A 110,016-nucleotide genomic window follows, 5' to 3' on the forward strand; every position below is an offset into this window, starting at 1 on the left:
ATGAGGCTTTGATTCAGCAGGCTCAAGCAAAGATCAAAACCTTGCTGGCGGAAATCCACCAGGGGCGCGATGCCTTGCTTGAATTAAATAGCTGCCGCCAACCTCAGGCCGACAAACTCGTTGAACAAATCCGCGAATTTGAAGCACAGAGCCCGCTTTCACTCGTTGAAGAGGCCTCCGATTTGCTGAACTTTCATTTTGAAGAATTAGGTGGTGGCCGCTACTCGTTGATTCCATCTGACTCAATGTTAATTCCGCTTTTGCCAGGCATTCCCGCTGAGGGGGTGGAAATTAGTTTTGATCGGGCCCTGGCCAATACACGTGAAGACGTGATTTTTATGAGTTGGGATCACAGCTTTATTCAAGGCCTGTGGGAGCTATTAAAACAGGGCGAACTCGGCTCTGCATGTGTGGCGATGTTGCCGAGTCGACAATTGCCTCCCGGCAAACTGCTGATGGAATGCAGTTTTGACGTGGCGATACAGAGCGAATACGCGCAGGACTTACTGCCGTTTTTTACGCGCTACAGCGTGCGAGTTGTCAGCAGTGAACTTGCGCAAAAAGATCTTGCGCCGATGCTAAGTGAAGCGCAGCTGCAAGAGTCTTTACTTAAGGTAGATAAAAAACTGGCTCGCAAAATTATTAAGAGCCAAAAAGATCGTCTGCCGGAGTTTTATCAGCAAGCCGAACAGTATGCGCTTGCGCCAACTAAGCAGTTAGTTGACGAAGCGCTGCTTGCCCTGGAAAAACACTTTGATATTGAGCTTCAGCGCCTGCGTTCTCTGGCAGAGAAAAACGATGCTGTGGGTGAGCAGGATATTCAGCAATTGCAGCAACGAAAAAACAATATGGCTGAGGCTTTAACTCATCACGCTGTGCCCCAGCTAAGTGCAATTCGTTTAATTGTGACAAATAAGCCTTAATGCGGGCACTGCTGCGTAAAAAGTAGCGACAGCTTGTCGCTACTTCCTACAGGCTAGTTCTGCGTTTTTTGTGCTTGCTGTGATTTGTATTAGCTCTGTCTAAAAGCTTTAGGCATCAAAGGGTGAGCAGATATCAATTAAGCAGCCGCTGGGTTCGCGAGCGAGAAAGCGGCGCTGGCCGTAGAATTCGTTGCGCGGCTCCTGAATGATATCGACACCGAGCTCAAGCGCGCGCTTGTAACTCTGATCGACATCTTCAACAACAAAGGTCATATACATGCCGCTGGGGCTGCTTCTGTAGTTTTCAGGTATTAGTTCGTGGTCGTACTGAATAATGCCAAATTCAAGTTCCGGATCGGCGCTTGAGAAAAACTGCACATACCAGTCGCTGTCGTATTTGGTTTCAAGACCCAACAGTTGCGAGAAAAAAGCTTTGCTCGCTTGCAAGTTGTGTGAACAAATATTGGTTAGCAATTTTAGCTGTGGCTTTTTTTCCTCTAACGCCGCTTTGTCGACGTCAATGAGTAGCGGATCCTTGTTTTGTTCAACTAGTTCTTCAAAGCTCGGTGCTTCAATAGCCGCTTCAATACTAGGCGGCGCCGGAACTTGGCTGTCGCTGTTGTCGGTATTGTTTTTTTCTGGTTGTTTATTGCGCGCCTCAAACAGGGTGATTGCAACAATGGGCAGGGCATCGAACATAAACGCCAGCCAGAGGCAAAGCATGCGAATGGCGGTGTTTTGACCGCCCAGAACTTGGGCTAGGCCATCGATCGGGGAGGCTTGTTTGTTTTCGTCGGGCAAGCTTATTTCTTGTTGGGCGAGCTGTTCTACTTTTTCTATCTGTTCAGCCATTTGGCTACGGGTGGCTTCATTGTCTTCTAAAAAGCGTTTGGCCTGGGTTCTATAGCGCTCCGACAAACCCTGGTTGGCGGCGCTGGCTGCAATTTCAACATCGCGACTCATCGATTCCATTAATTGCACACGCTGCTCAAGCGCAGCGTTCATTGCTCTTTCTTTTTGCTCGGCAATGAGTCTTGCTGCCTCATTGCGATCTTGCAGAGCGGAAAAATAACCGTTGAGTGTGGCGTAACTTGAGAGAATAGAAAGCGCAAGTGCTGAGGCGATCAAAAACAATAGCACCAGCCTTAGCGGGCCGTTTTCCTGGTGCACAATCACGCCGGAAAAACCGTAGGCCATTAGCTGGACAGCACAGCCGACACCGGCACCGATCATGCCGGGGAGCCCGCCTAGCCAGCTGTAAAAAAACCAGCCAGTGCAGGCGATACTTGAAAACATCAACGTCAGGCAGCCGAGACCGACACTGCTTTTGTACAAAAAACCAACGTTTTTCATCGCTGCTCCGCGAAAACTGGTGGTGGCCAATGAGAGGGAGTAGCAGTTTAGCGCGAGCGAAGACTTCAAGCTAAGCGCTGGTTGGCAAAGTTTAGTCTTGACAGCAGCCTTTGTTCTCTCGTTCATATTGAACGCTCTGGATGCAGCCGAACTTGCGCCATGACAGCTTATAGCGGTTTCCAGCTAAGCTAATCTAACGTAAGCTAATTTCTGTTTTGTTGCAGTTGAGCGCGAAACTAACAAGTGTTGTTAAGGGAAAGAAATGAACTCAAATCTAACGCGTTACGCTTTTTATATGGGCATGCTTTATTTCTTTTTTATGGCTGTGGCTCATTTTTTCTCAATTAAAGTGCCGCTGCTGTTTGTTTATTACGACACTCCATTTTTTGCTTACCAAGATAAAATTATTTCGTTTGCTGTGTGCGCTTATATCGGGCTGTTTTATTCGGCTTCTAAGCACAGGGATGTCGCGCTGACCGCTATTGTTGTAATGGCACTCACGGTGGCAGGGTTGGTATCGGTCAATATGTCTGCGGGGCTGTTACAACTGCTTGCGCCGGGGCAAACAAGTTGGGCTTACTGGCTACAAACGGCATTTATTGGCAGTTATTTATTGCTGTTGTTGGGCCTGTATATGCGCGACGGTAAACAGCCAGGCTGAGCCTTGTCGCTTTACTCTGCTGCTTGTCTCCCTTGCGGGCAGAGTTGCCCTGCTCTGTTGTTCACTGCAGGCCCGGTGCAACGAATGCATTTTATTAGCTAGACCTGGCCTATCTCGGATAGGCCCAAATCCCCATCTTTTATATTTCAAACCAAAGTACTAAAAAACTTGCTTGTGCTTCCGTTGGTAACAGGCGGTTACGTTGTTGTTTTGTCGTTTTAATACTCTTTTGCTATTTAAGAATTACCGCAGAAGCGAGAGCCTAGCTGACAAAACACTATGCCTTGCGCGAGATTCCTGTATTGGGCGCGAATTACCTTATCAATATTTAGAAAAATTATACCGGGTGTTTTTTGCTCAATTTGTGTGCTGCTTTATTTCTTTACAGTAAAAAACTACAAAGCATAGAGTCGTCGCTTGTGTGAGCTGCCAAAGCCAGCTCACCCGAGTCTCGATGCTGTTAGAACCCGAATCTACGAGCTTCGAATGGATTGGGCTAAAAGCCCTTCGCACTATTGCTGTTTGTTTCCCGCGGATATTTTTTGTCTTTTAAGGTGGGGAGAAGTCGGCGCGCGATTAATGGATTAACACGCCTCTTTGTGCCGTTTACAAAGAACTAAGATGCTTCCGGTGTGGAGCTGCCGTTCTTATTGGCTGCTGAGCTTTGGTACAGCTAGCTGTAAAAGGTATTGCTTTTAAAAAAGCAAGACTCTCAAAATAAACACAATAATCCGAGGGATTTATGTTTAAGAAAAATGCAAAGACGCTGTTGGCTGGTGTTGTTGCAGTCGCAGCCAATGGCCTTGTTGTCGGTGCTGCGCATGCCGCTGTCCAGGTAGATATTAATGCCGATATTAAACACAGCGTAAACGGTGTTAACCAATTTGATAGAAAACGCCGCATTACCATGCACGCATCGCCAATTGAAAACGAGTGGATTGGCGAAAAAGAAAAATACGATTATTTAATGGAGCTCGGCGTGCATTTTGGTCGCGACGCCGGTACATCGATGTGGTATTTCCAGCAAACCGAAGGTGATGCAAGTCAGCCTCCCGCTGCCGATGACTATTTCCCGTGGGGTCATTTAGACGAGTTCAGCCGCGAAAGCCTAACTAGCGCGATGGATGGTTATCACTGGAATTTACAGACCAAGTACGAAGATGCGCACGAGTATTTTGATCGCAGCGAGTACATGATCGGAGCCTCGCAGCCGCGTCCGGCGATGCCAAACTGGTCGACCTATAGCTGGTTTGGCGGCGCGCTCAATTCTGAGAACCCGTGGCGTCCGCGCACGATGGAGCAGGCCGCCGAATGGTACGCGGCTTTTTTGCAAGAGGCTTATTTGCGCGATACCGGTGACGATGCCGTGCTGCCAATGCCGCGCTACTGGGAAGTCGTCAACGAGCCGGATATGCAGATGAATACGACTGGTCACGAAGGCCACCTGAGTACCTGGGAAGAGCTTTTTCGCTACCACAATGTGGTTGCCGATGTTGTGCGTGCACGCCTCGGCAATGACGCGCCGCTTATCGGTGGCATGACCTGGGGGCTGCACGATTTTCATCTCGGCGATGCCACTGCCTTCGGAGCACCGCGTTTGCAGGGTGAGGCTCTATTAACGGCATTTTACGGCGCCGACAGCGATGAAAATCGCGCACTGAAAGACCGCATTCGCAACGAGATTTTTGCGCCGTCGGCAACGATGAACGACAGCGCCACCAGCCGCGGCTGGTATCAGTGGGATGTTATCTGGAAGGGCTTTTTGGATACCGCCGGCGCCAATATGGATTTTTATTCCATTCACCTTTACGACTGGCCTTCGTGGCAGACTTCGGGCGGGCGAGTGCGCGCAGGTTCACACAGCGAGGCGGTGATGGACCTGCTCGAATGGTACGACGATAAGATGGTACCCGGCCCCAAAAAAGAGGTAATTGTCAGTGAGTTTGGTGCGGTACACGGTATGTACCAGGAGCAGGGCACAACACTCGATCGCATTCGCATGCGCTGGGAAAAACTCAAGCCTTTCTCTCAGATGCAGATGCAATTTTTAGAGCGCCCCGACTACATCACCATGTCTTTGCCGTTTATTGTTGTTAAAGGTCAGTGGGGCGATGGTGGGGCGACAACACCTTATGCTCAGAGTGTAATGGATAGGGACTACGACAGCTGTACCTTAAATAATGACAACGGTTACCAGTATTACAGCGACTGTGTGTGGAATTTTAACCCGGCTATTCACTGGTTTGAACTGTGGCGCGATATTGATGGCACCCGTCTAGATACCTGGTCTTCCGATCGCGATATTCAAGTGGATGCCTATGTAAATAACAATGACAGCCGCGGTGAGAATCACCTTTACGTCATTATTAACAGCATGGAAAAAGAAGATACCGAGCTTGATCTGAGCTGGGCCGGTATTCAAGGCAACAGCATTCAAAGTATCAGCTTGCGCCACCTTTATCTCGACGAAGCGATAGATGCTCACCCGGGTACTGGCCAGGGTAAACCGATTATGGCCGAAGCCGAACTCGCGGCGCTGCCAGATTCTGTGGTGATCGCTGCAGACTCCACCATGGTGCTCGACATTCAATACGCCAGTGCCATCAACCCGGCCTTTAACAACAATGAAAGCAAGTTCAGTGGCGAGCCTTTGAGTGCGGCGGCCCCCCACCGTGTCGGCGCCAACGGCTCGACTATTACGGCGCAAATTAACGGGGTTAGCAAGCCGGCAAGAGGTGAAGCGCAACTGCGTATTACCGCAGCATTTTATATGAGTCACTTTGGTCAGAGCGGCGTCGATCGCTCGAGTTTAAAGATTAATGGCCACGATGTTGCGATAGATAACGACTTGCGCGGCGAGGGCCAGGACGCAAATATTCTGGCGACTCTGGAATTCCCGTTCCCGGTTGAATATTTAGCTGATAACGGCAACAACAGTGTCGAGTTTAGTTTCCTGCCGGCCGGTGATTTAGCTGCGATGGCGATTCAAGTCTGGGATTTTGATAAAGATATCAGTCGCTCAACACCGGCCTGTAAAGACTGTGTTGCATTGAGCTCATTTAATGTCAGTGAAAATAGCGCAAGTTTGAAGGTAAGCCAGTCGCAAGCTTTGACAGCAAATTTTTCGCCGGCTAATGCCTCTAACAAACGCATCAATTGGAGCTCGACGAACCCCAGTGTTGTCTCTGTGGACCAAAACGGTGTAATTACTGGTACCGGTGTCGGCTCGGCAACCATCAGCGCAAGCTCGGTCGACGGCGGCATGAGCGATAACATCAATGTCAGTGTCAGCCAGTTGCTCGCTGAAAGTGTTGCTATTGTCGGTGTGCCGAGCAATTTATATGTCGGTTCGTCGAAGCAATTAAGTGCAGCCGTGCGCCCAATTCACGCCCCGGATCGCAGTGTCGTTTGGTCGGTAAGCCCGGCTTCGGTGGCAGAGATAGACCAGAACGGTGTTTTAACTGCGCGCTCTGCAGGCACGGCGACGGTCACTGTCGAAACCAGCAATGGCATTCGCAGCAGTGTCGATGTGCAAACATCGATACAAATGCCGACCGAGCTTATTTTATTGCCCGAGTCGACGCTGATGCCCAGCGGTGATTCCCTGCCCGTACAAGTTCAGATTTTACCTGCCGACTCAAGTTTAACGGAGCTGAATTGGGTGAGCAGCAATGCTGCCGTGGCCGATGTTGTCGCTGGAGATATTGTTGCACTCAGTGAAGGTACTGCGCGACTGACGGCAAGCATCAACGGCACAACTATCAGTGATTACATCGATGTTGAAGTGGTCAACCCCATCGGTGCTATGCAGTGGCGCGAAGCGGAAAGTTTTGATGCGACCGGTGGCACCACCGGGGGCATGGAAATTAATGTTGCCGCCGGCAATATAAACTACAACCAAACCGGAGACTGGGCCGACTACGTGTGGAACTTTGAGCAGGCCGGTATTTATCAGTTTGCCCTGAGTTACGGCACGATTATGGAGAGCTCCGGTATTGAAGTGCTGGTTGACGGTGTGGTGAATGCACAAAGTTCACTGAGCCCGACTGCAGGCTGGGATGCGCACCGGGAAGTCGTTGTCAGCAACGCCATTAATGTGCCGAGCGCCGGTACGCACACCGTGCGTATTAAATCCATCGGTGCGCCGGATGCTTTTCAGTGGAACGCAGATAAAGTTGGCCTGCGTTTGCTGAAAGTACTGAACTGTGCGCCGAATTGTACTAGTCCAAGCCCAAGCCCAAGCCCAATGCCGAGTGCCAGCCCAAGCTTGTCACCTTCACCTTCGCCCTCTCCGTTGTTAAGTCCATCGCCCTCGCCAAGCCCCAGTATTTTAGCTTCTCCGAGTCCGCTGCCATCTAGCAGCCCGAGTTTGCCGCCCGGTGGTGGCAGCGTTTTGGTTGAATTGGAAGACTTTGATTTAACCGGGCGTGACGGAGCCGCTATCGGCGGTGACAGTATTCTCGGCTTTAATAAAAACGGCTCGACTATTAACTGGAATACCTCCGGTGATTACGCCGATTACCCGGTGAGTTTTGACGTTTCCGGCAACTATCGAATTGTGCTTGATGCCGCTTCGCCGATGACCGGTGAGCTCGGTGTGATTGTTAGCCTGGATGGCAATCAGATAGCAAGTTCAGGGCTCAGTGCGACCGGTGATTGGGAAGTTTACGAGTCTCAAATTGTTGCAGACAGTGTGGCCATTACTTCCGGCAATTACACCTTGCGAGTACAGAGCAGTGGCGCCAGCGCCTGGCAGTGGAATGCGGACAAAATCCGTTTTGTTTTGTTAAACAGCACAGAGCCAAGTCCGTCGCCGAGCCCTTCTCTGAGTCCGTCGCCGAGCCCAGTGCCCAGCCCCTCCCCAAGCCAAACGCCGGCCGGTGACTTGCCATTTAGCAGCGCTGGAACCAGCATCACACAGCAAACACTGAGCTGGAGCACAGGCGTGATTGATACCTCGGCTGCAGCGAGCTTTGCCGTGAGCATGAAGGCTTCAGGTACAGGCCCTATGGAGAATTCAGATTATCTGAATATCTATTACAAAATTGACGGCGGCGCGCAGCTCGCCCTGTCTGAGTTCGTCAATGCGTTTGCGCAGCAGAGTGTCGCACTTGCGGGTCTTAGCGGCTCGAGTTTTGAGTTAATTGTTGAAGGCAAAACCAGCTGGGGTGACGAGACATACACGGTCAGTGATATCAGCGTTGTTGCGGAAAATAGCCCGCTGCCCTCACCGAGTCCATCGCCGTCGACTCAGCCATCACCGCAGCCGAGCACAAATCCCGCGGAGCCTATTTTGACCGAAGGCGAAGACTTTGTTGCCACCGGTGGTACTCAGGACGGTTTTACCACTCGTACCTTTTGGGGCACGACGACTTTTGCCGATCACATACTGACAGGTGCTTGGGCGGATTACGAAGTTGTTTTCCCGGTAAGTGGTAACTATGACCTGAGCTTTATTGCGTCGACGATGGAAAGCAGCGACTCCAACGCCAAAATTTATATCGACGGTGTTGCCGTTGCCGAAACACCAGTCTATGGCAACAACCTCAATGTTTTTGTTGAACATGAGATTGCCACCGGCCTAGCTATTAGTGCCGGCACCCACACTGTTCGTATTGAAGCGACGGGGGCTGTTTTGAAGTGGCACTTCTTTTTAGATAGCTTTACCTTTAGCACGCCTTAAAAAACGAGAAAGCTAGTTTTTTCTTGCTCAGTAAAAACTCCACTCTATTTGGCCCATCTTCGTAAGGAGATGGGCCTTTTTTATATTTTATTTTGAGTAAATGAAATCTATTGGTCTCGGATAGAAAATCGAATGCCACTTTTTTTCTGATTACTAAGTATGGTTTTCTTGTTGGATGGTTCAAAAAGTAACACTCGAATTTATCTTCGTTTTTGTGGTTTTTTAGATGTATTAGTTATATTTGATCTGGATTTGTTGTCGGTTTTTTTAGATTTTTCTTGCTAGATGTTGTCCGGATTTTGTGTCCATGCCTGTTTGTGTGAGTGCCCGGACAGTTATGGTTCAGTTTGCATATAAATTATTGTTCTAGTTGCTGAGGCTTGTTGTTTGCGCGAGTTTGATATCGGCTAGACATTAAAAAGCCTGTTAAGTTAGTTTTTCATCGCAAAATTAATTTTTTGTTGCTGAAGAGTCTTCTCAAGGATGAGATTAAAAAGCAGAGAGCGCTTGTTGTCTTCATTGTAAATGGCCATAAATTTGGGCTGCTCGTTGTCGTATTTTGCTCTGCTTATTTGATCAAAAATAATTGCTCAGTCCTCAAGTTCTTATAAGTCAAATAAATAAAATAACTGAGGGAACTATGTTCAAGAAATTTCCAAAATCGCTGCTAAACGTTGTTGTCAGCTCTGCCGTTGCAGGTGGTCTGGCCGCACACGCTAGTGCCGCGGTTCAAGTTGATATTAACGCTGATGTCATTCACTCGGTGAATGGCGCTAATCAATTTGAACGTGAACGTCGTATCACCATGCACTCTTCTCCAATTGAAAATGAGTGGCTCGGTGAAAAAGAAAAACTAGACTACGTGATGGAACTCGGTGTGCACTTCGGTCGCGACGCCGGTCTTTCTATGTGGAATTTCCGCCAGACCGAGGGTGACCCAACTCGTCCTCCGGAAGCGGACGACTATTTCCCCTGGGGCCATCTCGATGAATTTGACCGCGAAAGTCTGAACACCTCAGTCGACGGGTATCACTGGGCGATGCAAAACACCTACGCTGATGCTCAGGAATACTTTGTTGATCACACCAAGTATATGATCGGTGCAACTCAGCCGCGTCCAGCCTTCCCTAACTGGTCAACCTATAGCTGGTTTGGCGGCGGTTTAGAGTCTGAAAATCCGTGGCGTCCGCGCACTATGGAGCAGACGGCCGAATGGCTTGCGGCCTTCCTCGAAGAAGCGTATCTGCGTGAAGTGCCAGAGGGTGATGCCAAGGTTCCTATGCCTCACTACTGGGAAGTCGTAAATGAGCCGGACATGCAAATGAACACCGGCGGTCACGAAGGTCATGTTAATACCTGGGAAGAATTATTCCGTTACCACAATGTGGTAGCAGAGGTTGTTCGTGAAAAACTCGGTGACCAAGCGCCAAAAATTGGTGGTATGACTTGGGGCCTGCACGATTTCCATCGCGGCGACTCAACGGCTTTTGGTTCACCTCGCGCTCAGGGCGAAGCCCTACTGAAAATGTTCTACGGTGATGAAACGCCTGAGAACAAACCGCTGTTAGACCGTATTCGCAATGAAATTTTTGCGCCGTCTGAAACCATGAATGATCCGAATACCGGTCGCGACTGGTATCAGTGGGATGTGGTTTGGAAGATGTTCCTCGATCAGGCCGGTGAGAACATGGATTTCTACTCTATTCACACCTATGACTGGGTTGATTGGCCAACTGATCCTGCTCCGACCATTCGTACCGGTGCTCACACAGAAGCGGTAATGGATCTGCTTGAGTGGTATGACGAAAAATTTGTACCTGGCCCGCGTAAAGAAGTGGTTGTATCGGAATTCGGTGGTATTAACAGCGCCCATATGGACACCGGTGAAAACGTCGATTTATTCCGTGCTAAGTGGGAAAAAATTAAGTCCTTCCAGCAAATGCAGATGCAGTTCCTCGAGCGCCCTGATTACATCGCAATGTCTTTACCATTTATTGTGGTTAAAGGTAGCTGGGGTGATCACGGTAAATACGACCCTTACGCTCAATCTTTGTTGCAGCGTGATTACAGTACTTGTGAAGAAACCGAAAGCGCATTTATTAATTGTAAGTGGGACTTTAACTCGGCAATTCACTGGTATGAACAGTGGCGTGATATCGAGGGTACTCGTGTAGATACCTGGTCAAGCGATCGCGATATTCAGGTTGATGCTTATGTTAATAACTACGATAAGAATGGTGAGCACCACCTCTACGTAATCGTTAACAGCATTCACGGCGATAACACTGAAGTGGATCTGAGTTGGGCCGGTATTAACGGCAATAGTATTAAGAATATTGAAATGCGTCACCTCTACCTCGACGCTGAAGTTGATGGTGATGGCAACGCGGCTAACGGTGTCGGTAAGCCTATTCTCGCCGAAGCCGAGCTTGCTGCTCTGCCGGAGAGCTTAGTGGTTGCAGAAAACTCAACCATTATTCTCGATATTCAATACGCTAGCCCAATTAATTCTGCGTTTAATAATAACGAAACTAAGTATGCTGGTGAGCCTCTGTCTGCTACGGACCCATATCGTGTTGCCGCAGGTGGTTCAACTGTAACTACTCAAGTAAATGGCGTAGCCAAGCCTGCTAAAGGTGAAGCTCAGCTGCGTGTTGTAACAGCGTTCTACATCAGTCACTTTAATGACAATAACCTCGACCGCTCTTGGTTGAAGATCAATGGTCACAATGTTGAGCTTGATACGGATTTGCGCGGCGAAATTCACAGCGGAAAAATTCTGGCAACTCTGGAATTCCCTTTCCCTGTTGAATACTTAGCTGACAACGGCAATAACACCGTTGAATTTAGCTTCTTGCCTGCCGGTGAAATTGCGGCGATGTCCATTCAGACCTGGGACTTTGATAAAGACATTACTCGTTCAACGCCTGCGACTGATAACGTAGCTGTAAGCGGTTTCAGCGTTGCTGAAAATAGTGTGAACTTGAAAGTGACGAAGTCTCAAGCGCTGAGCTCTACGTTTGCTCCGGCTAATGCCTCTAACAAAACCGTAACCTGGACTTCGAGCAATCCAAACGTTGCCTCTGTTGATCCTAACGGTGTTGTTACCGGTACTAGCGTAGGTACTGCGACCATTCGTGCAGTTAGTGTCGACGGATCATTCACTGATTCAGTAAACGTTAGCGTGAGCCAACTGGTTGCCGACAGTATTGGTATTGTTGGTGTGCCGAGCGAACTTTATGTTGGTTCTAGTAAGCAATTAAGTGCTGCTGTGCGTCCTATTCATACTCCGGATCGTTCAGTGACCTGGTCTGCTTCGCCAACTTCAATTGCAACTGTTGACGAAAATGGTGTTGTAACTGCTAAAGCCGCAGGTACTGCGACTATCACTGCAACGACCAGCAATGGCCTGTCTGCGAGCACGACGATTCAAACCACAATGCTGATGCCCGAATCTCTGAGCCTTGAGCCCGAGACGACGCTGATGCCCAACGGTGATTCTCTGCCTCTGCAGGTGAGCATCGAGCCTTACAACGCTTCACTGCAAGATGTTAGTTATCGCTCAAGTAACCCGAATGTTGCTGACGTAGTTGGTGGCGATATCGTTGCATTGAGCCAGGGTACGGCAACTATTACCGGCACCATCGACGGTACTACTGTCAGTGATATCGTTGAAGTCGAAGTGGTTGTTCCTCAGGGCAACATGGTTTGGCGTGACGCGGTGAGCTTTAATGGAACCGGTGGTCCGCACGGTGGTTTTGAAATCAATACTTCCGCGAACAATATCAACATGAACCAAACCGGTGATTGGGCTGATTTTGTTTGGGATTTTGATACGGCCGGTATTTATCAATTTGCAATTGCCTACGGTACTAACCAAGATGGCGCTGGCATTGAAGTGCTGGTTGATGGTGTGAGTAACGCGACTGCATCGTTGCCAAATACAGGTGACTGGGATTCAGCAACTGAGACTGTTGTTAGCAATGCGATCAATATTCCAAGTGCTGGTAGCTACACGATTCGTATCCAATCGATCGGTGTAGCGAGTGCATGGCAGTGGAACGCCGACAAAATTGGCCTGAAACTGTTAAAAGCATCTAACTGTGCGCCAAATTGCCCGAGCCCAAGTCCGTCTCCGAGCGCGAGCCCAAGTGCTTCTCCGTCTCCGAGTGCAAGCCCAAGCCCAAGTGTCTCTCCGTCTCCGAGCGTAAGTCCGAGCCCGTCGCCTTCACCTAGCACGAGCCCATCGCCGAGCCCGTCTTTACCTCCTGTGGGCGCTGCAACAGTGGTGGTTGAGCTTGAAGACTTTGACGGTACCGGGCGCGATGGTGCAGCAGTTGGCGGCGATAGTATCAACGGTTTTAATGCCAGCGGTTCAACGATTAACTGGAACACCACGGGTGACTACGCTGACTACAGCGTGAGTTTTGAGACTTCTGGCCTATACAATATTGTGCTTGATGTTGCGTCGCCTATGACAGGTGAGCTCGGTGTTTTACTTAGCCTCGACGGTGCTCAAATTGCGACTTCATCTCTCAGCGCTACCGGTGATTGGGAAGTTTATGAGTCGCAAGTTGTTGGCACTAACGTCGCTATAAACGCAGGCACTTACACCTTGCGTGTTCAGAGTCAGGGTGCATCTACTTGGCAGTGGAATGCGGATAAGCTCAGCTTTAATTTTATTCAAAGCAGCGAGCCTAGCCCGTCTCCATCACCAAGTGTGAGCCCAAGCCCAGAGCCCAGCCCGTCGCCAAGCTCTAACCCAGGTGAGGCTATCCTTACCGAAGGTGAAAGCTTTTTCGCAACCGGTGGTACTCAGGATGGTTTCACTACCCGTACCTTCTGGGGCACGACGACCTTTGCCGATCACGTGCTGACCGGTGGTTGGGCGGACTATGAAGTTAGCTTCCCTGCAAGTGGCACATACGATTTAAGCTTTATTGCGGCAAGCAAAGAAGCGAGTGACTCGGGTGTGAAGATTTATATCGACGGCGTTGAAGTTGCCGAAACACCAGTCTATGGCAACAACCTCAATGTTTTTGTTGAGCATGAGATTGCCTCCGGCCTAGCTATTAGTGGCGGCACCCACACTGTTCGCATTGAAGCGACGGGGTCTGTTTTGAAGTGGCACTTCTTTTTAGATAGCTTCAGTTTTACTGCGCAGTAAGTCGTTAATTTGAGCCCAGTGCTTCGGGGCTCAAACTAATGTCCCTCTTGGCCGGCTTCAGTTATGGGGCCGGCTTTTTTCTTGCGGGTTTTTAGGTTTATTTACGCGGCCCCTGATCTCGGATCAAAAAATACTTGTTACTGTTTCGCTACCACCAAAGTATGGTTTTGTTTTGCTTGTGATCCCCGCAGTAACATCAATATTTCTATGTTTTATTTATTTTTATATTTCGTTTGACTATATGTCTTCTGCTTTAAGTTGTTGGTCAGGGTTTTTGGCTGATATTTATTGCTGTTATTTTGCTAAAAACACGTTATGTATTTATTGTTTTATTTGGAAAAATTCTAAGACTTGCCTCTAAGAGAGCAAGTATCAGCTTTTTGCTCTTTACATAAAAAAATCTTTCGTCATAAGGTCTTGTGTTCACAAAGTGGGAAAGCTTTGTAAAGGACCCAGCTGATTAAAGCTCATCGTCGTTGCCTTAGTTTTTGTTGTACTGATTTTCTCGTTTTTTTAAGAGTGCTTAGATAAAACATTGATGGCCTCGCGATACATGGATTAAGTAGTTGCCAAGGGCAAAAGCCGCCAGGGAAAGACCTTTGTTGTTTAGGTTTTTTGTTTTTTTCTCGTATGTGTTTTTGTTCTGGGCTAGAGAATCAAGTCTTGCATTTTGTAGTGGCAAACTCTCAATAATAAACACAATAATCCGAGGGATTTATGTTTTTAAAACCAAGGTTTAAGAAAAAACCAAAAGCGCTTTTAGCCGGCTTTATTACCGCTGTTGTTGCTGGTGGTGTGGGTGTTGCCACATCGGCAAGCGCCGCAGTTCAAGTTGATATTAACGCTGACGTTAAGCACTCCGTAAATGGCGTAAACCAGTTTGATCGCGAACGCCGCATCACCATGCACGCCGGCCCGGCCGAAAATGAATTTATTGGTGAAAAAGAAAAATACGACTACCTGATGGAGCTGGGCGTAAGCTTTGGCCGCGACGCCGGTACCTCCATGTGGTTGTTCAGCCAAACTCAGGGCGATCCCGAGCAGCCACCTGAAGCCAATGATTATTTCCCCTGGGGCCATCTCGATGAGTTTGATCGCGAAGGCTTTAAAACGGTAATGGACGGTTACCACTGGGCTTTGGCAAATCAGTATCAAGATGCTCACGAGTATTTTGATCGCACTAAATACATGATTGGTTCAACCCAGCCCAGGCCTGCTATGCCTAACTGGTCGACCTACAGTTGGTTCGGCGGCGCCTTGGACTCAGAAAACCCATGGCGCCCGCGCACCATGGAACAAGCTGCCGAATGGCACGCGGCTTTCCTTCAAGAAGCTTACCTGCGCGACACCGGCGATGCGCCAACCATCCCAATGCCCGCGTACTGGGAAGTGGTGAACGAGCCGGATATGCAGATGAATACCACCGGCCATGAAGGTCATTTAAGCACTTGGGAAGAGCTGTTTGATTACCACAACGAAGTGGCCAAGGTTGTGAAAAATCGCCTCGGTGCCGATGCGCCAAAGGTTGGTGGTATGACCTGGGGGCTGCACGATTTCCACTTGGGTGATGCGACCGCCTTCGGTGCACCGCGCCTGCAGGGTGAAAATCTGTTAACGGCGTTTTACGGCGCCGATAGCGACGATAACCGCGTATTAAAAGATCGTATTCGCAATGAGATCTTTGCTCCGTCCGAAACGATGAACGACACAGCGACCACGCGCGCCTGGTACCAGTGGGATGTGATCTGGAAAGGTTTTCTCGACACCGCCGGTGAAAACATGGATTTCTACTCCATTCACCTTTACGACTGGCCTCAGTGGCAAACTGCCGGTGGTCGCGTACGCACCGGTTCGCACAGTGAAGCGGTGATGGATCTTCTCGAGTGGTACGACGACAAGATGGTGCCCGGCCCTAAGAAAGAAGTCATCGTTTCCGAATACGGTGCCGTTCACGGTACGTATCAGGAGCAGGGTACGACGCTTGACCGTCAGCGCATGCGCTGGGAAAAGCTGAAGCCTTTTTCACAAATGATGATGCAGTTCCTCGAGCGTCCTGATTACATCACCATGTCTCTGCCATTTATTGTTGTAAAAGGGCAGTGGGGTGACGGCAATGCTCAGCAGCCTTATGCGCAGAGTGTGATGGACCGCGACTACGACACTTGTACGCTGAACAACGATAACGGTTGGACCTATTACTCGGATTGTCAGTGGAACTTCAACCCGGCGATTCACTGGTTTGAACTGTGGCGCGACGTAGACGGTACTCGTCTCGATACCTGGTCGAGCGATCGCGATATTCAGGTTGATGCTTACGTTAACAACAACGACAAAAATGGTGAGAATCACTTGTACGTTATCGTTAACAGCATGCACACTGAGAACACCGAAGTTGATCTGAGCTGGGCCGGTATCGACGGCAACGCGATTCAGAGCGTAGACATTCGTCACCTCTATCTCGACGAGAATATCGATGCGCATCCGGGCACTGGTATTGGCAAGCCAATTATGGCCGAAGCCGAGCTTGCTGAATTGCCTGAGTCTTTGGTGGTCGGTGCAGACTCAACCATCATTCTCGATATCCAGTACGCCAATGCCATTAACCCGGCGTTTAACAACAACGAAACTAAGTTCAGCGCTGAGCCTCTGGCCGCTGCCGCACCTCACCGTGTCGGCGCCAACGGTTCAACTGTTACGGCTCAAGTGAACGGCGTATCTAAACCAGCTAAAGGTGAAGCCCAGCTGCGTGTTACTGCCGCGTTTTTTATGAGTCACTTCGGCGATAGTGGTGTTGAGCGTTCCTGGTTAAAAATCAACGGCAATGACGTAGCAATCGACAACGATCTGCGCGGTGAAGGTCAGGATGCAAATATTCTTGCGACCCTGGAATTCCCGTTCCCTGTTGAATACCTTGCCGACAACGGCAATAACACGGTTGAGTTCAGCTTCCTGCCTGCCGGCGATCTGGCAGCCATGGCGATTCAGGTGTGGGATTTCGATAAAGACATCACCCGTTCAACGCCTGCGACGGCGGTTGTTCCTGTTAGCGGCTTCAGTGTTGCTGAAAACAGCCTGAACCTGAAAGTGAGCACCTCACAAGCGTTGACTTCAAGCTTTGCGCCTGCGAATGCTTCAAACAAAGTGGTCAGCTGGACTTCCAGCAACCCAAGTGTTGCTTCGGTTGATCCGAATGGTGTTGTCACCGGTACCGGTGTGGGTTCTGCAACGATTACTGCGGTATCTGTAGATGGTTCTATCTCCGACACAGTCAGTGTCAGTGTTGCCCAGCTAGTTGCCGACAGTGTTGGCATTGTTGGTGTTCCCAGCAGTCTCTACGTAGGTTCTTCCAAGCAGTTGAGCGCTGCGGTTCGCCCCATCCACGCACCGGATCGCGCAGTAACCTGGCGCTCGTCGAATACCGATGTTCTAACGGTTGATGCCAACGGCGTTGTTGAAGCGGTTGGTCAAGGTACTGCGGCCATTACCGCAACGACCAGCAATAATCTCAGCGCTTCGGTCAGCATCACGACTGAAATCCTGATGCCTGAAACGCTGATACTTGCTCCTGCTTCTACCCTGATGCCTAACGGTGATTCGCTGCCTATTCAGGTAACTATCGAGCCGAGCAACGCCTCGTTGCAAGATGTTGTTTATACATCTAGCAAGCCTGGCGTTGCAGATGTTGTTGGCGGTGATATTGTTGCTCTGAGCCAGGGCACTGCGACTATTACTGGTACGATAGCTGGCACTAACCTAAGTCAAAGCATCGCGGTTGAAGTTGTTGTTCCTCAAGGTTCAATGGTGTGGCGCGAAGCGGAAACCTTTGATGCTACTGGTGGTGCCACCGGTGGTGTTGAAATCAACGTGGCCGCGGGCAATACCAACTACAACCAAACCGGTGACTGGGCCGATTATGTTTGGAATTTTGAGCATGCCGGTACTTACCAATTTGCTCTGAGCTACGGCACGGTCATGGAAAGCTCAGGCATCGAAGTGTTGATTGACGGCGTAAGCAATGCTGCGTCTTCGCTGCAGCCGTCAGGCGGCTGGGATACTCACCAAGAGGTGGTTGTTAGCAACGCAATCAATGTGCCTAGCGCCGGTGTGCACACCGTTCGCATACTCTCGGTCGGAGCGCCGGATGCGTTCCAGTGGAATGCAGATAAAATTGGCCTGCGTCTGTTGAAAGCGTCTGCTTGTGCGCCAAACTGCCCAAGCCCTTCGCCTTCTCCAGATCTGCCGAGCCCAAGCCCAAGTGCGTCTCCGAGCGTAAGCCCAAGCCCGTCGCCTTCAGCTTCTCCTATTGCAAGCCCGAGCCCAAGCCCCAGTGCGAGCCCTAGTGTCTCTCCATCACCAAGCCCTAGCCCTTCGGCTTCACCGGGCACAGGGCCCGGCGTGAGTGTTGTGGTTGAGTTGGAAGACTTTGCTGGTACTGGTAAAGACGGCGCCGCAGTTGCCTATGACACCGTCGTTGGCTTTAACAAGGCCGGCTCGACCATCAACTACAACACCACTGGCGACTACGCTGACTACAGCGTGACTTTTGAGCAGTCTGGTACTTACAACATCGTTCTCGACGTAGCTTCGCCAATGGCGGGTGAGCTCGGTGTGGCAGTAAGCCTCGACGGCACGCAAATCGCAGCTTCTGCTTTGGCTCAGACTGGCGATTGGGAAGTGTATAACTCTCAGGTGGTTGCTACTAACGTAGCGATTGCTGCGGGCACTTACACCCTGCGTGTACAGAGCCAGGGCGCATCTGCGTGGCAGTGGAATGCTGACAAGCTGAGCTTTAATTCAGTGAGCATCAGCGAGCCTAGCCCGTCGCCAAGCGCTAGTCCATCGCCAAGTACCAGCCCGGAGCCCAGCCCGTCGCCAAGCTCTAACCCAGGTGAGCCTGTGCTCACCGAAGGTGAAAACTTTGTAGCGACCGGCGGTACTCAGGACGGTTTCACTACCCGTACCTTCTGGGGAACCACGACCTTCGCTGACCACGTACTGACCGGCGGTTGGGCTGACTATGAAGTCAGCTTCCCGGCTGACGGCAAGTACGACCTGAGCTTTATCGCTTCGACCATGGAAAGCAGCGACTCCAATGCCAAGATCTACATCGACGGTGTTGCGGTTGCTGAAGCCCCGGTTCACGGTAATACGCTCAATGTGTTTGTTGAGCACGACATTGCCAGTGGTCTGGACATTAGTGCCGGTACGCACACCATTCGTATCGAAGCGACTGGTTCCGTGCTGAAGTGGCACTTCTTCTTAGATAGCTTCACGTTTACTGCTCAGTAATCGCTGATGTGAAAAGTTTGCGGGTTTGAGCCAAGTTGTTCCGCCCGCGTCCCTCGATACCCGGTTGCCTGTGGCGCCGGGTTTTTTTGTGTCTTTCCCCGCCAAAAGCCGTTTTTATTAAGCCGATATTTTTTACAGCATCTCGGATCTGAAAACGAGTGTTACCGTTTGATTACAACCAAAGTATGAAAAGCTGAAGGGTGTGATCCCTCCGGTAACAGGGGTAAAGAAGTAATGTGAAAGTTTTTTTATTCTTTTTTGTTATATGCGTAGTTGCAATTTGATTCTTTAGAGCATGGCTTGTGTCGTATTTTTCATCTAAAAGTTCCAGGTTTTTTACCTTTGTCTAATTTCTGAGGTTTCTTTTAGAGCTTTTAGGTCTAAATGGCTTTGTATACATTAAAAAAGCGGACAGAAGCTATGGACAGTTAAAAAGCCGCGCGCGTAGAGTCGGGACCGCTCAGTGGTTCCCACAAAGAACGTCTGATGCCAAGAAAAGCACTTACATATGGCTTTTCAAAAAAAACCTGTTTGTTCAAAGGTCTTGCGCCAAGCGTGTAAAGATTGTCTGACGATTAGGTGGGCGCTTTAAGGATGAAGGCTCTTTCAATGACGGAAGAGTTCTAACTATTAACTTAAAGCGATAAGAACCCCTAATTAGTTTCACCCGGCTACCCGGTCGTTCTTATCAGCCTGAAAGCTACGGCTGAAGGCACATTGATAATAAGAATAATTGCATTTTAAAAGGCAAATTTCTCAATATAAAAATAATCCGAGGGATTTATGTTTAAGAAGCATCCAAAAGCGCTATTAAGTAGCGTAATTGGCGCTGTTGTTGCCGGTGGTGTAGGCCTAGCTACATCGGCAAGTGCCGCAGTTCAAGTTGACATTAACGCTAATGTTAAACACTCCGTAAATGGCGCCAACCAGTTTGAGCGCGAGCGTCGCATTACCATGCACGCCTCTCCAATTGAAAACGAATTTATTGGCGAGAAAGAAAAGCTTGATTACCTGATGGAGCTCGGTGTTCACTTTGGTCGCGACGCCGGTACTTCCATGTGGTACTTCAAACAAACCGAAGGTGACCCAACTCGTCCGCCAGCTGCAGACGACGTATTCCCTTACGGTTTCCTTGACGAGCACAGCAGCGAAAGCTTGAAAACCCAGGTCGATGGTTATTATTACAACCTGGAGAACAAATACGTAGATTCGCAGGAATACTTCGATCGCACCAAGTACATGATCGGCGCGACTCAGCCTCACCCTGCTTTCCCTAACTGGTCTACCTACAGTTGGTTCGGCGGCGGTCTCGACACCGAGAACCCATGGCGCCCGCGCACCAATGAGCAAACCGGTAAATGGGTTGCTGAATTCCTTGAAGAAGCCTACCTGCGCGAAGACGAAACCGGCCCTAAATTGCCTATGCCGCACTACTGGGAAGTCGTCAACGAGCCGGATATGCAGATGAACACCACTGGCCCCGAAGGCCATGTGAACACCTGGGAAGCGCTGTTTGAATACCACAATGTAATGGCCGACGAGATCCGTGCGCGCCTTGGCAACAAAGCGCCAAAAGTTGGTGGTATGACCTGGGGTCTGCACGACTTCCACCTCGGCGATGCAACCGCCTTCGGTGCGCCTCGTTTGCAAAATGAAGCTCTGTTGACGGCCTTCTACGGCGCTGACACTGCTGATAACCAAGTTCTGAAAGACCGTATTCGCGGCGAATTTGCTGCATCACCTACGATGAGCGATTCCGATACCGGCCGCAGCTGGTACCAGTGGGATGTGATCTGGAAGCAATTCCTCGACACCGCTGGTGAGAACATGGACTTCTACTCTATCCACTTGTACGACTGGCCTCTGTGGCAAACCCAGGGCGGTAAAGTCCGTACCGGTGCGCACAGTGAAGCGGTTATGGACCTCCTCGAGTGGTACGACGACAAGATGGTTCCTGGTCCCAAGAAAGAAGTGATCGTTTCCGAGTTCGGTTCTGTAACCGGTTCTTACCAGGAAAACGGCACGACTATTGACCGTTCACGTATGCGCTGGGAAAAGCTGAAGCCTTTCTCACAAATGCAGATGCAGTTCCTCGAGCGTCCTGACTACATCACCATGTCTTTGCCTTTCGTAGTTGTTAAAGGCGCCTGGGGTGATCTCGGTAAAGAACAGCCGTATAGCCAGTCTATTCTCGATCGTGACTACAGCACCTGTGAATCTACTGCAGATGCGTACACCAACTGTACCTGGGAGTTCAACGAGAGCATCCACTGGTACGAGCTGTGGCGTGACGTAGACGGTACCCGTCTCGACACCTACTCAAGCGACCGCGATATTCAGGTTGATGCCTACGTTAACAATAACGACAAGAACGGTGAGAACCACTTGTACGTCATCGTTAACAGCATGGAAACTTCTGACACTGAAGTTGATCTGAGCTGGGCCGGCATCGACGGCAACGCAATTCAGAGCATCCAGATGCGTCACCTCTACCTCGACGAGGCGATCGACTCGGATAACAACCCTGGTAACGGTGTAGGTCAGCCAATTATGGCTGAAGCATCTCTGGCTTCTCTGCCTGAGTCTCTGGTAGTGGGTGCTGATGCAACCATCATCCTCGACATCGAGTACGCCAGCGCTATTAACCCAGCGTTTAACAACAACGAAACCAAGTTCAGCGCCGAGCCTCTGTCTTCTGCTGATCCGTATCGTGTTGATGCCAACGGTTCTACCATCACTGCTCAAGTAAATGGTGTTAGCAAGCCTGCTAAAGGTGAAGCTCAGATCCGTATTACTGGTGCTTTCTTCCTGAGCCACTACAGCGACAGCGGTGTAGAGCGTTCTAGCCTGACCATTAACGGCAACGAAGTAGCTCTGGATAACGACCTGCGCGGTGAAGGCCAAGACGGTTTGATTCTCGCGACTTTGGAATACCCATTCCCGGTTGAGTACTTAGCTGCAGACGGCAACAACGTTGTTGAGTTCAGCTTCCTGCCTGCCGGTCAATTGGCCTCTATGGCGATTCAAGTTTGGGATCACGACACCGACATCGTTCGTTCAACTGAAGCGACTGAAACTGTTGCAGTTGAAGGCTTCAGCGTTGCTGAGAACAGCGTTAGCGTTAAAGTGACTCAGTCACAAGCTCTGACCTCTTCGTTCTCTCCTGCAAATGCGAGCAATAAAGTTGCGAGCTGGACTTCAAGCAACCCAAGCGTTGCCTCGGTAGATCCTAACGGTATGGTAACTGGTACCGGTGTTGGTACTGCGACCATTACTGCTGTTTCTGTTGACGGTTCTATCTCTGACACTGTAAGCGTAAACGTAACAGCTCTGACTCCGGACAGCGTTGGTATCGTCGGTGTGCCTAGCACTTTGTTTGTTGGTTCAAGCAAGCAGCTGAGTGCCGCGGTTCGTCCTATCCACGCCCCCAACCGCTCTGTTGAGTGGAAGTCTTCTAATCCCGCTGTTATCAGTGTTAGCGCTTCTGGTGAAGTAACTGCTGAAGCTGCCGGCACGGCGACTATTACAGCCACTACCAGCAACGGTATTGCTGCAACGGCTTCTATCAGCGCTGAAATCCTGATGCCTGAAACTCTGAGCCTCGAGCCAGAAACGACTCTGATGCCTAACGGTGATTCGCTGCCTGTACAGGTTAGCATTAGCCCGTCTAACGCTTCTTTGCAGAATGTTAAGTACAGCTCTAGTAACCCAGGCGTTGCCGATGTAGTTGGCGGTGACATTGTTGCTCTGAGTGAAGGTACTGCGACGATTACCGGCACCATCGACGGCACAAACCTGAGCGATACCATTACTGTTGAAGTTGTCGACCCTCAGGGTGCAATGGTTTGGCGTGAGGCTGAAACCTTCGATGCAACCGGCGGTAGTGCAGGTGGTTTTGAGCTGAACGAAGCTGCTGGCAACATTAACTACAACCAAACTGGTGACTGGGCTGATTTTGTCTGGAACTTCGAGCACGCTGGTATCTACCAATTTGCCATCAGCTACGGTACTGAAATGACCAACGCTGGTATTGAAGTAAGCATCAATGAAGTTGCCAATGCTAGAGCTGGCCTGCCTGCGACTGGCGGTTGGGACATGCACGTAGAGACTGTTGTGAGCAACGCGATCAACGTTCCTAGTGCCGGTACCCACACTGTTCGCATCAAGTCTGTTGGTGTTGCTGAAGCGTGGCAGTGGAATGCCGATAAGATTGGCCTGCAGCTGCTCAAGGCCTCTGCATGTGCGCCTAACTGCCCAACGCCTGCGCCTAGCCCAAGTGTTGCGCCGTCGACCGCGCCTAGCCCGAGCCCGTCTCCGGTAGTTAGCCCAAGCCCGAGCCCATCTCCGGTAGTTAGCCCGAGCCCAGCGCCTTCTGTTGCGCCTAGCCCGAGCCCGTCTCCGGTTGTGAGCCCGAGCCCAGTGCCTAGCCCAAGCCTGCCTCCTGTTGGCGGTGACGACGACGTAGTTGTTGAAATTGAAGACTTCGACAGCACCGGTCGCGACAGCGCTGCGATTGGCGGCGACAGCATCAACGGCTTTAACGTCAACGGTTCTACCATCAACTGGAACACCACCGGTGACTACGCTGAGTACACTGTTAGCTTCGCTAAGTCTGGCACCTACAACATTGTTCTCGATGTTGCGTCGCCGATGACTGGTGAGCTCGGTGTGGCTGTTAGCCTCAACGGTACTCAAATTGCTGCCTCTGGCCTCAGCGCTACCGGCGACTGGGAAGCCTACGAGTCACAAGTTGTCGCTACGAATGTTGTGATCAGTGCCGGCACTTACACCTTGCGTGTACAGAGCCAGGGTGCCTCTGACTGGCAGTGGAATGCCGACAAGCTGACTTTCAGCTTAGTTAGCAGTACTGAGCCTAGCCCAGAGCCCAGCCTTGAGCCGTCTCCAGTGCCTTCAGTTGAGCCTTCACCAGAAACTAGCCCCGCGCCAGACGCCGGTGAGCCAATTCTGACCGAAGCTGAAAACTGGGTTGCCACCGGTGGTACTCAAGACGGTTTCACCACGCGCACCTTCTGGGGCACCACCACCTTTGCCGATCACGTGCTGACCGGTGGTTGGGCTGACTATGAAGTGACCTTCCCTGCGAGCGGTAATTACGACCTGAGCTTTATTGCCTCATCTATGGAGAGCTCTGACTCCAATGCCAAGATTTATATCGACGGCGTTGAAGTTGCTGAAGCGCCTGTACACGGTGATAACCTCAACGTATTTAAAGAGCACGCCATTGCCAGTGGTTTGAACATTAGCGCCGGTACGCACACCATCCGTATCGAAGCAACTGGTTCAACTCTGAAGTGGCACTTCTTCCTCGACAGCTTCACTTTCACTGCAAAGTAAGCTTTTCGAGATAACTTAGCCCGCTAGCGCGAGGCTAAGTCCGCCAAAAAAAACCGGCCCCTTAAACAGGGTCGGTTTTTTTTTGCCTGCTTATTTGAATAGCTTATTGTTTTTAATAAAAAGCATTATTTTAAAGTTCAGCGGTTCAGTTTTTTAAAGGTGGCTTACCGGCGTGTAGACTAAGCTCGTATGCTTATTTTTATATGTTGGGAACATCTATGATGTTGTTGCGGGTTTTATCTTTTTTTTGCTCCCGGTCTTTTTCTATTTCTGCTAAAAAGCTGCTGGCGTTTTTGGTTATATGGTTTGCAGGGGGCCTTGCCTGGGCTTACGCTGCAGCTGCCGCAGCGGAGTACCAGCCCAAGTTTTCGAGCGCGGGTTTTTACGAGCTCGCCGACAGCGGGCGCGAAGTGTACAGCTTAAACCCGCAGTGGCGTTTTTATAAAGGTGAACTCAGTGGCGCCGAGGCGCCGGGGCTTGATGACAGCCGCTGGCCGCTGGTTAATTTACCTCACGGCATTGAATATCTACCCGTCAACGCCAGTGGCGGCGTCAATTATCGCGGCGTCAGCTGGTATCGCAAGCGCTTGCCCCTGGCTTCGGCATTTAAAAACAAAAAGCTGTTTTTGAATTTTGAAGGCATTATGGGCAAGGCTGAAATCTATGTGAATGGTCACTTGCTCAAACAGCACTTTGGCGGTTATTTACCGGCGGTGGTGGATATCAGTGCATATGTAAACCTGGGTGAAGACAACATCATTGCGGTGAAAGCCGACAATAGCGACGATGCGAATTTTCCTCCCGGTAAACCCCAGGCTGGGCTGGACTTTACGTATTTTGGCGGTATTTATCGCGACGTGTGGTTGGTGAGCCACAACAAGCTCTATATCAGCGATGCCAATTATCAAGACAAGGTTGCCGGGGGAGGTTTGTTTGTTCGTTACAAGCATGTCAGCGATAGCAGCGCCGAGATTGATGTACAGGCGCATATTGTTAATGAAAAAGCTGAAGATTTTTCTGGCCTCCTCAACTATGTCGTTAAAGACAAGGGCGGCCATATCGTTGCCCAAAGCCGCAGTGCAATAAATGTCGCCGCTAAAAGCGATGCCAGTGTTAGCGCAACAATCAAGCTTAATAAGCCCAATCTTTGGTCGCCGCAGTCGCCGTACTTATATGAGCTTGAAGTCAGAATTAAAGGCGGCAATAAGCGTGTGATTGACGGCTATAAACGGCGCATCGGCGTACGCTCAGTTGAGTTTAAAGGTTGGGCCAACGGCGGTTTCTGGTTAAATGGCAAAGCCTATAAGCGCCCCTTAATCGGTGCCAATCGCCACCAAGACTTCGCCGTACTTGGCCACGCGCTGCCAAACTCGCTGCACTGGCGCGATGCTAAAAAACTTAAAGATGCGGGGTTTGATTTAATTCGCAATGCGCACTTCCCGCAAGACCCTGCTTTTATGGATGCCGCAGACGAGCTCGGTTTGCTGGTGATTGTGACAACGCCGGGATGGCAGTTCTGGAACGATGAAGGCCCCTTTGAAGAGCGTGTCTATGCCGATATTAAAAATATGATTCGCAGGGATAGAAACCACGCGTCTGCATTTTTGTGGGAGCCTATTTTAAATGAAACCTGGTACCCAGAATATTTTGCCGAAAAAGTAAAAACCCTGGTCGAGCGCGAACAGCCCGGCGCTTACGCTGCCTCTGACGCGCATGCCAAGGGCGGTGAGATTTTTCCAGTGCAATACGGCGCGGCGCCAAGCCCCGAGCTTGCCGATGCCAAGGTAAGTTATTTTACCCGCGAGTGGGGCGATTGGGTGGATGACTGGAATGCGCAGAACTCGTTTAGCCGTATTAATCGCGCCTGGGGTGAAGAGCCGATGTTGCATCAGGCGCGCTGGTACAGTTACATACTCGACAGTATATGGGGCGCAGTTAAAAGCTCGAATGGCGGTTATTTTGGCGGCGCTTTGTGGCACCCCTTTGATCACCAGCGCGGTTATCACCCCGATCCCTTTCAAGGCGGTGCGATGGATAGTTTTCGACAGCCCAAGCTCTCTTATCATATGTTTCAGTCTCAGAGGCCTCGCCAGTTTAATGCTGACAGCCTGACTGATACTGGCCCCTATATTTACGTTGCGCACGAACTTACCCCGTTTTCGTCGAGCGATGTTGAGGTTTATTCAAACTGCGATGAAGTCAGCTTGCAGGTGCACAAAGATGGAAAAGTATATCGCCAGTCGACAGCTCAGGCCGATCACCCTCACAGAAAAGCTATTGTAAAATTTGAAAATGTCTACGACTTTAACGATATGCACACGCTTGGTCACGCGCTAACACCGCGCGATGCCTTTTTGTGGGCGCGCTGTTTTATTGCTGGCAAAGAGGTGGCCGACCATAAAAAATATGCATCGCTGCGACCGAGCCAGCTATTGTTGAGTGTTGATAACGAGGGCCTCGATCTTCAAGCCGATGGCAGTGATAAAGTTGTTGTGGTCGCGGCGATGGCGGATAAAGACGCCGTTGTTAAGCGTTTTGACAGGCACTTTATTGAATTTAGTGTGCAGGGGCCGGCGAAGATCGTCAGTGCCGACGGCCTTAATCTAAACCCTAAACAAATTGAATGGGGCACGGCGGCGATTATCCTTGAGTCCACGGATGTGGCCGGAGTTATTACTGTTACGGCAAAAGTTCAGTTTGCCGGTGAACATCAACCGCAATCGGCGAGCTTAAGTTTTAGTTCCGTTGAGCCATCATTAAAGTATTTAAAGCAATACGATACTTCGCCTATGGTTCAGCCAAAAGCAGAGCGGGACCAATCAAAATACATCGCCCAACTGTTACAACAGAACCTAAAACTTAAAAAACAACTGGCAGAGCAAGAGCGCTTAAAGACTGAAAAGTTACAGCAGGAGTTTGAAAGCTCGCATTAATTTTAGTTTTCTGTTTTTTAGTTTTGCTTTTTTGTGCGGGCGCGCCTTGTATAAGCTGCGCCCCATTTAAGTTATCCGGAATAATGTTGGTGCTTTGGTGTGAGCTTAATGCGTGCGCAATATTTTAGCTGGTGCCTTAGTATTAGTTTTGTCTGGCCTTGGGTTTTTATTTCGAAAGATTATAAGTATTAAAATCCCTTTTTTGTGTTGTTTTACGCGTCATTGGTTTTTTTGTACTTACGTCTTTGTAACATCTGCCGTAACGATAATTCCCAGTGTGGCGCAAAAATAATCTCACCTGCTGTTTGTATGTAACACCTTCTATTTGAGTATCTCAGTGCTTTGAGTATGAGCCAGAATTTCATTCTGGTAACTTTTGCCCCTGCCTTTACTATCTCCAGGCTCGGAAAATTTTGTAAAAAATACAGGTTTTGTCGGGTTTGGGTGTTTTCGCATCTAGCGAATGTTTTTACCTGTCGCTTGTCTGGTCTGCTTGTTTATTTGGCAGCTGGCTGGTTGTTACATGTAATTTCAAGCTTCTAGTTTGAAAAATAAAAATAATTTTTAATTAGAGGGACTTATGTCTAAAAAGCATCCATTGGCTGTGGCCGTCGGATCGCTGCTTGTCGGGCTTGCAGGGCAAGCGGCGGCAAATAGTGTCAAAGTCGACATCAATGCCAATATCAAACACTCCGTCAACGATGTATCTAATTTTGGTCGCGAGCGTCGAATTTTGATGCACGCCAGCCCAATCGAAAATGAATTTATTGGCGAGAAAGAAACGCTCGATTATTTAATGGAACTCGGCGTACATTTTGGTCGCGATACCGGTACACCAAAATGGTACTTTGAGCAGACCCAAGGCGATCCGAATGCTGCAATTGATGCAGAGGCCTTCCCCTACGGTTACGCCCACATTTTTGACCGCGAGGCTTTTAGCTTAAGAGCCAACGATTATCACTGGGCTTTGGAAAACACCTATGCCGACGCGATGGAGTATTACGATCGCACCGACAATATGATTATGGGCGGGCAGCCGCGGCCCGGCATGCCGAACTGGTCTTCATACAGTTGGTTTGCCGGTGGCATCGGTACGGATAATCCATGGCGCCCGCGTACTAATGAGGAAGCGGCCGAGTGGTATGCAAATTATTTGCAGGAATTTTATCTTCGCGATGAAGGCAACCCAAACAAATTGCCGATGCCGAAGTACTGGGAAGTACTGAACGAACCGGATATGTTGCTAAATACCACTTCCCACGAGGGTCATGTTCACACTTGGGAATCGCTGTTTGAAATGCACAACGCAGTCGCCGACGTGCTGCGTCAGCGCCTCGGTGATAAAGCGCCGCTGATTGGCGGTATGACCTGGGGGCTACACGACTTTCATTTGGGTGATCAAACGGCCAGTGGCCAGCCGCGCCTTCGCAACCAGGCCTTGATCGATGCTTTTTATCAGGACAACGAAGCCAACCGCCCAATTCGCGAAAAACTCAAAACTATCTTTGACGATTCGCCAATTATGCAAGATGGCAATACCTCGCGCGCTTGGTATCAGTGGGATGTCTTGTGGAAAAGTTTTATTGACACTGCCGGTGCCAATATGGACTTTTACGCCATTCACCTTTACGACTGGCCAAAATGGAAAACCAATAGCAGCCGTATTCGCACTGGTGCTCACAGTGAAGCGGTGATGGATTTACTCGAGTGGTACGACGAAACCATGGTGCCGCCGCTGGCGAACGGCAAAAAACGCGAATTTGTTGTCAGTGAATTTGGTACGGTAAATGGTTTGTATCAAGAGCAGGGCACCGTGCTCGATCGCACGCGTATGCGCTGGGAAGCATTAAAACCGTTTTCGCAAATGCAAATGCAATTTCTTGAACGCCCAGACTTAGTGACCACCTCGCTGCCGTTTATTGTTGTTAAAGGCGCATGGGGGGATCTGAACTGGAAGCAGCCGTATTCGCAAAGTGTGCTCGACCGCGATTACAGTACTTGTGGTGAAGAAGACTTAGAAGGCGAGATTATCGACGGTGTTGATTATCGAACCTATATTCCCGATTCGTGTACCTGGAACTTTAACCCGTCTATTCACTGGTATGAATTGTGGCGCGATGTCGAAGGTACACGTGTTGATACCTACTCCAGTGATCGCGATATTCAGGTTGATGCCTATGTAAATAACAACGACGCCAAAGGTGAAAACCACCTCTACGTTATTGTTAACAGCATGCACACCGAAGCCACCGATGTCGATTTAAGTTGGGCCGGCATTAGCGGCAATAGCATCCGCAGCATTAACATGCGCCACCTTTACCTCGATGAAAGCATTGATGTCGATGGCAACAGTGCCAACGGTTTTGGCAAGCCTATTTTTGCCGATGCCAGCTTGGCGACTTTGCCGGAAGAATTAACGGTTGGGGCCGATGCGACGATTATTCTCGATATCGAATACAGCAATGCGATTTCACTTGGTTTCGAAAATAAAGAAACGCGCTATTTTGGCGAGCCGCTAAGCAGCGCTGAGCCCTATCGGGTTGGCACTTCAAACGGCGCGCCGATCAATGCCAAAATTAATGGGGTGAATAAACCTGCACTCGGTGAAGCCCAGCTGCGAATTACCGGTAGTTTCTTTTACAGCCATTTGCTCAGCGACAGCTGGAGTCGTTCATACGTGAAAGTCAATGGCAACGAAGTGGCTCTGGATAACGACCTGCGCGGTGAAGACTTTGGCCAGGACAATATTTTGGCAACCATCGAAGTACCGGTGCCGGTTGAATACCTCGCCAACGACGGCAATAACGATATTGAAATGAGCCTGGTGGCCGCCGGTGACGTCGCCTCGGTCAGTATGCAAGTCTGGGATATGGATACCGATGTTGTGCGTTCCGCCGAAGGCTGCTCGCCGTGTACTGCCGTCAGCAGCTTCAGCCTGGATCAGGGCAATGTCGCTTTGCAGGTTACCGAGTCTGTCGCTATCGGCGCCAGCTTCCTGCCCGCTAACGCCAGCGCCAAAGAACTTAGCTGGTCGTCAAATAACAGCTATGTTGCGTCGGTTGATCAAAACGGTTTGATTACTGGTACTGGGGTCGGTTCGACAACGATCAGTGCATTTAATGCTGAGACCGGCACCAGTCAGGATGTCACCGTTAGCGTCAGCAAACTCTCGCCCGAGAGTGTTGGCATTGTCGGTGTGCCCTCAGTGCTCTATGTCGGCAGTGAAAAGCAGCTAAGTGCAGCCGTGCGCCCGATTCACGCAGAAAATCGCAAGGTTCACTGGAACAGTGAAACACCGGCGATTGCCAGCGTAGATGACAGCGGTGTGGTGCAGGCCCTCAGTGCCGGTACTGCGGTGATTACTGTGCGCACTGACGACGGCGATATTGAGAGCAGTGCAAGCTTCAAAGTTGAAATGCTGCGACCAACGGCGATGAACTTGAATCCAGAAGCGACCATCGTACCGCTCGGTGAAAGCTTTGAAATCAGTGCCGAGTTTAGCCCGGCCAATGCCAGCGATCAGCGAGTGACGTGGAGCAGCCTCAACAGCGGCGTGGCAACGGTTGTCGACGGTGTGGTTATGCCGGTTGCAGTCGGTGAAACCTATATCACTGGTAAATCTGTTGACGGCGGTTTTGAAGACCGTGTTTATGTGGTTGTTGTGCAGGTTCCCCCCGGTGGTTCGGTGGTTGAAGCTGAAAACTTCAGTGCGACCGGTGGCCCGAATCAAGGTTTTATCAAAGATCTTGAAAAAGGCCATATCAATAACAACCAAAAAGGCGACTGGGTTGAGTACCAGGTGAACTTTACTCAAAAGGGCACTTATCAGCTGAATCTGGATTACGGTTCACCAACAGAAAGTGGTGCCGGTGTCGATGTTTCGATAAATGGTCAAAAGGTTGTGACTAAAGCGCTGGCGGCCACCGGGCCGGATCCGCAGGGCTGGGATACGATGCAAACAGTTAATGTTTGTAACTGCCTGCCTATTGCTAGCCCGGGTACTTATACCGTTCGTTTAACCAGCTCCGGCTCGGCCGACTGGCAGTGGAATGCAGACAAATTTACCCTGCGTTTCTTAACCCCGATCTTGCTGGTCGACCCTCCTGCCAGCCCGAGCCCGAGCCCGTCGCCAAGTACGTCGCCGAGCGCCAGCCCATCGGCCAGCCCCAGTGCTTCGCCGAGCCCTTCAATGAGCCCGAGCCCTTCGCCAAGCCCAAGTGTGAGCCCGAGCCCGTCACCGAGCCCAAGTTTGCCGCCGGGTGATGTACTACTGCAGCTTGAGGATTTTGTCGATACAGGTAAAAACGGTGCGCCAGTTGAGTGGGATTCGGTTGTTGGCTTTAACAGCAACGGTTCTACCATTAACTTCAATACAAGCGGCGACTGGGCCAAATACAATGTCGACTTTGGCGCCGGCGGTACTTACAAGCTGGTATTGAGCGCGGCGTCGCCGGTAAGTGGTCAGCTGGGTGTAAGTGTGAGCATTGACGGTGTCGAAGTTGCGCGCTCCGAGCTCGCGGCAACCGGTGACTGGGATATTTATTGGGACTTCGATATATCGGATGCTGTCACTATCGGCGCCGGTGTGCACGAGCTGGTCGTTGCAAGCTGGGGTTCCGCTGCATGGCAGTGGAACGCCGATAGCCTCAGCTTTGAGGCCAGTGCAGGCCAGGCCTCGCCCAGCCCTTCACCGAGCCCGAGTTTGAGCCCTAGCCCAAGTCCGTCTCCGAGTGCTAATCCAGGAGAGCCGATTCTGGTCGAAGGCGAGGCATTCTTTGAAACCGGCGGTACTCAGGACGGCTTTACGACCCGCACCTTCTGGGGCACTACCACCTTTGCCGATCATATCCTGACCGGCGGCTGGGCCGATTACAAAGTCAGCTTCCCGACGTCGGGCCGTTACGATTTAAGCTTTATGGCGGCGACGATGGAGAGCGCCGATTCTAATGCCAGGGTTTATATCGACGGTGTGGAAGTTGCCGAAGCTCCTGTTCACGGCAGCAGCCTCAATGAGTTTACCGAGCACGCCATTGCCAGCGGCATCGATGTTAGTGCCGGTGAACACACGGTGCGTATCGAGGCGACAAGCTCGGTATTGAAGTGGCATTTCTTCCTCGACAGTTTCACTTTTAGCGCGCAGTAAGGCGCAAAGTTCGCAGGCCCTGCCTGCGACACATGGTTTACCCCGTGTACGGGCCTAGCTTATTGGGCCCGCTTCCCAGCCCGCTCTCTGAGCGGGTTTTTTATATCGTCAGTTTTCTCATGCTTTGGGCTTAATTGGGTTCGCTGTGCATCTGTTTATAAGTGATGCACTTCCACGGCTTCTTTGAACCGGTTCTCGTTATTTTCACTCGCCTTACGCTGCGGGCTTTGTGCCTGTGTATGTGTTGTAGCGAAAAATTGCGCCTTTTGACTGAGCGCAGCCTGTCGCTGTCAGTACCTTTTCGTATTTAGTGCCCTGCGGCATCTCTCTAAGGTGGCCTTGCAGACACAGGGTGTATGTCTCAAGCCCCAGTAATTACGGGGGCCTGTCCCTGAGCTGCGAACCCAGCTACCGCGCTGCGGACACGGCAGCCGGACTTTGGCTCAAATGCCTTTTTGAACTGCGTCATAGTTTGCGAAATCGTGTTTTAACTAATAAGCCCGCCATAAGAGAGGGCTCGTCATAACAAAGTATTAGTCATTCTTTGAGTTATGAACTCGGGAAGTTGTACCGATTGAATTGAGGCCTCAGATCTTATGGGAAACCGTATGTTTAAGAAAAAACCGTTGAAGTCTGCTATCGGGCTTATTACAGCGCTTAGTGCCGGTGGTCTTGCATCACTGAGTGGCGCTGAACCAGTCAAGGTAGATATCAATGCCAACGTCAAACACAGCGTTAACGGCGCCAACCAGTTTGAGCGCGAGCGTCGAATTACTATTCACGCCAGCCCTATTGAAAACGAATTCTTAGGTGAGAAAGAAAAGCTCGACTACCTGATGGAGCTCGGCGCGCACTTTGGTCGCGATGCGGGCACATCGATGTATTATTTTAAGCAGACCGAAGGTGACCCGACCCAGCCACCACCGCAGGATGAGCTATTCCCCTGGGGTTTCCTCGATGAATTCAGCCGCGATAGCTTAAAAGACCAGATCGACGGTTATCACCTGAACCTGCAAACTAAATATATTGATTCGCAGGAATACTTTGATCGCACCAAGTACATGATTGGTGCAACCCAGCCTCACCCGGCATTCCCCAACTGGTCGACTTACAGCTGGTTTGGTGGCGGCCTCGAGTCTGACAACCCGTGGCGCCCGCGCACCAATGAACAAACCGGTGACTGGGTTGCAGCCTTCCTCGAAGAAGCGTATCTGCGCGATACCGGCGACGATGCAAAAATGCCGATGCCGCACTACTGGGAAGTGGTCAACGAGCCGGATATGCAGATGAATACCACAGGCCCGGAAGGCCATGTGAACACCTGGGAAGCGCTGTTTGACTACCACAATGCCATGGCCGACGCCGTGCGTGCCAAGCTCGGTGACAAAGCACCGAAAGTCGGCGGTATGACCTGGGGTCTGCACGATTTCCACCTCGGTGATGCGACCGCCTTTGGCGCGCCTCGCCTCAAAGGTGAAGCCTTACTGACGGCGTTTTACGGCGCCGATACGCCGGAGAACAAAGCGCTGAAAGATCGCATTCGCGACGAAATTTTTGCGGCCTCGCCGACCATGAACGACACCGACACTGGCCGCGAGTGGTATCAGTGGGACGTAATTTGGAAGCAGTTCCTCGACGTCGCCGGTGAGAATATGGACTTTTACTCCATTCACTTGTACGACTGGCCGCTGTGGAGTACTGCCGGTGGTCGTGTGCGTACCGGTTCGCACAGTGAAGCGGTCATGGACCTGCTCGAGTGGTACGACGATAAAATGGTACCGGGCCCCAAAAAAGAAGTGATCGTTTCCGAGTTTGGCTCGGTTACCGGTGACTATCAGAAGATGGGTACGGTTATTGACCGCTCGCGCATGCGCTGGGAAAAGCTCAAGCCGTTCTCGCAAATGCAAATGCAGTTCCTCGAGCGTCCAGACTACATCACCATGAGCCTGCCGTTTATTGTGGTGAAAGGCGCCTGGGGTGATTTGGGTAAAGAGCAGCCGTACAGCCAGTCTCTGCTCGATCGCGACTACAGCACTTGTGATTCAACGGCTGACGCCTACACCAACTGTACCTGGAACTTTAACGCGTCTATTCACTGGTATGAGCTGTGGCGCGACATCGATGGTACGCGCCTCGATACCTTCTCCAGCGACCGCGACATCCAGGTTGACGCCTATGTTAATAACAATGACAAAAACGGTGAAAACCACCTCTACGTCATTATTAACAGCATGGAAACGGTTGATACCGAGGTTGATTTGAGCTGGGCCGGTATTAGCGGCAACAGCATTGAGAGCATCTCGATGCGCCATCTCTATCTCGACGAAGCTATCGATACCGATAACAACACCAGCAACGGCACGGGCAAGCCCATTATGGCTGAAGCCGAACTCGCTTCTCTGCCCGAGTTTTTGGTGGTTGGCGCCGATTCGACCATCGTGCTCGACATCGAGTACGCCAGCGCCATCAACCCCGCGTTTAACAACAACGAAGCCAAGTTCAGCGCCGAGCCGCTGGCTGCCGCTGCGCCTCACCGTGTGGCTGCAGGTGGTTCCAATGTTTCTGCGCAAGTAAACGGTGTGTCTAAGCCCGCCAAAGGTGAAGCTCAGCTGCGTGTAACCGGTGCGTTTTTCCTCAGTCACTTTGGTGCTGACGGCGTCAATCGCTCCAGCCTGACCATCAACGGCAATGAAGTAACGCTCGACAATGATCTGCGAGGTGAAGGTCAGGAAGGTTTGATTCTGGCGACACTCGAGTTTCCATTCCCGGTTGAGTACTTAGCTGCCGATGGCAACAACAGTGTTGAGTTCAGCTTCCTGCCAGCGGGCCAACTGGCTTCTATGGCTATTCAGGTCTGGGATTTTGACACCGACATCACCCGTTCAACACCGGGCAGCTGTGACGGTTGTTCCGCGCTGACTGGTTTTGCTATTGCCGAGACCAGTTTGGCTCTGAAGGTTACCGAAACCAAGGCGCTCGGGGTTCAGCTGACTCCGGCGAATGCCACCGACAAGCGCGTTACCTGGACTTCCAGCGACCCGAGTGTGGCGTCGGTTGATGCCAACGGCCTGGTAACGGGTACCGGCATGGGTAGTGCTACCATTACCGGTCGCGCCGGCGGCATGAGCGAGACTGTTTCGGTAACGGTCAGCCAGTTGGTACCGACCAGCGTTGGTATTGCCGGTGTGCCGAGCAAGCTCTATGTCGGCAGTACTAAGCAGTTGAGCGCAGCTGTGCGTCCTATTTATGCGCCTAACCGCGCCGTGACCTGGACCAGTTCTAACCCGGCAATTGCCAGTGTCGATGCCGACGGGCTTGTAACCGCCAATGCTGCCGGCAGTGTCAATATCAGTGCGCGCAGTGTTGCCGACACCAGCCTTGAAGCCAGTGTAAGCATTCGCACCGAAGTGCTTGCGGTTGAATCACTTGAGCTCAACCCTGAATTCACCCTCGTGCCAACAGGTGGAAGCTTCACTATTGACGCGACCATTGAGCCTGTTGATGCGAGTAACCAGGGCATCACTTGGCAAAGCAGCGACGAGTCAGTTGCCACTGTTGCGGACGGCGTAGTCACTCCGGTAAGCCTTGGCCGCGCGACAATCAGCGCCCGCACTCACGACGGTGGTTTCACCGGGCAAACAGTTGTTGAAGTTGTCGATGGCTCAGCGCCGCAAACCGTGATTGAAGCGGAAGATTTTGATAGCACTGGCGGCGCCGCTGGCGGTTTCGAAATCAGCGTTGAAAAAGGCAATATCAACAACAACCAGACCGGTGACTGGGCTGAGTACAATATCGACTTTGCCTCGCGCGGTACTTACCAGTTGCAGGCAGAGCTAGGGTCTCCAAGCGGCGGTGGTATTGAAGTGTTTGTTGAAGGCAGCAGTGCTGGCCGCGCTTCGGTCCCCAACACCGGCGACTGGGACGCCATGCAGACAATCACTGTTAGCAATGGCCTCAGCATTGCCGCTCCCGGCACTTACCGCGTGCGCATTCAGTCCATCGGCGCCGCCGGTGCCTGGCAGTGGAATATGGATAAGATCGCCATCCGCAAGTTAACCGACGAGATCTTTGGTGATAACGCACCGACGCCTGAGCCTGTACCAAGCTTTGATCCAGCGCCGAGCCCAACGCCAGTTCCAAGCCCAAGTGCCCTGCCGAGCATGCAGCCAAGCCCAGTGCCGAGCGCAATGCCCAGCCAGGCGCCTGAGCCCAGCCCAGAGCCTAGTGTTGTGCCGAGCGCCCAGCCCAGCATCGCCCCGAGCATGCAGCCTCAGCCGAGCCCGTCACCACAAGTATCCGGTGACCCGGTTCCGGCCCAAGGCTTGAAAGTTGAGCTTGAAAACTTTGTTGAAACCGGTACCAACGGCGGCTCAGACAATGTTCCCGGCTTTAACAAGAGCCCTGTAGGCATCAACACCAATACTTCCGGAGATTGGGCCGACTATCGTGTTCGCTTTGAGCAGACCGGTCACTACGACCTGGTATTGTCAGCCGCTACCCCGATGGCCAATGGTGCCAATGTGCGTATCTTGCTCGACGGTCAGCAGATTGCCTCTGCACCGGTAGTAAGTACCGGTGACTGGGAAGCTTATATGGAGATGGATATCGCCAATGACGTGCTGATCAGCGCCGGTACCTACACGGTTCGTGTAGAGAGTCACGGTGCGAGTCAGTGGCAGTGGAATGCCGACTTCCTCGAGTTTGTGCAGATGTCTATTTCGCCAACACCAAGCCCCGAACCGAGTGTTGTGCCGAGCCCGAGCCCAAGTTTAAACCCGGTACCTTCACCGCAGCCGAGCTTTGATCCACAGCCGAGCCCACAGCCGAGCGTGAATCCTCAGCCGAGTTTTGTGCCGCAGCCGAGCCCGCAGCCGAGCGTCAATCCTCAGCCGAGTTTTGTGCCGCAGCCGAGCCCGCAGCCGAGTGTAAATCCTCAGCCGAGCTTTGTGCCGCAGCCGAGCCCGCAGCCGAGTGTGAATCCTCAGCCAAGCTCGCAGCCTCAGCCGAGCACAGCGCCAAGTGCCAACCCGCAGCCGAGCTTTGCGCCCAGCGCAGCGCCCAGCCCGCAGGTGAGCCCGAGCCCAAGTGCGCCGATTGGCAGTGGTGCTAAAGGTGGTGGTGCGTTTGCCGTGACGGAGCTGGCTTTTGTTGCCGCACTGCTGAGCTTCGCAGGCTGGCGTCGCCGCAAATCTAACTGAGCCCCCCTTCAGAGTTATCTGAAGTAACTTTGAGCCCTCTGTCTCTGGCAGAGGGCTTTTTTTATGCCTGCACGCAAGGCCCTAGTCTTGAGAGAAGCTCTGCAGCTGGCTGGTAACGGCGTTCACGGCCTTGCCGATCTGACCGCTGGAGTCTTTGAGCGCCTGCACACTCTCATTGGTTTTTGCAGCAAGATCGCTGATATTGCTGATATTGGCATTAATTTCTTCGCTGACAGAAGTCTGCTCTTCAGCGGCTGTTGCAATCTGGGTATTGAGATTGGCCACTTCACTGCTCGACTCCACCATCGTGGTAATCGCGCCGCTGATACTGGCGCTGAGTTCGAGGCTGCGCTGCAAGCTCTCGTTGCTTTGCTCAATAGCCGAGACCGCCTCGCCAGTGCCGTTTTGCAGCTGTGCAATCATGCTGTTGATTTCTTCGGTCGAAGCTTGAGTTTTGCTGGCCAGGGTGCGCACCTCGTCGGCAACAACTGCAAAACCCCGGCCCTGTTCGCCCGCGCGGGCGGCCTCGATGGCGGCATTTAAGGCCAGTAAGTTGGTCTGTTCGGCAATGCCGCGGATGACGTCGAGCACGCTGCCTATGTTTTGGCTATGCTCTTCGAGCTCGCTGACGGTCTGCGCCGCTGTTTGCATCTTCTGTGACAAACCGAGCACCGCCTGTTGGCTGTCTTCGACGATTTTCTGCCCGGACTGGGCTTGTTTCTGTGCGGTGGCCGTGTGCTCTGCTGTGTGCCCTGCCAGGCGTGCGACTTCCTGTGCGGTGGCGTTGAGCTCGTGCATGGCGGTGGCGACCTGATCGGTTTCGGCAAGTTGTGCGGAGCTACACTGTTCGGAATCGTCGGCAACTTGCTGCAAGGTGGTCGAGGTCTGCTGCAGGTGGCGCATTTCGCTGTCCACTTCGTTCATTGAAAGCTCGAGGCGGCTGACAAAGCGGTTAAAGGCGTGTGCAATTTCGGCGAGTTCATCGTTGCTCTGAAAAACAATGCGCTGGTTTAAACCGCCGTTGCCGTCGGCAATAGTGTTGAGCGAGCTGCTGACTCGCTCGAGCCGCCGGCTGACAAATGTGCGAAACAAAAAGTAGGTACTGACCAACAAGATAAGAAGCATAAGTACCAGCAGCGCGATCAGCTCTCGGTTCATGCTTTGGCCTGCGGCTAATTGGGCACCGATGGGTACCTGAACTTCGAGCACTCCGCGCACATCGCCGAGCTTCCAGCCCCTCTGCGGGGTATCCGGGTGGCTGTTGTGGCAGTCGACGCAGCCCTGTGCACTCATGGTATCGGCAACCGCGACACGCAGCACCTGCTGGCCGTCAACGCTATCGATGCGGCTAAAACTGCTGTCGCTGTCCCGGTTGAGTGCGCGCCAGGCGTCGCGAGCAAAGTCGTCGAGCCGGCGCGCGGCGCGATTGGGGAAGGGGTGTTCGCTGTAGAGCTTGATATGCATGCCCTGCCTGGCAAATTCTTCACTTAAGTCGTGAATAAAGGTCGCCGGCAGTGGAATGTGTTCGGCACTGTTTTTGTGTTCAAAGTGGGGTCGCAGGTTTGAATTGGCGAGGGCTTTTTGCACAACATTCTTGGTGTAATAGGCGCGGATGGTTTTGTATTGCTGCACCGTGCTCAGCGCTCCGGGCAGGGCAGACTCAATGGCATTACTGCGAATTTGCTGCGAAATAAAAATTGAAACCACTACCAGCGCAAGTAAGAAGACTAGAATAATTGGGCTGAAAAGTTTGGCGAGTAACGAGTTGCTAAAAATATGCACTGAGCTGGTCCCTATGCTGAGCGTTGCTTATTTAGCCTAGTTGTGCCCAAACAAAGTGCCAGTTTTACCAGCTCGTCGCGCGCTTTTGTGAATTCAAAGCGACAGTGGCATTATTGCTTGTAGCCGGCGCCCAGCGCTGCGCCCGGCTTATGGCGTTAATAACTACACAGATAAAGAAAGCTCACTATGAAAATGACCAGCCTTGTTCGTTTCGGCTCTGTGGCGATAGCCTCAGCCGGGCTCCTGCTCGCCGCGTGTGGCAAACACGACAGCGAAACCAGTAAAAAAAACCTTGTACCTCAGGTTAAAAGCCCGGCAAGTGAAATTCCGCTCGCAGACTTTGACGCGAAAGAGTCGATGCGCCTGTTCAAACTGGAGCACAGTAAAGTCTTTCATCGCGATGGCGAGGTCAGTGTTGAATTTCTCTCGCGCGACAACCACAAAAGCACGGTCAGTTTACAACCTGAGCAGGCCTGGGACTGGAGCCAGCAGGGCGAGTTTGCGCTGGTTCTGGATATCGAAAACCCGATGCCGACTTCGATACATATGTTTGCCGCTGTCACCGATAGCAGCGGCAGCAAGCACATACGCAGTTTTGTGCTGCCGGCTGCATCAGAGCACACTTACTACATTGATCTGAATGTGCCTGAGCTAGCGCTGGAGACCGGGATACGTTCAAATCCGCCGAGCTGGCTCAATGACTACCGGCAAATTATCTGGCGCGGCGGCTCCAAGCTTATTGACTTGAGCCAAGTGGAAAGCTTGAGTTTTTATGTCTGGGGCGTACTCGATAACAAAAAAATCAATATCGATAACCTGCGCCTGATTAAACCTACAAGTTTTGACGAGCAATTTTTGGTGGGCCTTGTCGATCAATTTGGTCAGAGCACAAAATACGGTTCGGTAAGTAAAGTTGAGAGTACCGAGCAGCTGCAGCAGCTCAGTGATAAAGAACTCGCTTCATTAACGGATAAACCCCTGGCCGGGCGCAGTATATATAACGGTTGGGCCGACGGGCCAAAGCTTGATGCAACGGGCTATTTCCGCACCGAAAAATACAAGGGGCGCTGGGCCTTGGTTGACCCGGAAGGCTACCTGTTTTTCTCAACCGGTATTGCCAATATTCGCATGGCTAATACATCAACGATCACCGGTTATGACTTTGATGAGAATTTAATTAAGCAGCGCGCGGCTGATGACTTAACTCCGGAAGACAGCTTGGGTTTAAACCGCGCCCCGGAAAAAGCCTGGCCGAGCAGGTACGTCAGTTCCGAACTGCGGGCAAATATGTTTACCTGGTTGCCCAAGTACGATGAGCCAATGGGCGCCCACTACGGTTATCGCCGCGAAGTACACAGCGGTGCGGTTGACAAAGGTGAAACCTACAGTTTTTATCGCGCAAATCTCGCCCGCAAATACCGCACAAACGATGAAAGCCAATTGATGCAGAAGTGGAAAGACACCACGATCAAGCGCATGTTGAGCTGGGGTTTTACCAGCTTTGGCAACTGGGTCGACCCGATGTTTTATCACGAAGACAAGTTACCGTATTTTGCTAACGGCTGGATTATCGGTGACTTTAAAACCGTCAGCAGCGGCAATGATTACTGGTCGCCACTGCCCGACCCGTTTGATCCCCTCTTTAAAGAGCGCGCGCAAGCCACGGCTAAGCAAATTGCCGATGAGGTGAAAAATAGCCCTTGGTGTGTTGGGGTTTTTATCGACAATGAAAAAAGCTGGGGCATGATGGGTTCGCCGGCGACCCAATACGGTGTGGTCATTAATACACTCGGCCGCCCGCTCGGTGACAGCCCAACTAAACAGCGTTTTATGCAGGCTTTAAAAGCCAGTTACGCAAATATTGACGAGTTGAACCACGCTTGGGGCCTTGAACTGGCTTCGTGGCAAGCGTTGGGTGACGGCGTTGAACTGGTTGATTTTAACGAGGCCATGCTCGCTGATTTTGCGGTGTTACTTGAAATATACGCGAGCGAATATTTTCGTATTGTGCGCGAAGCGGTTAAACAATATATGCCGAACCACCTCTATCTAGGTGCGCGCTTTGCGGATTGGGGCATGACACCGGAGATTCGCGCCGCGGCAGCTAAATACAGCGATGTAATGAGTTATAACTTTTATCGCGAAGGCATTAACGGTGAAGTATTTTGGAGTTTCTTAGAAGACATCGACAAACCTAGCATAATTGGCGAGTTCCACAACGGCTCACTCGATTCAGGCTTGCTGAACCCGGGCCTTGTTCACGCTGAAAACCAGGCCGATCGCGGCCGCAAATATCAGGAGTATGTCGGCAGTGTTATCGACAACCCGTATTTTGTTGGTGTGCATTGGTTTCAATATATTGATTCACCACTAACAGGGCGTGCTTACGATGGCGAGAACTACAACGTGGGTTTTGTCAGCGTTACCGACCTTCCGTACGAACCGCTGGTTGATGCGGTAAAAGAAATTAATTCAACGCTGTATCGGCGTCGCTTTGAAAAATAAGTGGTCTTAATTTAGATGTTTATTCAAGCCCGCTAAATGGCATTGTCTTTAGCGGGCTTTATTCTTTTTAGCGCTCTTTTTAGTTGTTAGCCACTAAGCCACTAAGCCACTAAGCCATTAAGCGACCGAGGCGTTTGAGTTTGTCGTTTATTGTCAGCTGAATATCTTTGCGTTGCAGTTCACTAAGCTGCTCGAGTTTTTTTAGGCTGATGCGGTGTAAGTGCATCAGCGGCTGCTCTTTGCGTGAGCATTTGCGCAAGTCGGTGTTCATAAGTACAGGTAAAAATGGGTCGTCTGCACCGTATTTATTGTGAAATTTGGCCAGTCCTTGGGCCAATTCCATGCCTTTCCAGCGCCTGCTCGGCCCGTCTCGATAACACAGCAGCCAGTCTTGCTCGCCGCGAATTTCGCCGGGGCTGACAATCATGCCCGTTGGCAAAATAGCCTCTTCGGGGATGTCGTTGTAGTTGTCGTGGTGGGCAAAGGGGTTGGGCAAGACCACAACACTTTTATTGCCCGGTGCTCGCTGCATCTCGTAGTTGCTGTAAAGCTGGCTGACGGTGCGCGAAAAAACACAGAACGAGCTTTCAAAACGCTTGAGGAAGCTGACCGCTTGTTCGGGATAATTAAAGCCTGCAAGCTTCCAAATCAGGTCTGAGTTTGTGCTGCTAACGTTCATACTGCTTTCTGTTTCTGTATGCCTGGCGGCCTATTTGTTTAAGTTATGTGCAATATAGCGCTCCTTTCACGCAGGCTTACAAGTGATTTGTTTACGTAGGCTTTGCGGCTTAGTCGATACCTTAGTGGCTGCTCATTTGGCCTAGCCCGAATGGTCTAAAGAACGCGGCGCATTACAGCAGCACTTGCCGGGGCTTTTTTGAGTTAGATGGAGCTTTGAGTTAGAAGGAGCTTTGAGTTAGACAGAGCTTTGAGTGAGATGCAAGCTGTTGTGAGCCGTTCACAGCGCGCTGCCCGGGCTGTAATTACAAAAAGGGTGCAGAAAAAGAAAAGGTGGCACGGGGCCACCAAAGTTGGGGGTGCTTTATTTGTGCTGGCTTAGCGGCGCGGATGAACTTGCCAAGCGCTGAAATCAGTGTTTTTTGTGCTGCGCTGGCGCATGCTCGGTTGGTGTTTGGCCATTAGGACCTGACGTTTGTATCGGGCTTGTTTTAATTTTTTGTGTGCGTCGACGGCGCGCTGTTGTGCGCGTTTTTCCGCCCTCAGGCTCAGTTGTTGTTTGTAATCTTGTTTAATTGTTTTGCTGAGCCGAGCCAGTTTGTCTGTTAACTGGCAGCCTAGTTTCAGGCTAAATTTAACTACGTGTTTAAGCTGCGCTAGCAGCTGTTTTTTGAGCTGTGCTTTTTTCTGCTGTTTTTGTCGCTGGCGCTGCTGCTGGGCGGCGGCCAAGTCTTGCTCTAGTTGTTCACATTTTTGCACCAGGCGCAAAGCCTCCGAACGGAAAATATCTCTGTCGCCCTGAATGCGTTTGGCGTAGCGCCGCAGTTTTTCAACCTCATCCCTAAGCCTGGCGCTGGGTGCCGCAGCCGCGGTTTGCTGCGCTGCTTGCGGGTGTATATGGCGATTGGGCAGTGCGACAACCTTGTCACTGACGCCGGCGGAGGCTTGTTGTAGCTGGGCGTTTTTAAACATGCTGGGCTCGTTTGCTAACTGTGTTGTCAATGACGCTACTTTAACGATGGCGCCGCAGCTTAACTATCGGCCGGAAGGCCAGGCGCCGGCTTAGACAACCGCTCGTGGCCTAGCCCTTTTGGTCTATGTCTGAATTTGCCGCCGCCGCTTACCATAGCTAGGCGGTCTAAGGCGCCGTATCTCAACTACATTTAATAGATGCCGGAAATAAGCAAAGCGGGGAATCAATGCCGGGGCTAAAAGCATTTGTGCTGCTAAGTTATCTGAGCCTGGCTTCTGTTTTAGTGTCAGCTCAAAGTCAGATCGGCGATGAAAACGATATACAGCACTTTAAGGTTGAGCGCATAGTGCTGGCAGGGCAGGCCGATGCGCAAGACGCTGCTGTTGATTTTGAGCTGTTAAATAAGCTTGCCTACAGGGAACTGCAAAAAGCCGAGCACTGGGTCAGTGCCGATGACTTACACCAGATTGCCGATAAGTTGACGTTGTATGTCAGAGCCAGGGGCTGGCTCTTTCACAGCATTTATGTGGCTCCGCAAACAGTTAAAGATGGCCTTGTTCGTTTTAGTTATAAAGAAGCGAAGTTAAGTGATGTCCACATAATTAATCGCAGCCGGGCGAGTGAACGGCGAATAAAAAACTCATTGAGCTCGCTTGTCGGCAGCAGTCTTTACGCTCCGCGCGTCGAAGCGCGAGTCAGTTTGTTGCAGAGCCTTGCCGGTATCGAAATTTTCCCATTTTATTCGCGCGCTGGTGCCGACGGTGAAATTCGCCTGAACCTTCGAGTCAGCGACAAAAAACGCCACCATTTTAGTTTATTGCTTGACGACTACGGCAACAAAGCCAGCGGCGAAACACGCTTGATTCCAAGTTATCGCGGCGAGGCACTGTTTCGAAGTTTTGATTCTCTTGATGTTGCGCTGCTGGCAAGCAGTGGCGCAAGTGATGATGAAGCCGCGACCTTGCACGGCTATTTAAGTTATCAGGCGCGCTTTGGTGATCTTCGCAACTATGTGCGGCTGAGCGGTGGCGACAGCAGTTACGAATTGGGCAGTAATTTTTCTGCGCTCGATATGAGCGGCAGCTCGCGCAGTTACAGCGCCGGCTTTGGCCGCTATTTAGCATTTTCCCGAGCTTATCGAGCCGACTTGAGTTTGAGCTACTTTCAAAAACAAAGTCGCCTGGATTCAGATTTTGACCAGAGCCTGGCAAACCGCGAAGCCAGCAATTATATCGAGCTAAGTTTGCGCAACACTTGGCAGGCTTCGTTGGCTTATGCTCGTTTAAGTCTCGCTGTCGCCAATGGAACCTTTAGCTCCGAGCAGTTGGATGTGCGCTACGGCAATGAGCAGCAGCGCGACCTGTTAAAAGGTAGTTACGGTTTGCAGGCGCAGATACAGACATCCCCGGCTCGCGATGTCGGCCTCAGTCTCTACGCTTACTTGCGCGGTCAGTATGCCGATGTGCGCCTGCCGGGTATCGAGCAGATCAGTCTCGGCGGCATCTACGGCGTGCGTGCGATTGCTGCCGGTCGCTACAGTGCCGATGCGGCCCAGCTTGTCACGCTGGAGCTGGCAATGCCTATGCGTATCGATGCCTGGCAGTTGCGGCCGTATCTTTTTTGGGACGCTGCCAGCGGAACGGTGCACGAGCCCGGTTTCAATCAGCAGCAAACAACAATCAGCCTGGCCGGTTCCGGTGCGGGTTTGCGCTTAGGGTGGCGCGCCTTCTCATTAAATTTTGCCTATGCCAAGAGTTCCAAAGAGCAAGTTGAACTCGGTGATCTGCAAGAGGTGTATGACAGTGAAAGCCAAGTTTTATTTGAATTGCGCTGGAATTAGTGCGCTGTTGTTAAGTTTGGCGTCGAGCCTTGAGGCCGGCCCAAGTGGCGCAACAACGGTACGTGGCCAAGCTGAATTTACCGGTTCCGATGGCAATTACCAGATTCAGCAACACAGCCACAAGGCGGTGATCGAATACCAGGATTTTTCTCTGGCAGCCGATGAGGTCTTACATATTAATCAGCCAGCTGCAGATGCGGCGCTGTTAAATCGTGTTGTTGGGCATCGCTTCTCACAAATTGACGGGCAGATTCATGCCAATGGCGAGGTTTTTATCGTTAATCAAAACGGCGTTATTTTTGGCGAGGGTGCACTGCTTAATGTTGCGGGTTTAACTGTTTCAACACTTGATTTAACGGCCGATCAATTTATGGCCGCTGAGCTTGATTTTAGTTTAAAGGGGCAAGCGGCAGCTGTAGAAAATTACGGTGAAATTAATACCGGGCCGGGAGGTCTGCGCGTTATCGCCCCGGTTATTATCAACGACGGCGATATCCGCCTGGCAGAGGGGGGAGCACAGTTTGCAGCGGGTTCTGCAGTGCTGTTGCAAACGCACAATTCGGCCATCCCCTTATTGGTTGAGAGTGATGAATACGCCGGTGTTATCGAACAGCGAGGCTCTTTAAGTGTTAGCAAAAATTCTGAGCAGGGCGTGGAGCTTGTCATGCTCGCGCCGGATGGAAAGATAGAGCTCGGCGGCGAATTAAATTTAGATAGCCAAGGCGATGGCGTCAGGCTTGAACTTGAGTCGCGCTTGCTCGCGCTCGATGGATATATCTCCATGCGTGCGGCCCGGCAATCTGGGCAAGCGCGCATTTATGCAACAGAGCAGCTCGAAATTCGCAGTGCCAGCCAAATTAATGCCGATGGTATCGGGCTGGCGAACGGCGGCAGCGTTGTCCTCTACAGTGAGGGGCGTACCTGGTTTGCCGATGGCGCCGAGCTTTATGCCCGCGGAGGTGAACTCGGCGGCGACGGCGGCTTTATTGAAGTCAGTGGTTTAAGACAGGTGATTGTCGATGGCTGGGCCGATGCTTCGGCACTTGCCGGCGAGGCGGGGCTTTTCTATATCGATCCGATTGATATCAGTATTCAAGCACCAAATGGCAGCAGCGTTTTTAACGGCAGCATCGGCGGGCCATTTAATTGGGATGCCAGTGGTGAGACAGGTACGAGTTTAATTGAGGCGGCAACCATTGAGGCCATTCTCGGCATCGGTACCAGCGTCACAATTAATACTGCTAGTGGAAGCGGTGGTGTTGGCGATATTAATATTCGAGAAGTTATTGATATCGACGGCGCAAGCGTGGGGGCCAGCTTAAATTTTATTGCCGATGGCAGCATCGCTTTTGATTCTGGAGCGGGTATTAGTGACAGTAACACTGCTACGGATGAAGGTGTTGCACTCAATTTTACCGCTGGCGGAAACTTTACGATGGCAAACAATAGTTTTATTCGAAATGGCTCGGGTGATATTAACATCACTGCTGGAGCCAATGTTCGTGTTACTGAAGTAGCGACTAGCTCTGCTTCTAGTAATGCAATGGTAGTGTCGGCGGGTAATATTATTGTTGATGATTTTGTTGATGCCAGTGAAATCAGTGCTGTTAACGGGCGTATGGTGCTCAGTGCGGCCAATGGTATCGGTGCTACCGACTCGATAGAGATTCAAGCGTCTGAACTGGTTCTAACAACAACAGCGGGTAATGTTGATTTATTGGCAAGGTCTTCACTTGATATTGCCGGTTTAAGTGTGGTTGGCCAACTAGATATCCACAGTGAGAATACGCTGGGTTTTAACTCGTCGGTGGATATTGACGGAGCCGGCACACAGAGTTGGAATTTTTCAGCCGCAACGGATATTAACTTCAATTCAGGTGTTGGTTTTACAGATAGTGCACCTGCCAGTAGTGAACGCCTGGACTATCTATTTGATGCCGGCGGCGATATCAATATGCCCTTCGATAGCTACCTTCGCAGCGGCGACGGAACTATAACGATGAACGCTGGCGGCAGTGTAAGGCTCAGTGAACTGGCGACTGACTCCAGCCGCGACGATGCAATAAACATTAATGCATTAAATCAGATACTCGATGATTTAAGCGATGGCACTGAAGTCAATGCGCGCTTTGGCCGCATTAATCTGCAAGCGGGTACAGGCATAGGTAGTGGTTTTGATCTCGAGCTTCACTCAGATAGTTTAAGTTTAAGTTCCGGTGCGGATATCAATGTTGTATCAGATAGCCAGATTGTTCTGGTTGGTTTAAATACAGGCGCTGATACCAGTGTTATTGCTGCGGGTGCACTATTTATTGCCGACGCCCTGGATATTAATGGCCTAGGGGCGTCGCGATTACACTTTGAATCTGGTGGGAATTTACAGCTGCAGAACTCGGCGAATGTATTTGACAGTGACACCGCAAGTATTGAGTTGGTTGATCTTAGCTATTTATCGAACAATACCAGTTTTGTAATGGCTGCAGGCACCAGCATCGATGTCAGTCAAGGAACAGTTTCAATTAGTGCTGCCGATGCTATGAACCTCGGCGAGACCCGCTCGCAATCAAACAGCGTTGTCGCTATTCAAGCGCTGACTGCGAGCGGCATAGATACTAAAACTGGCGAACGGTTAAATGCTGTGAACGGCGGCATATTTTTAAGTGCCCTTGGAGCTATTGGTGGCAATGGTGCCGTACAGACGAATACGGCCCAGTTAAATATCGCCGCGGGCAATGCTTTGGTGAACATTGATGAGCTCGATGCACTTGAATTGACGGCACTCGGAGGTACCGGTACGGCTAATATTTCTACCGGTGCTGCGTTAACGGTGAGTCAAAATATCGATCTAAATGGCCGCGATGGACAAAGCTTAAATTTTAGCTCGGCCAATAGTATCTTTTTTGCAGATGCTGTATCACTAATAGATAGTGATACAGCGTCGCCTGATAATGTGGCACTTAGTTTTACTGCGACAGAAGATTTTCGTTTTAACAGCGGTGCCGCAATGCGAAGTTACGATGCGCCGATAACAATTAATGTTGGCGACAGAGTTGATATCACCAATGCTGTCAGTGATTCTAGCAGCGCAACAGCGTTTGTCGTTTCTGCGCGGGAACTAAGAGGTGGGCAAAATCAGATTGCCGATATTGCTGCGCCCAATGGAACAGTATCGGTGACGGGGCAAAATAATATCCTTGGGCAAATTGGTGCTGAGTTTGAGATTGATGCAGATGAGTTGCAGTTGAATATGAGCGGCTCGGGGCGTATTGATCTACAGCTGCTCAGTGACACCTATCTAAGTGTGGCGTCTGGGCTAAATGAAACACGTTTGACGGTCGAAGGAGAGCTTCGCATACCTGATACAGGTTTAGATGTCGGCAATAGCGATTTATTTATTACTGCAACCGATTTATATGACAGCGACCGAACTATTAGTACACCCTCACTGAGCTTGGTTGTTAAGCTGAGCGCGGCAAAAGATGACATAAATTTTGTTGACGGTATGAATTTCATCGACTTTTCTGCCGCAGGACAGAGCTTTTCTTTTGTTAGTAATAACACCGCAATGCGCTTTGAAGATCTTGATAATGATGGTTTTGCGGTAAATATTGATAACGGCAATTTCTCAGCGCAAACCATTAACAATTATTTGTCCGTTCGCGATAACGTATTGGTGAGCGATAGTGTAATAGATGGAGAACGCCGTGGTTTAATTCGCCTTGAAGCGGCTGGCGGCGATCTGGGAATTGGTACAAATCGAGATATGTATTTGCGCTCGCAGAACCTGGTGGAGCCCACTTTAAATGCTGGCCTTGGCGATTCAAGCGTGGCGCTAACTGACTCCGCAGCTATCTTTCTGAGCTTGGCCGATAATTCAGATCAAAGTCGCAGTATCAATATTGGTCGCGACGATGTTAGTAGCTTTGTTATTGAAGCTATTGGTGGGGATATTGTTATTGATGCTTATGGGCAGGCTAATACAGAAACTGCGAATTTTAACGCGATAAACTTAAGTGCCGGTGCGAGTGTAAGTGCCTATAACAATATTAGTGATGCTCGCGACGGTCAGCTATTTTCCAATAGCCTTGAATTAATACAACAAGACCCGTGGTTTGTCAGGAGTGATCGTATTATCAGTGTGCGACCAGATGAGCTCGGCTTTAGTCCAGTCGAGGTTCCGGTCGATAACCCTGTTAACCCTATTGATCCTGGCCAAGTGCCTGTGCTGCCGCCCGCCATCGACTCAGAGCCTGTAAGCGATCAAGACGATAGGCAAAATATTGATGCGATAGTCAGCGATAGTACAGTGGATAATGAAACTGTAAAAGAGCGCATTGCTATTGTTGAGCATGACCCTCGTATTGACAGCGCGGATGAAAATTTTGATCTGACTTTTGGCACTTGTGTAGCTTCAGATACAAAGCGGGATGCTTGCACGGTTAAACAGGCACTGCGCCGTTTTATGTCTCAGTGGACGGTCGGCGGGCGCCTGCCTCCAAAGGTAAACTAATATGATAAGTCGCTTGCTTCAATACAAGGCCTTAGCTTTAGCTCGGTTTCTGGCGTTGATTTTTTACTCAATACTATCTGTATCAGTAAAGGCGTCGGCTACAGAAAGCGGTGAGCGTGTTAAAGCTCAGTTTGTTTATAACTTTGTTAATTATGTTACTTGGCCGGATGATGCTTTTGTCTCTGAAAAATCAAGCATAGAGCTTTGTCTTTTTGGCCAGGTAGGCTTTGAGCCGTACTTGCGGGCGTTTGAAGGTGTTTTAGTTGGGGAGCGTGCGTTAACTATTATAAGTACCGATAGGTTGGAACAAATTGCGGATGGCTGCCACCTGTTGTTTGTATCGGAACAGCAAAGGGTATTGTTGCCTCGTTTTTGGCAGCAGATAAATTACAGTTATGTACTGAGTGTTGGAGAGAAAAGTGAGTTTGCTGAGAAGGGCGGCATTATTTCCATTTTTCGAACTAAGGATCGTTTGCGTTTTGATATCAATATTAGTAACGCCATTAACAATGGCCTGTTTTTAGATTCCGACTTGTTATCGCTGGCGCGAACAATACGCCGCAATACCGAAGAGCAATAATAAGTGCGACAACGCTCCCGATTCAGTCAGTTAAGTATACGCCGAAAGGTCGCCCTGATTGTTTCTCTCGGGGTGCTAACCTCTATGTTTATCGCGCTGGCGAACTTTGTTAGTTACGACCGCTTTGCCATCAAAGAGAGCATACGCGAAGAGTTGCAAGTATTGGCGGCGATAACTTCAGCCAGAAGCAGCGCGGCATTGGCTTTTGGTGACAGGCGCGCAGCGGAAGAGAATTTAAGCCACCTTAAAATTCGAAAAAACATTCAAGCCGCTTGTATTTATCTGAGCTCGGGTAAGCTGTTTGCTAAGTTTGAACGCAGCCCCGCTAGCCTTTGGTCTTGCCCTGAAAAAATTCAGCAAACACTCGATCTTGACGAGCAAGAAAGTTTAGCTGTATATCACGATGTTAAAAATATCAGCCAGATACTCGGTCATATCGTTGTTATTTCTGATCTTAGCCCGGTACATAGCAAAATAAATACCTGGCTGGTGCTTAGCGCCTTAGTGATGGTGTTGGCGCTGATTGTTGTTGTGGTGATGATGGGGCGCTTACAGAAGTATGTTATCGAACCTCTGCAGCATTTGACCGGCGTAATGACCAAGGTAAAAGAAGGGAACAATCTCAGTTTGCGGGCTAAAACGACAACAGATGATGAGATTGGCCACCTTATTCACACCTTTAATGCGATGCTGGCGCTAATTGAAAATGGCAACACCGATCTTGAAATTGTGTATAACGAGCTGGTGAATCGCAGCACTGAAGCAGAGGCCTCTGCGGTAGAGCTAGAGGCGAGAAATCAAGAGATTAAGGAGTTTTTTAGCGGAGCGGCTCACGACCTGCGTCAACCCCTACAGGCCATGGCTATTTTTGCAGACATGCTTGAGCTGCAACTTCAGGGCCAGCACAGTGAGCTCATGTCAAAACTAAAAGCCTCGCTTCAGAATTTGCAAAGTATGTTTACCGAAATACTCGATGCTCAGAAGCTCGAGCACAAAAAAGGCGTTACGGATTATCAAGATGTTGATGTCGCGGAGCTAATAAAAGCGCTTTCGATGGAGTTTGGTGTGCTGGCGCAAAGTGAGGGTTTGTTGCTGAAGTCGAGAACATTTGCGATTACGATCAGAACCGTTCCCGGCATGTTGGAGCGTTTAATTCGAAACCTGGTCAGCAATGCTATTCGCTACACCGATAAGGGCGGTGTGCTGGTGGCGATGCGCAGGCGCAAGCAGGCTTTGTGGATAGATATTTGGGATACTGGTCGGGGTATTCCTGAAGATCAGATTAATAAAATATTTCACAAGTTTGAACAACTTGAAAAATCTGGGCCGGAGCGTGGTAGTTACGGATTGGGCTTGGCGCTTGTCAAGAATTTTGTGGCGATGCTCGGTTATGGCCTTGATGTGTTGAGCCGCCCTGACAGGGGTTCGTGCTTCCGTATCAAAATTCCCGTTGTCGATACCGAGCTGCTTCATGCAAGCAAGTCTTTGAGCCTTAGACCGGAGTTTGAAAATACAGATTTTAATGGTGACTTTGGCGATGTGCGCGATTTAATGTTGCGCACGAATATTATTTTGATTGATGACGACGACGAACTTCGCTCGGCCATGGCTATGGCGATAAAAAGCTGGGATATGAATGTTACCGAATTTCGTGGTCTAGACGACGTCGAGGCGTATTTCTCCGGTGGTGACTTTATTGATCCGGATCTAATTGTTTCAGACTATCAGTTAGCAGCGGGAGTACTCGGAGATCAAGTGATTAAAGAGGTGCGCTTGATGTCCGGGGTTGATGTACCCGCATTTATTATTACTGGTTGTCGCGATGAGCAGTTGTTACGGCGGCTCGATGAATTTGGCCTGGAGTATTTAACTAAACCTGTCGATTTAAAAGTGCTGCAGGCTAAAATAAACGAGTACCTGGAATAAACTATCTTGGGTGATTTACCCGGCATTGTTAACCGAGAATGTGCTCGCTTTTAGCGATGTTTACCGCTTGGGTACGGTTTTTGACGTCGAGCTCCCTGAGGATGGCGGCGACGTGAACTTTAACTGTGCTCGGGCTCATATTTAATTCACGGGCGATCTCTTTATTACTTTGGCCGTCGAGCATGTGCCTGAGTACGTCCAGTTGGCGACTGGTAAGGTGGTATTGCTTGTTACTGGTGCTGACCCCAAGTGGGTTTTGCTTGCGCGCAGTGGCACTGTCGTTGTTTTGCGGCTGGAGCATTTCAGGTGGCACATAGAGGCCGCCGTTAAGTACTAACTGTATGGCACTGAGCATAACCTGTGACGACGATGTTTTGGTGATAAAACCGCGTGCACCGGCGTTTAAGGCGGCTTGAATCAGGCTCTGATCTTGCTCTGCGCTGAGCATAATCATCGGTGTCTCGGGGCACAGCGGCTGCATTTTATGCAGGCACTCTAAACCGTTGGAGCCACAGAGGTGGTAGTCGAGCAGAATTAAATCGGGCTTGCTGCCTCGCTGCGCTAACGCCAGGGCGTCGTCTGCTGATTCGCCGCATTCAACTTCAATGCCCTCACCTAATTGCTTGAGAATCAGAGTGACACCTTCTCTGAATAGGGCGTGATCTTCGATCAGCAGTACGCGCATATTTAATTCCCGAGTCGCTGGCTCTATTTGTTGTGGCACTGGAAGCTAGCTGCAAACAACGCGTAGATAAACCGTATATAAAACAAGAGCCGCAAACTTGCAGCTCTTGTATAAGTATAGTCGGATTTCGCCAGCTGAAGATCGGGCTTAGGCCATCGGGCCTAAGCTGTTGTGGCGCAAAAAGGCTTAGGATCGGGCTTTAAATTTTTTAGATTTACCCGCTTTGTCGAACTTCTTGCCTTTGTTGTGTTTTCCTCGGTCCGAGCCGGAGCCCGGGCCTTCGTCAAGGCTGATGCGCATGATGCGATTGCAAACACGCGCTTTTTGCAGAAGTTGGAAGGTTTCGTCGGGCATGCCCTTGGGCAAATCTACCAGCGAGAAATTATCAAACAACTTGATATGGCCAATATAGGATGAGTCGATATCGGCTTCGTTGGCAATGGCGCCAACAATATTGCCGGGGCTGACACCATCGCGGCGGCCAACTTCGATGCGGTAGGTTTGCATATCCGCATCGTTGCCGCGGCTGCTGCGCTCTTTTCTGTCGCGACGCTCACCGCGTTCGCCTCGCTCAGAGCGCTCTTTACGCTCGCGGCGCTTCGGCTCAGGTGGTTCTTCGAGCAAGAAGGGCTGCTCGCCCTGGCTGAGTTTTGCCAGAGCTGCGGCGATATCCAAAGCGCTGATTTCGGTTTCCTGCTGGAAGTCGGCAACCAACTGCTTAAAGAACTCTATATCGTCGTTGCTGAGCGTGTCGCTAATGCTTTGTTTGAAGCGCTGTACACGCTGCTCGTTGATCAGATCGGTGCTCGGCAGCTGCATCTCTTCGATCTGTGTGTTGGTGGCTCGCTCGATCTGGCGCAGCATGCGGTGCTCGCGACGTGCGACAAACAAAATAGCTTCACCGCTGCGGCCGGCGCGACCGGTGCGGCCGATACGGTGCACGTAGGCCTCTGTATCGTAGGGAATATCGTAGTTGATTACGTGGCTGATGCGCTCGACGTCAAGGCCGCGAGCGGCAACATCGGTAGCAATCAGAATATCAATCTGGCCTTTTTTGAGTTTGTCGACGGTGCGCTCGCGCAGTTGCTGGCTGATATCACCGTTGAGCGCTGCAGAGCTGTACCCGCGCGCCTCGAGCTTCTCTGCGAGCTCGACGGTGGCGGTTTTGGTGCGCACAAACATAATGATGGCATCGAAGTTTTCCGCTTCGAGTATGCGGGTCAAGGCGTCGAGCTTGTTGAGGCCGCCCACTTGCCAGTAGCGCTGGCGGATGGTCTCCGCCGTTGTTGTCTGGACTTTAATCTGCACATGCACGGGCTCTTGCAGGTAGGTTTTAGCTACTTTTTCAATCTCGCGCGGCATGGTCGCTGAAAAAAGAGCGATCTGCCTGTCGTCGGGGGTGTGGCTCATCACCCACTCAACATCGTCGATAAAACCCATGCGCAGCATTTCGTCAGCTTCATCGAGTACCAAGTGTTTGAGCTGATCGAGCTTTAATGTGCCTTTGCGCATGTGATCCATCACTCGGCCGGGGGTGCCGACGACCACGTGCACACCGCGCTTGAGTGCGCGAATCTGGCCGTCATAACCCTGGCCGCCGTAGACCGGCAGGATGTGGAAGCCTTTGATATAACGGGCGTAGCTTTGGAAAGCCTCGGCAACTTGAATTGCCAGCTCGCGTGTTGGCGCCAGCACTAGTACCTGAGGAGATTTTTGGCTCAGGTCAATCTGTTGCAAGATTGGCAGGGCAAACGCTGCGGTCTTTCCGGTGCCGGTTTGCGCTTGGCCAAGTATGTCGCGTCCTTCGAGCAGAGGTGGCAGGCTTTGAGCCTGGATCGGGCTTGGAGTTTCGTAGCCGATGTCGCCTAAGGCTTTAAGTAAGGAGGGCTTGAGGCCAAGCTCTTCGAAGGTCGGGGTGGCGTCGCTCATATATTTGTCCGCTGGGGGCCGGGATACTTAGGTGCCGCTGCGCACCGCTCGGAAAGGCCGTGAAAAAAGGGTCGCGATTATACAGAGAGTCTAGGTGTTTGTCCGATTTTTGTTCAATTTGTTCCGCAACTTGGTTTTTTGGCGTTTATTGTAGTGATTTCTTCCGTTTGGCTTGATGATCTGTGGCAATTCTGTTGGTGCAAAACTTTGAAGTATTTTCATAAGCGGTTTAGTGTGAGCGAGCCCTAGTTATGATTGAGATTGATTTATGCACATTTGGGTCGATGCCGATGCCTGCCCTCGCCCGGTTAAAGAGACACTTTTTCGTTTAAGCCAGCGTACCGCGTTATCGGTGACTTTAGTTGCCAATCATGCGCTGCCCAAGCCCGCGTTAAAAACTATTCGCACGATACAGGTGTCTGCGGGGTTTGATGTCGCCGATAACTACATCGTGCAGCATATCTGCGAAGGGGATTTGCTTATCAGCTCAGATATTCCCCTTGCTGCTGAGGTCTTACCTCTCGGGGCCATGGTTTTGACTCCCAGGGGGGAGCGATATAACCAAGATAATATTCAGCAACGTTTAGATATGCGTAATTTCATGGAGACGATGCGAGCCAGTGGCGAGCAGAGCGGAGGGCCGCCGCCATTTAACAACGCCGACAAAGCTCGTTTTGCCAACGCTTTAGACAGGCTTGTTGCCAAGTATGGCATGCAGCCAAAATAAGCTCGGCGCCACCTGGTTTAGTATTTACAGAAGCTGGGGCTCAGCTTTCTTGTTCGATCGCGTAGGCCAAAACCAAACCTGAGGCCGCGCCGAGAGCAATACCTATGGTTGCATGGGCAAATACCGCGCCGAGTGCAGCGCCGATGGCTGCGCAGCTTACGATGCTGCCAGTGTGAATTAGGGACATGTATTTTTTAAATTTTTTTTGTTTTAGCATTCCGTGCTCCTTTTTGTTCTTACCTATTTGGGTTTATTTTTGTTATCTGCTTTTGGGCCGCTATTGATTGCTGTAAATAACTTTTCTTTTAAGCTTTAGCCTTAAACTTCGGTGTTATTTATAGCCGGCATTGCACTGATTTTTAATCCTCGTTTTTAATTTAGGCCAGCAATAGCAAGTGGGCAAGTGGCTTCCTGCGACTTGCCCTATTTTCTCAACTATTTGTCAGAGATTATTTTATTAGAGGTTATTGTTGCTGTAGCCATTCGTCGTCAGATTCTTCACTGACATCTGCAAAAAGTGGCGTGCTCAAGTAGCGTTCCCCGGTGTCAGGTAGCATAACCAAAATATTGGCTCCGCTTTTGGCATTTGCAGCGACTTTTAATGCGGCAGCGAGTGTTGCGCCCGAGCTTATGCCGCAGAAAATTCCTTCTTTTGTTGCGAGATCTTTTGCGCACTGGATCGACTCGTCGTCGCTGACGGTTATGATGTCGTTGGCGACTTCTTTATCGAGTACCTTGGGCACAAAATTTGGCGTCCAGCCTTGAACTTTGTGCGGTGACCATTCTTTGCCGCTTAACATTGCTGCGTTCTCAGGTTCCGCTGCAATTACTTTGATGTCTGGGCGCGCTAGTTTCAGTACCTGGCCGGTGCCTGTCATCGTACCCCCTGTTCCCCAGCCGCTGACAAAATAATCAAGCTCGCGACCGGCAAAGTCGCGCAGAATTTCCGGTGCGGTTGTATTGCGGTGATAAGCGGGATTCGCTTCGTTCTCAAATTGACGGGCGAGAAACCAACCGTGTTTCTGTGCGAGCTCTTCGGCGTACTCAACCATGTAAGAGGCTTTTTTAGCGGCAGGGGTCAGTATGACTTTTGCACCAAGCGCTTTCATTAGCTTGCGTCTTTCAACCGAGAAGGTTTCAACCATAGTGGCGACAAACGGGTAGCCTTTGGCAGCGCATACCATTGCCAGAGCAATACCGGTATTGCCTGAGGTCGCTTCAATCACGGTTTGCCCTGGTTTTAAACTTCCGTTGCGCTCGGCGTCTTCAATAATGGCAATTGCCAGGCGGTCTTTTACCGAAGCCATCGGGTTAAAGGCTTCGACTTTGACATAGATATTTTTGTCGGACGGGCCTATACGATTGAGTTTGACGATTGGGGTGTTGCCAATGGTTTCAAGAATATTGTTGTAGATCATCGCGCCATCCTTAGTGGGTCGAATATAGGTAGTGTGGGAACAAGTGCGTTAAGCAGTGCTCAGTTTACACACACTTTGTTCAAAACAAAGCATTTGGCCCTATTGTCAGCTTGGCTGAGTTACTTGGTTTTGTCCTGATTCTGGCTGCTGTGTATTAGTCGCGTTACCATTGGCAGCTGTTTGCTATGGTGGTATTGGTTTCGTGGTTTTGAGAGAAAAGTTAAAGATATTAATGAAAGGTCTTTTGGCATTGCCGGTGTTGTTTTTGCTTTCGGCTGTTTTGCCTGCGCTCGCCGAAAGGCAAAACAAAGCTGACACAGTCACTGACAGTGAGCTCGGTGCTAAGCACTGGTACTTGCTTACCTTTGAAAATGACTTGTTTGTTTTTAGTGACGATGGTTTTACTAACGGGCTTGCTTTTGCCTGGGGTTATGGCCCCTATAGCAGCCTTGATGTTCTGCCTTCACCGCGATGGCTCAAACAGTTTAACTCTGCGCTTGGCCTCTACCACAAGAGCGATTTAAAACTGGCTACGGGTTATGCCGTTGCACAGGGCATGTACACGCCAGATGACATCGAAGACCCAGAGTTGATCGAGGATGATAGGCCCTATGCCGGTAGCTTACTTTGGAAAAGCCAGAGTCGGGCCTATGGTAAAACAAGGTCAAATAGTCGCGGTTTAGTTTTGGGCATAGTTGGGCCGGCGGCGATGGCAGAGCAAGCTCAGACTTTTATTCACGATATTACTAACGGCACCAAACCTATGGGCTGGGACAATCAAATAGCGAATGAAGCTGTATTTCGTGTTGACGCTGAGCATATTCGCCGTTTGTTTGCCACGCAAAGCACCGGGCTCAATGCAGATATCATTTCTTATTCGTTGGCGGGGCTAGGAAATTTACGCAGTGATGTTGGTACGGGTTTGGTATTTCGTTTGGGGGATGCGCTGGGCTCAAACTATGCTTATGTTGATCCCGACCCGGCCCGGGGTGCAACTGCAGCGACTGAGCACTTAGGTAAAGATTTTGATTGGCAGCTGCAGTTTGCGCTTTACGCGCGCTATGTTTTTAATGATATAACCCTCGACGGCAACACCTTCAGAGATAGTCACTCCGTTGATTTGATTAACGAGCAAGCCTTGCTAAGTGCCGGGGTGTCGATAAATAAAGGTCGCTGGGGTTTATTGTTTTCAATGCTTAAAGGTACAGATAGTTTTGAACAGCAAAAAACAGATACTGCATGGGGTGCGGTAAGTATTAGTTATCATCATTAAAGAAAAGGGGCCATTTCTAGGCCCCTTCTTTTGCGTCGTTCAGATTCAGCTTTTTGGTTTAGCTATTGTCCAGAGTTAAATAAACCATGGTTTGGTTCATTAACTGGTAGGCGACCTCTCCAAACGTCATTGGCCCGGTAAACTGCCCGGTTTTTTTGCCTTCCAGTTCTGAGTACAGGAAGTTCAATATGCAGTTGCATGAAAACGATGCTGCGTGGCTAGTATTGTGGCTTAACACTTCGTTAAAACCGTTGACGTAATCGTCGACCGGTGTGGCGAAGTGGTATTCAATATCGGGGAATACAGGAGCGTAAAGTTTTACGTCTCCATCTAGAACTTCCTGGATGCTGACATTGACCATCATTCCGCAGTAGTTAGCAACCAGGGGAAGGCGGGTATCAATTTTATTTTCTTTTAGGTAGTCGCTGAACTTCCAGCTTTGGCCGTCAATTTGACACTCATTGACGTTAAAACCACGAGTTGGAAAGCGCAGCGCCGGGCCGTCTCCCTGAGTGAAAAGGTTAACCGTGCGCACGTGGGGTTCCTGGCCTTCGGGAAGGGGAACATGCATAGCAACAGCCTGGCTATCGCTCAACATTCCCGATGCCAAGCCGAAGCCAACTTTGGGTTTTAGGCTCTCCAGCTGGTCGAGGTGCACACCGCTAATCCAGCCGATAATTGGCGAGAAAAACATATTGGGAAAGTCGGGGGCCTCTTGTGCATATTTGAGGTGCACTTCGGATGAGGCGGGCAAAATAACAATAGTAAAACCGCCTTCAATGCCTTCTTGAGCAATGCGGCTAATACTATTGGTGTCGTACATGGTGATGCGCGGTAAGCGGCTGCCTAGACCTTCTAGAGTATTTACATAAAGCTTACTTTGGTCGACAACGCCACCTTCACCAGACATAAAATAAGGGATGGTTCCAGCAATCCAGTTGCCCGATGGCAGGCCCGCCAACTGAGATTCGTCGCCAGCAATAATTAGGTAGTCACCCCTTTCAATCTTTTGAATTACCGCGTCTCTATCGAGCAATTCGTTGTTAAATGCGATATTTCCGTCTCCGGCCATGGTGTTCTCCTGAATCAACAATAATGCAGCTGCTAGGGGCAGCAATGTTTTTAGTCGTATTGAGTTAGTTGGCGCTCGCTTGTTTAACAATGGCACTGAGCTCGCGCTGCAGAGCCTTCTGGTTTTGCTGCATAAAATTGCGAATACTGCGTGCGGCTTCGAGTTTAACTACCGGGTCTTGAGAGCTTTGCACCTGCATGCGCAGTTTGGCCAGCAACAGTTTGTAGGCAACGTGGTCGCTTGGAATGGCAGTGTCGTTGGCCAGTATACGCTGCCAAATATCGTGATCGGGATTTGGCAGGCGAATCTGGGTTTTTTCATTAATTGCCATCGCGCGGTTAATAAGTACGAGCTCTGGTTTTAAGCTGCGATGGTTGCGCTTAACGTACTCGCGCAATGTTTCAATTGCGGCGATGCGTGTGGCGCTGTCTTTACCTTGTAAAAAGGCAATGCGCTGGCGGGAAATTAGCAGGTTTAGCGGTACGCTCTGTGAATTAAGACTGAGCTTGCCGGTTAGAAGGTCTATCCAAACCGGGTTTTTCAATGCCGGTAGAACAAGGCGCTGGCGCTGTTTGCTCGCACTGGCTTGACGTTTGAGCTTGTCACTATTGAGCCCGCACAACTGGTTGATTTCATCGTCAAGTTGGTTGACGTTAGCAACAAAAAAGCTGCGTAGTTTACTACTTAATTCAACCAGTTCTTCGTCACTACTGCTCTTGGCTGCTGCCAACTTTAATTTCGACAACAACAGTTTCAGGGGTAACAAATTGGTGCGGACAAGCAGTTGATCGTTGAGCACCTTGCGCCATACCAGTGCGCCTTCGGCGGGAAGGTAAACTAGAGAACGCACTTGATTCGACGCTTTTTCGATGTCGGTCATTATTTGTTGCACAAGCTCGGGTGGAACTCTAAGTGCGGAACAAATCAAGTTTTCGTTCATGCCACTGATATTTGCCAGTGCGACTTGCTGCAGAAGCTGGTTTGAATAGTTGCGGTTGGGGTTACCTAAGAATGCGGGGGAGTTTAGGCTGCTTAAGCTAATTGCTTCGCTGCCGGCACTGGCAACTTCAGCGTGAATAACACATTTGTAAGTGCCTAGGGGTAAATAAATCCACTGACCTTTGTGTTTTGCTACATCGTCACTTTTATGGCTATCAATAAAGCCAAATAATTTCTTTTTATCATTATTATCAATATGGATGTTGGCGATGTGGCGGCTTGGGTCAAAGTGTACAGAGCTAATATGCCAAGGGGCTTGAATACCTAGTATCTCTTCGATATTACCGAGATCGATTCTTTCCATTGAATACCACCTTAATGAGGAAGAGTGGAAAATTTCTGAATTAAAGATTGCGCATCATACACAAAAAATCAATTTAAATGGCGCGCTTTATTAGTTGATTCGGCGCTGCTTGACGAGCTTCTATTTCTTATTTGTATATGGGTTCCTCGATGTAGATATAGGCGACAGTGACGTGTCAGTACTTTGCCTGCGCTTAGACTTTTTCTAGTTTATTTTTATTCCTGTCAAAATATTTGCTGTTGTTATATGCATCTGTTGGTTTTTTGCTCAGGCGGCCTTGGGTGACACAATGAAAATAATGGCGCTTTTATTTTTATGTTTGTGTTAGAAATGGCACACAATCCCTTTTAATTTTAACGGTAATTTGATTAGCTTCTAGGCGAGTTTGCAATCCAGGCTCACGGTTTTATGCGGTCGAATAGGGAGGATGTACGCATGAAAAAAACGGCTCAGAAATTAAGAGTTGGAATCTTAGGTACCGGCAAAATTGGTACTGATCTGTTGTTGAAGGTTTTGCGCTCTGATCATCTTCAATGCACCATTTTCGCTGGCCGAAATCTGCAGTCTCCCGGGATGCAGAAGGCTCAGCAGCTCGGAGTTCCACTAAGCGACAAAGGCATTCAGGCTTTTTCCGAGGGCTCCATCGAGTGTGACTTGGTATTCGACGCCACTGGCGCGGAACATCACCGAGAGCACGCCAAGATCTTCGCTGCCAAAGGCATTAAAGCGATTGATCTTACCCCCGCCAAAATTGGTCCTTTTTGTATTCCTGCTCTCAACGAGCAAGTCATCCTCAAGGAAAACAATATTAATATGGTGACTTGTGGCGGTCAGGCTTCCGTGCCTTTCGCCGAAGCGGTCAAGCAGGCCTGTGCAAGTGTTAAGTCGGTCAAGGTGCACACCTTGGTCAGCGACGACAGCATCGGTCAGGCAACAATCGACAATGTCGACGACTACTACGCAACCACAAGCAAAGCTCTGTGTGACTTCGCCGGCCTCGAGCAGGCAAGTGTCGAGCTGCAAGTCGACGAACCGGGGCGCCAGCCGACGATGTGCACAACCTTGAGTTTTGATGTGCCCAATTCGTCGCGCGCAGCCGTTGAGCAAGCCTTGAAAAAACGCGAGCGCGAAATTCAGGCTTATGTTCCCGGCTTGAGAATCGAGTTGTTGCCTAACGCTTTGGCCGATGAGGTGCTCAGCGTGCGTGTACTGGTCAGTGGTCTCGGAGACTGGATTCCGGCGCACGCAGGTAATCTCGACATCATTAATTGTGCAGCGATTGCTGCTGCCGAGCGTTTTGCCGTATATAAGCTGCAAAGCCGCAGTGGAGCTTTGGCCGGTTTGTTTGAGCCGCTGACTCGCATCTGGGGTGGGCGCCAGCTCGCCAGTGCTTAATTTGCCTGGGTTGTTGCCTGGCTAACTAAGTGCTTCAGTTAGTTCCAGGCTGTTGCCTTCGGGGCAGGGCCGTGCATAATGCGCGCTTGTCCCGCAGGCCTTTCAGCTAGATTTAGCATGCAGCAGAACGCACAACGAATAGAACAAGCCTTAGTTCGTGCTGAACACGATTGTGTTCAGGCCGGCCAGCGTTTGACGAGTAAGCGCAAGCACATTTTACAGTTGCTACTCGAGGCTCGCGCGCCGCTGTCCGCCTACGAAATTATCGACCGCTATGCAGAGGCTTTTGGCACAAAGCTGCCGGCGATGTCGGTTTATCGCATGTTGCAGTTTTTGGCAGATAACAAACTTGCACACAAGCTTGAAACCACCAACCAGTATCTCGCCTGTTCTCATATCGCCTGTGAGCATGAACACAGCGTGCCACAGTTTCTTATTTGCGATAAGTGCCACAAGGTTGAAGAGCTCGGTTTGCGCCGCGAGCTAGTTGATGAACTGCACAATAGTGTTGCCCGCAGCGGTTTTACTCTGGTTAGCCAGCAGCTGGAGCTACACGGTTTGTGCAGTAGTTGCAATGGCGGTAAAAGCTAAGCCCCCTCAGCTGATCAAGCGCAAATAGTCTTAAAAAACCGAGCCTTATTTCGGTATCGTTCAATAAAGCTTCATATTCGTAACATACATTGTTAGACTTCGCGACAAAATGATATGTTGTATCGTATCTGGATGTGCTTACAGCTTATGGGAACTGCTTAAGATGTTAAAAATTGTATTGGGCTCGGGCTTGGTGCTCGGTTGTTTAACTGCCGTGAATGCTCAGGCTCTAGAGTTAAAAGGTCAGGTACTCGACAGCAAAGGTTTTGCCGTTGAAGGTGCTCTTATCGAAGTACTCGGGCGCAGTGGCAAGGTTGAAAGTGATGCTAAGGGCAACTTTGTTCTAGAGGATGTTGATGCCGGTACCGAGCTGCACGTTTCCGCGCCTGGATACAGTCATAGAAGCCTGCACGTTGAAGCGGGTCAAAACCAAATTTTTGTCCGTTTAAGTGAAACGGTTATTGAGCAGATCGACGTGGTTGGTTTGCCGCTGCACGCCAGTGCGCTTGAATCCGCTCAGGCGATCACGGTTGTCAGTGCTCAAGAGCTGGCCGACAAAGCCCAGGCGGGCCTCGGGGAAATGCTTAAAAGTGTGCCCGGCGTGCAGTCTAGTTACTTTGGCCCTGTCGCCTCTAGCCCGGTGATTCGCGGTCTCGATGGCCCCAGGGTGCTTGTCACTGAAAACGGCCTGGACACCGGTGATTTAAGCCGCGTCGGTGCCGATCACACAGTCTCTGCGGAAGTTTCAACGGCACAACAGGTGGAAATTCTTCGCGGCCCTGCGACGCTGTTTTTTGGCAGTGGTGCCATAGGCGGTGTTGTAAATGTTGTCGATCAGCGCGTGCCAACGGAGTCGGAAAACAGCGCCTATTTAAATTATGGTTTTAGCTCCGTCGCCGATGAAAGCCAGGCCGTTGCTGCGCTTAGTCGCGGTGGCGAGAGCTGGGCTGTGCGCGGTGAAGTGCTGTGGCGCGACGGCGACGATTACAAGCTGCCAGGTGAGCTTGCCGATGAAACTGGTGAAGATAGGCTCGATGACACCGCTAACGAGGCGTGGCGCTACACGCTTGGCGGCAGCTGGTTGTTTGATGAGGGTTATGTCGGTTTGGCCTGGGAAGGTGACGACAAGAGCTACGGTGTGCCCGGGCACGTGCACGAAGATCACGACGAGCACGATGAACACGGCGACGAGCATGAAGACGAACATGAAGAGCATCACGAAGATGAGCTTCTCGCTGAGCACGAAGAGCACAATGATCGTGTAGAAGCTGAAGTAAACCAGGATAAATGGCAGCTGCTTAGCGAATACAACTTCGACAGTGGCTTTTTCACTAGCCTGAACAGCAAGCTTGGCTACAGCGATTTTCGTCAGCGCGAGTTCCATATTGAAGAAGATGAGAAAATACTGTCGACCGAGCTGAAGCGTCAGAGCTGGCAGCTGCGCGGCGACCTGGCCCACAAAGAAGTGGGCGGCTGGCGCGGTGCCTTTTCTGCGGATTTGCGCAAGAGCGATCAGCAAAATGCCGGCGAAGAGGCCTTTACCCCCGATTCGAAAACCGATAGCGCGGCGCTTGCTGTGCTCGAAGAAACCCACCTGGGGAATTGGTTGCTTCAGCTCGGTGCTCGCTACGAATACTCAACACTTGAGTCGCTTGCAGCTCACGACGAGCACGATGCTCACGACGAGCACGAGCCGCATGAAGGTCACGACGACGAGTCTTATGTTGGCGATTTTGATTTCTCTGCCGCCAGCTTAAGTGCCGGTGTTGTCTGGGACTTTGCCGAAGGTTATAACCTGGGTTTGGCATTTAGCCACGCCGAGCGTGCACCGACGGCCACCGAGGTATTGGCCAACGGAGCGCACGCGGGTACACGCAGTTACGAGCTCGGTGCCATTTACGAAATTCACGAAGAGGATGACGGCTCGTACCACCTGGAAGTGCACCCCGATGTCGATGTTGAAACATCCAATAACCTCGAGCTGAGCTTCAGAAAATTCTCGGGCTCAACCGCTGTGATACTTACCGGCTTTTACAACGAGATCAGCGATTTTTATTACCAGCGCAATACCGGTTTGCACGTGGATGATTTGTTTGCCGATGAGCACCACGAGGAAGAGGAGCACGAAGGCGAAGCTCACGAAGAAGAAGTGCACGACGATCACGGCCACGGTGAAGACCTACCGGTATATATTACCGAGCAGGATGATGTGCGCCTCTACGGTCTTGAGGCTCAGTTAATTCAAGGCTTGGGCAAGTACTACAAGCTTGAGTTTTGGGCCGACAGTGTTCGCGGTGAGTTGGTCGACGGCGGCTGGCTGCCGCGCATGCCGCCTGCGCGCCTCGGCACCCGCTTTGATTTTGAGCGCGGCCCCTGGCTTGCCGATCTCGGCGTCACCCACTATATGGAGCAAAACCGTCTCGCTGAGGGTGAAACGGTGACCGATGCTTATAACCTGATTGATGCCAGCGTCAGCTACCAGTGGTACGCGGTGGGCTCAGACTGGAGGCTCAGCCTCAGCGGAGAAAACCTGGGTGATGTAACGGCCTATGTGCACAACTCCTATTTGAAAGACGAGATGCCTCTGCCAGGTCGCAACCTGCGCTTGAGTTTGAGTGCTAACTTCTAAGTTTGAGTCATCCGCCTGTGTTGTTAAGGCGTAAGTTACTTCGATTGTGAAATGAGCCAAGGCGGCAAGGTCAGCTATTTTATGACTTTGTTGCCTTGGCTCAGTTTATTTTAGCCCCGCTATTTTTATTACAGCTCGTCGAGTATTTGCTGGCGCTTGTCCTGATATTCCTTCTCGCTGATCAGGCCTTTTTCTTTGAGGCTGTTTAAGCGCAATAAGCGCTCTTCTGCGCTGCCTTTCGATTTCATATTGCCGCTAGTTTTTGCCGGCGTTGCCTGCTCCACTTCGCAGTGATAATACGATGCGGCAATGGATGTTTTTTTAATGGTCTTGTAGCTGCCATCGTAAAATGGCCGGCGGCTGGTTTTTACGCTGCGCTCGCCGATGACTATGGTGTTTGCTCCGGCCTCCTGCGCTTGTTTGCGATGAACCTTGTTGCACTTCTTATCGGCGTCCTGTTTTTGTGTTTCGCAGCTTTCGCTTGCAAGTAGCTGACATTCTGCTGGGTTGACGCTATCAGCGATGCTTATTTTTTTTGTTTCTTCTTTTGCCTGAGCAAAAGCGCTAAGCACCATCAGTGCGCTACTAAGTGCCAGTTGCTTCATAGGGGGTCCTTATCTGTTGCCGGTGTCCGTCGCCGGAGTAGGTGGTTTTGCTGTGCATTTTATACTCTTGGCTGCGCCGATATGAAGATAAAGCTGAAAGTGCCTGCAGCTTTAACCTCGGTTTGTAAGAAAAGGCCACTATCGTCGAACTAATGTGCATTGATTGAAGGGGGAGCTATGTCGGATTTAGAGCAAAGTAGAAAGCCGGTTTTGCAGGCGCACTATGATGTGCCCAAAGTGTGGACCTGGGAAGGCGAAGCCGGGGGCCAGTTTGGCGGTATTAATCGCCCGGATGCCGGGGCGCGACACGAGCAAATACTGGAGCAGGGCGAGCACCGTTTTCAGCTGTACTCAATGGCGACGCCCAATGGCGTTAAAGTTACCTTGATGTTTGAAGAGTTGCTTGAGCTCGGCATACAACAAGCCGACTACGATGCCTATCTTATAGATATTATGGAGGGCGAGCAGTTTGGCAGTGGTTTTGTTGAGCTTAACCCCAACTCCAAGATTCCTGCGCTTTACGATAAAACTGAAAACATTCGATTATTTGAATCCGGCAGTATTCTGCTTTATCTCGCCGAACAGTTTGATCAGTTTTTAGCGAAAGACGTAGCTGAAAAAGCCCAAGTAATGAACTGGTTATTTTGGCAGATGGGCAGTGCGCCTTTTCTCGGTGGTGGTTTTGGTCACTTTTACAGCTACGCACCGGAAAAAATAAAATATGCGATTGATCGTTATGCGATGGAGACCAAGCGCCAGCTCGATGTATTAAACCAGCAGTTAGAAAAAAACGAGTTTGTTGCCGGTGCCGAATACAGCATTGCCGATATTGCCCTGTGGCCGTGGTACGGCGTGCTTGTGCTCGGTGAGCTCTACAGTGCAGCGGAGTTTCTCAATGTTCAGCAGTACCAGCATGTTCAGCGCTGGGCAAAAAATATCGCCAAGCGCCCGGCGGCGCGCCGGGCTCGTGTCGTTAATCGCAGTTGGGGCGAAAATAACGAGCAGCTTCCAGAGCGGCACAGCCGCACTGATTTTAACAAGCTCGGCCTTTAGCTCAGCGCTGCGTCGTTTGTGTGAAGGCCTGGGATTAGTTTGAGTGCTGGGGAGTCGTGGCAGGGGTGTTGTAGTGCTGGCTTGTGCACCAGGCCAACCAATCGCCGCTGTCTATGCGCTGCAAGGTTTCAGTATTATGTGTAAACAAATAAAACCAGGCTTTAACTTGCTGCCCTGAATCTAACAAAGTGCAGTTGCGTATGCAGCGCAGGTACTCGTGGGGCTGTGGGTAATTGTCGTTGCACTGTTCGTATTCGTCGAGTTCGCGAAACAATTGCTGCTGTTCGCGAATGCGATAGAGCTCGCCGAGAACCTGCTCGTTTATGTGTTGGCTATCAACGGCGCCGGGGTAGCCGTCGACTTCGTACAGTCTGGCTTGTATACGGGCGTCACCGAAAAAATCGCAGTGTTGCTCAATAACTCGATGCATAGGGTGGCCAGCTGCTTGTCGTAAGCTGCCGTAAACAAAAAGCAGTTCACTTTGCATGGTTGCGGCTCGTGCTTAAAGTGCGTAGCAGCTGTAACGCTGGTGCATATCGTCGACAACTCGCCGCAGCAGGTGTTCGAGTTTGAGCATATCTATATCCTTGAGCTTATTGATATAAAGGCAGGATTTTGCACACTTATGTTTGCCCAGTGAGCTCAATTCCGACTCAAAATTGGTGAAGCCTTGCATAATATAGAGTGTTAGGTTTTTTGAGCGCGCGGCAAAACCTGTCATTAACCACTCGTGCTCACCAGAGTGATTGCGGTAGCGGTATGCACCGTAGCCAATAATCGATGTGCCCCACAACCTTGCTTTGTATTGCGTGACTCGGCTGAAAAGTGCAGCCAGTTCAAGCGCATCAGCTTGTTTTTGCGAAGAGCTAAGGCTGTGGAGATAAGCGTCGACATCGAGCTCTGTCGGGCGGGTTTTGAGTTCGGCCATCGCTGTCGTTCATTGGCTGATAAATGATCATAATGCGCCGCTCAGCGTTCACTTGCAAGCTCAACAATAACCCGTTCAACAATATTCAGGGCGCTGTCCATGCCGTTTAAATCATTGATTACCCGCCCGTGCTCGCCGGAGTGATGACCGCGGCCAACAAGCTTCATCACATAAAATTGCTGGGGGCTGTCAAAATCTACAATGCTTTCATAAATCAGTGAAGGCTGGGCGCTGTAACCACTGCCTGAATAGACCGGATCATCCGGGAAACGATCACTTGAATAGTAGTCATTAAAGTCGAAACTTTGGTTGACTTCAAAACGCAGACGGTAGCGGCCGCTTAGCTGCTGTTTGCTTTGGCTGTGATAAACAAAGTGCCCCGGTGCCGTAGCGCCACTGTAGCCGTCAATACCCGTCAGAGGGCTGTTGTCGCTGACAAAGCGACCGTGTTTATCTTTAACTGCCAGCTTGTGCAAAAACACAGGCAGGGCTTCGTGGCGAAAGCGTTGGTAGGCCGTGCTCGGGTCTTGCTCCAGGTTAAATACTTCATCAAATATACCGAGCACATCACTGCGAAAGACCATAGCACTGTTTTTATTGCTGACTTTGTTAATGAAATAGTTATTGGCAAGACTGGCGCTGACATAGAGAGCCTGGACAAAGTCCCCCTCTAGCTCTTCGAGCCAAAACGCGTATTGCGGCCAGTGATAGCTTGCGCCGTGGCGAAAATCTAAAATTATTTTCTGCCCGGCTGCCTGTTCACTGCTTGTGTAATAGACATCTGTTGTGAACGCTTGCTTGACGGTGGGCGTATCTACCTCTTGCACCCTCATGCTGCTGCCCCAGGCGAGAAAATGCGCAAAAGGTGGAAATTGTTCCAGGGTTAAGATGAGTATCAACACAACACCAGTAAGTGATAGGCAGAGTGTGAAGCCGTGTTTAAGGTGTTGTTTCAGTGGCTTGAAGTTATTAATAACGTGCCACAAAGCCAGAGCAAGTAGAGTAAAGCCCAGCAGGGTATGTACCGCCGCGACGTTTTGACTGTAGCTGCGGCTAAACATCAACACGGATGTGAACAGTAATATTAAGAAACACAGTGCCAGGCTTAAGCTGACCCAGCTGCGCTTAGTTATATTCTTAAAAAAAACTGTGAATGCTTGTTGAGCAATCTCGGGTTTGTTTTTGGGCTTGTTCTTGGGAGTGTTAGGGGAAGGGGTGTTCTGTGCGATCACGGTAAAGCCTGCCTGCTTGTTTTGTCTGGGGCTACTGTGTGCGAGTGCTGCTCTTGAGGCTAATATATTTTTCTATAATTTTCTCAAAGCCTTGAAGGCTCTAGCCTGGGGAGCTTTTTAGTGTGCGAACTCCGGTGCTAAATCCAGCTGCTCAAGGCGTGTCTGCAAGGCGGCTAGCTCGTTTTTTGTAATTAAATCTTCGGCTTTTTGCCTGTGTTTCTCGGCCTGTTGTTGATCGCCGGCGCGCTGCCAGAGCTCGGCCAGCTCGAGCTCAACGATGCTGGCTCCGATGGGGCAGTGGATGCTCTGATGTAGTTCTTTGGCTTGCTTAAATGCGTGTTCGGCTCGCTTAAATTCACCCGCCACGGCGGCCGCCCGACCTTGCAATTGATAACTGTAGGCGGAGTAAAGCAGATCGTTTTGTTTGGCGCTGCTTGCCAGTGCTGTTTTTAAACTGCTCAAAAACAGCTTGTTTTTACCTTGGTAAAAATAGGCCTCGGCCAGCCAGTAGTGCAGGCTACTTGCTGTGGTAAGGGCCTGTCTGTCGCTTTCTGTTATGGCTTGTTTTAACTGCTGTTCGGCTTCGTAAGCCTGCCCACTAGCAAGTAACCACTGCGCGTACAATTGGCGCAGCCGGACTTTGTTTTTAGCCAATTCCAGTGCCGCCCTCATATGGCTCAGCGCTTGTTGTTGCGAGCCTTGTTGCCAGGCAGAAACGGCTTCGGCGACAAGTTCTTGATCAAATTCCATACGCACAGGGCTTGCCATTGTTTTTATGCCTGTTTGTCTGCGTACGACCTGCGCTAGTTTTTGCAGGATTTCGCTGGTATCCGTTGCAAATATGACTCCGCGCATGCTGGCATCTCGCCGGTGCAGTTTATATATCAGCTGATACTCTTTGACACTGCCACTTAGCTCGGCCTGAACAATTAAGCCGGCACCGCTTTGCTTAAAGAGTTTGGCAATGTTTTGCCTGTGTTTATTCGGCTCTAAGCCCGTGAGTTTAATGGTCTCGAGTACGTAGCTGGCATCAAATACCCGGCTCTTGTCATTGAGCGCGTAAATAAGCTGGTCCATGCCGCCGAGTTTAAACCAGCGGTGTCCCTGTTCGTCTACATGGTTTTCGAACGGTAATATAAAAACCATTGCGCTATGGTTTGTATTTATGTGTTGTTTGGATGTGAAAAGAAATATTAGGCCAGCCACAAATAACGCGCAGGCTACAAGTGCAGCATATATACGAGAGCTATTTAAGCGCATCAGCTGTTGCTTGAGCTTTGAGAGGCTGTTTGTATTGGCCGCCGGGGCGTTGTTGCTGGTGTTGTTGCCGGTGTTTGTGTGAGCAGCTTTAAAGTTAGTATCGCAACACTGTGCTTCAAGTGGGTCTACCCAGCTGTATCCGAGCCGGGGGTGGGTGTGGATAACTTTTTGTCCGGCAAAACTTTTGCGTATTTCGGCAATTGATTGAAATAATACCTGTTCTTCAACGGTGACATCGCCCCATACTTTTTCCAGTAAATCCTGTTTGCTAAGTACTTTTGCCTGATTTTCGACTAGCTGTATTAACAGAGCAAAGGTTCGCGGGCGCATCTCTTTTTTTTCACCTGCGATGTACAGTTCCCGGCGCTGAATATCAATCAGGTAATTGGCTCCGCGATAGTGTGTATATTTGTGCATCCAAGTGCCGAATAGTTGTTCTGTGGCCGTTAAACTTTAACCTGGTATTTAAGATCCCGGGCCTCGTCGCCGGTCATGCCTCGAAAGCCCCATTGATAAGGAGCCTGCTCTTTTATAACAATCTCTATATCGACGGGGCTCAGGCCGACATCTGCTTCAATCTTGCTAAACAAGCTTTTAATTAGTGCTTTCTGGGTTGCCACTTTGCGCCCAGCCATCATATTAATCTCAATGACTGTGTAGGCATCTGTGCGCCCGCCGGGGTAATAAAAATCTTCTTTATTCATCGGGATAAAGCGGTGGGCACGCTTGTCTTCGGGCAGGTCAAGTACCTGTTGCATGCAGCGGTGGATTACATCGGAGAGTTTGGCTTTAATCGGGTTTAGCTGTTCTTTTATTCCATATATAACGATCATAATAACTCCTTTTTTGTGGTTTTTGTCAGCTGCGAACAAGCAGATAAATACCGGCGCCAACCATTAAGGCAGACGCTAGATATGCTTGCCAATTTGAACTGCGTGCTAGCGAACGTGAGTTTAAGTACAGCGAGGCGCTGGCATAACTTAGCATAACTCCGCCGACACACAGGGTAGTGATGGCGTAAATAATCGCGATGTCTATTGTATTTAGCCTATCGAGCTGCACGAGTGATGGGAATAGGCTGGCATAAAATAAAATTGCTTTGGGGTTACTAAGGGTTGTGAGCAGGCCGGCGGCAAATGCCTGGAGTGGCCCGTTTAAAACTGATTTACCCTGTTTTTTATTTGTCTCGGGCTCCTTACTATGGCGCAACAAGCTTAAGCCAAGAAAAATTAAGTAGGCGGCGCCGGCGTACTGAATCACAACAAACAATTGCCCCATTGTGCTGCTCAATGCCGTGAGGCCGGCAAGCGCAAGGGCGATATAGATATAATCACCAAAAAAGATTCCGGCAATACAGCAGCTGCCACGAGCCAAGCCGTATTTTGTTGTTTGGCTGAGCACAACAAAGATACCTGGGCCGGGTATAGCTGCGAGTGTAATCATGGCAACGGCCAAGGTAAGGCTGCTAAGAAGATCCATCATTTTTCCGCTAAGCGTTGGCGGTTGGCTAAGAATATAAGTGGCGTATATTCTGTCCGCCAGCAGTGATATGAGTTTGCAGCCTCAATATGAAAAATTCTGGGCTGCAGCAGAGTTTCTGGCGTTTATTTTATCATTTTAAGGCGCAGCTTAATGTCGACCGGTTCTTAGTGGCTCGGGCCAATGCGTTTTTTTATACGGCTCAATGCAACAGGGGTAATACCCAAGTATTTGGCCAGGTCGTTTTGAGTGACCTTTTCTAGTAGTTCGGGTTTTGTTTGCTGCAGCTGTTGAAAGCGCTGTTCAGCGCTCAGGCATAGGAATTGATATTCGCGCTGCTCTTTTTTCATTGAGAAGCTCAATAACTGTTCAATCATTATGTTGGCAAATTCGATATCGCTGAGGCTTAGCTCTCTGACCTTTGCAAACGGCAGCTGAATAAGCTGGCAGTCGGCCAGGCTGAGCAAGCTAAATGAACAGCAATCACCGGAGACTGCAGAGGTCATACTGGCAATAAGATCCGCGGGGCCGAGAAAGGATTTGATAAATTCCTTGCCATCATCCGAGTTGTAATAGGCCTTAAGCAAGCCGCTTTTTACCAGATACAGATTGCGGTCGGTATCGCCTTGAACAAATACGTGTTCGCCGCGTGTTTTGCTAACGCGCTTTCCCTGCTTGGCGACCAATTCGTCCAGTTTCATTGCGTTAACCCAGGTTAATGAATATCCGTTTACCACGGCATAGCATAACCTAAGCTTGGGTTTTGCGGGAATCATGTCATGGAGCGAGTATGGAACTGGTAAACAAATATATTGTTGTCACAGGTGCGACGGCCGGGGTCGGTTACGAGCTTGTGCGACAGTTACACACGAACAACAAGGTTATTGCGGTAGCGAGAAACGCAGACAAGCTGGCGCAGTTGCAGCAACAGTTTGAGGGTGTTGTTTGTTATCAGGCGGATCTATCTTGCCTCGATCAAGTTGAGACGGTAGCCGATCAGTTGGTTAAACATTTCGCCAAATTAGACGTGTTAATTAACAACGCCGCAGTGCAAAACACGGCGCAGTTCCTCGACGATGCTTTTGTCTACGACGATATGGCGCGCGAGATTCAACTAAACTTCGGCAGTGTCTGTGCGCTGAGTTATTTACTTTTACCCTCGCTATTGCACGATCAGCCGGCGGCTATTCTCAATATTAACTCCGGGCTTGCGCTGACGCCCAAAACCTCTTCTGCGGTGTATTGTGCCACCAAAGCCGCGCTAAATAGTTTGACGCTGGCGCTGCGCTACCAACTTGCCCAGAGCAATATTGTGGTTCAGCAGGCCCTGTTGGATTTAGTTGATACGGATATGACGCGTGGACGCGGGCAAAACAAAATGTCGGCTGCCAAGGCTGCGGCTAAGATTATTGATGGTTTTCAGGCTGGGCAGCTCGATCACGATATTGGCAAGGTGAAATTACTGCGCCTGCTTATGAGCCTGGCGCCACCGCTAGCTAGAAAAATCATGAAACGGAATTAAATCCATGAGAGCGTTATTGAAAGTTATCGTAATTCTTGCGTTGCTTTTTGCTGCAACCTTTGTGCTGATTAAATCTACCGGGCTGCTGAGTGTCGCGCAGATTGAGGCCTGGCTAACTGCAGCCAAAGATTTATCGCCGCTCTATGTTGGCAGCATTGTCGCGTTGTTATTATTTGCCGATCTTTTTATTGCTGTACCAACTTTAACCGTCACCATATTGGCTGGATATTTTCTTGGCTACAGTTATGGTGCGCTCTCGGCTCTGCTCGGTATGCAGCTGGCGGGTTGCTGCGGTTATGTTATTAGTCGTCGCTTTGGCGATTCCGTGTTTTGTTTTTTGCTAAAAGATGAAAATAAGCGCGCTGAGGCAATAGCGAGTTTTCAGCGTCACGGTTTTGCGATGATTTTGTTGTCGCGAGCACTGCCCATTTTGCCTGAAGTCTGTGCGTGTCTTGCGGGCATGACACGTATGCCTTTTCTAAAATTTATTAGTGCATGGAGCTTAAGTACGACACCTTATGTGTTAATTGCCGCCTATGCCGGCTCACTTAGCTCGCTAGAGAACCCCAAACCTGCGATTTTAACCGCTATATTTATGTCGTTTTTTCTGTGGTGTGCGTGGTTTATCTACCATCATAAAAATAAAAAAGTGCGCCAAAATCGAGCCGAGCAATTGATAAATAGTTAAGTTGAGCGGCTTTTGTTAAGTGTTATTTCCGGCCACGCCTGTTTTAGGCCGGCAGCGTAAAATAAACCGATCACTAAGCATATCGATGAGCTGGTAAACCAAAACTTGAGCCCCATTGCCTGTACATGTGGGGTTTGTATTACAAAAGGCAAGAAAAAACCGTAGATACCGCGAGTGCAATAGACGGCACTGATCAGCACGAGGCAGCTTCTGAGCAGGGGCAGGCGGATTATTAGTTTTGCACCGGAAAGCGCGTACAGGGCCCAGGTTGTTAACACTGCGGCGATCGCCAGAGTGATGATGGTCGGGTAGGCTTTGCCCTGGGCGGCCATCGTGGCCAGCTGCTCACCGGCACCAAAGGCTCGGTACCAGTCGGGGCCGCCAAAAATAACGGCAATATGGGCAAGCGCGGCGCTGAAGCTTAAGCCGCCGGCAATCAAGAGCGGTGTATTTTTCATCTATAGATTTTTCACCTGTAAGTTTGTCAGCTGTGGTTTTGTAGCGGCAGCTGCCTATTTGTAGACAGTTATCCGGGCTTTGTTCGGCGCACGTTTGCCTTTTGCTAAAGTACCAGTGACTTATCTGTCGGGCAAAAAAAAACCCGCATCGCGGGCTTTTTGAGTTTGTTGAACAACTTGCTGCTCTTAGAAGCGGTTCAGGCAGTTCAAGTCGCTGAAAGCCTGCTCGAGGCGAGTGCTCATGCTCTCTTCCATTTTTCGCAACCAAACGCGCGGGTCGTAGTATTTTTTGTTGGGCGCGTCGTCGCCTTCTGGGTTGCCGATTTGGCCTTGCAGGTAGGCTTCTTTGTCGAGGTAGTACTGGCGGATACCGTCCCACGCAGCCCACTGGGTGTCGGTGTCGATATTCATTTTAACAACGCCGTAGCTGATGCTCTCTTCAATCTCGGCCTGTGAAGAACCCGAACCGCCGTGGAAAACAAAGTCGAGGCTGTTAGGCGCAAGACCGTATTTCTCGCTCACATAAGCTTGAGAGTCGCGCAAGATGGTCGGTGTCAGTTTAACGTTACCGGGCTTATAGACGCCGTGTACGTTGCCGAACGATGCGGCGATGGTGAAACGATCGCTGACTTTGCTCAGCTCTTCGTAGGCGTAAGCTACTTCAGAAGGCTGGGTGTAAAGCAGGCTGTGATCCATATCGGTGTTGTCGACGCCGTCTTCTTCACCGCCGGTGCAGCCGAGTTCAATTTCGAGGGTCATGCCCATCTTGCTCATACGCTCTAAGTACTTGGCGCAGATTTCGATGTTTTCTTCGAGGCTCTCTTCGCTGAGATCAATCATGTGGCTGGAAAACAGAGGCTTGCCGGTTTCGGCAAAGTGCTTTTCACCCGCATCGAGCAGGCCGTCGATCCAGGGCAGCAGTTTTTTTGCTGCGTGGTCAGTGTGCAGGATAACCGGTACACCGTAAGCTTCAGCGACGGCGTGAACGTGTTTGGCGCCGGCGATACCACCGAGGATGGCGTTGCCCTGGCCTTCTAATTTGAGGCTCTTACCGGCAACAAAGGCGGCACCGCCATTTGAAAACTGAACAATTACAGGAGAGTTAACACGCGCTGCGGTTTCCAGGGTTGCATTGATAGAGTCGGTACCGACACAGTTCACAGCGGGCAGAGCAAATTTGCCAGCTTTAGCTAATGCAAAGATTTTTTGAACGTCGTCGCCAGTAGCGACACCGGGTTTAACTACAGACGAGATAAGGTCCGACATAGGGGAGCTTCCTGAATACTTGTATTGGATTAAACGCCGTCGAGGCGGAGCGAATTTTAACCGAAATTTGCTTGCAGTTTCCACGTGAGCCCTTGCACTGGCTCAAATATCCGTCGCTTTTAAGCACATTTGTATTGTTGCGGCGCTAAATGCCGCGCTTGAGCTTTCGCCTGTTGGCACCGGCGTTTGTTTGACTTGCCTGCCCTGGTGCCGGTGTTGTCGGCTTTGTTACCAAGCGGTTACCTAATTGTGCAGTTTTTATCAGCGCTGATTGTGGTGCTTGTCAGCAGTAGGTGCACTTGGCATGATGCCGGGGCTCTTGCTTATAAATAATCCGGCTATGGATATGCCCAATTTTCTTTCCTATCTGCGACACTTGGCCGCCGTACTGGCGCTGTCTTTTTCCTGCTCCGCCTTGATGGCCGCACCCGAAACCGAGGCCGCGCTGCCTGGCCTGAGTTTTGAGCCCTGCGCGCGCTCAGTTAGCTCTGGCTGGAGCCGCCGCGCCGAGTGCGCAAGCACGGTGGTGCCTCTTGATTATCAGCAGCCCGAAGCTGAACAAATAGAGCTGAGCATCGTGCGCTTAAAATCGCGGCGCAGTCAGCCTGAGCGCGACCCGATGTTGATGTTAGCCGGCGGCCCTGGGCAGGCGGCGTCAGAGGCGTTTTTATTTGCCGATCACCGCTACCCCAAGCTAATCGAAAACCGGGATATCTATCTAATCGACCAGCGCGGAACCGGTGACAGCACAGCCATGCGCTGTGAGGCGATGAAGGATGCCGATCTGAGTGTGCAGCGCGACTGGCATGAGCTGCAGCGCTTGACAGATGAATGCCTGCAGCAGCTGCCCGCCGACCCGCGCTTCTTTACGACTTCGGTGGCCATCCGGGATTTTGAATACCTGCGCAAACAGCTCGGCATTGACCAGTGGAATTTGCTCGGAGTTAGCTACGGTACTCGTGTGGCCCAACACTATCTGCGCCAATACCCCAATGCTATTCGCTCAGTTGTGCTTGACTCGGTATTGCCGCCGGATATGAATTTTGGCCCGGACATCGCGCTCGAAAGTGAAAAGGCCCTGCAGAATTTATTTTTGCGCTGCGAAGCCGACAAGCACTGCGCCGAGCACTTTCCCGATTTATCGACACGCACGCGTGCGCTGCTGCAAAAACTTAAAAATGAGCCGGTGCTACAGCTGCAACTGGAGGACCTAAACACCGGGCTTAACCAACATCGCGATTTTTCCCACGAGCAACTTGTCGGCATGATTCGGCTGAGCTTATACAGCGATGAGAGCATGGCGCTGCTGCCTCTGCTCTTATATCAGGCCAGCAACGGCAACGTTGCGCCGCTGGCGCGCACGGCGTGGTCCTACCAAGATAGCTTGGGTGAAGCGATCAACCTCGGCATGCACAACGCGGTAGTTTGTAGTGAGGACTACCCCTTTTATCGCCAGCAAGACATCGATATACCCGACCTGGAGCGAAGTTATATGGGGCCAATGCTGCACAGGGCGCTTGTAAAGATGTGTGAGCGCTGGCCGCAGGGCCCGGTCGACGATGATTTTAAGCAGCTTGTCAGCAGCGACAAGCCGGTGCTGTTGATATCCGGTGAGCTCGATCCGATCACGCCGCCGGCCTACGCCGAGCGGGCCAAAGAGAAGCTGACCAATGCCCGTCACGTAGTTTTGCCGGGCCAGGGCCACTCGGCCTCAATTATTGCCTGTGCACCGGATTTGGTTGCCGAGTTTGTCAATCGGGCCAGCGCCGAGGCCTTGCCCATCGGCTGTGTTATTGAGCTGCAAGCTTCAGCTTTTTTCTTAAATTTTAATGGGCCCTTTGTAAGCGGTGTTGAGGGGCGAGCCGGTGATAAGGGGCAGGCTCGAACTGAAACATCCGAGTTAGAAGGCGCCAGCGGGCGAGCTGCGGTGGAGTTAAATTTGTGATTGAAGTAAAAGGTCTGAGCAAATATTACGACAAGCGCGGCGGCGCGTTTATGCAAAAAAAGCAGCGCATCTGTGCTTTGGCCGATGTTAGTTTTTGTGCGCGCGATGGTGAAATTAGCGCTTTGCTCGGTGCAAATGGTGCCGGCAAGTCTAGCGCGCTGCGCATTATTGCGACGTTGTTAAAAGCCGATAGTGGCACGGTGAGCGTTGACGGTTTTGACAGTGCCAGTGAAGCTCTGCAAGTTAGAAAACACTTAGGTTTTATGCCGCACAACAGCGGTTTGTATCCGCGTTTAACGGCCGTTGAAAATATTCGCTACTACGCCGAGATTGCCGGTGTCACCGGCGACAAACTTGAAAAAAGCCTGGCCACGTTAATTCCTATGCTCGATATGCAAGAAATTGCCGAGCGCCGCTGCGGCGGCTTTTCTCAGGGCCAGACAATGAAGGTGGCGTTAGCGAGGGCCTTAATTCACAAACCTAAAACGTTGATGCTCGATGAGCCAAGCAATGGTTTAGATGTGATGGCAACGCGCAAATTGCGCACGATACTGCGGCGCCTGCGCGATGAGGGGCACTGTATTTTATTGAGCTCCCACATTATGCAAGAGGTTGATGCGCTGTGTGATCACGTCGCCATCATAAACGAAGGGCGCATAACACTCGAAGGTGCCGTTGCCGATATCAAGCGGCAGACCGGCCAGAGTAACCTCGAAGATGCCTTTGTCTTTGCCATCGGTGAGAGCCTCGATGAAAACGCGGAGGCGCAAGCGTGAATACTTTTTTAACCGTGTACCTAAAAGAAGTTAAAGACAACCTCAGGGACAAGCGCTCGGTATTTTTTGCCCTGCTCTACGGTCCGCTGCTGCTACCGTTGATGGTGCTCGGTTCGCTTGTAGGGGGAATAAAAAAACACAGCGTCAACTTTGATGAGACCCTGGTTGTTTACGCCGCTGGAGATGTTTCAGCAGCCCGACAATTTTTAGCGGAAAAAAATATACGCCTTAAGGCCGCAGGTGAGAATTGGCAGCAGCGCCTGCGAGATGGTGAACTCAACGTTGTAATCGAGCTGGATCAGAACTACCAGCAAAACCTTGTCGACGGGCGCACAGCCTTTGTTACTTTTTATTTTGATAGTGAAAACGACGTTTCGGTCAAAGCTAAGCAGCGCCTGCACAGCGCCTGGCAGGCTTATCACAGTCAACTCGCTGCGCTAAGGCTGGCAGCGCGAGGTATGAACGAGCAACTGACGCGGCCTTTTCAGTTTATCGACGCAGATATTGCTGAAACCGGCGGCCCGGAGAAAACGGTTGCACGTATGCTGCCGTTTATTGTGATTATGGCGCTGACCTTGGGTGGTTTTTATCTGGCGGTTGATATCTGCGCAGGTGAGCGCGAGCGCCATTCGCTGGAGCCGCTGCTGAGCTTGAGCATGCGTCGTTCGACCCTGGTTTTTGCCAAGTGGGCGGCGCTGTGTACGTTTGTGTGTCTCGCGGGCGCCTTGACGCTACTAAGTTGTTTTCTGTTGTTAAACTATATACCACTTGCAGAGCTCAAGCGCTTTTTCCACATTGATGCCTGGATGTTTCTGAAGCTGTTTTTCTTGATGTTGCCGCTGATGCTGTTTTTGGCTTCGGCCATGTTGCTGATAGCAAGTTTTGCCCGCAATGCCAAAGAGGCGCAGACTCACTTAGGCATCGCTATGATGCTGCCAATGGCTCCGTTTTTTCTGCTTGAGTTTTTGAGTATTAAGGCATCTAAACTGCTGTTTGCGATACCGGTTATGAGCCAGTTTTTATTGGCAGAGCGCCTGGTTGTCGATGAAAATTTAGCTGTTGAAGCGCTGCTATTGAGCTTTAGTTCCTGTTTGGCACTTGCCGTCATCTTTTTGTTGCAGATAATACGTATCTTTTCGAGCGAAAATATCTTAACAAAAGAGGCCTAAGGGATGTTCAGGCGGTTATGGGCGCGATTGTGGTTCCGCATCGTTGCTTTACTTGTTGCTGCGGTACTAACTTTCAATTCCATCGTCTGGCTGACATCGCCGATGTTCAGCCGCTATTTTATCGGCGACCTAATTGAAAGCAGTCGCTTAGAGCTGGATCAGAACTCCTTGATTCGGCTCAATCTGTTCCGCTCCCGTATTACCATTGAAAATTTGCGCTGGCAGGGCAACGAGGGGCGGCATTTTCTGCTGCGTTCGCTCGATTTTGACTTTCGTCTATTGCCGCTGTTGCTAAAAGAATTTGAAATCACCCGCTTAAGTGTCGATGGTGTAGAGCTGCATTTACAGCGTCGCGAGCAGGGCTTAGCCGTAGCAGGTTTTGAATTCAGCCAAGCTCAGCCGGGTATTGAGCAAGATGCCGATGCTGAAGTAAGCGAGGGCCCCAATAGCAAACCTGCGGTGACAGGCTTGAGTTCGCTGCCATTAGCGGTTGATGTACCGATTATTGAGCTCAGTGATATCCAGCTATTTATTGACGATCACGGCCATCAGCACAAGGTTGTGCTCGAGCGCTTTCGTTTACAGCGCGCCTACGCCAATCGGGAAAAAGCCGAATCAGCGCTCGATTTTGCTATCGATATTAACGATACACGTTTGAGCTTCGACAGCGCGCTGGATTGGAAACCCAGTGGCGGTGCACTCGCTGGCGAATTGGATATTCAAGATCTGAACCTTGAGCCTTATCGCTATCTGCTGCCCGAGTCGCTGGCAACCATGCTTTTGAGCAGCGATGTTTCTCTGTCGTTTGAATTTAATATGCCGCCGTCGCACAGGCCCAAGTTGCTAAGTGAGCACTTTAGGTTTACGCGCTTGAGCCTGGCTTTAAATGATTTTGAGCTGCAGTTAAGCCCGTGGCAAGCGGCCTTTGAACAGTTCCAGCTGGACTTTACTAATGTTGAAATAAGCAAAGATGCCGAGCTTTTTTCTCTGCAATTACCGATGGCTTTAAGTCTCAAACAGTTAGAGCTGGCTCAACTGCAAGATAGCGATGCCTACCGGCAACTGCTTGCGCTCGACAGTGTGGAGATACCAGATAGCCTGATCTACGGAAGCAGTAGCGATGCGCACTTTAAAACCAGCTTAATTGATGTCGGCCGTTTGATTTTCTCCAAGCCCGATGATGAAAAAGCGTTTTTTGATTTAAGTGGTTTAGCCCTACAGGGGCTCGATGCCGATCAAGGTGGTGTGGAATTACACACACTGCTAATTAAAGGTTTTGAATTAAACGCAATCAAAGATGAAAACGGGCAGTGGAAAAACCTGTTGCTGGCTAGCCCTGAACAAGCTGGTGATCAAACCCAGCCAGAAATAGCTGAGGCGGATGCGCAAGAGGCCGCCTCTGACTCAGCTGAGCAACAAAATCAGCCTGAAGACGATAGTGCGTTTTATTTTAAAATAAGTCGCATTGCACTTGAAAACGCCTCACCTGCACGTTTTCACGATGCCAGCACAACACCTATTTTTGATTTGGCCTTGGTGCTCGAAGAATTAGAGCTGCTGGATATAGACAGCCAAAATATCGATCAAGTCACTACCGTTAAACTCGCCACCAGTGATGGTGAATACTACAAGCAAGAGCTCGATGCGACCTGGCAGTTGTTTCACCCGCAGGCCAGCGGCAAGTTTGAATTATTGGTTGAGCAGTTCCCGCTTTACAAAGTCTCGCCGATGTTAAAAGACAGTGCCGGTTTTGACATTATGGCTGGCGAACTTGATCTTGATTATCGCGGTGAAGTAAAACTTGCGGAGCTCGACAGCCAAGCCAAGCTTTTTTTGCGCGGGCCAATTTTTTCGTCGGGCTCTGACGATCACGTCAGCGACAGCAAGGTTGCGGGGCAGGCTGCAATTCCGATGAACTATGCCTTGGGCATGCTCAAAGATCGCAAAGGTAATATCAAACTTAAGCTGAACATTGATGGTGATATTAACGATCCGAGTTTTGATTTCAGTAATATCCTGATTGTGGTGCTGCGTAAGCAGATTTTCTCGATGGCACAAAAAGAACTGGCCAAACAGTTTATCCCCTACGGTCAGTTACTTGGTGTGGCGATGGCCGCCGGCAATCAGGCATTAAAAGTACGCTTTTCAGATTTAACCTATGTGCCGGGTAGCGAGCAACTCGATAGTGAAAGTGCGGAAATGGCCGAGGCGCTGAGGCAGTTACTTGTCGATAAAGAAAAAACGGATTTGCGCCTGTGCCCGGTGGCGACCGCGGCTGATATTGGCGTCGCGGCCGAGAGTAAACTCAGTGATGCCCAGCACCACAAAGCAATATTGCTCGCTCAAAGCCGTGCGGCGGTGTTGAAAAAAACATTGGTAGAGCAGGGCATTTCCAGTGAACGCCTGCTGTTGTGTGCAGCGCGCTATGACAGCGGCAAAAATAGTTTGCCGCGCATAGAAATTAAGGATTAAAGCTATTTGTCCGGGCCTGTAAACACTAACTGAATGCACAAATCAAAAGCGCTAATAATCAAGCAAAAGCATTAGTATAGGAGCCTTAAGGTGAGTACAGCATTAGTTGCAATAGCCAATGGCAGTGAAGAAATTGAAAGCAGTACGGTTATTGATGTGCTTAGGCGTGCGCAAGTAGAGGTGACGGTCGCATCCGTTGAAAAACAAAAAACGATATGTGCATCGCGGGCAATGCGTATTGAAGCCGATTGCCTGATAGCCGACTGCTCTGATCAGCGCTGGGATGTGATTGTCTTACCCGGCGGCATGCCCGGCGCCGAACGACTTGGCCAGTGTGACGAGCTGATTGCGCTATTGCGTGAGCAGTTCGCCAGTAAACGTTTAGTTGCCGCAATATGTGCTGCGCCAGCAGTTGTACTTGCACAAAACAACTTGCTGAGCCAATTTCGAGCGACTTGTTACCCTGCGTTTATGGAGCAGCTAAAATCTTCTGCGCGCAGTTGTTCTGAAGACAATGTGGTGATCGATAAACACCTAATTACCAGCCGGGGGCCGGCAACGGCAATGGCTTGGTCGCTTAGCCTTGTATCGTTATTGTGTGGCGAAGAGAAAGCAACAGAGCTTGCTAAAGCGCTGCTTGTTTATTGATTTTAAGCGAGCTCCATTACTTGCTCGGCTAGCTCATGGCTAAGTTCCGGCCGGTGCAGCTGTGCCAGTTCAGCTTCGAGCTTTTTTAGTTCGTCGATTTTTGGGTGTTGTTTTTCTTCTTCAATAAATACAGCCAGTGTGTGCTGAAATTGCTCGCAGTAGTTGGCGATAATACTGAGCATCAAGCTGACATCTTCTACTTCCCTATAGGCGTGAGCGAGTTTTTGTTGGCGCACTTGTTCCAGCCAGCGCATATAAGCTTTGTTAATTAGCCCCGAACGCGCGATGCTAACATGTATGTGCAACAGTATGTTTTGCATGCCGAGTAATTTTTTTTCACCGTGCTGAAAACCCAGGCTTTTATTTAGGCTGCCAGTACTTAATAAAAAAGTTTCGACGTAGCGGTATTTGTCGAGTACAAAATCAATCATGGGCTCCATAAAGGCCGGGTGGGTGCTGCAGTCTTCGCTTGCCGGCATGTTTTTAAAAAGCAGTAGTAGCGCTGCCGCATCGCTGTTGTTGCGGTAGTTTTGGTTCATCTGCAGCGCAGGAATGATGTCGTGGAAACCGCGCTTGCGCGGCTTAAAGATATCAAAATAGTAGTGCCAGACTTCATCGAGTAGGCTGAGCAGTTGCGCTTCTTTACTAATCTGCTTGCTGATCAGGCCGGCGGGATAGCCGCTGGCATCGAGCTTTTCATGGTGTTCGGCAACGGCCCGGGCGCAGCTTTTACTCAGCGCCTCACAGCTGCTGACGATTTTTTCGGCGATAAGTGGGTGGCTCTGCCACTGGCGCCACTGGGCTGCGTTTGTGCGCTTGTCCTTATCGAGCAGCTCGGGGTCTATATGCAGCAAACCGATATCGTGTAGCAGGGCGGCGATATAAATTTCCGTGCGCTCGTCGATGTCTTTTTCGCGGTAGAGCCACTGCGCCAGCCAGGCGCAGAACAGGGCCTGGCGAAATACCTCGGGCAGTTGCAGTTTGAGCACGGTGAGTTTCTGTAATACCAAAGGCAGGTCGAGCAGTGCGGCGCACAGGGCGTTAAGCTCATCCTCGTTGTTGTAGTCGAGCCACAGTTCGCGCAGTTGATCGTCGCTTAAGAACAGCTCTCGGTGGGCGAGGTAGAGGCTTTCGCTGTCGAGCTGGCCGTCGATGGAGACACTGTTATCCAGCGGTTTAAGCAGTTTGAACTTAAGAATCTGTTCGGTGGCGCGAGCATCAACAGCCGTACCGGCAGGTAATAAAAGCTGGCCTTGTTCGTTGCGGATGTCTTCAGTGGTCAGTACATCCTGCACTTTGTTTACTTCGGCGAGGTGACTGTTGTAGTGGTGCTGATCGTTTTTCTGAGTGTGCATAAGCCGATCTTTGCAGGTGAAGCACTTTTCAGTATAAGAAATATTGGCGCAAACGCCCGGCCCGGCGCTATTGAAGTCGCGTATTTTGTCTCGCGTCAACGAAAGCCTACTAAGCTGCGGGCTTTGCCCCTACAATGCGCCCCATGATTCAATTGCAAGCTATTCAATTGCAGCGCGGCGCTAAGGTCTTACTCGACGGCGCCGACCTGCGTGTCCACCCCGGTCACAAGCTCGGCCTTATTGGCGCGAACGGATCGGGCAAGTCGAGCCTGTTTAAGCTTTTGCTCGGTGAAATTCACGAAGACGCAGGCCAGCTCGATATTCCAGCCCAGTGGCGCTTGGCGCATATGGCTCAGGAAGTCGGTGAGGTTGAGCGCACCGCGCTTGACTACGTGCTCGATGGCGACGAAGAGCTGCGCCAATTGCAGGCCCAGCTTGAACACAGTGATGGCGAGAAGCTTGCGAAGCTCTACGAGCAGCTCGAGGCTATTGGCGCCTACGATGCCGATGCGCGCGCGCAGCGCCTGCTGCGCGGCCTGGGTTTTGCTGCCGATGAGGTCAACAAGGCCGTGCAAAGTTTTAGTGGCGGCTGGCGCATACGCCTGAATTTGGCCAAGGCCCTGATGTGTCGCAGCGACTTGTTGCTGCTCGATGAGCCGACTAACCACCTGGATCTTGATGCCTGTGTATGGCTTGAGCAGTGGTTGCAAAGCTACCCCGGCACCTTGTTGATTATCAGCCACGACCGCGACTTTCTCGACAATGTTGTCGATGGCATTGTGCATCTCGAGCAGCAGACTCTGCACAGTTACAGCGGCAACTACAGCGATTTTGAAATGCAGCGCGCCGAGCGCCTGGCTCAGCAGGCACAAGCCTATGAAAAGCAGCAAGTGCGCATTAAAGAAATTGAAAACTTTGTGCGCCGCTTTAAGGCCAAGGCCAGTAAAGCAAAGCAGGCTCAGAGCCGGGTCAAAGAACTTGAACGCATGCAAAAAATTGATGCGGCCCACGTTGACTCGCCGTTTAGTTTCCGCTTCTCTAACCCAGAGAAAATACCGCAGACCTTGATCAGCTTAAGTGATGTTGAGCTGGGGTATGGCGATACAAGCCTTTTGCGCTCGGTGAACTTCAGTGTGCTCGGCAGCTCGCGGGTCGGCCTGCTCGGCCACAACGGCGCCGGTAAGTCGACGCTGCTTAAGTATCTGGCCGGTGTAAACAAAGCGCTCGGTGGTCAGCGCAGCGACGCGCAGTTTCTCAGCATTGGTTATTACAGCCAGCACCAGCTTGAAACGCTCGACTTTGCCGCGAGCCCGGCACTGCATATCAGCCGCATTGATGACAAGGCAACAGAACAGCAAATACGCAGCTTTTTAGGCAGCTTTGGTTTTCACGGCGATCGCGCTTTTGAAACTATCGAGCACTTTTCCGGCGGGGAAAAAGCGCGCTTGGCGCTGGCGTTGATCGCCTGGCAAAAACCAAACTTACTGCTGCTGGATGAACCGACCAACCACCTCGATCTCGAGGTTCGCCACGCGCTGACGCTGGCCTTGCAGGCCTATGAAGGCGCGGTGGTTTTAGTCAGCCACGACAGGCACCTGCTGAAAAATACCGTCGATCAGTTTGTATTGGTCGACAGTGGCAAGGTCGAGCTGTTTGCCGGCGACCTCGATGACTACGCCCAGTGGTTAAAGCAGCAAAGCCCGGGCGAAGATAAAGAAATACCGGTGCAGGAAAGTAAAAATGCGAAGAAAGAAAAGCGCCAGCAAGCTGCCGCTCTGCGCCAAAAACTCAAACCTTTAAGCAATAAAATTAAAAAAATTGAGGCGCAAGTAGAAAAGCTCGGCGAAGCACTGGCCACTGTTGAAGCCCGCCTTGCCGACGCTGATATCTACGATGAAAAAAACAAAGAAGAGCTCAAGCAGTTGCTGTTAAAGCAGGCCGAGTTAAAGAGCGATCTTGATATAAGTGAGGCGACCTGGTTTGAATTAAACGAAGAGCTTGAGCAGGCGCAAGCCGACTAGGCCAATACATGCACATCAGTGCATGTATTTGTTGGCTTGCCCGGTTTTGCGCCGCTGGCGCTGACGCCTGTCTTTGCCTAACAGAGGGTCGCCGCCGCGATTTTGTTTGCGCCTGTCGTCGCCCTGCCTTTCTTCGAGTGCTTCTTCGAGCTGGTCGATTAAGAGTTTTGGTGTGTTCATAAAGATCCCATGCATATTGTCGTTCCTCACTCTTGGTACGGCACTGGTGAGTTTATCCGTTTCAGTATAGACCTATGCTGAGTTTTTGCCCGGCTTATAGCTGCCCGTGGTTGCGCATGCTGAGCTGTATGCCAAAACCGACACCACCGTCGAAGCCGCTGTAACTATCGATGACCTTTCTGGCGAAAGGGTAGATACGCAGTTGGCCCAGGTTAAGCGCAAGCCCCACCTCGGGGTAAAGACCGCCAAGCCAGGTTTCCCTGCAGTCGCCTTGATTGCCATTGTGGTAGCTGTAGTTTGTGTTGTCGCTGCTGGCATTGTTATTGTCGATCAGCATATTTAAGAACAAATTGTCACTGCTGTCGTTGATGTCGCTGTTATTGTCGTTGTCGCAGTTATTGCTAGTCCCGGTAAAGACGCCGCCCCCAATATATGTACGAAGGTAGTCGTTGCCAGGTGAAAAGTAGAGGCTTGCTGAAAGGCCGGTAAAACCTTCTCGCTGCTGTTGTTTATTTTCGCCGCTGTGATAAATCAGCGCTAGTTTTCCTGACAGTGGTTTTTTTATGCCAGTCATAACAGAAAGCTCGGCTGTTGTGCGCTGCTCAAACGGCGTTTGACCATCTGTATAAAGGCTGATGCCCAAATAGTTATCAGATTTGTTGTTGGAGTGTTGTGTTGAGGCGGCTTCGGCCACTAAACAAAATGTGCTGAAATAAATAGCTATCAGCGAGGCTTTGAACATAGTCTTCTTCCATGTGGCTTACAAAAACAAAAGCTGAATGCAATTTGTAAAACATGGTTGGCAGAGTAGCCAGTTGCGGCTGCTCTGCCAAGTGACGCCTGGGCGCTTGTTACAGTTCTGTAACAATTAGGCTTGTTTCTTTAAAACTTGTAACTCGAAGTTAAAGCGGCGTTTTAATCCTTCCACCAACATGTAGTTAATCGGAACCAACAACAAAGTAATAAAGGTGGCAAACATAATGCCAAAGCCGAGAGAAATGGCCATCGGAATTAAAAACTGTGCCTGAGTTTCTTTTTCAAATAACAGCGGCATTAAGCCAATAAACGTGGTCAGTGAAGTCAGCATAACTGGGCGAAAGCGCGCCGCCCCTGCGGTTAATACGGCCTCTTTTAGGGGCAGGCCTTTTTGCCGGGTTTTATTAATGTAATCAACAAGTACCAGTGAGTCGTTGACTAAAACCCCGGTAAGGGCGAGCAAGCCCATTAAACTCATTACCGTTAAATTCATGCCCATAATCCAGTGGCCAACCATCGCGCCAATCAGGCCAAAAGGAATAATCGACATCACAATCACCGGTTGCAGGTAAGAGCGAAATGGAATGGCTAATAAACAGTAGATGACAAAAAGTATGCCGATAAAACCATAGAGCATGCTGCGGTTGCTCTGTTGTTGCTCCTCTTGTTCGCCGCCAAACTTATAATCAATGCCGGGGTAGCGGGCAACGAGCTCGTCCATATAGGCTTTTAAATCTTCGCCGAGCACGGTCATATTTACTTTTTCTTTTTCGATATCGGCGCTGATATTAAGTGTGCGCTTGCCGTCTATGCGCTGGATTTGGCTGGGGCTGATATCAGGGCTGAGTGTGGCGATTTGTGCAAGGGGGACCTGGGTACCATCGGCAGCGCGAATTAACATGCTGTTGAGCTGTGCGACTGAGCGGCGCTCGGCAATTGGAAAGCGCACCATCACGCGCACATCGTTGCGACCGCGCTGAATGCGCTGAGCTTCGATACCAAAAAAAGCCTGACGCACCTGCTGGACGATATCGCTGCGGCTGATGCCGAGCACATAGGCCTCGTCTTTTAGTTCTATGCGCAGCTCTTGTTTGCCTTGTTGACTGCTGTTGTTAATATCAAAAACACCGTCATAGCTGGTAAGTTGTTCGCTTACTTGCTCGGCAATTAATTCCAGAGTTTCAATATTATCGCCGCGTACTTGAACATCAATCGGGTCTGAAGTGCGACCGATTTCTGCGCGAAACGTAATTTCTTCGGCGCCCGGTATGCTGCCTATCAGTTTGCGCCAGTCTTTCGCAATTTCTGTACTGGTAATTTTTAGCGAGCGAGTCTCTGGCGAGCTCAACTGCAAATAAGCCCGGCCTATATGCGTATCACCACCCCAGTCTCCGCTAATTGATAAAATATCTTCAATGACAGCTTGGCCGTCGCTTTCGTTGCTGTATTTATCTTCGAGCTTAAGTGCCGATTTTACAATGTGCTGCATGTGCCGGTCGGTAACCTCAAACGGTGTGCCGACGGGCATAACCAAGTTAAAACGAATAAATTCTGACGGCACCCTAGGGAAAAACGTATAGCGGCTGTGGCCGAGAATAATCGAGCTAATAATTATAAGTAGTAGGCTTAAAAACAGTGCAAAGCTTGTAAATTTATACTGTATCGCCCGGTTTAGCAGAGGTTGATAGTATTTTAATATGGCCTGCTCAAAACCCTTGGCGAACGAGCGCTGCCAGCGCTGAAGTTTGTTTAGATTTTCTTCTTTGCTGCTTACTTTAATGTGTTTTAAATGGGCAGGTAGAACCAGTTTGCTCTCGATTAGCGAAAACAACAGTACGGGAATAACAACCATCGGGATTTGCGCAAACAGTGCGCCGCGGTGGCCATCGATAAATGCCAGAGGTACAAACGCTGCGACAGTCGTTAAAATACCGAAGGTCACCGGCACGGCGACTTCTTTCGTGCCGTTAATGGCCGCGCTGAGGCCGTCTTCGGCGTGTTGTAGGTGGGTGTAGACGTTTTCTCCGGTAACGATGGCGTCGTCGACAACGATGCCGAGTACCACAATAAACGCAAACAAGCTGATCATATTTAAGCTGACACCGGTCAAGCTCATCACCAGCCATGCACCGCAAAAACTTACCGGGATGCCGAGAAATACCCAGAACGCCACTGCCGGTCGCAAAAACAGCGACAGCAGTAAAATTACCAAAATGCCACCTTGAATAGCATTTTTAGTCAGCGTGTTAATGCGTTTTTTTACAACTTCGCTGCGGTCATTCCAGTAATTAATTTCCAGCTCGGGGCTGAGCGTTAGGCTTTTTTCCTGCACGTAGTTTTTAACTTCGTTGGCAACTTCGATAATGCTCTGATTGCCCGCGGCGCTTATATCAATAGTTGCTGCGGGTTTACCATTAAAGCGGCTGCGCACGGCTTTTTCTTCAAAACCGTCGTTCACTTCAGCAATATCAGCCAGGCGCAGAACCGTGCCGTCGCTGTCGGTTAGCAGTACAATATTTTCAAAATCCTGCTGAAAATAAGCCTGCCCGGTAGAGCGAATTAAAACTTCGCCGCCTTCACTGCTAATGTTGCCGGCACTTAAATCGAGTGAGCTCTTGTTGATGGCGTCGGCGACTTGCTGCAGGTTAAGGCCAAATTCGCGCATTTTGTCCTGGTTGAGCTCGACCGCAACCTCGTAGTTGCGCACACCGTAGAGTGAGGCTTGAGTGACATTGGGCAATTGCACCAGCTCTTCGCGAATTTGTTCGCCGAGTTCGCGCAGTTCACGCTCGCCGATATCACCGCTTAAAGTGACACTAATCGACGCGCGCAAATATTGGCTCAGGCGAATGATCGGCCGCTCGGCTTCGCCGGGCAGGGTATTGATGGCATCGACACGGTTTTTTACATCGTCGAGTAGTTCGCGCGCATCGTAGCCGGGTTCAGCCTCGATGGTCACAGTGCTGCCGCCTTCGCTGCTAGTACTGCGATATTCTTTAATGCCCTCTAAATCTTTTACCGCTTCTTCGATACGAGTTGCGAGGGCGAGTTCGGCATCTTCCGGGCTCGAGCCGCGCAGTGAGACACTGACAGCGATGGTGTCGCTTTCAGTGCGGGGGAAAAATTCGAGCGGGATTTTGTTTAACAGCATGTAGATGCCGCCCATGGCGATGCTGAGCATCAGCAAGTTGGCGGCGACGTCATTGCGCGCAAACCAGGCGATCATGCTCCGGCCTCCGCTTGCTCTGGCCGGCGAGCGGAACCGCTATTTTGTTTGTCCCGGCGGCCCTCGCGTATTTGCTCTTGCACTTCAGTCTGCACAACACCATCAATGCTGATAACTTTAACCGGCGTGCCCGAAGCGATTTGCCCAAGCGGTGAGACAACCAACTGTTCTGACGCTTCAAGGCCACTGGCAATAACGGCACTTTCATTGTTTTGCCAGCGTATGCTTATGGCTCGCCGGTACACTGCACCGTCTTTAAAAATGTAGACGTAACGGCCCTGATAAATTGCTCGGTTGGGAATTTCGATGGCTTGATCGAGGGCCTGAGCGTCAATTTCTGCGGTGACATACTGACCTATTTTTAGCGGGAAGCGACCGACGGCTTTTTCTCCGAAGGGGTCATCAATTCGCGCGACAACGTAGAGCTGGCGGCTGTTGTCGCTGATGCTCGAGGCGGTACGCACAATATAACCCTGCCACTGTTCGTGCGCGGCCAGTTCGCTGTAGAGCATAACGCGCGGGCCCTGTTCGCTTTCGCGGCGACTGTGGGCGTAGATTTCTGGCAGCTCTAGCAGCACTAAATCGCTGTTTTTTATCGGCAGCCGTACTTCGATGGCTCCGCTTGCGTAGAGCTCGCCGAGCACGGTGTTGACACTGACAACCTGGCCCAAATCAACTTGAGTATCGAGCACTCGCCCGGCAAACGGTGCACGTATTTGTGTGCGCTTCAGGTTGAGCTCTGCTTTTTTTAGATTGGCACTGGCCGATTTTAAGTTGGCTTGGGCTGAGGCTAACTGCGGTTCGCGCAGTACCAACGGCGACGGCTCGCTGTTGTCGCCGAGTCGCTGCCAGTCTTCTTTGGCTTGGCGGGCGCGGGCCTGCTCTTCCTGAACCAGGCGCTTGGCTTCGGCGAGGTTTGCTTGGGCAATTTCAACTTCAATTTCGTGATCAACTGCTTCGATGCTGAGCAGCAGTTCACCTTCGTTAAAAAAGCCGCCATCTCGAAAACGCTCTGAAACAAAATCGATACGGCCACCGACCTGGGCGACCAACTTGCTTTCAATGCGCGGTTCGACGCGGCCATAAGAGCTTACTTTCGGGTTTAAACGCTGCTGTTTGATATTAATAATATCAACGGCGACTTGGCTGACTTTGTTTATCTGGCTGCGTTGAGCCTTGGGTTTAAATAAAGACAACGCGACAATAATAGCCGCGCAGACAAGAACAATAATAAGAACGGGGAAGCGCTTTACGGCGGGGGCAATATTCATTTTAAGCTTGGCTTTCCTGTTGTTCGTCGTTGGGGATAAGTTCGATGTCGCCGCCGAGTGCTTCGTGCAGGCGAACTTTATTCTCAAAAATCTGGCGTTTAATTGAGATTAAACTTAGCTCGGCATCGAGTGCGCGCTCTTGTGCATCGAGCACGGTGGTGTAACTGACAATGCCTTTTAGGTACTGCTCAAAACTGAGTTTTTCTGCCTGGATGGCGTTGTCGCGACTCTGGCGCACAAATAAAAACTGCTGCTGCAAACCACTTTGTTTTTGCAGGGCGCTCTCTATTTGTTGGAATGCGGCATAGACCGTTTCGTTGTAACTGCTCTCGCTCTGTTCGAGGCGAAGGCGGGCGGCATCGGCGTTGGCTTTTAAGCGCCCGCTATTTAAAAGCGGTTGTACAAGGGAGGCGCCGACACTCCAGCTGAGGCTGCCGCTGTTTAATAAGTCGCCGAGTTCCGCCGAGCTCTGGCCGGTGCTTGCGGTCAAACTCAAACTTGGAAAGCGGGCCTTGTGGGCGACGGCCAGCTCGCTGTTACTGGCCAAAAGAGCCAGCCATGCGGCCTGCAACTCTGGCTTGCGCATCAGCAGTTCCGATGGCAGCGATGGCGGTAATACGCTGTCTATTTGCGGGAAGTCGTTATTGGCTTGATAAATAGCGCTTGGGTAGCGGCCGAGAATCAGATTCAAGCGCCGGCGCGCATCGCTCAGCCCCTGCTGGCTTTGAACAAGACCACTGCGGCCATTTTCAACCTGGGTGCGGGCCAAATACACTTCCAGAGCGCTGTTTAGGCCGCTGCGGTAGCCACTTTCGATTATGCTCAGGTTCTGTTCGTAGACCTCTACGCGGCGTGTGCCCATGGCCTGAACCTGCTGCTGCTCGATGACATCGGCCCAGCTGGCCGCGACATCGTTCACCAACTGGCGCTGCAGATAGCTGTAGTTGGCCTGTGCCTGAGCCAGGCGCATAGCTGCTGCGCGTTTGTTGTCGCTGACCTGGCCCCAAATATTGAGCTCGTAGCGCAAGTCGGCACTGAGTTGAAAGCTGTTGTTGATGTCGGCGCCTTCACTGAGCTGACTGCGCTGCCCGCTAAAGCGTGCATCGAGTTCAGGTATATAGCGCATATTTGCTTGAAACAGCTGGGTGCGGGCGATGTCGACATCGAGCTGGCGCTGTTTTAGGTTTTGATTGTTAGCCAGCGCTTCAGCGACCAGCTGGTCGAGCTGCGGTGCTTGGATCAGCTGTTGCCAGCTCAGGCTTTCACTGAAGTTTTGCCCTTGCTGTTGCCAGCTTTTTGGCAGTTCCACGAGGTCGGGAGCTTGGTTTTGGTAATTGCTGGCGCAAGCACTTAGGCCAACAACGACGATGCTCGCAAGCAGCATGGACTTGGAGCGAGGCTGGGAAGACATCAAAACGCGTTCACTTTCCAGTTAGTGGTGTGGGTTTCCAGAGCTCTGCTCTGACTCGCCGAGTCGGGCTAAGTTCCAGGCTGATAAAAATTTTATAGCCTAATTGTGTAAATAGCATGCAGGCCTGACAAATAAGATGGCTCAGAGGCTTAAGTTTTTATAAGGGCTGCACAGATCTACGTTCCGAGCTTCTTTGTGGATCGAACGAAGAATTTTATGGTGAGTAGCGGTGAAAGGCAGAGTTGCTCGGCCGCCGCACTCTGGCGGCAGCTGAGCAAGCGCAGTTTAAATTAAACCGGGCTGAAAGCGCATACTGTGCCGATACGTATCTCCGGGCTGCAGAATGCTGTTTGGAAAGTGTTTTTTATTGGGTGAATCCGGGAAGTGCTGGGGTTCCACACAAACGGCAGTGCGGCGCAGGTGACTTTGGCCCTTGCCAACTACACTGCCGTCGAGATAGTTGGCGGTGTAAAGTTGGGCGCCCGGGGCATTGCTCGAGATGCTTAAGCTGCGGCCGGAGCTTGTTTCGCTGAGCACTGCGATTTCAACGATGTCGCTGCCGTTGCCGCGGCTGACAAAATTGTGGTCAAAACCCGCGCCGATTTGAATTTGCTCGTGTTCGCAATCGATGTCTTGGCCCAGGCGTTTGGGCGAGCGAAAGTCAAAAGGGCTATTGTCGACGGCGGCTATTTCTCCGGTTGGAATACAGTTTTTATCGGTCGGAGTGTAACTATCGCAATTTAGTTGCAGCAGGTGATCGTCGATTGCACCGTCGCCGAGCAGGTTAAAATAGGCGTGATTTGTCATACTGACCGGTGTCGCTTGATCGCTAACGGCTTCGATATCGCAGTGCAGGCAATTGTTGTTGTCGAGCATGTAGCGCAGGCGAACTTCCAGTTTGCCCGGATAATTTTGGTCGCCGTCTTCGCTGACTAAGCTGAGTGTAACTGCCGCGCTGCCGTCCTCTGCGGCTTCAGCAGACCAGAGCCTAGCGTCAAAACCCTCAAGGCCGCCGTGCAGGTGATTGGGGCCATTGTTGATGTCGAGCTGGTAGTGTTTGTCGCCAATGCTGAACTTTCCACCGGCAATGCGATTGCCAAAACGGCCTATCGTTGAGCCCATGTAGCAGTCGCTCTGCACATATTGTTCGACGCTGTCGAAACCGACAATAATGTCTTTTAGTTCACCGCTGCTATCGGGCGTGCAGAAGCTGACCAGGGTGGCACCGTAGTCGCAGATGCTGGCGCTTACGCCGTTGTTATTTGTAAGGGTGAAAAGTGTGGCGCTGCGGCCGTCGGGCAAGTTGCCGAAGGCTCGGCGAGAGACTGGGTTCATGTTGTTGCGCTGTCCAAAAACAAAAAAAGGCCGCGCGCGGCGCGGCCGGATTACACAACATAATAACCGAGTTAATGCAAAGCGTGGAATCACCCGCGCTGTGAAACTTAGCCTGTGCTGATGCAGGTCAGTTTTTAACCGTAGTTGGGAATGCCCTGGTTCACGCCTTTAAATTCTTGGCCGTTGCGATATTTAGGATACATCTGGCCGTTGACCTCGATCATTTCGTGATGCGTGCGGCTGAGGCTGTTACCCGAGGCCTGGGCGACAACAGCTTTTGCCGGCATAGCTTCGATATCGCTGCCGACGCCGGCCATTGCCACAAGTTCACTGTAGGCTCTGCTCAAATCTTTTTCGTGCAGGGTGTCAGCGTAGTGTTGCAGTTTTTGTAGGAAGTCACTTTGACTGAGCTTGAGGCGAGTACCTTGTTTTTCCTTGATGATGTGTATGCATTCATTTGCATGACGGATGGCTTTGGGGTTTAGCATCCACGACTTATCTGCCATTATCTTCCTCGAACTTTGACACGTGATTGAGCAAAAAGAGATCGAAGCGCGAACTTCATTCCAAGCTTAGTTGAGCCTCGCCTCCGTGCTTCGATTCGTTCATTATGCTCAGTGCCAGATACAGACGATTCGGTTATCAAAATTACATGTATTTCTACTTGAGTCTCGGCAGCAATATAGAGCCTGAAAAAAGCGCCGCCGAGATGTTGCTTAAGCTCTGCCAGCGATTTGAACACTTGGCCCTAGTGCCTTTTTGTTATACAAAACCTGAAGCGATAGAAAGCGAGCAGGACTTTGCCAATGCTCTGGTTGTTATTTGTGCTCAGATGAGCAGTGCGCAAGTTAAAGCAGCGCTGGTCGAGATAGAAACGCAGATGGGCCGCGACAGGGCTCATCCCAGGCGCAGTTTTTTAAGCCGCTCGGCGGATATTGATATTTTGGCTGAAAGTGCACAGCTGGATTTAAACCTGTTTAAACAAGCCGAGGAAATTTATGTGCAGAGTTGCTTAAGTTTAAGCGGGCCGTTTGTCGATTTAAGTTTTTACGGTTTAACCCCGCACCAGCGAGCGGCCTCCGTCCACCTTGATGCAGCTGCCGGTCAGGTAGTGATTGTTGAGGATGAACTGCAGGGTTTCGAAGATTGGGCCGAAGCCACCTTCGCGTGCAACTAAGGTTTGCTGTAATACCTGATCTTTGTGGGCCTGGTCGTGCTCGTCGAGAAATTTAATTGGCCCCGGTTGAATGCAGTTGACCCTTACCTCAGGCGCCAGTTTTTTGGCCAGACTCAAGCTTAAGTTTTGCAAGCCGGCCTTGGTTGAGCAGTAAAGGCTGTAATCTTCGCGCGGGTTGTCGGCATAGATATCGCTGATACTGACAATATTGCCCCCGGCTCGCTGCAGCGCCCCTTGCAGTTTCTCGGCGAGCAGAGCCGGAAACTGCATATGTATAGTAAACAGGTTGAGGTAAAAATCTGGGTTTTGGCTGGTATCGTCGCTCTCGTAAATTGACGCATTGTTTACCAGAAGATCGAGTTCATTTACCGTGTTGAGCAGGTTTTCGGTACAGCGCTGGATCTGTTCGTAGTGATAACTAAAGTGCTCGTGTATGTGCAGGCGCTTGCTGCTTAGTTGTTGCAGTTCCGGCGACGCAGAGCGAGTGAGCGCGTGCACCTGCCAGCCCTGGTCAATAAGTTTTTCGACTAAAAAAAGGCCCAGCCGGCGGCTGGCTCCGGTTATCACAGCAGTTTTCATTGCAGCACTCTAGTGGTTGGCTTGCTTAAATTTGGGTTTTTATCCGCTCGTGTTTTGCTCTTTGCTTTGAGCCCAAATATTGATTTCATTGTGTGCCAAAAAAGGCACTGGCGATATTAGTTCATATGAAAAAATTTATCTCGGTCTCAGTTTTTTTGTGTTTGGGCCTAAGTTGGCACTGCTTGGCAGAGCCCAGTTATGTCGGTGTAGAAAACTGTTCTAGCTGCCACCAGCAGCAGTACGAGCTTTGGCTGCAGAGCGATCACTTTAAAGCGATGGCCGAAGTCAGTGAAAAAACGGTACTGGCGCCGTTTGATGGCCGCAGTTTGGTGTTTCACGGTATTAACTGGCGCTTTTCTCGCGAGGGAGAACACTACTTTTTTGAAGGCCCGGGTGCCGATGGGGGGGTTCAAAAATTTCCGGTGCTTTATACCTTTGGCCATTATCCTCTGCAGCAATATCTGGTGGATATCGGCAACGGTCATTTGCAGGCCACAAATATTGCCTGGGACAGCCGCAGCAAAGAGCAGGGTGGGCAGCGCTGGATACATTTGCAGCCAGATGAAAAAATGCATCACGAGCACCCGTTTTTTTGGGCGCGCAGTTTTCAAAATTGGAATGGCCACTGCGCCGATTGTCACTCGACAAACTTGCAAAAAAATTACGACGCCAGCAAACACAGTTACGCGACAACCTGGTCGGAAATTAACGTCGCCTGCGAGGCCTGCCACGGGCCGGGCAGTGAACACGTCAAACTTGCCAAGCAGGGCAAAATAGATGGCGCTTCGGCCCTGGCCTATACGTCCGATGCCTCACTGCTCTGGGCCCACGATGGCAAAAATACTGAAGCTAAAGCTTCCGGCAGCGCAAACACCAGCTATATATCGATGTGCGGAGGCTGCCACAGTCGGCGCATGCAAATCGCCGACGCCAATAGCATTGACGACTATCACAACAAGTATTTATTGCAGGACGTCGACGACAGGCTCTATCACAACGATGGGCAAATTCTCGATGAGGTCTATGTGCTCGGCTCATTTATGCAGAGCAAAATGCAACACGCCGGGGTGCAGTGTATGGACTGTCACGATGCGCACAGCGGCAAACTTAAAGCCGAGCCCAATGCCGTATGTGCTCAGTGCCACCTGCCGTCTCACTACGACAATAAACAGCACAGCGGCCACGACTTTAGCGCGGGCAAACAGCCTTTGTGTGTCGACTGCCATATGGCCGAAGAGACTTATATGCAGGTCGATGATCGCCGCGATCACCGCTTTAATATCCCCAACCCGGAACTCAGTGAACGCTACGATACGCCGCTGGCTTGTTTAAGTTGCCACGGGGATAAAGATGCGAGCTGGGCCAAAGCCGCGTTTAAAAAGAACAACTGGTCTATGCAAATTGAGCCCTGGGTAAGTGCCTGGAACCAGGCTTTAAGTCGCGACAGCCTGGCGCTTTCTTCACTTGCTGCCGAAGCCGTACGGCAAGATTTACCGGCTCAGATACAGGCGCTGCTGCTGCGCAGCCTTGAAAGTTATCCTAGCCAGCAGGCTTTAGATGTACTTCAGTCGCAGCTCGACAGTGAGCAGGTATTAGTGCGCCGCGCCGCGGTCAGCAGTTTGAGTTTTGTACCGGTACAAATGCGCTGGCCGCTACTTCAACAGGCCTTAACGGATAGCAGTGCGGCGGTGCGTTTTGAAGCGGCCTCTCAGGTTGTCGGCATATACAGTGAACTACCTGCGCAGGCGAAAAGTCAGGCGCAGGCCGCGTTAAACGAATATCGCCAGGCTTTAAGTTACAGTGAAGACTTTGCATCAACTCAGGTTGCCCTGGCGAGGCTCTATAGCGCCGAAGGCAAGTTGGCCGAGGCCGACGGCGCCTATCAGCTGGCTTTAAAACAGGCCCCGGCTTATGCTCCGGCTCTGCTAGCTTACGCGGAATTTGTGCGCCAGCAGCCAAAATTAGCGTCTGCCGATGAGCTTGCGTTATTAAGCAAAGCCAAACTGGTAGTGCCGGAAAGTGCCGCCGTTAATCACGCCCTGGGGCTTTATTACGTGCGCAAGCGCAACTACAGCGAAGCCTTGGCTTATTTGGCCGCTGCGGCGAATATTGACGCGCCGGATGCACAGCCGCGCTATTTTTATGTCTATGCGGTTGCGCTTGAAAGCCAGCAGCGCGGGCTCGAAGCCGTCAAGGTCTTGCAGCGCAGCAATAAATACTGGCCGGGCCAATACGATACGCTGACCAGCCTTATTGTGTACCTGGAAAAATTAGGCAAAACCCAGGCGATTCCCCGCTATCTGGATGAGCTTGAACGCATTGCGCCAAACAGCCCCCAGTTAAAACAGTGGCGCCAGCGCTACGGCAGGGCCCCGTAAGTTTTAGCGCTTGTTAACGCTAACAGCCCTGGGCTGGCGCCACAGCCACAAGCTCATGGCCAGGCTCGCTGCGATCGGAATCAGGCACAGCCACAGCTGGGCCTGCCAGCCGATGGCAAACAACACCCAGGCCGAGCTCAAACTGGCGATGGCCTGCAGGCCAAAAACGCTGAAATCATTCAGCGCCTGAGCTTTAAAGCGTTCACTGTGGTGGTAGCTCTGAGGCAACAGTGCCGTGCCACTTAAAAATAAAAAGTTCCAGCCGACACCGAGCAGCACCAGAGCCCACCAGTAGTGAACCACGTGCTGGCCGCTTAAGCCGACAATACAAACACCGCCGTAAAGCGCGGTGCCGGCCAGCATCAGTTTGGCCGGGCCCAGTTTTTTTAATAAAAAGCCTGAAAATAGCGAAGGTAAAAACATTGCCACCATGTGTGCTTGAATGACGTTTTTGGCGTGTTCAAGGCTGTGGCCATCGACAACGTGCATGCTCAATGGGGTCGAGGTCATCAGAAAACTCATCACTGCATAGGCCAGCGCCGCCGATCCGGCTGCGACAATAAACAAAGGCTGAGCGGCAATTTGCTTGAGGCTGCGCGCCGGCTGCTGCTGTTCGGGCTCATTTGGCTCTGGGTTGCGAAACAAGCTGAAAATCAGCATGGCCAATAGGAGCATCAAGGCGTACAGCAAAAATGAGGCGCTGTAGGGCTCGCCGGGCAGCAGCTCACGGCCCAGGCTGCCGAGCTCAGGGCCGAGTACGGAGCCGACAATTGAGCACAGTAAAATCAGGCTAAGTGCCGGCCCGGCGTCATCGGCGTTTTTTAAGCTCTCCAACGCGGCAAAACGAAACTGGTGGTAAAACGCGGTGCCGCAACCGCAGAGGCTTGAAGCAATACAGAAAAAAGCAAAGCTGGTACTGCTTATTGCCACACTAGCGGCGATGGCGCTGAGCAGGGATAGGCCAAAGCCGCAATAGGCGGCGCGCTTTCTGCCCCAGCGGCGCCCGGCCATTGCCGCGGGGATGGAAAAGCTGGCGTTGCCGATAACAAAAAGCGCCATTGGCAGCGAAGCCATTTTTTCACTCGGCGCCAGGCTGCTACCTATCAATGCACCAACCAAAACTAGTAAAGCGACCCCGCTCATAGCCAGCGAGAAACAAAGAGCGAGTACCCAGATATTTAGTGGAAAGCGAGGCATGGTTATCCTTTTGTGATGGTGGCGCCTAGTGCGTTTGTTGTTTTGCGTGCCCGGTCGCAGAGCGTTTTAGTTTGCACGCTACTATAGCGGGCCCTTAAGTCAGTTGCTCGTGGCTCAGTTTTACGTTGTTGTGGCAGTTTGTGTTGGCCTTGTTTAAGCATCTGCTCGGCTCGAGCCTGGGGCCTGCGCACTCGCAGGCTGTACTTATCTACTTCCCGGCTGTATAAGAGTCGTAACGCGGCGTTTTATGTTACACGTGAACTATCACATTCTCGGTTTGTGCGAACAGGCGACAGACGACGAGCTAAAAAAAGCTTGGCGGCGTTTAAGTGCGCTATATCACCCCGACCGCTGTGACCAGAAACCGCTGGCAGCAGAGATGTTTAAACTGGTTCAGCGCGCGTATAGCGAACTTTGCCGCGCCCGTGCAGCAGTACCTGAAGTGGGGGCGGGGTTGTTAGCTGGCAGCGAGCAAGATGAATGTGAGCCGCGCGTCTGCAGTGTTTTTACTTTAACTCGCGACCAGGGTTTTGATATGCGGCGCGACTGTCGCCGCAGGCGCGAAGGGTCGCGCAGCGATAGGCGTTTTCACTGGCAGTTGCCCGAACAGTACATCGGTACACAAGTTAAGTGCTCGTGTTAATGCGTGCTTAGTTTTTGATTTGCGGCCTGCTCAACCCAGCTAAATAGGGTATTGGCATCGACTTCGGTTTTATAGCTGTAGCAAAGCAGTTTGAGATGGTCGAGCGCTAGGTCTTTGGCTCCGGCGCCGATACCGGGTTGCCCGGTGCGCACGGCCAGGGGCAGCTCTTGGTATTTTTTTTGTTTGCGCATCCATTCAATCAGCTCTATGCCGGCTTCGTCACTTTCCATAATTACATCAATAATTCCCAGCACAAGTTCGGGCTGTGTATCTGTGAGCAGTTGACGTGCTTCGGCGGCACTGTGACAGCTGATGATTTCGATGGGGTGTGCGTGAACAGTTTTGCGCTTGAGTACCAGGCGTGTCACCGCGTGAACACTGTCGTCGTCATCGACAACCAATACCTTTAGCGGCTCATGGCCCGGTGTTGCTTCAGTTGCCGTGCTTTTGGCTGGCTTCGCTTCGTCGCGAAACTGGAACTGCGCCATACCGCGCCTCCTCGCAACACGGGCTTCTAACTACTCTGTATTAAGCCTAGCAGGTGGGCTGTTTTTTGTGCGCTTGGGTCGCTTGTGCCGGCGTCTTTCGCTATTTTTCTTGAGCTTACTCGTTACAAAGCGCGCCTGCATTTGGCATACTTCTGCGGAAAACGACAAAAACGATAATATGCACCAGCTTGGGGCTAAATGTGAAACTACCACTACTTTTGTTCCCACTTCTTTTGAGTTTGGGGGCCTGCCAGATGTCTGATTCCACTGATACTTCTTCCCGTAACACTTCGCCGAGTGCGCTTTCAAGCAGCGACGATATGGCGCACAAGCCCGTTTCACCGTTAACAAGCCGGCTGTGGGGGCATGTAGACGGTAAAGAAGTTCGTTTATACAGCCTGCAAAATCGCAACGGTGTAAAGCTGGTGCTCAGCAATTACGGTGCTTCCATTATCGAATTGTGGGCGCCGGATAGGCATGGAAAGTTAGCGGATATTGCCCTGGGTTATCCGACACTTGAAGATTATCAGCGCGAGTTGGCCAGCGTTGGCCCCGTTGTTGGGCGCTATCACAACCGCATTCGCAATGGCCGCTTTGAACTGGATGGCGAGCCCTATCAGGTTAGTGTGAACGAGGGGCAGCACAGCTTGCACAGTGGTTTGGAATTTCAAAAAGCTGTGTGGCAGGCGCAAAGCTTTGACAGTGAACGCGGCCCGGGCCTGCGCCTGCGCTACTTTTCGCCCGATGGCAGCCACGGGTTCCCGGGCAATGTCACAAGCACTGTGACTTATATACTGACGCACGATAACGAAATTGATCTGCACTTTTACGCCGAGGCAGACAGGCGCACTCCGCTTAATTTTATTCAGCACGCCTATTTTAATCTCAACGGCGTCAGCGCTACGGTGCACGACCATATTGTCCGTATCGACGCCGACAACCACGCCGCCTACGATAAAGAAGCCCTGCAAACCGGCCGTATTGAAAGTTTGCGTGGGCAAGCTTTTGATTTAATTGAGCCAACACGTATCGGCGATCACTTTGACGATATTGCCCTAGGCGGTTATCACCAAACGTATTTACTCAATAAAGAAGCTGGCGAGCTTAAAACCGTTGCCAGTGTTTACGAGCCTGTAAGTGGCCGCACGATGGATGTTGCAACAACGTCGCCGAGTATTACGTTTTATGTGGCTATGGGGCTAAACAACAGTGTGCCGGGCAAATACGATATTGAGTATGCACCTTATAAAGGTTTTTGCCTTGAGGCCGGCTACGTACCAGATTCCGTCAATTACGCACACTTTCCGAGCACGATCTTCGGCCCTGACAGGCCCTATGATGAGCGTGTTATTTTTAAGCTCGGTGTAAAACAATAAGCTTGCCTGCATTTAGTAACCCAAGGTTTTTTTACCCCAACTATTGAGCGCCTCGGCGGCGGCCCGGTTTATTGCTGGCACTTGCTTATGGCTAGTTGCTTTGCAATGCAAAGGTCACCGCTTTATAAAAAATAATGAGAAATAATAACTATGAATATTGTTGAAATTACGCTGTTTGTTATAGCGGTTGCGGGGGTTATTTCCCTCGGGATATGGAAAAGTCGCGCCGATACCAGCGAGCAGCAAGGCGGTGCCGCGCAGTACTTCCTCGCTGGACGAGGTTTAAGTTGGTATCTGGTTGGTTTTTCACTGATCGCCGCCAATATTAGCACCGAGCAGTTTGTTGGCATGAGTGGTAAAGCGGCCGACTGGCTGGGTATGGCGATTGCCTCGTATGAGTGGATGGCCGCGGTAACGCTGGTAATTGTTGCTTTTGTTTTTTTACCGAAGTTCCTAAAAACAGGCATATATACGGCACCGGAGTTTCTTGAATATCGCTACGGCGCTTTTTCCCGCATGGTAATGGCCGTTGCCACGCTGTTTATTTTGGTGGGGGTGCCAACGGCTTCTGTTATCTATTCCGGGGCCAAAGTTATCAGTGGTTATTACAATGATATTTGGCTAATTGGTAGCTTGAGCGCATCGTGCTGGTTAATTGCCGCTTTGGCAGCGGGTTATGTCTTTATCGGCGGTTTAAAAGCCTGCGCGTGGACGGATTTAATCTGGGGGGCGGCGCTGATTATTGGTGGTGCCATTGTTGCGGTGCTTGCATTTCAGGCGCTCGGTTCGGCTGATGCGGTTGAGCTTGCTAAAACCGCCACCTTAAAGACCATTGATACCGCCGAGCTTCAACAGGCCGGTGCCTGGGATAGATTTTTATTGCTCAACGCAGGTTCCGCTGAAGAGGGCGGCAAGTTACATATGGTGCGGCCGCTTAGCGACCCAGAAATTCCGTGGTCGGCGCTAATTGTAGGTTTGTGGATTCCGAATTTATTTTACTGGGGTTTTAACCAATATATTATTCAGCGCACCTTGGGTTCGAAGTCATTAGCTGAGGGGCAAAAAGGTATTGTGTTTGCGGCCTTCCTGAAACTACTTGTGCCTTTTGTGGTGGTGATACCCGGTATTCTTGCGTTTAACCTCTACCACGAACAGCTGTTGGCAGCTTCGGGCTCTGGGTATGACTACGATGCGGCTTTCCCAACGCTGCTGCGCAATTTGATCAAACCCTACCCGTGGATCAGCTGGTTTGTCTTGGCGGCCATTTTTGGTGCGATTGTTAGCTCACTTGCTTCGATGCTGAATTCAGCTTCGACCATTATGACCATGGATGTTTATCGCAAGATCTTTAAAAACGCCAAAGACGAGCACCTGCCTGCCGTTGGCCGTTTTTGGGTTGTGGTGTTTGTTGTGATCGCAGCGAGCATTGCGCCATCGCTGGATAGCTTTGGCGGTATTTTTACTTATATTCAGGAATTCCAGGGTTTTATTAGTTCCGGAATTATTGCGATATTTATTTTTGGCATGTTGGTGCCGCGTGCGCCGCGTTTTCTCGGCTGGAGCGGCATTGTATTAAATGCGCTGCTCTACGGTTTGATTAAATGGTGGCTCGGGCCGATTATCGTTGATGCAGGTTTATGGTTTGCCGATGAGATCAGTTTTCTCGACCGTATGGCGATCTGCTTTTTTATTGTCTGCCTATACTGTGCGCTGATGACTTGGTGGAAGCCTTTACCTGAAGCGCTGCAGCTTCCGGAAAATAAAGACATCGACTTGCGCTCATCGCCGATGGCAAAAAAATTCGGTATTGCGGTGATTATTCTCACCTCTATTCTGTACGTTATTTTTTGGTAGTTGGTTCGCTGTTAGTGCCGGTGGCCTAGGGTTTGTTAGCGCCTGCGGCTCGGGGCTAATTAGCACCTTCTGCTCAGGGCCTGCTGTTTGGGGCCAGGCTACCTTTGGGTAACAGCAGGTACATAGTTGCAGATGAGTTCATTTTTCCGGCTGCTTCGGCAGCCGCTTCGCCGTGGCCCCAGAAAAAATCGCCGCGCAACGGGCCTTTGATGGCGCCGCCCGTATCTTGAGCAATCGTTAATTTTTGCAGGCGCTGTTTAGCTTGTGCTGACGATAACGGGTGTTCGGCGTCGATGTAGATCGGTAGCCCGTAGGCGCTGTAACGCGGGTCTATTGCCAGCGAACGGCCGGGGCTTAAACTCACGCCCTCGGCGCCAATGGGGCCTTCGCTATTGAGCTTTCGAAAAAAGATATAGCTGCGGTTTGTATTCATAAGTTCGTTGGCCTTAGCTGGGTGCTGCTTTAACCACTGGCGAATGGCCTGCATCGACATGGCTTCTTTGGTTATTTCGCCGCGCTCAATTAAGGTTTTGCCGATGGCGCTGTAGAGGTGGCCGTTGTGGCCATCGTAGCCGATGCGCACAAGTTCACCGCTGTCGAGTGCAACCAGCCCCGAGCCTTGAATTTGTAGAAAAAATTTATCGATGGCGCTGTCGACCCACAGCAGTACTTCACTGGCATTTATCTGCTGTTCGATTTTTTGTCTGTCTTCGTAGGGCTGTAACTTACCCTGAGTTACGCGCCCTGCGATGCGCTGGCCTTTAAGCTGCTCTCTAAATTGACCTAAGTCTACCAGTACTAAATCTGCTGGGCGTTTGCGTATAGGTACAGAATAAACGGCGGATTTAGTATACGAGCCCCGCAAGCTGGCTTCGTAATAACCGGTTAATTGGGCCTTGGCGCCTTGTTGAGTGCGCATAAGGTAAGGCTGAAACTCTTGTTCAAAAAACGCCCGAGCAGCTTGCTCGGAGCTGGGCGCAGGCGTATCAGCTTTAGTGAGCTTTTGGCAAAGCTGGCGCAACGCTTGAATTGAGTTTTGAAGCTGCTCGGCGCCGGAATGTTTTTGTGATGTTTTCTCACAAGATTTAAGCAGCGCCATATAGGCTTCAAGCTGTTGATCGTTTTCCCAGCCGGGCAGTTGTTTAAAGCTGACGGGGCTAAGTTGCAGTTCATCTGTGTTTTGGTCTTCGCTGTCGGGTTTGGTGCAGCCGCTAAGGCCCAGTATTAACAGTGTGCACAATAGTTTACGTTTCATCAGCTTTTCGATTCTTAGTTAATGCTGTTGCTTGTTATTGTTAGTTTGGGCTCTGGCAATAAGGTAGGTGACTAAGGTGCTGCTTAACCAAAGCGCAACAAATAACCACTTGCTAAGGGCCAGTTCGGGCCTGGCGTGCAGTTGTGTGCGAATCTGTTGCATAAGCTCGGTGATATTAAAGCTAAAGCTTGCCGAGGCGGCCATCTCAGCGACAAGCTGGTCGGCCAAATTCTGGGCAATCGCCCATATGCCGACAAACAAAAATACCAGGGTAATAGCAGAGCTGATAATAAATGCACACGCCAGCATGCGCTTACCCAATAACCAAAGGCCGGCGCCGGGAAATATTAGCGCGGAGTACAGTGTAGCTTTTTTGCGAAGTTGTTTATGCTTCATAGTGATGTTCGGCGAGCCAATCTGATCTGGCAGTAGGCTAACGATAACCCCGGGGCCGCTGAAACTCAACGAAAGCACCGTATTCACAGGTGTTGGACCGTGGCTATGTACGCCTTGTGGCTATCTATGTTTTGCGTTGCTGCACTAATGGCTCTATGAGAAGACTCTCTACTGACAAGGCACTGTGTTGATAAGGCACTGTGTTAATAAGGCATTGTGTTAATAAGGCATTGTGTTAATAAGGCATTGTGTTGATAAGGCGCTGTATCGATTACTTGTTTGAGTATGCTGGCCCGGTTCATCCTTGCGGGCCAAAACCAAGTGCTAGGTAGTAAGTAGTAAGAGTTAAATGTTTTGTGGCGCTTTTTTCTGGTTGTGTGTGCGCAGCTTTTAATACCTAGCTAATAAGAATTGCCTTAACTAAATTAAGCTTTTTTTGTTTAATTTTTAACTCGTCTTTTCACGGGCTTCTCGTTGCTCTTATATTGCCTTTATGTTGCTCTTATAAAGTGAGACATAGGTAGATAGATCTATCAGTATTCATTATCTGGCGGAAGAAATGTGCGCCAGTGCCAATTGCAGCGGGTTAAACGATAGTAGTCTTTATCTCGCTTGGCAGCACTAGTATTCGACAGTGTTGTGACCTAGCTTGTGTATAAAATAGCAAGCGGCCAGTAAAAAGTACCAGTGCTTTATTTGAAGATTAATTGTTCATGTATTTGAGGTGTAACATGGGTTCTGATCGCAGTTGGCTAGAAGTGGGCGTTATGCTTGAAAAACTCCCTGAAGATCAACGCTTAGAAATAAGAAGCTGGATTAACGAAAAGTTAGGCGGTGTTAGCTGGAATCGATCCGTTAGCTATTTCTATTTTAAGTATCTGTCTGAATCTGACGATGAAATTAAAGCGTCTCTGGCGGTACTAAATAAAGTTCGCGATGTTACCGGTATGAACGCCATGGGCATGTATCAAGTAGCGAGCTAAATCGCTCTTTTCCCAAGCTCCCTGTTTTGATGGCGGACTATTTGTTCTGCCATCGCTCCTCTCTTTATTTTTTGTTATGCGTATTGTTCACTCGGTACTGCGAATGGTCTTGCAAATGTAAATGACTGCTCTGTTGAACCATTTGCATTTAATAACTCTAATGCTCGCTTGCCATCATTGGCTGTCGGTTTTGTACCTTTAGGAACCCACCACAGAGCAAGAGAAGAACCTGAGACTTTTGTAAACCAGCTCTTTTTTTGTTTCAAAATCTCAAGATGCTCACCAGAATATACATAGTCTTTGAGGGACTCATATGACTCCCAAACAGACATATTGATGATTATAAGCTCGTCATCGAAAACTGATAATTCCGTTGCATCACCTTTTTCTGTCTGCAGCCGCCAAACAAAGCCCGGACTGTTATCAGCAAGATTATTAATGTAATCAAGCTGATCTACAAAACCTTTCATTACTGGGTGATCTAAAGGCTCTTTTGCTCTCGCAATATTAACTTGTGCCAGGTGAAAACCTTCGGGCATTGCAAATCCTTATGTACTCTCGATATTTTATTAAATAAGCATAACGAGGCTACAGCAAAACCACAGCAAAACTACAGCCTTTATTTGTTATATTTTTCTGGCACATATTTGTAATGCCCAGTAATTTTATAGCCGAACAGCATGTCTTCGAGCTCTGGGCCACTACCAATGTTATGCACAATCATTGGGTTGCCAGTAGCAGGGTTGGTCTTTTCAGTGACTATGCCAATGTGAGGTAGATTTCCCGGCAGCATCCAAGTTACGAGATCACCTGGCTTGTAGTCACTGGCATTGCGGGTGACTGGCAACTCTTGGCCATGACGCTTGAAAAATGCCTGAAGATTAGGAACACGCCTGTGATCAATGTTTTTGTCTGGACGCTTCAGCCCCCATATACGCTTTGAAGGATACTGACTAAAATTGGCCTTTATATCTTCGTGCACTAACTGCTGCAGATCGGTACCTAGAGAACGATAAGAGCGTATAACAACATCTGTGCACACACCAATTTCTTTGGGTACGTCACCCATCGGATAGTCGATAGCCATATACGCACCATCATAACGAACGCTATGCTTTGTTCTTTCGTGCGCTGCGCTGACAATATCCTGCTCGAAATTTGAAGCCGTCACATTTAACGAGGCAGTACTGGCTAAAATTAAAATGATTCTACGCACAAAATCTCCGTGAAATATTACGCTGTAATAAGTGACGCAGTGACTGTTCGGTTGATTACTTTGTTACATGCTGCCACAATGTGTATTGAATTTACGAATTATACACATGGTGAGGTATGAGAACCAATATAGTAATTGACGACGGCCTAATGGCTGAAGCCCTGAAGTTTAGTGGTCTTACAACCAAGAGAGAAGCTGTAGAAGAGGGGCTTAAGGCATTGATTAGATTGAAAAAACAAGAAAATATCAAGGCCTTTAAGGGCAAGCTTGCCTGGGAGGGCGACCTTGAAGCCATGAGGGTTGATAGGTGATACTAGTCGATTCTTCGGTATGGATTGATTACTTCAATGGCCAAAAGACGAACGCAAGCGAATATCTTGATGCGGCTTTGGGAAGGGAGTACCTGCTAATTGGAGATTTGATTCTGACCGAAGTGCTCCAGGGTTTTAAGTCTGAAAAGGACTTTAATACGGCAAAAAAATTATTAACCTCATTAGAGGTTGTTGAGCTTTCGAATCCTCATCTCGCCATAAAAAGTGCTGAGAGCTTTAGGGCTTTGCGTAAAAAAGGCCTGACAGTTAGAAAAACTATTGATGTTGTCATTGCAACATATTGCATTGAAAACAATGTCACCCTCCTTCAATCCGATAAGGATTTTATACCCTTTTCGGAGCGCCTTGGTTTAAAGATTTTGCCGTAGGTATGTAACTCCTCACTCACCGTCGTCGCTTGTGCCGTCCGCGTCGCTTGATTTGTTAGGTTCTTCTTTGCCACCGATATCACTATTGGCATTCTTTAACCTGTTAATTAGATTCAGAAACCCACTATCATCTGATTCTCGAAACCTCATCCATTGAACAGAGTTGCGCGGAATAACTAGTGTAGTTTTTTCGATTTTGATATACACGTTATCAGCAGACGAATAAACGACATCCCCAGAAATAGGAAGTTTAAGCTCTTCAGGGAAGCCATCAATGCTATTAGGCTGAAGGCCTATAGTCATTACCAATGGTTTACCGCCACCGAGTTTCTTACTTATGTTCCCGTATACACCTGAGCCAAACGAAATAGCTGCTAAAAGAAAGAAGACTGCCGTATAAACCAGATTGAAACCAATCCTTTCTCTAGTGAGTCTGTATCTCTGAAATGAATCTAAAACCATATTTATATAAAATGAATACCCAAAGAACGCAGCAAAAACAAAATATATGTTTATTCCTGAAGATAGATAAAAAAAAGAAAATACTGCAATCAGCTTGAGGATGGCATCAATAATCAGATGAGCAAAGGGGTGCCTTGTATCCCAATTCGAAGTATCCATTGCATAGCTAATGACAAATACCATTGAGAGGACTACATAGAAACCGGCACTCTCAACTTGCCCAAACGCAAAGACGGAGAATAGAGCGGCGGATAGGCAATGAAGAAATGCCATTTCAATAAATAAATGGATGAATGCTACGAGCGGAGAAATAGCTGGAGCACCACTTTCTCTTAGATGGTCGATTTGCTGTCCCAGCCAACGCTGGGACAGCACTATGCCGCGACCTGCAAACAAGCCATAAACCACCAAGTAAAGTACGAATATTGCTCCTGCAACCAAGTACTCAGTACTGGCTATACCTAGTTCTACGACTCCATATTTATATAAGTGGGCGTTCAGCGTTAAGAAACCACACAGATATATAGCACCCAGGAAAATAGCTGAAAGGGTTCCTAGAGAATCTATACCGGTAAGGGGAGAAGATGCCTCTTTTTTAGATAAGTCATTATTTTCCGACTGTTCTGATTCTACTTCCATAGTTCGTACTCAATGAACCTAACGAGCCCGTAGCAAAACGGCTTCATCTTGCTCAGCGTTTTCACAAGCTATTGCTTATATTGATTGCCTAGAATT

71 protein-coding genes and 1 pseudogene (1 of these 72 running past the window's edge) are annotated in these 110,016 nt (G+C 50.4%); 36 read left to right on the plus strand and 36 right to left on the minus strand.

Annotated features, from left to right (window positions below):
• Nucleotides 1-923, plus strand: the 3' end of a protein-coding gene (locus CFK45_RS06785) for a helicase-related protein (protein WP_096085678.1). 1,702 nt of this gene lie to the left of the window's left edge; 923 of the gene's 2,625 nt are visible here — the last part of the coding sequence; the start codon falls outside the window, past its left edge; its stop codon occupies nucleotides 921-923.
• Nucleotides 924-1,031: 108 nt separating this feature from the next.
• Here the strand turns inward: CFK45_RS06785 and CFK45_RS18625 are convergent, their stop codons facing one another.
• Nucleotides 1,032-2,276, minus strand: a complete 1,245-nt coding sequence (locus tag CFK45_RS18625; RefSeq protein WP_204378430.1) for a VOC family protein — start codon at nucleotides 2,274-2,276, stop codon at nucleotides 1,032-1,034.
• Between the two features lie 262 nt (nucleotides 2,277-2,538).
• On the opposite strand from CFK45_RS18625, the gene CFK45_RS06795 reads away from it, so the two are divergent.
• The 8 genes from CFK45_RS06795 (at nucleotide 2,539) to CFK45_RS06830 (ending at nucleotide 37,705) form a co-directional block, all read left to right on the plus strand.
• Complete coding sequence (locus tag CFK45_RS06795; RefSeq protein ID WP_143247492.1) at nucleotides 2,539-2,937, plus strand: hypothetical protein; 399 nt, start codon at nucleotides 2,539-2,541, stop codon at nucleotides 2,935-2,937.
• Between the two features lie 742 nt (nucleotides 2,938-3,679).
• Nucleotides 3,680-8,620, plus strand: coding sequence for an Ig-like domain-containing protein (locus CFK45_RS06800; protein ID WP_096085680.1), 4,941 nt, complete (start codon nucleotides 3,680-3,682; stop codon nucleotides 8,618-8,620).
• Between the two features lie 640 nt (nucleotides 8,621-9,260).
• On the plus strand, nucleotides 9,261-13,787 hold the full coding sequence (locus CFK45_RS06805; RefSeq protein ID WP_096085681.1) for an Ig-like domain-containing protein: 4,527 nt from the start codon (nucleotides 9,261-9,263) through the stop codon (nucleotides 13,785-13,787).
• Nucleotides 13,788-14,504: 717 nt separating this feature from the next.
• On the plus strand, nucleotides 14,505-19,076 hold the full coding sequence (locus CFK45_RS06810; RefSeq protein ID WP_096085682.1) for a carbohydrate-binding protein: 4,572 nt from the start codon (nucleotides 14,505-14,507) through the stop codon (nucleotides 19,074-19,076).
• 783 nt (nucleotides 19,077-19,859) lie between these two features.
• Nucleotides 19,860-24,431 (plus strand): Ig-like domain-containing protein, encoded by a 4,572-nt coding sequence (locus tag CFK45_RS06815; RefSeq protein ID WP_096085683.1) that lies wholly within the window; start codon nucleotides 19,860-19,862, stop codon nucleotides 24,429-24,431.
• 293 nt (nucleotides 24,432-24,724) lie between these two features.
• Nucleotides 24,725-27,364: a glycoside hydrolase family 2 protein gene (locus CFK45_RS06820; RefSeq protein ID WP_204378431.1), complete on the plus strand. Its 2,640-nt coding sequence runs from the start codon at nucleotides 24,725-24,727 to the stop codon at nucleotides 27,362-27,364.
• Nucleotides 27,365-27,944: 580 nt separating this feature from the next.
• Entirely contained in the window at nucleotides 27,945-32,507 is a 4,563-nt protein-coding gene (locus tag CFK45_RS06825; RefSeq protein ID WP_096085684.1) for a carbohydrate-binding protein, read from the plus strand.
• Nucleotides 32,508-33,115: 608 nt separating this feature from the next.
• Complete coding sequence (locus tag CFK45_RS06830) at nucleotides 33,116-37,705, plus strand: Ig-like domain-containing protein (protein WP_158224620.1); 4,590 nt, start codon at nucleotides 33,116-33,118, stop codon at nucleotides 37,703-37,705.
• Between the two features lie 81 nt (nucleotides 37,706-37,786).
• On the opposite strand, the gene CFK45_RS06835 is transcribed toward CFK45_RS06830, so the two are convergent.
• Nucleotides 37,787-39,487 (minus strand): methyl-accepting chemotaxis protein, encoded by a 1,701-nt coding sequence (locus CFK45_RS06835; protein ID WP_096085686.1) that lies wholly within the window; start codon nucleotides 39,485-39,487, stop codon nucleotides 37,787-37,789.
• A gap of 186 nt (nucleotides 39,488-39,673) precedes the next feature.
• Between CFK45_RS06835 and CFK45_RS06840 the strand changes: the two genes are divergently transcribed.
• Complete coding sequence (locus CFK45_RS06840; RefSeq protein ID WP_204378432.1) at nucleotides 39,674-41,992, plus strand: beta-galactosidase; 2,319 nt, start codon at nucleotides 39,674-39,676, stop codon at nucleotides 41,990-41,992.
• 109 nt (nucleotides 41,993-42,101) lie between these two features.
• Here CFK45_RS06840 and CFK45_RS06845 read toward each other — a convergent pair whose 3' ends face one another.
• Nucleotides 42,102-42,671: a hypothetical protein gene (locus CFK45_RS06845; RefSeq protein WP_096085687.1), complete on the minus strand. Its 570-nt coding sequence runs from the start codon at nucleotides 42,669-42,671 to the stop codon at nucleotides 42,102-42,104.
• Nucleotides 42,672-43,048: 377 nt separating this feature from the next.
• A complete protein-coding gene (locus CFK45_RS06850; protein WP_096085688.1) occupies nucleotides 43,049-43,642 on the minus strand; it encodes a hypothetical protein in 594 nt (197 codons plus the stop codon).
• Between the two features lie 227 nt (nucleotides 43,643-43,869).
• Between CFK45_RS06850 and CFK45_RS18245 the strand changes: the two genes are divergently transcribed.
• From CFK45_RS18245 to CFK45_RS06870, 4 genes are all read left to right on the plus strand, one after another.
• A complete protein-coding gene (locus CFK45_RS18245; protein WP_143247493.1) occupies nucleotides 43,870-45,483 on the plus strand; it encodes a ShlB/FhaC/HecB family hemolysin secretion/activation protein in 1,614 nt (537 codons plus the stop codon).
• A complete protein-coding gene (locus CFK45_RS06860; protein WP_158224621.1) occupies nucleotides 45,440-49,993 on the plus strand; it encodes a two-partner secretion domain-containing protein in 4,554 nt (1,517 codons plus the stop codon). The genes CFK45_RS18245 and CFK45_RS06860 overlap by 44 nt, the downstream gene beginning before the upstream one ends.
• Before the next feature lies 1 nt (nucleotide 49,994).
• The gene (locus tag CFK45_RS06865; RefSeq protein ID WP_096085691.1) at nucleotides 49,995-50,573 is read left to right on the plus strand and encodes a YfiR family protein; all 579 of its coding nucleotides are present in this window, start codon (nucleotides 49,995-49,997) and stop codon (nucleotides 50,571-50,573) included.
• A gap of 84 nt (nucleotides 50,574-50,657) precedes the next feature.
• Nucleotides 50,658-52,499 (plus strand): ATP-binding protein, encoded by a 1,842-nt coding sequence (locus tag CFK45_RS06870; RefSeq protein WP_096085692.1) that lies wholly within the window; start codon nucleotides 50,658-50,660, stop codon nucleotides 52,497-52,499.
• 28 nt (nucleotides 52,500-52,527) lie between these two features.
• Here the strand turns inward: CFK45_RS06870 and CFK45_RS06875 are convergent, their stop codons facing one another.
• Both CFK45_RS06875 and CFK45_RS06880 read right to left on the minus strand, forming a co-directional pair.
• On the minus strand, nucleotides 52,528-53,184 hold the full coding sequence (locus CFK45_RS06875; RefSeq protein ID WP_096085693.1) for a response regulator: 657 nt from the start codon (nucleotides 53,182-53,184) through the stop codon (nucleotides 52,528-52,530).
• Nucleotides 53,185-53,370: 186 nt separating this feature from the next.
• Nucleotides 53,371-55,113, minus strand: coding sequence for a DEAD/DEAH box helicase (locus CFK45_RS06880; protein ID WP_096085694.1), 1,743 nt, complete (start codon nucleotides 55,111-55,113; stop codon nucleotides 53,371-53,373).
• A gap of 268 nt (nucleotides 55,114-55,381) precedes the next feature.
• On the opposite strand from CFK45_RS06880, the gene CFK45_RS06885 reads away from it, so the two are divergent.
• Nucleotides 55,382-55,840 carry a YaiI/YqxD family protein gene (locus CFK45_RS06885; RefSeq protein WP_096085695.1) on the plus strand — a complete coding sequence of 153 codons (459 nt, stop codon included), beginning with the start codon at nucleotides 55,382-55,384 and terminating at the stop codon, nucleotides 55,838-55,840.
• Nucleotides 55,841-55,880: 40 nt separating this feature from the next.
• On the opposite strand, the gene CFK45_RS18440 is transcribed toward CFK45_RS06885, so the two are convergent.
• Both CFK45_RS18440 and cysK read right to left on the minus strand, forming a co-directional pair.
• Nucleotides 55,881-56,057 (minus strand): hypothetical protein, encoded by a 177-nt coding sequence (locus tag CFK45_RS18440; protein ID WP_158224622.1) that lies wholly within the window; start codon nucleotides 56,055-56,057, stop codon nucleotides 55,881-55,883.
• A 247-nt stretch (nucleotides 56,058-56,304) separates the two neighbouring features.
• A complete protein-coding gene (gene cysK / locus CFK45_RS06890) occupies nucleotides 56,305-57,258 on the minus strand; it encodes a cysteine synthase A (protein ID WP_096085696.1) in 954 nt (317 codons plus the stop codon).
• A 232-nt stretch (nucleotides 57,259-57,490) separates the two neighbouring features.
• Between cysK and CFK45_RS06895 the strand changes: the two genes are divergently transcribed.
• Nucleotides 57,491-58,531, plus strand: a complete 1,041-nt coding sequence (locus tag CFK45_RS06895) for a lipid A deacylase LpxR family protein (protein WP_143247494.1) — start codon at nucleotides 57,491-57,493, stop codon at nucleotides 58,529-58,531.
• A 58-nt stretch (nucleotides 58,532-58,589) separates the two neighbouring features.
• Here the strand turns inward: CFK45_RS06895 and CFK45_RS06900 are convergent, their stop codons facing one another.
• Together CFK45_RS06900 and CFK45_RS06905 are read right to left on the minus strand one after the other, a co-directional pair.
• Nucleotides 58,590-59,603: a DUF6976 family protein gene (locus tag CFK45_RS06900; RefSeq protein WP_096085698.1), complete on the minus strand. Its 1,014-nt coding sequence runs from the start codon at nucleotides 59,601-59,603 to the stop codon at nucleotides 58,590-58,592.
• A gap of 64 nt (nucleotides 59,604-59,667) precedes the next feature.
• Complete coding sequence (locus CFK45_RS06905; RefSeq protein WP_096085699.1) at nucleotides 59,668-60,906, minus strand: hypothetical protein; 1,239 nt, start codon at nucleotides 60,904-60,906, stop codon at nucleotides 59,668-59,670.
• A 435-nt stretch (nucleotides 60,907-61,341) separates the two neighbouring features.
• Here CFK45_RS06905 and CFK45_RS06910 point away from each other — a divergent pair, with 435 nt between their 5' ends.
• The 3 genes from CFK45_RS06910 (at nucleotide 61,342) to CFK45_RS06920 (ending at nucleotide 65,521) form a co-directional block, all read left to right on the plus strand.
• Nucleotides 61,342-62,301, plus strand: coding sequence for an acetylating acetaldehyde dehydrogenase (locus tag CFK45_RS06910; RefSeq protein WP_158224623.1), 960 nt, complete (start codon nucleotides 61,342-61,344; stop codon nucleotides 62,299-62,301).
• Between the two features lie 117 nt (nucleotides 62,302-62,418).
• Nucleotides 62,419-62,892 (plus strand): Fur family transcriptional regulator, encoded by a 474-nt coding sequence (locus tag CFK45_RS06915; RefSeq protein WP_096085701.1) that lies wholly within the window; start codon nucleotides 62,419-62,421, stop codon nucleotides 62,890-62,892.
• 163 nt (nucleotides 62,893-63,055) lie between these two features.
• Nucleotides 63,056-65,521: a TonB-dependent receptor gene (locus tag CFK45_RS06920; RefSeq protein ID WP_158224624.1), complete on the plus strand. Its 2,466-nt coding sequence runs from the start codon at nucleotides 63,056-63,058 to the stop codon at nucleotides 65,519-65,521.
• 128 nt (nucleotides 65,522-65,649) lie between these two features.
• On the opposite strand, the gene CFK45_RS06925 is transcribed toward CFK45_RS06920, so the two are convergent.
• Nucleotides 65,650-66,126, minus strand: coding sequence for an SHOCT domain-containing protein (locus tag CFK45_RS06925; protein ID WP_096085703.1), 477 nt, complete (start codon nucleotides 66,124-66,126; stop codon nucleotides 65,650-65,652).
• Between the two features lie 177 nt (nucleotides 66,127-66,303).
• Between CFK45_RS06925 and yghU the strand changes: the two genes are divergently transcribed.
• Entirely contained in the window at nucleotides 66,304-67,179 is an 876-nt protein-coding gene (gene yghU, locus CFK45_RS06930) for a glutathione-dependent disulfide-bond oxidoreductase (RefSeq protein WP_096085704.1), read from the plus strand.
• 34 nt (nucleotides 67,180-67,213) lie between these two features.
• On the opposite strand, the gene CFK45_RS06935 is transcribed toward yghU, so the two are convergent.
• The 7 genes from CFK45_RS06935 to CFK45_RS06965 all read right to left on the minus strand — a co-directional run bounded on the left by CFK45_RS06935 (nucleotide 67,214) and on the right by CFK45_RS06965 (nucleotide 72,779).
• The gene (locus tag CFK45_RS06935; protein WP_096085705.1) at nucleotides 67,214-67,666 is read right to left on the minus strand and encodes a gamma-glutamylcyclotransferase family protein; all 453 of its coding nucleotides are present in this window, start codon (nucleotides 67,664-67,666) and stop codon (nucleotides 67,214-67,216) included.
• A gap of 15 nt (nucleotides 67,667-67,681) precedes the next feature.
• Nucleotides 67,682-68,107: a DUF1801 domain-containing protein gene (locus tag CFK45_RS06940; protein WP_096085706.1), complete on the minus strand. Its 426-nt coding sequence runs from the start codon at nucleotides 68,105-68,107 to the stop codon at nucleotides 67,682-67,684.
• Between the two features lie 41 nt (nucleotides 68,108-68,148).
• The gene (locus tag CFK45_RS06945) at nucleotides 68,149-69,168 is read right to left on the minus strand and encodes a hypothetical protein (RefSeq protein ID WP_143247495.1); all 1,020 of its coding nucleotides are present in this window, start codon (nucleotides 69,166-69,168) and stop codon (nucleotides 68,149-68,151) included.
• 288 nt (nucleotides 69,169-69,456) lie between these two features.
• Nucleotides 69,457-71,016, minus strand: coding sequence for a winged helix-turn-helix domain-containing protein (locus CFK45_RS06950; protein WP_096085708.1), 1,560 nt, complete (start codon nucleotides 71,014-71,016; stop codon nucleotides 69,457-69,459).
• A gap of 29 nt (nucleotides 71,017-71,045) precedes the next feature.
• A complete protein-coding gene (locus CFK45_RS06955) occupies nucleotides 71,046-71,432 on the minus strand; it encodes a tautomerase family protein (RefSeq protein WP_096085759.1) in 387 nt (128 codons plus the stop codon).
• 25 nt (nucleotides 71,433-71,457) lie between these two features.
• On the minus strand, nucleotides 71,458-72,081 hold the full coding sequence (locus tag CFK45_RS06960) for a LysE family translocator (protein ID WP_096085709.1): 624 nt from the start codon (nucleotides 72,079-72,081) through the stop codon (nucleotides 71,458-71,460).
• A gap of 164 nt (nucleotides 72,082-72,245) precedes the next feature.
• On the minus strand, nucleotides 72,246-72,779 hold the full coding sequence (locus tag CFK45_RS06965; protein WP_158224625.1) for a Crp/Fnr family transcriptional regulator: 534 nt from the start codon (nucleotides 72,777-72,779) through the stop codon (nucleotides 72,246-72,248).
• Between the two features lie 89 nt (nucleotides 72,780-72,868).
• Between CFK45_RS06965 and CFK45_RS06970 the strand changes: the two genes are divergently transcribed.
• Complete coding sequence (locus CFK45_RS06970) at nucleotides 72,869-73,600, plus strand: SDR family NAD(P)-dependent oxidoreductase (protein WP_096085711.1); 732 nt, start codon at nucleotides 72,869-72,871, stop codon at nucleotides 73,598-73,600.
• Nucleotides 73,601-73,604: 4 nt separating this feature from the next.
• The gene (locus tag CFK45_RS06975; RefSeq protein ID WP_096085712.1) at nucleotides 73,605-74,288 is read left to right on the plus strand and encodes a TVP38/TMEM64 family protein; all 684 of its coding nucleotides are present in this window, start codon (nucleotides 73,605-73,607) and stop codon (nucleotides 74,286-74,288) included.
• Here the strand turns inward: CFK45_RS06975 and CFK45_RS06980 are convergent.
• Both CFK45_RS06980 and fbaA read right to left on the minus strand, forming a co-directional pair.
• Entirely contained in the window at nucleotides 74,285-74,746 is a 462-nt protein-coding gene (locus CFK45_RS06980) for a hypothetical protein (RefSeq protein ID WP_096085713.1), read from the minus strand. The two genes, CFK45_RS06975 and CFK45_RS06980, sit on opposite strands and share 4 nt — an antisense overlap.
• 186 nt (nucleotides 74,747-74,932) lie before the next feature.
• Nucleotides 74,933-76,012, minus strand: a complete 1,080-nt coding sequence (fbaA, locus tag CFK45_RS06985; RefSeq protein WP_096085714.1) for a class II fructose-bisphosphate aldolase — start codon at nucleotides 76,010-76,012, stop codon at nucleotides 74,933-74,935.
• A 346-nt stretch (nucleotides 76,013-76,358) separates the two neighbouring features.
• Between fbaA and CFK45_RS06990 the strand changes: the two genes are divergently transcribed.
• The 5 genes from CFK45_RS06990 to CFK45_RS07010 all read left to right on the plus strand — a co-directional run bounded on the left by CFK45_RS06990 (nucleotide 76,359) and on the right by CFK45_RS07010 (nucleotide 83,022).
• Nucleotides 76,359-77,957 (plus strand): alpha/beta hydrolase, encoded by a 1,599-nt coding sequence (locus tag CFK45_RS06990; protein ID WP_158224626.1) that lies wholly within the window; start codon nucleotides 76,359-76,361, stop codon nucleotides 77,955-77,957.
• The gene (locus CFK45_RS06995; RefSeq protein ID WP_096085716.1) at nucleotides 77,954-78,733 is read left to right on the plus strand and encodes an ABC transporter ATP-binding protein; all 780 of its coding nucleotides are present in this window, start codon (nucleotides 77,954-77,956) and stop codon (nucleotides 78,731-78,733) included. Before CFK45_RS06990 ends, CFK45_RS06995 begins: the two co-directional genes overlap by 4 nt.
• Nucleotides 78,730-79,902, plus strand: coding sequence for an ABC transporter permease (locus CFK45_RS07000; protein WP_096085717.1), 1,173 nt, complete (start codon nucleotides 78,730-78,732; stop codon nucleotides 79,900-79,902). Before CFK45_RS06995 ends, CFK45_RS07000 begins: the two co-directional genes overlap by 4 nt.
• Before the next feature lie 3 nt (nucleotides 79,903-79,905).
• Nucleotides 79,906-82,374, plus strand: coding sequence for a DUF748 domain-containing protein (locus CFK45_RS07005; protein ID WP_096085718.1), 2,469 nt, complete (start codon nucleotides 79,906-79,908; stop codon nucleotides 82,372-82,374).
• Nucleotides 82,375-82,464: 90 nt separating this feature from the next.
• Entirely contained in the window at nucleotides 82,465-83,022 is a 558-nt protein-coding gene (locus tag CFK45_RS07010; RefSeq protein WP_096085719.1) for a DJ-1 family glyoxalase III, read from the plus strand.
• 2 nt (nucleotides 83,023-83,024) lie between these two features.
• On the opposite strand, the gene CFK45_RS07015 is transcribed toward CFK45_RS07010, so the two are convergent.
• The gene (locus CFK45_RS07015) at nucleotides 83,025-84,377 is read right to left on the minus strand and encodes an HD-GYP domain-containing protein (protein WP_143247496.1); all 1,353 of its coding nucleotides are present in this window, start codon (nucleotides 84,375-84,377) and stop codon (nucleotides 83,025-83,027) included.
• Between the two features lie 143 nt (nucleotides 84,378-84,520).
• On the opposite strand from CFK45_RS07015, the gene CFK45_RS07020 reads away from it, so the two are divergent.
• The gene (locus tag CFK45_RS07020) at nucleotides 84,521-86,398 is read left to right on the plus strand and encodes an ATP-binding cassette domain-containing protein (RefSeq protein WP_096085760.1); all 1,878 of its coding nucleotides are present in this window, start codon (nucleotides 84,521-84,523) and stop codon (nucleotides 86,396-86,398) included.
• A gap of 15 nt (nucleotides 86,399-86,413) precedes the next feature.
• Here the strand turns inward: CFK45_RS07020 and CFK45_RS18560 are convergent, their stop codons facing one another.
• From CFK45_RS18560 to CFK45_RS07050, 7 genes are all read right to left on the minus strand, one after another.
• A complete protein-coding gene (locus tag CFK45_RS18560; protein WP_192870744.1) occupies nucleotides 86,414-86,578 on the minus strand; it encodes a hypothetical protein in 165 nt (54 codons plus the stop codon).
• A 94-nt stretch (nucleotides 86,579-86,672) separates the two neighbouring features.
• Entirely contained in the window at nucleotides 86,673-87,320 is a 648-nt protein-coding gene (locus tag CFK45_RS07025; protein WP_096085721.1) for a hypothetical protein, read from the minus strand.
• Between the two features lie 126 nt (nucleotides 87,321-87,446).
• Complete coding sequence (locus CFK45_RS07030) at nucleotides 87,447-90,560, minus strand: efflux RND transporter permease subunit (protein ID WP_096085722.1); 3,114 nt, start codon at nucleotides 90,558-90,560, stop codon at nucleotides 87,447-87,449.
• On the minus strand, nucleotides 90,557-91,831 hold the full coding sequence (locus CFK45_RS07035; protein ID WP_096085723.1) for an efflux RND transporter periplasmic adaptor subunit: 1,275 nt from the start codon (nucleotides 91,829-91,831) through the stop codon (nucleotides 90,557-90,559). The genes CFK45_RS07030 and CFK45_RS07035 overlap by 4 nt, the downstream gene beginning before the upstream one ends.
• Nucleotide 91,832: 1 nt before the next feature.
• A complete protein-coding gene (locus CFK45_RS07040; protein WP_096085724.1) occupies nucleotides 91,833-93,242 on the minus strand; it encodes an efflux transporter outer membrane subunit in 1,410 nt (469 codons plus the stop codon).
• Between the two features lie 285 nt (nucleotides 93,243-93,527).
• The gene (locus tag CFK45_RS07045; protein ID WP_096085725.1) at nucleotides 93,528-94,577 is read right to left on the minus strand and encodes an aldose epimerase family protein; all 1,050 of its coding nucleotides are present in this window, start codon (nucleotides 94,575-94,577) and stop codon (nucleotides 93,528-93,530) included.
• A 134-nt stretch (nucleotides 94,578-94,711) separates the two neighbouring features.
• Complete coding sequence (locus CFK45_RS07050; protein ID WP_096085726.1) at nucleotides 94,712-95,083, minus strand: hypothetical protein; 372 nt, start codon at nucleotides 95,081-95,083, stop codon at nucleotides 94,712-94,714.
• 146 nt (nucleotides 95,084-95,229) lie between these two features.
• On the opposite strand from CFK45_RS07050, the pseudogene CFK45_RS18685 reads away from it, so the two are divergent.
• A pseudogene (locus CFK45_RS18685) lies at nucleotides 95,230-95,520 on the plus strand (2-amino-4-hydroxy-6-hydroxymethyldihydropteridine diphosphokinase); the annotation flags it as partial.
• A 111-nt stretch (nucleotides 95,521-95,631) separates the two neighbouring features.
• Here the strand turns inward: CFK45_RS18685 and CFK45_RS07060 are convergent.
• Nucleotides 95,632-96,333, minus strand: coding sequence for an SDR family NAD(P)-dependent oxidoreductase (locus CFK45_RS07060; protein WP_096085728.1), 702 nt, complete (start codon nucleotides 96,331-96,333; stop codon nucleotides 95,632-95,634).
• Nucleotides 96,334-96,458: 125 nt separating this feature from the next.
• On the opposite strand from CFK45_RS07060, the gene CFK45_RS07065 reads away from it, so the two are divergent.
• Nucleotides 96,459-98,711 (plus strand): multiheme c-type cytochrome, encoded by a 2,253-nt coding sequence (locus CFK45_RS07065; RefSeq protein WP_143247497.1) that lies wholly within the window; start codon nucleotides 96,459-96,461, stop codon nucleotides 98,709-98,711.
• A 3-nt stretch (nucleotides 98,712-98,714) separates the two neighbouring features.
• On the opposite strand, the gene CFK45_RS07070 is transcribed toward CFK45_RS07065, so the two are convergent.
• Nucleotides 98,715-99,908 carry an MFS transporter gene (locus tag CFK45_RS07070; protein ID WP_096085730.1) on the minus strand — a complete coding sequence of 398 codons (1,194 nt, stop codon included), beginning with the start codon at nucleotides 99,906-99,908 and terminating at the stop codon, nucleotides 98,715-98,717.
• 247 nt (nucleotides 99,909-100,155) lie between these two features.
• Between CFK45_RS07070 and CFK45_RS07075 the strand changes: the two genes are divergently transcribed.
• Complete coding sequence (locus tag CFK45_RS07075) at nucleotides 100,156-100,551, plus strand: J domain-containing protein (protein ID WP_096085731.1); 396 nt, start codon at nucleotides 100,156-100,158, stop codon at nucleotides 100,549-100,551.
• Here the strand turns inward: CFK45_RS07075 and CFK45_RS07080 are convergent.
• Nucleotides 100,548-101,039 (minus strand): response regulator, encoded by a 492-nt coding sequence (locus tag CFK45_RS07080; protein ID WP_096085732.1) that lies wholly within the window; start codon nucleotides 101,037-101,039, stop codon nucleotides 100,548-100,550. The genes CFK45_RS07075 and CFK45_RS07080 overlap by 4 nt on opposite strands.
• A gap of 254 nt (nucleotides 101,040-101,293) precedes the next feature.
• Between CFK45_RS07080 and CFK45_RS07085 the strand changes: the two genes are divergently transcribed.
• Nucleotides 101,294-102,415 carry an aldose epimerase family protein gene (locus CFK45_RS07085; RefSeq protein ID WP_096085733.1) on the plus strand — a complete coding sequence of 374 codons (1,122 nt, stop codon included), beginning with the start codon at nucleotides 101,294-101,296 and terminating at the stop codon, nucleotides 102,413-102,415.
• A 150-nt stretch (nucleotides 102,416-102,565) separates the two neighbouring features.
• Complete coding sequence (locus CFK45_RS07090; RefSeq protein WP_096085734.1) at nucleotides 102,566-104,269, plus strand: sodium:solute symporter family transporter; 1,704 nt, start codon at nucleotides 102,566-102,568, stop codon at nucleotides 104,267-104,269.
• A 73-nt stretch (nucleotides 104,270-104,342) separates the two neighbouring features.
• On the opposite strand, the gene mltA is transcribed toward CFK45_RS07090, so the two are convergent.
• Both mltA and CFK45_RS07100 read right to left on the minus strand, forming a co-directional pair.
• Nucleotides 104,343-105,524, minus strand: a complete 1,182-nt coding sequence (gene mltA, locus CFK45_RS07095; RefSeq protein WP_096085735.1) for a murein transglycosylase A — start codon at nucleotides 105,522-105,524, stop codon at nucleotides 104,343-104,345.
• An 18-nt stretch (nucleotides 105,525-105,542) separates the two neighbouring features.
• Entirely contained in the window at nucleotides 105,543-106,007 is a 465-nt protein-coding gene (locus tag CFK45_RS07100; protein ID WP_096085736.1) for a hypothetical protein, read from the minus strand.
• Between the two features lie 680 nt (nucleotides 106,008-106,687).
• Here CFK45_RS07100 and CFK45_RS07105 point away from each other — a divergent pair.
• Nucleotides 106,688-106,903: a hypothetical protein gene (locus CFK45_RS07105; protein WP_143247498.1), complete on the plus strand. Its 216-nt coding sequence runs from the start codon at nucleotides 106,688-106,690 to the stop codon at nucleotides 106,901-106,903.
• 74 nt (nucleotides 106,904-106,977) lie between these two features.
• On the opposite strand, the gene CFK45_RS07110 is transcribed toward CFK45_RS07105, so the two are convergent.
• Nucleotides 106,978-107,442, minus strand: coding sequence for a DUF3291 domain-containing protein (locus CFK45_RS07110; RefSeq protein ID WP_096085738.1), 465 nt, complete (start codon nucleotides 107,440-107,442; stop codon nucleotides 106,978-106,980).
• Between the two features lie 80 nt (nucleotides 107,443-107,522).
• The gene (locus CFK45_RS07115) at nucleotides 107,523-108,119 is read right to left on the minus strand and encodes a DUF1287 domain-containing protein (protein WP_096085739.1); all 597 of its coding nucleotides are present in this window, start codon (nucleotides 108,117-108,119) and stop codon (nucleotides 107,523-107,525) included.
• Between the two features lie 116 nt (nucleotides 108,120-108,235).
• On the opposite strand from CFK45_RS07115, the gene CFK45_RS07120 reads away from it, so the two are divergent.
• On the plus strand, nucleotides 108,236-108,430 hold the full coding sequence (locus CFK45_RS07120) for a type II toxin-antitoxin system VapB family antitoxin (protein ID WP_096085740.1): 195 nt from the start codon (nucleotides 108,236-108,238) through the stop codon (nucleotides 108,428-108,430).
• Nucleotides 108,427-108,819 carry a type II toxin-antitoxin system VapC family toxin gene (gene vapC, locus CFK45_RS07125; RefSeq protein WP_096085741.1) on the plus strand — a complete coding sequence of 131 codons (393 nt, stop codon included), beginning with the start codon at nucleotides 108,427-108,429 and terminating at the stop codon, nucleotides 108,817-108,819. The genes CFK45_RS07120 and vapC overlap by 4 nt, the downstream gene beginning before the upstream one ends.
• Before the next feature lie 12 nt (nucleotides 108,820-108,831).
• On the opposite strand, the gene CFK45_RS07130 is transcribed toward vapC, so the two are convergent.
• Nucleotides 108,832-109,920: a hypothetical protein gene (locus CFK45_RS07130; protein WP_096085742.1), complete on the minus strand. Its 1,089-nt coding sequence runs from the start codon at nucleotides 109,918-109,920 to the stop codon at nucleotides 108,832-108,834.
• Between the last annotated feature and the right edge of the window lie 96 nt (nucleotides 109,921-110,016).

This window comes from Agaribacterium haliotis (genome assembly GCF_002312815.1).
Classification (GTDB): Bacteria; Pseudomonadota; Gammaproteobacteria; order Pseudomonadales; family Cellvibrionaceae; genus Agaribacterium; species Agaribacterium haliotis.

What these genes read in the sequence shown, in the direction of transcription:
- CFK45_RS18625 (WP_204378430.1), bottom strand. Translation starts at nt 2,276, where the DNA reads ATGAAAAACGTTGGTTTTTTGTACAAAAGCAGTGTCGGTCTCGGCTGC.
- CFK45_RS06795 (WP_143247492.1), top strand. Translation starts at nt 2,539, where the DNA reads ATGAACTCAAATCTAACGCGTTACGCTTTTTATATGGGCATGCTTTAT.
- CFK45_RS06800 (WP_096085680.1), top strand. Translation starts at nt 3,680, where the DNA reads ATGTTTAAGAAAAATGCAAAGACGCTGTTGGCTGGTGTTGTTGCAGTC.
- CFK45_RS06805 (WP_096085681.1), top strand. Translation starts at nt 9,261, where the DNA reads ATGTTCAAGAAATTTCCAAAATCGCTGCTAAACGTTGTTGTCAGCTCT.
- CFK45_RS06810 (WP_096085682.1), top strand. Translation starts at nt 14,505, where the DNA reads ATGTTTTTAAAACCAAGGTTTAAGAAAAAACCAAAAGCGCTTTTAGCC.
- CFK45_RS06815 (WP_096085683.1), top strand. Translation starts at nt 19,860, where the DNA reads ATGTTTAAGAAGCATCCAAAAGCGCTATTAAGTAGCGTAATTGGCGCT.
- CFK45_RS06825 (WP_096085684.1), top strand. Translation starts at nt 27,945, where the DNA reads ATGTCTAAAAAGCATCCATTGGCTGTGGCCGTCGGATCGCTGCTTGTC.
- CFK45_RS06830 (WP_158224620.1), top strand. Translation starts at nt 33,116, where the DNA reads ATGTTTAAGAAAAAACCGTTGAAGTCTGCTATCGGGCTTATTACAGCG.
- CFK45_RS06840 (WP_204378432.1), top strand. Translation starts at nt 39,674, where the DNA reads ATGAAAATGACCAGCCTTGTTCGTTTCGGCTCTGTGGCGATAGCCTCA.
- CFK45_RS06845 (WP_096085687.1), bottom strand. Translation starts at nt 42,671, where the DNA reads ATGAACGTTAGCAGCACAAACTCAGACCTGATTTGGAAGCTTGCAGGC.
- CFK45_RS06850 (WP_096085688.1), bottom strand. Translation starts at nt 43,642, where the DNA reads ATGTTTAAAAACGCCCAGCTACAACAAGCCTCCGCCGGCGTCAGTGAC.
- CFK45_RS18245 (WP_143247493.1), top strand. Translation starts at nt 43,870, where the DNA reads ATGCCGGGGCTAAAAGCATTTGTGCTGCTAAGTTATCTGAGCCTGGCT.
- CFK45_RS06860 (WP_158224621.1), top strand. Translation starts at nt 45,440, where the DNA reads ATGACAGTGAAAGCCAAGTTTTATTTGAATTGCGCTGGAATTAGTGCG.
- CFK45_RS06865 (WP_096085691.1), top strand. Translation starts at nt 49,995, where the DNA reads ATGATAAGTCGCTTGCTTCAATACAAGGCCTTAGCTTTAGCTCGGTTT.
- CFK45_RS06870 (WP_096085692.1), top strand. Translation starts at nt 50,658, where the DNA reads ATGTTTATCGCGCTGGCGAACTTTGTTAGTTACGACCGCTTTGCCATC.
- CFK45_RS06875 (WP_096085693.1), bottom strand. Translation starts at nt 53,184, where the DNA reads ATGCGCGTACTGCTGATCGAAGATCACGCCCTATTCAGAGAAGGTGTC.
- CFK45_RS06880 (WP_096085694.1), bottom strand. Translation starts at nt 55,113, where the DNA reads ATGAGCGACGCCACCCCGACCTTCGAAGAGCTTGGCCTCAAGCCCTCC.
- CFK45_RS06885 (WP_096085695.1), top strand. Translation starts at nt 55,382, where the DNA reads ATGCACATTTGGGTCGATGCCGATGCCTGCCCTCGCCCGGTTAAAGAG.
- CFK45_RS18440 (WP_158224622.1), bottom strand. Translation starts at nt 56,057, where the DNA reads ATGCTAAAACAAAAAAAATTTAAAAAATACATGTCCCTAATTCACACT.
- cysK (WP_096085696.1), bottom strand. Translation starts at nt 57,258, where the DNA reads ATGATCTACAACAATATTCTTGAAACCATTGGCAACACCCCAATCGTC.
- CFK45_RS06895 (WP_143247494.1), top strand. Translation starts at nt 57,491, where the DNA reads ATGAAAGGTCTTTTGGCATTGCCGGTGTTGTTTTTGCTTTCGGCTGTT.
- CFK45_RS06900 (WP_096085698.1), bottom strand. Translation starts at nt 59,603, where the DNA reads ATGGCCGGAGACGGAAATATCGCATTTAACAACGAATTGCTCGATAGA.
- CFK45_RS06905 (WP_096085699.1), bottom strand. Translation starts at nt 60,906, where the DNA reads ATGGAAAGAATCGATCTCGGTAATATCGAAGAGATACTAGGTATTCAA.
- CFK45_RS06910 (WP_158224623.1), top strand. Translation starts at nt 61,342, where the DNA reads ATGAAAAAAACGGCTCAGAAATTAAGAGTTGGAATCTTAGGTACCGGC.
- CFK45_RS06915 (WP_096085701.1), top strand. Translation starts at nt 62,419, where the DNA reads ATGCAGCAGAACGCACAACGAATAGAACAAGCCTTAGTTCGTGCTGAA.
- CFK45_RS06920 (WP_158224624.1), top strand. Translation starts at nt 63,056, where the DNA reads ATGTTAAAAATTGTATTGGGCTCGGGCTTGGTGCTCGGTTGTTTAACT.
- CFK45_RS06925 (WP_096085703.1), bottom strand. Translation starts at nt 66,126, where the DNA reads ATGAAGCAACTGGCACTTAGTAGCGCACTGATGGTGCTTAGCGCTTTT.
- yghU (WP_096085704.1), top strand. Translation starts at nt 66,304, where the DNA reads ATGTCGGATTTAGAGCAAAGTAGAAAGCCGGTTTTGCAGGCGCACTAT.
- CFK45_RS06935 (WP_096085705.1), bottom strand. Translation starts at nt 67,666, where the DNA reads ATGCAAAGTGAACTGCTTTTTGTTTACGGCAGCTTACGACAAGCAGCT.
- CFK45_RS06940 (WP_096085706.1), bottom strand. Translation starts at nt 68,107, where the DNA reads ATGGCCGAACTCAAAACCCGCCCGACAGAGCTCGATGTCGACGCTTAT.
- CFK45_RS06945 (WP_143247495.1), bottom strand. Translation starts at nt 69,168, where the DNA reads ATGTTTAGCCGCAGCTACAGTCAAAACGTCGCGGCGGTACATACCCTG.
- CFK45_RS06950 (WP_096085708.1), bottom strand. Translation starts at nt 71,016, where the DNA reads ATGCACAAATATACACACTATCGCGGAGCCAATTACCTGATTGATATT.
- CFK45_RS06955 (WP_096085759.1), bottom strand. Translation starts at nt 71,432, where the DNA reads ATGATCGTTATATATGGAATAAAAGAACAGCTAAACCCGATTAAAGCC.
- CFK45_RS06960 (WP_096085709.1), bottom strand. Translation starts at nt 72,081, where the DNA reads ATGATGGATCTTCTTAGCAGCCTTACCTTGGCCGTTGCCATGATTACA.
- CFK45_RS06965 (WP_158224625.1), bottom strand. Translation starts at nt 72,779, where the DNA reads ATGAAACTGGACGAATTGGTCGCCAAGCAGGGAAAGCGCGTTAGCAAA.
- CFK45_RS06970 (WP_096085711.1), top strand. Translation starts at nt 72,869, where the DNA reads ATGGAACTGGTAAACAAATATATTGTTGTCACAGGTGCGACGGCCGGG.
- CFK45_RS06975 (WP_096085712.1), top strand. Translation starts at nt 73,605, where the DNA reads ATGAGAGCGTTATTGAAAGTTATCGTAATTCTTGCGTTGCTTTTTGCT.
- CFK45_RS06980 (WP_096085713.1), bottom strand. Translation starts at nt 74,746, where the DNA reads ATGAAAAATACACCGCTCTTGATTGCCGGCGGCTTAAGCTTCAGCGCC.
- fbaA (WP_096085714.1), bottom strand. Translation starts at nt 76,012, where the DNA reads ATGTCGGACCTTATCTCGTCTGTAGTTAAACCCGGTGTCGCTACTGGC.
- CFK45_RS06990 (WP_158224626.1), top strand. Translation starts at nt 76,359, where the DNA reads ATGCCCAATTTTCTTTCCTATCTGCGACACTTGGCCGCCGTACTGGCG.
- CFK45_RS07005 (WP_096085718.1), top strand. Translation starts at nt 79,906, where the DNA reads ATGTTCAGGCGGTTATGGGCGCGATTGTGGTTCCGCATCGTTGCTTTA.
- CFK45_RS07015 (WP_143247496.1), bottom strand. Translation starts at nt 84,377, where the DNA reads ATGCACACTCAGAAAAACGATCAGCACCACTACAACAGTCACCTCGCC.
- CFK45_RS07020 (WP_096085760.1), top strand. Translation starts at nt 84,521, where the DNA reads ATGATTCAATTGCAAGCTATTCAATTGCAGCGCGGCGCTAAGGTCTTA.
- CFK45_RS18560 (WP_192870744.1), bottom strand. Translation starts at nt 86,578, where the DNA reads ATGAACACACCAAAACTCTTAATCGACCAGCTCGAAGAAGCACTCGAA.
- CFK45_RS07025 (WP_096085721.1), bottom strand. Translation starts at nt 87,320, where the DNA reads ATGTTCAAAGCCTCGCTGATAGCTATTTATTTCAGCACATTTTGTTTA.
- CFK45_RS07030 (WP_096085722.1), bottom strand. Translation starts at nt 90,560, where the DNA reads ATGATCGCCTGGTTTGCGCGCAATGACGTCGCCGCCAACTTGCTGATG.
- CFK45_RS07035 (WP_096085723.1), bottom strand. Translation starts at nt 91,831, where the DNA reads ATGAATATTGCCCCCGCCGTAAAGCGCTTCCCCGTTCTTATTATTGTT.
- CFK45_RS07040 (WP_096085724.1), bottom strand. Translation starts at nt 93,242, where the DNA reads ATGTCTTCCCAGCCTCGCTCCAAGTCCATGCTGCTTGCGAGCATCGTC.
- CFK45_RS07045 (WP_096085725.1), bottom strand. Translation starts at nt 94,577, where the DNA reads ATGAACCCAGTCTCTCGCCGAGCCTTCGGCAACTTGCCCGACGGCCGC.
- CFK45_RS07050 (WP_096085726.1), bottom strand. Translation starts at nt 95,083, where the DNA reads ATGGCAGATAAGTCGTGGATGCTAAACCCCAAAGCCATCCGTCATGCA.
- CFK45_RS07060 (WP_096085728.1), bottom strand. Translation starts at nt 96,333, where the DNA reads ATGAAAACTGCTGTGATAACCGGAGCCAGCCGCCGGCTGGGCCTTTTT.
- CFK45_RS07065 (WP_143247497.1), top strand. Translation starts at nt 96,459, where the DNA reads ATGAAAAAATTTATCTCGGTCTCAGTTTTTTTGTGTTTGGGCCTAAGT.
- CFK45_RS07070 (WP_096085730.1), bottom strand. Translation starts at nt 99,908, where the DNA reads ATGCCTCGCTTTCCACTAAATATCTGGGTACTCGCTCTTTGTTTCTCG.
- CFK45_RS07075 (WP_096085731.1), top strand. Translation starts at nt 100,156, where the DNA reads ATGTTACACGTGAACTATCACATTCTCGGTTTGTGCGAACAGGCGACA.
- CFK45_RS07080 (WP_096085732.1), bottom strand. Translation starts at nt 101,039, where the DNA reads ATGGCGCAGTTCCAGTTTCGCGACGAAGCGAAGCCAGCCAAAAGCACG.
- CFK45_RS07085 (WP_096085733.1), top strand. Translation starts at nt 101,294, where the DNA reads ATGTCTGATTCCACTGATACTTCTTCCCGTAACACTTCGCCGAGTGCG.
- CFK45_RS07090 (WP_096085734.1), top strand. Translation starts at nt 102,566, where the DNA reads ATGAATATTGTTGAAATTACGCTGTTTGTTATAGCGGTTGCGGGGGTT.
- mltA (WP_096085735.1), bottom strand. Translation starts at nt 105,524, where the DNA reads ATGAAACGTAAACTATTGTGCACACTGTTAATACTGGGCCTTAGCGGC.
- CFK45_RS07105 (WP_143247498.1), top strand. Translation starts at nt 106,688, where the DNA reads ATGCTTGAAAAACTCCCTGAAGATCAACGCTTAGAAATAAGAAGCTGG.
- CFK45_RS07110 (WP_096085738.1), bottom strand. Translation starts at nt 107,442, where the DNA reads ATGCCCGAAGGTTTTCACCTGGCACAAGTTAATATTGCGAGAGCAAAA.
- CFK45_RS07120 (WP_096085740.1), top strand. Translation starts at nt 108,236, where the DNA reads ATGAGAACCAATATAGTAATTGACGACGGCCTAATGGCTGAAGCCCTG.
- CFK45_RS07130 (WP_096085742.1), bottom strand. Translation starts at nt 109,920, where the DNA reads ATGGAAGTAGAATCAGAACAGTCGGAAAATAATGACTTATCTAAAAAA.